The organism is Micromonospora sp. CCTCC AA 2012012, from assembly GCF_040499845.1.
GTDB lineage: Bacteria > Actinomycetota > Actinomycetes > Mycobacteriales > Micromonosporaceae > Micromonospora > Micromonospora mangrovi.
The window spans coordinates 5123700-5236524 of record NZ_CP159342.1; the positions used below are offsets into that span (position 1 = coordinate 5123700).

The following is a 112825-nucleotide window of genomic DNA, read 5'->3' on the forward strand; positions in this document are numbered from 1 at the left end:
CCAACCGCGCCACCATCGGCGCGTGGGAGAAGTTCACCCTCGGCTGAGCCCGCCCGGGCGTACCCCCGACGCCCGCCCGGGATCATCCCCGGGCGGGCGTCGGCGTGTCTCAGCGCTCCAGGATCGCCGTGACGCCCTGGCCGCCGGCGGCGCAGATGGAGATCAGGCCCCGCCCGCTCCCCTTCTCGGCGAGCAGCTTGGCCAGGGTGGCGACGATCCGCCCGCCGGTGGCCGCGAAGGGGTGCCCGGCGGCCAGCGAGGAGCCGTTGACGTTGAGCTTGTCGCGGTCGATCGACCCGAGCGGCGCGTCCAGCCCCAGCCGGTCGGAGCAGAACTCCGGCGACTCCCAGGCGGCCAGGGTGGCCAGCACCTGCGAGGCGAACGCCTCGTGGATCTCGTAGTAGTCGAAGTCCTGGAGGGTCAGCCCGGCCCGGGCCAGCATCCGGGGCACCGCGTACGCGGGGGCCATCAGCAGCCCTTCGTCGCCGTGCACGAAGTCGACGGCGGCGGTCTCCGACCAGCTGAACCAGGCCAGCACCGGCAGGCTGTGCGCGCGCGCCCACTCCTCGGAGGCCAGCAGCACCGTGGAGGCGCCGTCGGTCAGCGGCGAGGAGTTGCCGGCGGTCATGGTGGCCTGCTCGGCGTCCGCGCCCCGGGTGCCGAAGACCGGCTTGAGCGAGCCGAGCTTCTCCGCCGTGGTGTCCGGGCGCAGGTTCTGGTCGCGGGTCAGCCCCAGGTAGGGGGTCATCAAGTCGTCGAAGAACCCCTTCTCGTACGCGGCGGCGAGGCGCTGGTGCGAGCGGAGCGCCAGCTCGTCCTGGGCCTGTCGGTCGATGTTCCAGCGTCTCGCCGTGCGGGCCGCGTGCTCCCCCATCGACAGCCCGGTACGCGGCTCGGCGTTGCGCGGGATCTCCGGCCGGAACGGCTGGTGCGGGCGGAGCTTCGCGGCGACCTTCAGCCGCTCACCGAGCGTACGGGCGGAGTTGAGCTGGAGGAGTGTGCGGCGCAGGTCCTCGTTGATCGCCAGTGGCGCGTCGGAGGTGGTGTCCACGCCACCGGCGATGCCGACGTCGAGCTGACCGAGGGCGATCTTGTTGGCGACCAGGATCGCCGCCTCCAGCCCGGTGCCGCAGGCCTGCTGGATGTCGTACGCGGGGGTGTGCGGGTCGAGCCGGGAGCCGAGCACCACCTCACGGGTCAGGTTGAAGTCCCGGGAGTGCTTGAGCACCGCGCCCGCGACCACTTCACCGACCCGCTGACCGGCCAGCCCGAAGCGGGCCACCAACCCGTCCAGGGCCGCGCCGAGCAGGTCCGCGTTGGACGCGCTCGCATAGCGGGAGTTGGACCGGGCGAAGGGGATGCGGTTGCCCCCGATGACCGCGACCCGCCGGACACTCTGCACGATCGGCCTCCTCCAAGCTGTCGCCGAACCCTACTGGCCAGTAGGCTACGCCCATGAGCGACAGGTACGCGAGCTTCGTCCAGACGGGGGCCGGTCGCGCGCTGGTCAAGCGCCTCGGCCTGCCCGACCCGCCCCGACTGCGCCGGCACACGCCGGGCGACCCGCTCGTCCCCGGGCCGGTCCTGCTCGGCGCCGCGGAGGGCAGCCGGCTCACCGAGCAGGTCACCAAGCTGCTGACCTTCGCCGGGGTCGAGCTGCGCGATCCGGTCGCGGCCACCGACGCCCCGGCACGCTACGCCGCCCTGGTGTACGACGCCACCGGCATCACCGACTCCACCGAGCTGCGGCAGCTCTACGACTTCTTCCACCCGCAGGCCCGGGCCGTGCTGCCCAGCGGCCGGGTGATCGTGCTGGGCACCCCGCCCGCCGAGTGCGGCACCCCCCGCGAGGCCACCGCGCAGCGCGCCCTGGAGGGGCTGACCCGCAGCATCGGCAAGGAGTTCGGCCGGGGCGTCACCGCCCAACTGGTGTACGTCACGAAGGACGCCGACACCGACACCCTGACCGGCCTGGAGTCGACCCTGCGTTTCCTGTTGTCCGGGCGCTCCGCGTACGTCTCGGGGCAGGTCGTCCGGGTCGGTGCCGGCACCGCCCGGCCGCCGGCCGACTGGGACCGACCGCTCGACGGCCAGATCGTGCTGGTCACCGGGGCGGCCCGCGGCATCGGCGCGGCACTGGCCCGGGTGCTCGCCCGCGACGGCGCGCACGTCGTCGCCCTGGACATCCCCGCGGCCGGCGACGAGCTGGCCGCCGTGGCCAACGAGATCGGCGGCACCGCCGTCCAGCTCGACCTGACCGCCCCGGACGCCCCCGACCGGCTGGCGAAGCACCTCGCCGACCGGCACGGCCGGGTCGACGTGGTGGTGCACAACGCCGGCATCACCCGGGACAAGACCCTCGGCCGGATGGACGCCGACCGGTGGGACTCCGTCATCGACGTCAACCTCTCCAGTCAGGAGCGGATCAACGACGTGCTGCTGGCGCGGGACCTGATCCCGGCCGGCGGTCGGATCGTCGCGGTCTCCTCGATCGCCGGGATCGCCGGCAACCGGGGCCAGACCAACTACGCCACCAGCAAGGCCGGCGTGATCGGGCTGGTCGACTCGCTGGCGCCGGTGCTGCGCGAGCGGGGCGTCAGCGTCAACGCGGTCGCGCCCGGCTTCATCGAGACCCGGCTGACCGCGCGGATCCCGCTGATGCTCCGCGAGGCGGGCCGCCGGATGAACAGCCTCGCCCAGGGCGGCCTGCCGGTGGACGTGGCCGAGACGATCGGCTGGCTGGCCTGGCCGGCCAGCGGCGCGGTCAGCGGCAACGTGGTCCGGGTCTGCGGCCAGAGCCTGTTGGGGGCGTGATGGCGAAGCGGAAGCAGGAGCGTACGCCGCACGAGGAACTGTCGGTGCACGAGCTGATCGACGGCCCGACCCAGGACCTGTCGAGCCTCGTGGTCACCCCCGACGCGGTCGGCGAGCTGGCCACCCACGACCTCAGCCGGTACGCCACCGGGGAGCTGTCGACGGACGGCGACGACGCCACCCGGGACCTCTCCGCACTCGACGTGACCGGGGGCGGGAGCGCGTCGCCGGAGCCCGCCGGCCGGACCGTGGTCGAGCTGCCCCGGATGCCGGCGGCCGGCGCGCTCTACCGCCGGGCCCTGCTCGGCGCGCTGCCAGGCGTGGGGGGTCGACGGGGCGACACCGTCCCCGCCCTGGAGCTGCGCGTCGGCGGTGTCACCGTCGACCGGGCGCACCTGGCCGACTACGACCGGGTCTGCGGGTTCCGGCTGACCGACCGGCTGCCGGGGACGTACCCGCACGTGCTGGGATTTCCGCTGTCGCTGCGGCTGATGACCGCGCCGGGGTTCCCGATCCCGCTGACCGGGGTGGTGCACGTCGCCAACCGGATCACCGTGCACCGGCCGGTCGAGGCCGGCGAGACGCTGGCCTTCCGGACGTACGCGGAGAACCTGCTCCCGCACGACCGGGGGCGGCAGCTCGACGTGGTGCTCGTCGGGTCCGTCGACGGGGAGGAGGTCTGGCGCGGCGTCTCGACGTACCTCGGGAAGGAGCGCACGCCCGGCGACGGTGCCCGGCGCGACCGGGGCGACCGGCCGACGCCGCCGGCCGCCTCCGCGCACTGGCGGCTCACCCCCCGGGTCGGTACGGACTACGCCCGGGTCTCCGGCGACCACAACCCGATCCACACCTCCCGGCTGGGGGCGCGGCTGTTCGGCTTCCCCCGACCGATCGCGCACGGGATGTGGAGCAAGGCCCGCTGCCTGGCCGCCCTGGAGAACCGGCTGCCGGAGGCGTGGACGGTCGACGTGGCGTTCAAGCTGCCCGTGCCGCTGCCCTCGACGGTCGCCTTCAGCGCCACCCCGGCCTGGGACTTCGCCCTGCACGACCCGCGCACCGCCCGCCCCCACCTGGCGGGCACCCTGCGGGTGTAAGGAGGAGGCAGCACCCTCTTTCGGCACCTGCGCCGTCGAGCATGGGGGCATGGAGTCCGTGCTCGACCTGCTGCACCAGACGGTCACCTCGCCGTGGGCGTACCTGGTGATCTTCGCGGTCACGGCGGTCGACGCGATCTTCCCGGCGGTGCCCGGCGAGACGGTGGTGATCACCGCGGCGGTCTTCGCGGCCGGCGGCGAGCCGAACCTGGTGGCGGTGATCGTGGTCGCCGCGCTCGGGGCGCTCGCGGGGGATCACGCCTCCTACGGCATCGGCCGGCGCGGCGGGGCGCACCGGCTGGCCCGGCTGCCCGCCGACAGCCGCCGCCGCAACGGCTCCGAGTGGGCCCGCCGGGCCGTGGACCGGCGCGGTGGACTGATCCTCACCACCGCCCGGTACGTCCCCGGCGGGCGCACCGCGGTCACCCTGACCATGGGCGCGGTCGGCTATCCGCTGCGCTGCTTCCTGCTGTACGACGCGCTCGCCGCCGGCAGTTGGGCGCTCTACTGCGGGTTGCTCGGCTATTTCGGCGGTCTCGCCTTCGAGCGTGATCCGGTCCGGGGCCTGCTGGTCGGCGTCGGCCTCTCGGTGGCCGTCACCGGGCTGCTGGAGGGCGCCCGCTGGGCCCGCCGCCGCGCCCACGCCCGGGCCGCCGCCCGCCGCTGACCCGGCTCAGTCCCGCCCGGGCCGCCAGGTGACGCCGTGCAGGAGTTGACCGGCACCGAGCCAGGCGACGTTCATCATCCGGGTGGCGGTCTTCTCCGGGTCGGCCTCGGGATGGTCGGCGAGCCAGTCCGCGAGCGACTCGGTCGCCCCGACCAGCGCGTACGCCACCACCTCCAGGTCGGTGGCGCCGGCCTCGCGCCCCTCGGCGCGCAGCGCGTGGTCGAGCATCCCGGCGACCACCTCGACCAGCCGGCCGCGCATGGTGGCCAGTTCCCCGGCGAAGGGCTGCTCGCCCCGGGCCTGGCGGTAGAGCACCGCCCAGCCGTCCCGGTGCGCGCCGACGAAGCCGAAGAAGGCGCGCAGCCCGCGCCAGAGCCGCTCGTCGGCCGGCAGGTCCGGGGCGGCGGCGCCGGCGATCGCCTCCATCATCCGGGTGCCCTCGCGGTGCAGGCAGGCGACGAAGAGTTCCTCCTTCGTCCCGAGGTACGCGTAGACCATGGGTTTGGAGATGCCGGCGTCGTCGGCGATCTCGTCCATGCTGGCGGCGTGGAAGCCCCGGCGGGAGAAGACCTTGACGGCCGCGTCGAGCATCTGCTGCTCGCGTACGGCCCGGGGCAGACGCTTGAAGGTGGGTGTGCTGGACACCCTTGCGAGCATACCTACTCGTGCGTAAGGTTACGCCGGAGTAGCCAAAGTTGGACCGCCCGAGAGGTGCATCTCCATGACTGACTTCGACCCCGCCAACTTCGCCAACCTCGGCCCCAAGGAGTTCGCGCAGCTGGTCAAGTCCACCCCCGATGACAAGATCGCCGAGGTGATGTCCGGCGACCTGCGCGGCAAGATCCTCAGCGAGGTCTTCACCCGGATGCCCTCGCTGTTCCGGGCCGACCGCGCCGGCACCACCAACGCCGTCATCCACTGGAACATCACCGGTCGTCCCGACGGCGGCACCGACACCTACGAGATCGTCATCGAGAACGGCACCTGCACCGTCAACGAGGGCGCGACCCGCGACCCGAAGCTGAGCCTCACCATGGGCCCGGTGGAGTTCCTGAAGATCGTCTCCGGTGGCGCCAACCCGGTGATGATGTTCATGACCGGCAAGCTGAAGGCCAAGGGCGACCTGGGCCTCGCCGCCAACATCGCGAACCTGTTCGACATCCCCAAGTCCTGACATGGCCGAGTTCTCGCTCGACCTGAACGAGGAACAGCGGGATCTGCGCGACTGGGTGCACGGCTTCGCCGCCGAGGTCGTGCGCCCGGCCGCGGCCGAGTGGGACGCCCGGGAGGAGACTCCCTGGCCGATCATCCAGGAAGCGGCGAAGGTCGGCCTCTACGGCTTCGAGTTCCTCGCCACCTGCTGGGCCGACCCCACCGGCCTCTCCCTCCCGATCGCCAGCGAAGAGCTCTTCTGGGGCGACGCCGGCATCGGGCTGGGCATCTTCGGCACCTCCCTCGCCGTCGCCGCCATCTACGGCGCCGGCACCCCCGACCAGCTCGTCGAGTGGGTGCCGCAGTGCTTCGGCACGGTCGACGAGCCGGCCGTCGCGGCGTTCTGCACCACCGAGCCGGAGGCCGGCTCCGACGTCGGGGCGATGCGCACCCGCGCCACCTACGACGAGGCCACCGACGAGTGGGTGCTGCGCGGCCAGAAGGCGTACGCCACCAACGGCGGGATCGCCGGCGTGCACGTGGTGACCGCCTCGGTCGAGCCCGAGCTGGGCTCGCGGGGGCAGGCCGCGTTCGTCGTACCGCCGGGGACGCCGGGGCTCCACGCGACCCGCAAGCTGCGCAAGCTCGGGCTGCGCGCGTCGCACACCGCCGACGTCTTCCTCGACGACGTACGGGTGCCCGGGCGCTGCCTGCTCGGCGGCAAGGAAGCACTGGACGAGCGGTTGGCGCGGGCCCGCTCCGGGCAGCGGGCCTCCGGCCAGGCGGCGATGCGGACCTTCGAACTGTCCCGGCCGACCGTCGGCGCACAGGCCCTCGGCGTGGCCCGCGCGGCCTACGAGTACGCCCTGGACTACGCGAAGGAGCGGGTCCAGTTCGGCCGGCCGATCATCGAGAACCAGGCGGTCGCGTTCGCCCTGGCGGACATGAGGATGGAGATCGACGCGGCCCGGCTGCTGGTCTGGCGGGCCTCCTGGATGGGGCGCAACAACCGCCCCTTCACCGCCGGCGAGGGCTCGATGTCCAAGCTCAAGGCCGGCGAGGTGGCCGTCTCCGTCACCGACCGGGCGGTGCAGCTGCTCGGCGGCGCGGGTTTCCTCCGCGACCACCCGGTCGAGCGCTGGTACCGGGACGCGAAGATCTACACCATCTTCGAGGGCACCTCCGAGATCCAGCGACTGGTCATCTCCCGCGCCATCTCCGGGATGCAGATCCGCTGACCGCGACCCACGGGTGACGCCGCCGAACCGGGCGGCGTCACCCTCCGTCCCGACCAGGACGACCGATGATGTACGGCGAGTGAGCTGCGACAACGCCGACTGGGCCGGCAGCCGCCGCGGGTGCATGATCGTGAGACACGCTCGCGTGACAGGGCTCCCCCGAGGGCCCTTCCGGGTTCGGTTCGCAAGAAGGAGGGCCGCGGCTTGGACCTGCCGTTCGTCGTCGCCACGCTGACCCGTCGCGGCCTGCTCACCCCGGGCCGACCGATCCGGGTCGCCTCCCAGCTCGGCGCGCTGCGCAAGTGGGGCTGGAGCCTCGCCGGTGAGCTGCGCCAGGCCGCCGCCCGCGACCCCGGCCGGACCGCCGTCATCGACGAGCAGGGCGTCGGACTGACCTATCAGGAGCTGCTGGACCGGGCCGAACGCCTGGCCCGGTCGATGCGGGCCGGGCTCGGCGTGCAGAGCGGGGACCGGGTCGGCGTGCTCTGCCGCAACCACCACGGGCTGATCGAGGCGGTCGTCGCGGCGATGCTGCTCGGCGCGGACGCCGTCCTGGTCAACACCGGCCTCTCCGCCGCGCAGCTCGCCACCGTCGCCGAGGAACAGTCGCTGCGGGTGCTGGTGCACGACGCCGAGTTCGCCGAACGGGTGCTCGGCCTCCCCGCCGACGTGCAGCGGGTCGACGAGCGGGTCCACGAGGAGCTGATCGCCGGGGCGCTCCCTGGTGACCAGCTCAAGCCGCCGGAGCGGGACGGCCGGACCATCGTGCTCACCTCCGGCACGACCGGCACGCCGAAGGGCGCCCGCCGCCCCACCCCGCACAGCTTCGGTCCGCTCGTCTCGATCATCGACCGGATCCCGCTGCACGCCCGGGACCTCGTGATGATCGCCGCCCCGCTCTTCCACACCTGGGGGTACGCGGCCCTCCAGGTGGCCTTCGCGCTGCGCGCCACGATCGTGCTGCACCGCCGTTTCGACCCGGCCGCCACGGTGGCCGCGCTGGCCGCCCAGCCGTGCGACGCGCTCTTCGCCGTACCGGTGATGCTGCAACGGCTGCTGGAGGTGCCGCCGCCCACGCCCCGGCCGCCGCTGAAGGTGGTCGCGGTCAGCGGCTCCGCGCTGCCGGGCGGGCTGGCCCCGCGGTTCATGGACGTCTACGGCGACGTCCTCTACAACCTCTACGGCTCGACCGAGGTCTCCTGGGCGTCCATCGCCGGGCCGGCGGAGCTGCGGGCGGCGCCCACCACGGCCGGCCGGCCACCGCACGGCACCCGGCTGCGGATCCTCGACGACACCGGCCAGCCGGTCCCCGAGGGACGGGTCGGGCGGATCTTCGTGGGCAACGAGATGCTCTTCGAGGGGTACACCTCGGGGGATCGGCGGGAGACCCACGACGGCCTGCTGGACACCGGCGACCTGGGCCGGGTCAACGCCGACGGCCTGCTCTTCGTGGACGGCCGGGCCGACGACATGATCGTCTCCGGCGGCGAGAACGTCTTCCCCTCGGAGGTGGAGGACCTGCTCACCCGCCTGCCGCAGGTCCGCGAGGCCGCGGTGATCGGGGTCCCCGACCCGGAGTACGGCCAGCGGCTCGCCGCCTTCCTCGGCCTGCACCCGGGTGAGACACTCGACCCGGAGGCGGTCCGCGAGTACGTCCGGCACTACCTGGCCCGCTTCTCCGTGCCACGCGACGTGATCTTCGTGAAGTACCTGCCGCGCAACGCCACCGGCAAGGTGCTCAGCCGGGAACTGCGCCGCTACTACGGCTGATCGGTCGAGCCCACTGGGGACGGACGGCCCACCCGGGCCGGTGGTACGTTTCCCTCGCGCCGGTTCCGGCAGGCCCGCTTCACCTCCAGGAGCTGTTCGATGTTCCGACTCCGGCGGCGCACCGCTCTCGGCCTGCTCGCCGGCGGTGTCTCCGCCGCCGCGCTCGGCCTGGAACCCGTCCTCGACGGTCCGCCACCCACCCGCACCCTCAGCCACCTCGACCTGCCCCCGGTGCGGGCGGAGAACCGGGCCGCCGGCGAGCCCTGGTGGCCGCCGCGGGACCCGCGCCGCGACGCCGACGACCAGCACCGGCAGATCCAGGGGTACGCCTCGACGACCACCGTCGCCCCCGGCGAGTCCGTCGACTTCCACGTCGCCGTCAACCCCGCCGGCCGGTACCGGATCTCCCTGCACCGCCTCGGCTGGTACGGCGGCGCCGGCGCCCGCACCGTGCTCACCAGCCCCGAGTTCGACGGGACGCCGCAGCCCGTACCGGCCACCGACCCCGCCACCGGCACCATCGCCTGCCGCTGGCCGGTGTCCTGGACGGTCCGGATCCCCGACGGGTGGACCTCCGGCCTCTACCAGGCGGTCTTCACCTCGGCCGACGGCTGGCGCGCCTGCACCCCCTTCGTGGTGCGGGACGACCGGCGGACCGCCGCGCTCTGCGTGATCCTGCCCGTCACCACCTGGCAGGCGTACAACCAGTGGCCGCTGGACGGGCGGACCGGCAAGAGCCTCTACAACGGCTTCGGACCGACCGGCCGCCGTGACCCGAACCTGCGCGCCCGGGAGGTCTCCTTCGACCGGCCGTACGCCGACGACGGCATCCCGATCCAGCTCACCCGCGACCACGACGCCGTCCAGTGGCTGGAGCGCAAGGACTACGACGTCAGCTACGCCACCAGCTTCGACCTGCACTCCGGCCGGATCGACCCGACCCGGCACGCCGCCCTCGTCTTCGCCGGGCACGACGAGTACTGGTCGGTGGGGATGCGCCGGGCCGCGGAACGCGCGGTGGCGGCCGGGCGCAGCCTGGTCTTCCTGGGCGCGAACAGCGTCTACTGGCACGTCCGGCTCCGTCCCGGCGCGGACGGCCGGCCCGAACGCGTGGTGGCCTGCGCCAAGACCACCCCGGACCCGGGGCTGGACGCCGACGGGCCGACGGTCAAGTGGCGCAGCCTCGGCCAGCCCGAGCAGGAGCTGATCGGCGTGCAGTACAACGGCATCGTCGGCAGCCCGTGCCCACTGGTGGTCCGGGGCGCGGGCCACTGGTTCTGGGCGGGCACCGGAGTGCGCGACGACGACCGGATCCCCGGGGTGGTCGGCGGCGAGGCCGACGGTCTCAGCCCCGACCTGCCCCACCCGACCGCCACCACCGCCACCCTGCTCAGCGCGTCGCCGTACCGGACCCGCGAGGGCGCACCGCTGGTGCAGAACACCTACCTGTACGAGACGCCGCAGGGCGGGGTGGTCTTCGCCAGCGGCACGCTGAACTGGACGATGGCGCTGAACCGCCCCGGGCACCGGGACGAGCGGATCGAACGCGCCACCGCCAACCTGCTCGACCGGATCACCGGCGGGACCCGTCGACCGGCGCAGCCCGACACCCCGGCCCAGGGCTGACGGATCCCGGCGCTTTCCGGCACCCCGACTCAAGGGTCCCGGGTGCTGCCTGACAGACCGGCTCGCGGATCCCGGATGCTGCGCGGCACCCCGGCTCGGGGGTGACGGGGCGCCCGGCTCGGGGGTGACGTGGCGCCCGGCTCGGGGGTGACGTGGCGCCCGGCTCGGGGGTGACGGGGCGCCCGGCCAGAGGGTGACGGGGCGCCCGGCTCGGGCCGGGCGACCCGGTCCGGTCAGTCGGGGATCGTGACGGTGCCGTCGATCGCGGCGGCGGCGATGTCGGTGCGGTGGTGCGAACCGGCCAGGTCGATGCCGCGTACCAGGGCGTAGGCGGCGTCCCGCGCGGCGGCCAGGTCGGGGCCGGTGGCCGTACCGCAGAGGACCCGGCCCCCGGCGGAGACCAGCGCGCCGTCGGACGCCCGGCGGGCGGTGCCGGCGTGGATGACCCCCGCGCGCTCCGCGCCGGTGATCACGTCGCCGGTCCGCGGCGCGGCCGGGTAGCCCTCGGCGGCGACCACGACGGTGACCGCCGCGCCGTCCCGCCAGCGCAGCGGCGGGTGCGCGCCCAGCGTGCCGGTGGCGGCGGCGTGCAGCAGCCCGGCCAGCGGCGTCTCCAGCAGGGCCAGCACCACCTGGGTCTCCGGGTCGCCGAAGCGGGCGTTGAACTCGATCACCCGGGGGCCGGCGGGCGTGATCGCCAGCCCGACGTAGAGCAGGCCGGCGAACGGGGTGCCCCGACGACGCATCTCGGCCAGGGTCGGGTGCACGACGTCGCGCATGACCTCGTCGACCAGCCCGGGCGGCGCCCACGGCAGCGGCGCGTACGCCCCCATGCCGCCGGTGTTCGGGCCGGTGTCGCCGTCGCCGACCCGCTTGAAGTCCTGCGCGGGCAGCAGCGGCAGCGCGGCCTCGCCGTCGGTGACCACGAAGAGGGAGACCTCGGGACCGGACAGGTATTCCTCGATCACCACCCGGCCGCACTCCCGCGCGTGCTCCTCGGCGATCCTGCGGTCGTCGGTCACCACGACGCCCTTGCCGGCGGCCAGCCCGTCGTTCTTCACCACGTACGGCGCACCGAACTCGTCCAGCGCCCGGCCGACGCTCTCGTCGTCGGCGCAGGTGAACGCGCGGGCGGTGGGCACCCCGGCGGCGGTCATCACGTCCTTGGCGAACGTCTTCGAGCCCTCCAGGCGGGCCGCCTCGGCGGACGGGCCGAACGCCGGGATCCCCTTGGCACGTACCGCGTCGGCGACCCCCGCGACCAGCGGTGCCTCCGGCCCGATCACCACCAGGTCGGCACCGACCTCCACGGCCAGCGCCGCCACCGCCGACGGGTCGGTCGCGTTCACCTCCCGCAGCTCGGCGACGGCGGCGACGCCGGGGTTGCCCGGTGCCGCAATCAGTGCCTCAACGGACGGATCCCCAACGAGGCCCAACGCGAGCGCATGCTCCCGCCCGCCACCCCCCACAAGAAGTACGCGCACGACCCCGCATCCTACCGACCCCTCCCCCCACCCCGTTGATCATGAAGTTTGCGTCTCAAATTCGGGACCGGGTGACCAGAACTTCATGATCGACGGCGCGACGGTCGGCGGCAGGTGGGCAGGTGGGGGGGGGTTAGTGGGGGCGGAGGGCGGAATGGACGGCTGCGGGGATGTAGTCGGGGCGGAGGGTGTCGGACCAGGTGAAGCGGAGGACCCGCCAACCGGCGTTGACCAGGCGGTTCTGCCTGATCCGGTCCTCGAAGAGGGCCGCGGGGGTTCGGTGCGGGGCTCGGCCGTCGGCCTCGGCGATCAGCCGGGCGGACCGCCAGCCCAGGTCACCGACACCGAGCAGGTAGCCGTCGTCGTCACGTACCTCCAGCTGCAGCACGTCCGGAGGGACACCTCCGTCGACGCACCGCAGGCGAGTCCGCGTCTCCAGCGGTGACTGGGCCCGCCCGTCGGCCTCTGCCAGGAACCGGCGCGCCGCGACAGCACCTCGGCGCCCCGTGATCAGTGCGGGAATGGCGGCCAGGTCGTCATCGGTGACCAGCCGCCGGTTCACCGCCGAGTCGACCACACACACCGCCGGGTAGCGGTCGACCCGGAGGATGACGTCCGCGACGGTCCGGAGTGGGGTGGTGGCCGGGATCCCGGCGAGCGTGCAGAGGTCCCGTGACCGGTCGAGGGTGAGTTGGTGCACCACCAGTTCTCCCGTGCGGCGCTGGGGACGCGGCCGGTCCACCGGCACCGAGACATGGATGGCGGAGCCCACCCGGAGACCGCCGATTCCGTGCAGCTCCGCAGCCGTGTCGAGGACGGCCACCGCTCCTGGACCGAGACTCGCCACCGCGGCCCGGATCCGCGCCCGGCGCAGTGCGACGGCGTCCACCTCGGCCGCCGGCACGAACCGGCCCCGCGCCACCCTTGTCCAGCGTCCGGAGCGGACTAGATGCCGTATCTGGTCCCGGCTGAACCCCACCGACAGCGCCTGCGCCGCGCTGACCACCCCGTCCCGCCGCGCAGTGAACCCACCCACCGGATCGAACTCCGTCACCCACCCAGCCTGCCCACCCCACCCACCCCTCCACCGCCCCTGTGGACAACCCCCTCCCCTCCTGTGGAAAACCCCGCCCCCATCCGCGTTGATCAAGAAGTTTGCGTCAGAACCGCAGCGATTCCTGACGCAAACTTCTTGATCAACGAGGCGGGAGCGGGGCGGGGAGAGTGGGGGTGGCGCGGGCAGGGGTTAGGGGAGGAGGGGGTGGCGGAGCACGTTTTCTTCGCGGCCGGGGCCTACGCCCACGATGCTGACGCGGGTGCCGCAGAGTTCTTCGATGCGGGCGATGTAGCGGCGGGCGTTCTCGGGGAGTTCGTCCTCGGTGCGTGCCTTGCTGATGTCTTCCCACCAGCCGTCGAGCTCTTCGTAGATCGGGGTGGCGTGGTGGAAGTCGGTCTGCGTCATCGGCATGTCGTCGAAGCGCTCGCCGTTGATGTCGTAGCCGACGCAGATCGGCACCTTGGGCATGCCGGTGAGCACGTCGAGCTTGGTGATCACCAGGTCGGTGACGCCGTTGAGGCGGCAGGCGTACCGGGCGACGACGGCGTCGAACCAGCCGCAGCGGCGCTCCCGGCCGGTGGTGGTGCCGTACTCGTGGCCGACCTTGCGCAGGTGCTGGCCGTTGTCGTCGAAGAGTTCGGTCGGGAACGGACCGGCGCCGACCCGCGTGGTGTACGCCTTGCTCACCGCGATGACCTTGGTGATGGCGGTCGGCGGGATGCCCGCGCCCACACACGCCCCACCGGCCGTCGGGTTCGACGAGGTGACGAAGGGGTAGGTGCCGTGGTCCATGTCGAGCATGGTGGCCTGGGCACCCTCCAGCAGGACCGTCTCGCCGCGGTCCAGCGCGTCCCAGAGCATCACCCGGGTCTCCGCGATGTACGGCTTGAGCCGCTCCGCGTACCGCAGGTACTCCTCGACCGTCTCGTCGACGTCGATCGCCTTGCGGTTGTAGATCTTGAACAGTAGCTGGTTCTTCTCGCGCAGCGCGAGTTCCAGCTTCTTGCGCAGGATGCCCGGGTCCAGCAGGTCCTGGAGCCGGATGCCCATCCGGGCGACCTTGTCGCCGTACGCGGGGCCGATGCCCCGGCCGGTGGTGCCGATCCGCCGGGTGCCCAGGTAGCGCTCGACCACCCGGTCCAGCGCCCGGTGGTGCGGCATGATCAGGTGCGCGTCGCCGGAGATGCGCAGCCGGGAGACGTCCACGCCGCGCTCGGCGAGGCCGTCGATCTCCTCCAGCAGCACCTTCGGGTCGACCACCACGCCGTTGCCGATGACGATCATCGCGCTCGGCGAGAGCGCGCCCGACGGCATCAGGTGCAGCGCATACTTCTGCCCGTCCGGGGTGATCACCGTGTGCCCGGCGTTGTTGCCGCCGGAGTAGCGCACGACGTAGTCGACCCGCTCACCCAGCAGGTCGGTAACCTTGCCCTTGCCCTCGTCGCCCCACTGGGCACCGAGCAGCACGATCGCTGGCATCTTGTCCGCCTCCAGAAGGCTCGGGTGCCAGGTGGCGACCGGTCGGCGAGCCCGGGGTGTCAGGCTAACAAGTTGTGACGGCGGGACCGGCAGGGGTCGCGCGAGAAGTAGGAGGCTCCTTCGTGTACGACGTGGTGCTGCTCACCCTCGGCTCGGAGCGGGACGCTCCCGGTGGGGGCTGTGGCAGCGGTGGAGCCTGCTGCGGTGGCGCCGACGAGACCGCCCCCGGGAAGCCGGAGGAGCGCTGCGAGACGCCCCGCGTACCCGTGCTGGCCTGCGCGGACGCGCTGACCGCCCGGGGGGCCCGGGTGGAGACCGTCACCGCCCGGTCGGACGCCGAGATCGACGAGGTGCTGGCCCGGCTGGACGGCCCGCCCCGCTCCGACGGCCTGAGCTGGCCGGACCCGGATTCCAAGACCCGGCTGGTGATCGCCACGGCCAGTGACGGGCAGTTGCGCGCCGTCGTGCGCCGGCTGGTCCGGCGGTACGCTCCGCCGCCGAGTCGCCGGCCGGCCGACCTGTCCGCCGGCCGGACCGTGCCGGACCTGCCGGCGGTCGGCGTACTCCCGTTGGATCCCGCCCGGGGCGGCACGCAGCGGGACCTGGTCGCGCAGCTCGGGCTGCCCCGCGACCCGGCCGCGGTGGCGGCCGCGGTGCTGGACGGCACCGCCCGCCGGCTGGACCTGCTGCGCAACGACGGCGGTTCGGTGACGCTGGACGGCGCGCTGCTCGGCGCGGCCGACGACGCCGGCCGGCCGCTGCACTGGCGGGCCCGCGTCGAGGTCGACGACGTGGTGCTCTCCGACGGCGAGGACCCGCTGATGGCCTGCGCGGTCGGCAACGCCGGCGGGTACGCGCGCCTCGACGACGTCGTCCTGCTGGCCGACCCCGACCCGGCCGACGGACGGGTCGAGGTGGCGGTGGCCGTTCCCGTGGTCACCCGGTCAGCGTTGGGCAGGAAGCGGGTGCGGCTCGAGATCCGCCGGGCCCGGGGTCGTGCGGTGGCGGTCGTCCCACGCGACGGAAAGGTGCCCTTCCTCGACGACGGCGTCGAGGGGGAGCTGAGCCGGAAGCGCTCCTGGTGGACCGAGGCGGGCGCCTGGGCGGTCTGGACGGGCTGACCTCCGTCGATCCCCGGGCCGGTCGCGGGTCGCACCGGACGGCCTATCCTCGGCGGGAGGAATGGGGAGGAACCGTGGTGCACGAGAACGCCGACCGGGCTCACGTGCCGGGCCAACAACCGGTGCCCGAGCGGGACATCGAGCCGCTCTGGCCGGAGGAGACCGTCCCGGATCCGGTCGCCGCGGCCTGGGCGGTCCCGGCCCAGCCGGGCGCCCCGGTCGTGCCACCCCCCGCCCCACCCGTCCCCGCCGACGCGCGGCCCGCCGGTCCGGGCGATGAGGGTGGCGGTTCCGTCGGGGACGCACCGCCGACAGCCGCCACGCGGGTCCCGGGCGAGTCCCCCTGGGCCCAGCCGCCGCAGCGCCCGACCCCGACCGACCAGCCGCAGCCGAACGGCGCCACCCTCGCACCTTCGGCCGACGCCGGGGGCGTCCCACCCACGGTCACCGCGCCGGTCGCCGGGCCGCCCACCGCCGCCTTGGACCCGGGCTCGGCGGCGCACGGCGCGCTGCCCGCGCCGCCGCCGCTCGGGCCGTTTCCGCCCGCAGCGGGCGGGCCGGTCCACCACCCCGGGCCGGTCGTACCGGGCCAGCCCACCGGCGGCACCCCCGGCCACCCGTCGCCACCCGTACCGCCGTACGCCGGGCCGCCGGCCCCGCAGATGCCGGTGGCCCATCCCCAGCCGTCCGGCTGGCAACCCTGGCCGGAGCGGGGCGGGCCCGCACCGCAGCCGCCCGGGCCGCCGCAGCCGACGCTGCCCGGCACCCCGGCCGGGCCCTTCCCGCCGGGGGCCGGCCTGCCCGCCTACCCGGACCCGGCCTGGCTGCCGGAGAGCGGCGTCACCCCGACCGCCGAGGACTTCTCCCGCCGCCGTCAGGTCCGGCCCGCCGACCCGGTGGCCACCATGGGGGTACGGGCGGTGGTCAACCGGATCGGCCTGGTGCGGCTTCCGCCGGGGCGGCACGAGCAGGAACTCAAGCGGGACATCGAGATGGTGCGGCGCAACTTCGGCGGGCTGCGCCAGGTGACGGTGGTGAACCCGAAGGGCGGCGCGGGGAAGACCGTGGCGATCCTGCTGCTCGCGATGACCTTCGGTCAGAAGCGCGGTGGATACGTGCTGGCCTGGGACAACAACGAGACCCAGGGCACCCTGGGGATGCGGGCCCAGCAGGACTTCCACTCCCGTACGGTCCGGGACATGCTGCGCGACCTGGGGCAGTTCCAGGGCGCGCACGGCCGGGTCGGCGACCTGTCGCAGTACGTTCGCTCGCAGGGCGAGGGGATGTTCGACGTGCTCGCCTCGGACGAGTCGGCCACCGGCGGGGAGATGCTCACCGCCGCCGCGTTCGCCGAGATCCGCGAGGTGGTCAGCCGCTTCTACAAGCTGATCTTCGTGGACACCGGGAACAACGTCCGGGCGCAGAACTGGCAGGCCGCGATGGACGCCACGGATCAGCTCGTGGTCACCATGTCGGCCCGGAACGACTCGGCGGAGACCGCCGCCCGGATGCTCGACCACCTGGAGCAGAGCGGCCGGCAGCGGCTGGTCCGGCAGGCGGTGACGGTGGTGTCGATGCCGCCGTCCCGCAAGGAGATCGACCTGCCGGCGATCCAGGAGCACTTCGCGGCCCGGACCCGGGCGGTGCTGCTCGCGCCGTACGAGCGGTTGATCGACACCGGCGAGCCGATCCGGTACGGACAGCTCTCCTCGGCCACCCGGGACGCCTGGCTCAAGATCGCCGCCGCGGTGGCCGAAGGGCTCTGAACGGCACGACGGCCGACCCGACCGATCGTCGGGCCGGCCGTCGCGGTCGGCTCAGTTGCCGGCGAGGGCATCCCCGGCGGCCGGGTCGCAGTCGCGGAGGAACTGGGCGCAGCGGGCCGCCTCGTCCGCCTCGCCGATCTCGCCGGCGGCCCGGGAGAGCACGTAGAGGCAGCGCAGGAAGCCCCGGTTGGGTCGGTGCGACCACGGCACCGGGCCGTGCCCCTTCCAGCCGCTGCGGCGCAGCTGGTCCAGGCCACGGTGGTAGCCGGTGCGCGCGAAGGCGTACGCGGGGATGACCTGGCCGGTCGCCAGGGCCCGGGTGGCCAGCGCCGCCCACGCCGCGCTGTTGGTCGGGAAACGGGCGGCCACCTCGGCGAACGCCTCGTCGGTGTCCTGTTCGGCGGCGGCGGCCAGGGCGGCGTCGGCCTCCTCGTGCGCGGGCAGGAGGGTGGCCGGTGGCTCAGGCAACAGGTTCTGCATCGCCCCATTCAACCCGCTTCGCCCGGGGTCGCGCGAGGGGGTCCGGCGAGCCGACTGGCTGAACGGCTGAGGCGTTGGTCACGCTCGCGGCCCCAGTCGCACGTACCCGCGGCCCATGCCACGGCGGGATGTTTTCCACTACAACTATTGGTCCGGAGCCTCCCCAGGACCCGGTTACGCAGGGGCCCGGCGGCCTGGCCGCCGGGCCCCTGTCGGTCCCGGGCCGGGCGTCGGGCAGGTTTGCCGGGTTGCCCGGTCCGGGCAGGATGAGCTGGTGCCGACCCCACCTCCCGCGGACGTCATCGAGCCGCATCACCGCAACGTCGAAGAAATCGAGACCCGCGCCGCGTTCGACCGGCGGGTGGCCACCGGCAGTCTCGCCGGGGTGACCGTGCAGGGGCTGCGGTTGGATCTGGACCCCGTTCCCGACCTGACCGGCACCGAGGTCACCGGCACCCTCTTCGTCGGGTGCCGGTTCGCCGGCCGGGAGGTCGGCGCCGACCTGGTCCGCCGCGGCGCGAACGTGGTGCCGCCCTTCTCCGGCCTGCCCTACCCGACCCAGCCGTCCCACCTCTACACCGCCGACGACCTGGCCGCCGGATTCACCGAGGGTGGCTTCGCCGGCATGTACGACACCCGCGTCTACGAGCACTTCCGGGCGCACGGCGGCGCGCTGCCCGACGTCCGGGAGGCGCTGGGCCAGCGGCTGCACGACCACGGCGTGGACAACGCCCTGGTCGACGCGACCCGGGCCTGGCTGGACGCGCACGGGCCCCAGTCCGTGATCGGCGTGATGGGTGGGCACGCGGTGCCGCGCGGCAGCGCCGCGTACCGGATGGCGGCGGTGCTGGGCCGGGAGCTGGCCCGGGCCGACCGGCTGGTGGTGACCGGCGGCGGGCCCGGCGTGATGGAGGCGGCCAACCTGGGCGCGTTCCTCTCCGCCTGGCCGGCCGACGAGCTGACCGCGGCGATCGACCTGCTCGCCACCGCGCCCGACTTCACCGACCACGACCGCTACACCGAGGTGGCGCTCCAGGTCCGCACCCGGTACGCGGCCGGGCCGACGCTGCCCGCGCAGCGCCCCGCCCCCGCCGACACCGGCTGGGCCCGCTCCGGCGGTCTCGCCATCCCCACCTGGCTGTACGGGCACGAGCCGGCGAACCTCTTCGCGGGGCGGATCGCCAAGTACTTCTCCAACGCGATCCGGGAGGACACCATCCTGCGGCTGGCCCGGGGCGGGATCGTCTTCGCGCCCGGCCGGGCCGGGACGGTGCAGGAGGTGTTCCAGGCCGCCACGAAGACCTACTACGGCACCGACGGGGCGAGCGGCGCGTACGTCTTCCTGGACCGCTCCTACTGGACGGACGAACTGCCGATCGAGTCGCTGCTGCGGCCGCTCTTCGCCGCCTCCCCGTTCGGGGACCTGTCGACCACCGTCCACCTCACCGACGACGTACGGGAGGCGGTCCGGGTGCTCACCGCGAGCTGAGACGCCGACGGCCGGCTCCCCGTCAGGGAGCCGGCCGTCGTCCGCGTGGCGGTTACTTCATCCGGGTGCCGGTGGAGCGCAGGTGCTCGCAGGCCTCGACCACCCGGGCGGCGAGACCGGCCTCGGCGGCCTTGCCCCAGACCCGCGGGTCGTACATCTTCTTGTTGCCGACCTCGCCGTCGACCTTCAGCACGCCGTCGTAGTTGCGGAACATGTGGTCCGCGACGGGCCGGGTGAAGGCGTACTGGGTGTCGGTGTCGATGTTCATCTTCACCACGCCGTAGTCGAGCGCCTCGCGGATCTCCGACAGCAGCGAGCCCGAACCGCCGTGGAAGACCAGGCTGAGCGGCTTCTCCTTGCCGTACTTGGCGCCCACCGCCTCCTGGATCTGGTTGAGGACCTCGGGGCGGAGCTTCACGTTGCCCGGCTTGTAGACGCCGTGCACGTTGCCGAAGGTCAGCGCCGCCATGTAGCGGCCCTTCTCGCCCAGGCCGAGCGCCTCGACCATGGCCAGGCCGTCCTCGACGGTGGTGTAGAGCTTGTCGTTGATGGCGTTCTCGACGCCGTCCTCCTCGCCACCGACCACGCCGACCTCGATCTCGAGGACGATCTTGCCCTTGGCGGCCTCGTCGAGGAGCTGGGCGGCGATCTCCAGGTTCTCCGCCACCGGCACCGCCGAGCCGTCCCACATGTGCGACTGGAAGAGCGGCTCCTGGCCGTTGCGCACCCGCTCCTGCGAGATCGCCATCAGCGGGCGGACGAACTTGTCCAGCTTGTCCTTCGGGCAGTGGTCGGTGTGCAGCGCGATGTTCACCGGGTACTTCTTGGCCACCTCGTGCGCGTACGCGGCGAAGGCCACCGCGCCGGTCACCATGTCCTTCACCGACGGACCGGAGAGGTATTCGGCACCACCGGTGGAGACCTGGATGATGCCGTCGCTCTCCGCGTCGGCGAAGCCCTTGAGCGCCGCGTTCAGCGTCTGCGAGGAGGTCACGTTGATCGCGGGGTACGCGTACCGGCCGGCCTTGGCCCGGTCCAGCATGTCCGCGTAGGCCTCGGGGGAAGCGATGGGCATGTGATGCGCTCCTTACTTACCGCTCTCGGCCGTGCTGGCCGTTGTCTTCCTTGGGTGCGCCGGACCGCGCTGTCCACCGCGGGCAGTATCCCGCAGAAGGTGGCGCCGGGCACAACCGACCCGGGACCCGCCCACCCGGCCGGCTCACCGCTCCTCCAGCCGGTCGGGCACCGCGACGCTGATCAACCAGCTCACCACCGCCATCACGATCGCTCCCCAGAAGGCGGCCCAGAAACCGTCCACCCGGAACGGCAGGTGCAGCCCGCGGGCGATCCAGTCGGTGAGCAGGAACAGCAACGCGTTGACGACCAGCGCGAAGAGGCCCAGCGTGAGCAGGTAGAACACGCAGCCGAACACCTTGATGACGGGCTTGAGGACCGCGTTGACCACGCCGAAGATGAGCGCCACCGCGAGCAGGGTGAGCGCGCTGTTCGCGCCGTTCCGGCCGGTCACGTGGACCCCGGGCACGATCAGCGTGGTGACCCACAGCGCGATCGCGGTGATCACCAGTCGGATCAGGAAGCCCACGGGACCATCCTGGCACCGGCGGCACGCCACGGAGGGGCAATCCGCCGACTCGGGTTCCGCCCGGCTCCGAGCAGGCCGCACGCCCAGCCCGTACGGTGGGCTGGTAGCCGACCGCACCGCGATCCAGGGAGGGACGATGGGTCAGCCCGACGAGGACTTCACCCCGAGCGACCACCTCGCTCCGGAGGAACGGGATCCGGAGGCGGAACCGGCCGACGCCGTCGAGCAGGCGGCGGTGGTGGCCCCCGACGGCGACACCGAGCCGCACCGCGGTCTGGAGGTCGACGACTGGGACGCCATGGAGCAGGCCCGGGTGGTCACCGCCGACGAGGACGACTACCGCTGAGGGAGCACGACGCGTACCCCCTCCTCGGCTGACGGGCCCGGGCGGTCGGAACGTTGCGTCCGGCGTGATCATCCGTTCGGCCGACAACGCCGGTCCGACCCGGAACGGGACTGCGAAGTTCCTTATCGGTCTCTTAAGCTGCGCGGGCTCTACCTGCACCCACGGGAGGAACCCCCCAGCATGCTCACCCACTCCACCCGGCGCTGGCTCGCCGGGCTGGGCGTCGCAGGCGCGTTCGTCGCTGCCTCCGCCACCCCCGCCCTCGCCGGGACCCCAGGGGTCGCGCTCGGTCTCTACCTGAGCGACTCCACGATCGCCGCCGGCAGCGAGGGCCTGATCGATTCCCCGATCCTGTACGCCTCGGAGCCGGTCGTCCTGCACAACGCCACGGTCCGCTACGACTACCGGGACCTCACCGGCAAGGTCACGCTCACCTCCGACGTCGGGTCCGGTGACTGCGACAGCCCCGAGGCGGGCGTCCTGGTCTGCCAGGACCCGTTCGAGATCGGGGTCGACGAGCTGGGCATCGGCGGCCTGTTCAACGTGGCCATCGTGCCGACCGCCGAGGCGAAGGACGGGGACGTCGGCGACCTGAAGGTCACCTTCAGCGCCGAGGGCGCCACCTCGGCCAGCCAGACCGCCAAGGTGAAGATCGGTGAGGGCGTGGACCTCGCCGGTGGCCCCGAGGTGAACCTGACCGCCGCCCCCGGTGACGCCTTCTCCGCCCCGCTGGTGCTGGCCAACGTGGGCCAGACGACCGCCAAGGGCGCGGCCGTCTTCTTCGACCACGACTACTCGATCCGGCCGGGCAAGCACTACAGCAACTGCAACTACGAGGGTGACCGGCTGATCAGCTGCCAGTTCACCGACACGGTGGCGCCGGGCGAGACCTTCACCGCCTCCGTCCCCTACGTCCTCGGCAAGGACACCTACGCCCCGGGTAACGAGCACGGCTACCACGACTGGATGACGCCGTCCGAGTTCGACGACTTCACCGCCTACCTGAAGCACGTCGGCTACCCGACCGGCAAGCCCGGCACGGACGGCGCGCTCACGCTGACCAAGAAGTCCAGCCTGAAGGCGAACTCCTTCCAGGCCGACACCGACCCGACGAACAACTGGTCGGGCATGGAGATCAAGGTCACCGGCAAGAACGGCGTCGACCTGGCCGCGGTCGGCGACTCGGTCACCGGCAAGGCCGGCGAGATCGCCCGGGCGACGGTCGGTGTGCACAACAACGGCCCGGCGGCCCTGGACCTCGGCCGCATCGGCGACCCGGTCACCAAGATCGATGTCACCGTGCCGACCGGCACCACCGCCGTCAAGGTCTCCGACGCCTGCCTCCCGGCGATCAAGGACGGGTACGACTGGGAGCACCCGGGCAAGCCGGGTGCGAAGGCCTACCGCTGCTACCCCGACATCTTCATCGGGGTCGGCGAGAGCCAGACCGTCGAGTTCGGCCTGCGGATCGACAAGGTGATCCCGAACGCCACGGGCGCGGTGGTCATCAACGCCAAGTGCGAGTGCTCGGGCTTCGACGCCGACACGAACCCGGCCAACGACAAGGCGAAGCTCGTCGTCAACGCCGCCGCCGGCAACGGCGGGGGCAGCGGCGGCGAGGGCGGCGGTGACGGCGGCACCCTGCCGATCACCGGCAGCTCCACCGGCCTGATCGCCGGCATCGGTGTCCTGCTGCTCGCGGCCGGCTTCGGCGGCTACGTGGTGGCCCGCCGTCGGCGTACCCGCTTCGTGGCCTGACCGCACCCCACCTCTGGCGGAGCCCCGCCGGCCGCACCGGTCGGCGGGGCTCCGTCGTCTTCGGACGAGGGGGCCGGCCCGGTGGAACCTTGCGACGATCCTGCCGCCCGTTCGGCCCATTCCCGGCGACCCGGACCGTTCGGGACAGCGCGGCATCCACCGGCCTCTTTACGCTCCACGGGTCCTGATCTGCACCTGCACGGGGAGGAATCCGAGGAATGTTCAGCCAGAAACCCCGGCGCCTGCTGGCCGGTCTCGGCGTCGCGGGCGCGTTCGTCGCCGCCTCAGCCGGCCCTGCCGTCGCCGCCGACACCACGCGGGACCTGTGGCTCTTCGCCAACAACGCGTTGATCTCGGTCGACGGTGACCCCAAGGGGATCACCCTCTACTCGTTCCGGGACGGCTCGCTGACCGACTACACGGTCACCATCGACCTGAGCGCGGTGAGCGACTTCGCCAGCGTGGCGCTGACCGAGGCCAACCCGGCCTGTACGACCACCGCGAAGGTGATCACCTGCACGGTCAAGGACGATCCCTCGGCGGAATACCTGGCCGACCTCTCGGTCACCGCGAAGCCCTCGGCAAAGGTCGGCGACACCGGTGAGATCGCCATGACGGTGGTCGCTCCCGGCTTCACCACCGCCACGAAGAAGTCCACCGTCGAGGTCGGCGAGGGTGTGGACCTGCGGGCGGAGCAGGTCCACGCGGTCAGCGCCGCGCCGGGTGCCACGGTGAAGACGCCGCTCGGCCTGGTCAACGCCGGCGACAAGGCCGTCAAGGGCGCGGTGATGTTCTTCTGGAGCCCCTTCACGCTCAGTCCCCCGACGACCCACCGGAACTGCCAGTACCTCGTCGAGTTCTACGGCACGGTGGCCCAGTGCCGCTTCACCGAGGAACTCGCGGCGGGCGGCGCGTACCGGCTGGACGACTCGTTCACGCTGAAGGTCGCCGCGGACACCTGGGCGCCGAGCACCCAGTACGCGCACGCCGACTGGTACACGCCGGGCGACTTCGAGGAGTTCCTCAGCAACTTCGACGACAGTGTCGGCGGCGTCGACTGGACCACCGGCACCGGTGACCCGCTCACCCTGGTGCCGGCCACCGCCGCCAAGGCCCGGGAGTTCAAGCAGACCGACCGGCACCCGGCGGACAACGGCACCGACATCGAGGCGACCGTCACCGGGAGCCAGCGCGCCGACCTGGCCGCGACCGGCGACTCCCTGAGCGGCAAGGTGGGCGCGGAGGTCACCACCCGGGCCCTCGGGTTCGTCAACAACGGTCCGGCCGCGATCGGCAGCTTCAGCGGGGGCGAGTACGTCACCCTGGCCGAGGTCACCGTGCCGGAGAACGTCACCGTCCGCGACGTCGAGGGCTGCACCCCCGGCGACGCGGTGAAGGGCCCGACGGGCGACTACAACCAGCCCGGGGCCCGGAAGTACGTCTGCGAGTGGCCGGACCCGGTCCGTAAGGGGCAGTCGGTCAGCTTCCAGTTCACGTTCCGCATCGACAAGGCCGCCGGCCGGCCCGGCGCGGTCCGCCTCTTCCACTTCGACGACGAGTGGCAGCCCCGGTCGGACCTCAACCCGAAGAACGACACCGCGGCGATCGTCGTCAAGGGCACCGGCGGTCAGGGCGGCACGGGCGGTGGCGACGGCGGTGACGGCGGGACCCTGCCGATCACCGGCAGCTCCACCGGCCTGATCGCCGGCGTCGGCGCGCTGCTGCTCGTGGCGGGTGTCGGCGGCTACGTCGTCGCGCGGCGTCGCCGCACCCACTTCGTGGCCTGATCGACCCGTACCCCGGTGCCCCGCCGACCCCCGCGGTCGGCGGGGCACCGTCATGTCCGGCCGACGCGGTCCGGAGCGCGGTCCCGGTAGGGACGGAACGGACGGGCGGGACGGTGCGGCACGGCCTCCGACCTGCGTTCGGTAGCCTGTGTGGCCGTGGACACAGCAGAGAAGACCCGGGTGCTCTCCGAGAACCTCGCCCTGAACCCGCTCGACCCGAAGGACCTGATCCACACCTTCGGGTTGATCGGCGTCTGGGCGATCCTCTTCGCCGAGACCGGCCTGCTGGTCGGTTTCTTCTTCCCGGGCGACTCGCTGCTCTTCCTGGCCGGTGTGGCCGCGTCCCCGGTGGCGGACGCGATCTTCGGCAGCGGCACCCGGTTGTCCCTGGTGGGGCTGCTGATCGGCGGGCCGGCCTGCGCGATCGCCGGAGCGCAGCTCGGGCACTGGCTCGGCCACCGCTACGGCCGGCGGATGTTCGAGCGCCCCAACTCCCGCCTGTTCAAGCGGGAGTACGTGGAGAAGGCCGAGTACTACTTCCGGAAGTTCGGCCCGGCGAAGGCGGTGGTGCTGGCCCGGTTCATCCCGATCGTGCGAACGTTCCTGAACCCGGTGGCCGGCGTGCTCGGCATGCCCGCCCGGCAGTTCTTCATCTGGAACGTCGTCGGCGCGATCCTCTGGGTGGACGGCATCCTGCTGATCGGCTACCTGCTCGCCGACCGGATCTACCAGGCGATCGGCGACAAGATCGACCGGTACATCCTGCCGGTCGTAGCGGTGATCATCCTGATCTCGGTGCTGCCGATCTTCTTCGAGTTCCTCCGGGACCGGCGGGCCCGCAAGCGCGGCGAGGCGGTCGCGGTGATCGCCACGGCCAGCGCGGCGGGCGCGGTCGAGGCGGTCCGGGACGCCATCGAGGACGACGACCACCGGCGGCGCGGCCGGCACGAGCGCTGACCCCGGACACGACGATGGCCGGTCCCCTCGCGGGGCCGGCCATCGTCGTTTTCGGCCTGTCGACCGGTGGGCGGAACCGGTGACGGACAGCCGTCACCGTGCGGTGGTGGCGCCACCCCTGGCACGCCACCCGACGCCGTCCCTGCTCGGGACGGTCCCTGGCCATCCGGACCCGGCACGACCAACGCCGCGCCACGACCCGGGAGAGCCCACCCGGAGGTCGGAGACGTCCAGGTTCAGCGGGCCTTCTTGGTGGCCCGCTTGCGCGGCGGGGTCAGCAGATCCGCGATCGTGGCGATCGCGGTCGGCACCAGCCGGTAGTACGCCCAGACACCGCGCTTCTCCCGCTCCAGCAAGCCGGCCTCGGTGAGGATACGCAGGTGGTGACTGACCGTCGGCTGCGAAAGGCCGAGCGGCGCGGTCAGGTCACAGACGCACGCCTCGCCTTCGGGGGCCGACTGGATCAGGCTGAGCAGCCGCAGTCGAGCGGGATCGGCAAGGGCCTTGAGGACCCCCGCCAGACGCTCGGCATCGGCACGTTCGATCGGCTCGCCGGCAAGCGGCGAGATCTGAGGCATGGTCATTTCAGCCAACGCAGTTCCCACGTATTCCATCCTTCCACCAGCAGCATCGATCCGCCTGCATATGAGCAGATCCGAATCGGCAAACTTTTACGCCACAAGGCCGAGGTCAGCCAACGTATAGGCCGCCCGATACGGCAGTCCGGCGGCTCGCACCGCGTCGCCGGCGCCTCGATCAACAATAACCGCCACGCCTACCACCTCGGCCCCGGCCTCGCGCAACGCCTCGACGGCGGTGAGCACGCTGCCACCCGTGGTCGAGGTGTCCTCCACCGCCAGCACCCGGCGGCCGGCCACCTCCGGTCCCTCGATCCGACGCTGCAGACCGTGTGCCTTGCCGGCCTTACGGACCACGAACGCGTCCAGCGACCGGTCGGTCGCGGCCGCCGCGTGCAGCATCGAGACGGCCACCGGGTCGGCGCCCAGGGTCAGGCCACCGACCGCTTCGTACTCCCAGTCGGCGGTCAGGTCGAGCAGCACTCGACCGACCAACGGTGCCGCCCGGTGATGGAGCGTGACCCGACGCAGATCGACGTACCAGTCCGCCTCGCGGCCCGAGGAGAGCACCACCCGCCCGTGGACCACAGCCAGATCGGTAACGAATTTACGCAGGTCGTCGCGGTCCCCCATGTCGATAGAGCGTACTGCGCAAGTCTGGGAGGCGTCCCTCGGGTCCGCCCGGGTCAGCCCTGCGGGCGACCGATGGTTGGCGATGTTCAACTACCCTGCGCGACCGTCCATCCGGGTCGGTACGGTGTCGTCCCGCCGCCGGGACGACCGGCCGGACCGGTCGACCGTCAGCCGTCGGCGCGGCCCGCTCCGCCCCGGGTGTCCCGGAACGCGCCGCGCAGCAGCCGACGGGGCGCGTGCCGCAGACCGGCCACGGCCAGCTTGTATTTCCACGTCGGCACGCTCACGACCTTGCCTTTCCGCAGGTCACGCAGGGCTTCGTCGACCACTTCGTCGGCCCTGAGCCACATCCAGGCCGGCGTCCGTGACATGTCGATGCCGGCGCGTTCGTGATAGCCGGTCCGCGTGTAGCCCGGGCAGAGCGCCATCACCCGTACGCCGAGCGGGGCCACCGAGGCAGCGATCGACTCACTGAAATTCGTCACCCACGCCTTGCTGGCCGAATAGGTCGAGCCGGGCATCACCGGGCCGAAACCCGCAACCGAAGAGACATTTATCACTGTCCCTCTACCGCGTTCGACCATCGGGCCGAGCGCGGCGTGGGTCAGCCGCAGCACCGCCAGCACGTTGAGCCGCAGCAGACGGGCCTCGTCGCCGACGGCGGAGCGGAGAAAGGAGGTGTTCAGACTGATCCCGGCATTGTTGACCAGCAGCTCGACCGGCGAGCCCTCGGCGAGTCGTTGCTCCACCCGGGCGCAGCCGTCGTCGGTGGACAGATCGGCGGGCAGCGGCTCGACCTCCCGACCGTGCCGGTCGGCCAGCTCGGCGGCGGTCGCGTCGAGGCTGGCGCGGTCCCGGGCCACCAGGACGAGGTCCCATCCCTCGGCGGCCAGCCGGTCGGCGAAGGCGGCCCCGATGCCGGCGGTGGCTCCGGTGATCAACGCCCGTCGGGGCGCGGGGGACGGCTCGGCCGTCACGGACGGTCCTCCGGTGCTGCGGGTGGCCCCGGCGGGGCCGGCGGCGGTGGTTCGGGCGACGCCACCGGCCCGGAAACCGGCGGCGCGGAAGCAGGCCCGGAAACCGGCGCGGAAGGAGGCCCGGAAACCGGCGCGGAAGGAGACCCGGAAACCGGCGGCGCGGAGGCAGGAGACCCGGAAGCGGGCGGTGCGGGAAACGGCGGCGCGGAAGCCGGAGGCGGAGGCGCGTACGGCGACGGGGTGGCGGGCGGGAGCCCCGACGACGCGTACCCGGCCCAGGAGTGCGGCGGGGGCGGCGGGGTGGGGCGGGCCGGCGCGTTCCGCCGGAACCAGGCGCCCGCCGCCGGCAGGGTCAGCAGCGCGGCGACCACCAGGTAGCCGAGGACCTGCCCCAGCGATCCGGCCGCGTTCAGCGGGATCCACCAGGACGGGTACGAGTCGGCGAGCCGGGCCAGCAGATCGGCGGTGACCCGCTGGTCGGTGCCGAGCCGCAGCGGCGCGGCGCGCTGGCCGACCAGCACCGCCAGCGCGCAGCAGCCGCAGAGCAGTCCCAGCCCGCAGACCACCCAGGTGGCCACCCGGGCACCGGCGCGCCCGGCGAGCAGGCCCAGGGCGAGCCCGACCAGGACCAGACCGACCAGCACGGTGACCACCGCGGCGAGGATGCCGGAGACGCGCAGCAGCGACACCACGCCGTCGACCTCGCCGCCGGTGGCCCCGGTGCCGTTCGCCGCGGCCCGGAAGCGGTCCACGGTGCCGTTGAGGGTGGCCAGGCCGATGACCGCGTACGCCACCGCGCCGAGCGCCATGAGCACCAGCAGCGCGGCCGCCGCGACGACCGCGGCGGGACGGCGGGCCGGCGCCCGATCCGGGTACGACACGACAGATCCCTCCGGTAGGCGTCGGCTTGCAACCTACTCGGCGGGACCGTCGGCGTCGCTCTTATCCGGCGTCGAGTCCGGCGGTGTCCAGGACGGCGACCGGGCCTCCTGCCGGGACAGCCGCCGGTGTTCGGCGGTGACCACGCCGAGCAGGAGCAGGTCCACGGCGAGGGCGGAGACCGCGCCGAACTGGTTGACGGTGAAGTTGAAGATCTGCCCGAACAGCAGGTCGACCAGGAGGGCGAGCTTGAACAGCCGGAACGCGCCGATCCGGTCCCCGCGCAGCCGGAACGCCGCCCGGATGCTCAGCACGGCGGTGATCAGCGCGGCGATCGAGGTGCCCAGCGCGGCGCCCCACTCGCGCTGCTGGTCCAGGTGGCCGGTCACCTGGTCGAGCAGCACGGCGGCCACGGTGACCACCGGCTCCACCACCAGATAGACCACCACCGGCCAGACGAGCCAGCGGCGGGCGGCCAGCCAGGCGGCCACCCGCCGGCCGAGGGCGGCCCAGCGCTGCCAGAAGCGGACCGGTGGCGGTTCCCGCCGGGGCACCGCGTCGAGCAGCCGGATCATGGCCCCCTCGGTGGTCGGGCCGGTGCCCTGGACGAGTCGCAGCACCGCCACCCGACGCCGGTCGGTGAGCCCGCCGGGCAGCCCGCTGAGCACCAGGTCGAGCGCGTTGGCGGTCCGTTCGGCGGTGGTCAGCCGGGTGCGGCCGCGTACCGCCTGGGTGAGGACGACCAGCAGGGCGAACGCGCCGTAGATGATGCCGGCTGCGGGGGCGTAGAAGTAGTCGGTGCGGGTGGTGACGAACTTGCCCACCTCGTCGATGAAGAGCCCGAACCCGACGCCGCCGATGATCGCCCCGGCGGTCCGGGGGCCGCCGCCGAGGAAGACCAGCGCGACGCCGAGGCCGACCGCCATCAGCAGCCCGCCCCAGAGCACGTGGGCGATGTGCAGGCCGCCCCCACCGAGCTGCGGGTAGCCGGTGGCCTGGAGGTACGCGCGGGTGGCGAGCACGGTGACCACCCCGGAGAGCACGAACGCCTGGAGGTACGCGGCGGCGTCCAGCGCCCGGGTCGGCACCCGCCGCCGCAGCCAGCCGAGGCCCGGCCGGGCGGGGCGGCGAGGCGGCGGCGACATGCCCCGGACGTTAGTAGCCGCGCCACTCCGTGCGGGCGTACTCCAGCACCCTGGGCTGCAACAACGTGGAGGCGGGCACGTCCAGCCGCCCCCGGTCGGCGGGGAAGGTCGCCGCCGCGGCGAGCACCGACGGGGTGAGGAAGCGCAGCGGTGGCGCGTCGGCAGGCAGGGTCAGCGCCGGCGGGGTGCCGCCCGGGGCGGCGAGCACGAATCCCCAGTCGCCGAAGCTCGGCACGTCCACGTGGTACGGCACGGTGGCGAAGCCCGCCTCCCGGACGGACCGCTCGATCGACCAGTACGACCGGGGCGCGAAGTACGGCGAGCCGGACTGCACCACCAGCCGCCCCCGCTCGGCGAGCACCGACCGGATCAGGGCGTAGAACTCGACGGTGTAGAGCTTCGCGGTGGCCGTCTCGTCCGGGTCGGGCAGGTCGGCCACCACCACGTCGAAGCGTTCCGTGGCGGTACGCAGCCAGCCGAACGCGTCGACGTTGAGCACCCGGACCCGGGGGTCGGCGAACGAGTGGTGGTTCAGCTCGCGCAACTGCGGCTCGGTACGCCCCAGCCGCACCACCGCCGGGTCGAGGTCGACCAGGGTCACCCGGCGCACGTCGGGATACTTCAGGATCTCCCGCAGCGCCAGCCCGTCACCGGCGCCGAGCACCAGCACCTCGCCGCGCGGTCCGGCCATCGCCGGGTGTACCAGCGACTCGTGGTAGCGATATTCGTCGATCGAGCTGAACTGGAGGTCGCCGTTGAGGAAGAGCCGCAGGTCGGTGTCGGCGTGGCCGACCTCCCGCACCGAGCGGGTCAGCACGATCTCCTGGTAACGGCTGCGCTCGGCGTGCACCACCGGGTCGCGGTAGAGCTGCTGCCGGGCGGTCAGCTCGAAGTCGGCGGCGGTGATCCAGGCGTACCCCAGGCAGAGGGCGACCACGACGGCGCCGGCGCCGAGCGCGATCCGCGCGCGGCGGCTCAGCTCCCGGCGGAAGACCGTACCGACCAGGGCGAGACCGGCGACGGCGTTCACCGCGCCGACCACCAGGGCGCCCTTGAGCTGCCCGAAGACCGGCATCAGCAGGAACGGGAAGGCCAGCCCGCCGAGCAGCGCGCCGACGTAGTCGGCGGCGAAGAGGTCGGCCACCGCGCTGCCGGCGGACTGCGCCCGGATGCGCTGGAGCATCACCATCAGCAGCGGGATCTCCGCGCCGATCAGCAGGCCGAGCACGAAGGCGGTGCCGACCAGCGCCGGGGCGTACAGGTCGAGCCAGGCGAACGCGGCATAGAGGCCGAGCACGGAGAGGCCGCCGAGCAGCGCGAGGAGCAGCTCGATCGCGGCGAACGCGGCGGCGGCCCGGGACTGCAACGGCTTGGCGACCAGCGCGCCGACGCCCATCGCGAAGACCATCACGCCGAGCACGATCGACGCCTGGCCGACCGCGTCGCCGATCAGATAGCTGCCCAGCGCGACCAGGGCCAGCTCGTAGACCAGGCCGCAGGCCGCACAGACGAAGACCGCGAGCAGGACCGCCGCGCGGGCCGGCCGCCACGTCGGCCGCGCCGGCGCGTCGGTGGTCACGCCGTCTCCCGCGTACGCCCGGCGGCTCCCGCCCCGGCGCGCTGCGCGGGTGCGGCAACCCGGAGCTGCCGGCGGCGCTGCACCACGCCCACGGTGATCAGCAGCGCGGCGAACAGGAACAGGCCCACCGTGGCGAGCAGCCAGCCCGAGCGGTCCCGCCACAGGTCGTTGCCGGCGGCCGGCAGCGGGCTGGGCGCGGCGGCCGGTCCGGCGGTGGGCGGGTCGACCGGTTCGGCGAGCCCGGCCTCGGCGGCGAGCAGCGGCAGCACGGTCGCCGCCCGGGTGATCGCCCAGCCGGGGTCGTCGACGAAGGCGTCGGAGTCGAGCCCGAACCGGTCCAGGCCCCGGACGACGGTCCACAGGTCGGCGGGGTCGATGTCGGCGGAGCCGCTCACGCTGACCGTGGCGGAGTCCGACGACTCGCTGCTCGACGAGGTGTAGCGGACGACGGCGGAGACCTCGAGCCAGCGCGGGCAGCGCTCGTCGTCGCCGACCGGCACCCGGTCGCCCAGGTTGGACCCGGCGTCGATCTGGGTGCTGTAGTCGTAGAGCCGCCAGCCGTAGCAGACGCCCTGGCTGTCGGCGGCCGCCGTGAGCAGCGGCACGGTGTCGGCCCGCTCGTCCGCCGCCGGCGCGGGCACGTCGGTGCTGTCGGAGCCGTTGAAGATCCCGATCAGCACGCAGGGGGCGACCAGCGCCGCGATCACCAGCCAGGTCTTCGCCTGCTGCCGGCGGGGGGACTTCCCGCCGCTGACCGGGCTCACCGCCCCGGTCGTGGGGGAGCGTTCCGGGGCGGACATCAGCTGATGGCGGCGGCGATGATCGCGCCGGTGGCGAGGTGCACGACCGCGGAGACCCAGACCGCCGGGTGCGGCTCCGGGTCGACCAGCAGCTCACCGAGCTTGCCGGGGGTGGCCACGTCGAGCAGCACGAAGGCCGCCGCCATGATCACCAGACCGAGGATCCCGTACGCGGCCGAGCCGGCCAGGCCGAGCACGAAGTCGTCCTCGCTGGCGGCGATCGCGGCGACCACGATGATGCCCACGCCGGCCAGGTTGGAGGCGAGCAGCAGGGCGGCGTTGCGGTTGCGCTCGTGCCAGATGAGGTGGTTCAGCCGGCCCGGGGTGGCGAGGTCGACCAGCGCGTAGCCGATGCCCATCAGGACGACGCCGACCACGCCGTACGCGAGGGTGGCCAGCAGGTCGGTGACGAGGTTCTGCACGTGGAGGCTCCAGGGTGAGGGGGTCGGAGGGGCTACTTGCCGGCGCCGGGGCCACCGCCCCGGACGGTGCTGCCACGGCCCCAGCCCCAGTAGCTGCCCACCCGGGAGTGGTAGCGGGGGTAGGCGGTGGTCATCCGTTCCAGCAGGATCACCGAGCCGGCGGCGATCGGCAGGATCACCACGGAGTCGTCGTCGTAGCGCAGGTAGACGCCGCTGCCGTCGACGTACTGGTCGGCGGGCTGCCAGGCGCCGGTGATGTCCTTGGAGACCTGGCTGGGGGTCCGCGTCGAGGTGTAGGCGACGGCGTCCCGGCCGATGTCCCGGCTCGACGCGCGGCGGTAGTGGTCCTGCACGTAGCCGCGCGGGGAGAAGTTGCCGTAGAAGATCGCGAAGGCGGCGATGAGCGCGCCGACCACCGCGACGGCCACCCCCACCACGATCCACCGCCGGTACGAGTTCACAGGTTCACCACCGTCTCGGTCAGGACCAGCTCGTTGGTCTGGGGGTACGCGTGCCAGGTGCGCCAGGCGACCGTGCCGTCGGGCGGGTCGGGGCGGACCGAGAGCGCGGTGACCGCGTCCACGTCGCCGGGAAAGACCCCGACCAGCGCGTACGGGTCGTCTGCCAGGTCGGCGCGGAGTGCGGCGACCCGGGCCCGCAGCCCGTCGCCCTCGGGCCGGAGCACCGTGGCGGTGAACCGGTAGCCGGCGTCGTCGTCGTGCAGGTCGCCGGGGAGGTGCGGCGGGGTGCCGGGCAGACAGGCGACCGTCTCCGTCAGGGGGCCGCAGAGCACCTGGTGGGAGGCGCCGAGGAGGCGCAGGCGCAGGGTCGGGCCGCCGGGCAGGATCAGCTCCCGGACGTGCAGCGCGGGTCGTTCCGGGCCGCCGAGGGCCAGGCTCAGGTCGGCGGCGCTGGTGTCGACGTACGGGGTGTGCAGGGTGACGAGCACGCTCAGGCCACCGTCTCCGGGCCACCCTGGGGGTAGATCATCACCTCGGACCGGTGCAGCTGCTCACCGAGCGCCACCTCCCAGCCGGCCTCCCCGTACGCCTCGAAGGAGAGCCGCGCGCCGCCGGGCGCCTGGTAGTCGTGGTAGCGCATGGTGCCGTTCGGGTCCAGGCCGGTGCCCTCGGTGGCGGTGTAGCGGGCCTGGCCGGACTCGTCCCACTGGTAGCTGCGACCGGCGACCTCCAGGGTCGGGGCGCCCGGGGTGACCGTGGCGGACGGCTCCGCCGCCCAGAGCACCAGCTCCAGGTCCGGCTCCGCCTCGACGGAGAGCCAGCGCTTCACCCCGCCGGCGTCGTCCAGCAGGTGCTCGGCCCAGCTCCAGCCGCCCTCGACCAGGTGCACCGAGCCGCGCACCGTGTAGGGCACCCGGCGGATCTCGACGATGTCGCCGGGCTTGAGCGTGCGCGGGTCGCCGCGCAGCGCGTCCGAGTCCCGGTCACGGAAGGGGTCGCCCGGTCCCGCCGGGCGGGGCGTGGCCCGCGAGCGCTTCAACGCCACCACGGCGATCACCACGCCGGCCACCCCGAGCAGGCACCCCAGCGTCGCCACCAGGTACGCCACAGTTCCGTTCACGACCGCCTCCCCACGTGCGTCGGCGCAGACGGTAACAACCCCACGCACCCGCTGGGAAAGGTTGTCGCCTGAGCCACCGCTCAGCCACGAAGCGTGGCCGACCCGGTGGCGGGTCCGGCGGTCGGCCCGGCGGTCGGCTCAGTTGCCGGCGAGGCGTTCGGTGGCGTACCCGCGGAGGGTGGCGCGACCCATGACACAGCCGCTGAACGTGGTGAACTCGTCCTCGTCGTCGCGCAGCCGCGTCCAGGCCGCCCGGCCCGCCTCGGCGTCGACCCGGTCCAGCAGCGAGGCGGCGTACGCCTTCCCGGCCGGCGAGCCGTGCTTCAGCAGCCAGTCCACCTTCTTGCGCGCCTCGGCCGGGTGCGCGTCGAGGGCCCGCTCCACAGACCGGTACGCCTCGGTCGCCGGCAGCAGCGTGCCCGCGATCCCCACCCCGCCGAACGCCACCGTGTCCGCCTCGGCGAGCTCCTTCACGGCCGCATCCAACTCGCGGTCCTTCTTCCCCATCCCCAACATCCCCTCCTATTGCCCCACCCCGCCCCACCCCACCCCCGACAACTGCGTTGATCATGAAGTTAGCGTCTCGAACGGGCCGCCCAGCCGACGCGAACTCCATGATCAACGCGCCCCTCGGCCGGTCCCGGGAGGGGCCGGCCGAGGGGGGTGGGGGTCAGGCGGCGGTGACCGCGAGGGATTCCTTGGTGTCGGCGAGGTCGACGTGGACGGTGTCGCCGTCGCGGATCTGCCCGGCCAGGAGGGCCTTGGCGAGCTGGTCGCCGATGGCGGACTGGACCAGGCGGCGCAGCGGGCGCGCACCGTAGATCGGGTCGTAGCCGTGCTCGGCGAGCCAGGTCCGGGCGGCCTCGGTGACGTCCAGCGTGAGCCGGCGGTCGGCGAGGCGCCGACGCAGCCGGTCGAGCTGGATGTCGACGATGGCTCGCAGGTCGGCACCCTGGAGGGCGGCGAAGACCACGATGTCGTCGAGGCGGTTGAGGAACTCCGGCTTGAAGTGCGACCGGACCACCGCGAGGACGCCCTCGCGGCGCTGCTCCTCGGCCAGCGTCAGGTCGCTGATCACCGACGATCCGAGGTTGGAGGTGAGGATCAGGATCGCGTTGCGGAAGTCCACCGTACGGCCCTGGCCGTCGGTGAGCCGGCCGTCGTCGAGCACCTGGAGCAGCACGTCGAAGACGTCCGGGTGCGCCTTCTCCACCTCGTCCAGCAGGATCACCGAGTACGGCCGGCGGCGCACCGCCTCGGTGAGCTGGCCGCCCTCCTCATAGCCGACGTAGCCGGGCGGGGCACCGACCAGGCGGGCCACGGAGTGCTTCTCGCCGTACTCGCTCATGTCGATGCGGACCATGGCCCGCTCGTCGTCGAAGAGGAACTCGGCGAGCGCCTTGGCCAGCTCGGTCTTGCCGACACCGGTCGGGCCGAGGAAGAGGAAGCTGCCGGTCGGGCGGTCCGGGTCGGCGACGCCGGCCCGGGCGCGACGGACCGCGTCGGAGACCGCGGCGACCGCCTCGGTCTGGCCGACCACCCGGTCGCGCAGTGACTCCTCCATCCGCAGCAGCTTGGCGGTCTCGCCCTCCAGCAGCCGGCCGGCGGGGATGCCGGTCCAGGAGGCGACCACGGCGGCGATGTCGTCGGCGCCGACCTCCTCCTTGAGCATCGCGCCGTCGGCCTGGAGCCCGGCCAGCTCCTCCTCGGCCCTGGCCAGGTCGGCCTTGAGGGCCGGGATCCTGCCGTAGCGCAGCTCGGCGGCGCGCTCCAGCTCGCCGTCGCGCTCGGCCCGCTCGGCCTCGCCGCTGAGCCGCTCCAGCTCCTCCTTGGCGGTGGAGAGCCTGGTGATGTGGCTCTTCTCCAGCTGCCAGCGCTCGGAGAGGGCGGTGAGCTGCTCGCGCTTGTCGGCCAGCTCCTTGCGGAGCCGTTCGAGGCGCTCGGCGGAAGCGGCGTCCGGCTCCTTGGCCAGCGCCATCTCCTCGATCTCCAGGCGGCGGACCGCCCGCTCGATCTCGTCCACCTCGACCGGCCGGGAGTCGATCTCCATGCGCAGCCGGGACGCGGACTCGTCGACCAGGTCGATCGCCTTGTCCGGCAGGAACCGGTCGGTGATGTAGCGGTCGGAGAGCGCGGCGGCGGCGACCAGCGCGGCGTCGGTGATGCGTACGCCGTGGTGCACCTCGTAGCGCTCCTTGAGCCCGCGCAGGATGCCGATGGTGTCCTCGATGGTCGGCTCGCCGACCAGCACCGGCTGGAAGCGGCGCTCCAGCGCCGGGTCCTTCTCGATGTGCTCGCGGTACTCGTCGAGGGTGGTCGCGCCGACCATCCGCAGCTCGCCGCGGGCCAGCATCGGCTTGAGCATGTTGCCGGCGTCCATCGAGCCCTCGCCCTTGCCGGCGCCGACGACGGTGTGCAGCTCGTCGAGGAAGGTGATGACCTGCCCGTTGGAGTTCTTGATCTCCTCCAGGACGGACTTCAGCCGCTCCTCGAACTGGCCGCGGTACTGCGCGCCGGCCACCATCGCGCCGAGGTCGAGCGAGACGAGCTTCTTGTCCCGCAGCGACTCGGGCACGTCACCGGCGACGATCCGCTGGGCGAGACCCTCGACGATGGCGGTCTTGCCGACGCCCGGCTCACCGATCAGCACCGGGTTGTTCTTCGTACGCCGGGAGAGCACCTGGATCACCCGGCGGATCTCCGAGTCCCGGCCGATCACCGGGTCGATCTTGCCGTCGCGGGCGCTGGCGGTCAGGTCGACGCCGTACTTGGCGAGGGCCTGGTAGGTCTGCTCGGGGTCGGCGGTGGTGACCCGCCGGTCCCCGCCCCGCACGGTCGGGAAGGCGGCGACCAGGTTCTCCTCGGTGGCGCCGGAGTTCTTCAGCGCGACGGAGACCGCGCCGCCGACCCGGGCGAGGCCGGCCAGCAGGTGCTCGGTGGAGGTGTATTCGTCGCCGAGCGGCCGGGCGATCTGCTCGGCGGCGCCGATGGCGTTGACGAACTCCCGGGCCAGGGTGGGCTCGGCGATGCTCGAGCCGCGGGCGGCGGGCAGCGCGTCGACCGAGCGCTGCGCGACCCGGCGCAGCTCGGCGGGGTCGGCCCCGACGGCGCGCAGCAGGCCGGCGGCGGTGGAACCCTCGGTGTCCAGCAACGCCAGCAGCAGGTGCCAGGGCTCGACGGTGGCGTGCCCGCGCTGGTTGGCCAGGGCGACGGCACCGGTGATGGTTTCGCGGCTCTTGGTGGTGAGACGTTCCGTGTTCATGGGCTCCCCCGGATCGGCGTGTCCACTAGGAAGGACACAACCAGAGTTGAGTCTATTCCGCTCAACTCCAGCCATGTGACCTGGATCACTCTTGCCTCACCGGAAGCCGAAGGACCCCGTCGACCTGATCCGACCGCCGCCGCCTCACGCGTCCCCTTCGACCGATCATCGGCGACGATCTGCCGGTAGCCTTGCCTCGGTGCGAGTACGTGTCGAACAGACTGCCCTTCCGGGAATCGGCGTACGTCATGACCTGGTGACCGAATCGGGCCGTCGGCTGGGAGTCGTCTCCCACCGCAACGGCCGTCGGGACCTCGTCCTCTACGACCCCGACGATCCCGACGCCTGCCAGGCCGACATCCCGTTGACCGACGACGAGGCGGAGGCGCTCGCCGACATCCTCGGTGCGTCGCTGATGCTCGGCCAGCTCTCCGGGCTGCGCGAGCAGGCCGCCGGGCTGCTCACCGAGCAGATCGCCATCCCGGCCGGCTCGAAGTACGTCAACAAGCGGCTCGGCGACACCAGGGCGCGTACCCGGACCAGCGCCTCCATCGTGGCGGTGCTGCGGCAGGGCGAGGTGATCGTCTCGCCGGACCCCACCTTCCGCTTCGCGGCCGGTGACGTGGTGGTCGTGGTGGGGACCCGCCAGGGTCTCGACGGGGTGACCGCCATCCTCGCCGACAGTGACCCGGACGGCTGAGGCGGATGCACGAAACCACGACTCTGCTCGTCGAGGTCGGCGCGCTGCTGCTCCTGCTGGGCCTCCTCGGTCGACTCAGCCGCCGGGTCGGCGTCTCCCCCATTCCCCTCTACCTGCTCGCCGGGCTCGCCTTCGGCCACGGCGGCCTGCTGCCGCTCAACGCCAGCGAGGAGTTCTTCGCCGTCGGCGCGGAGATCGGCGTCATCCTGCTGCTGGTCATGCTCGGCCTGGAATACAGCGCCAACGAGCTGGTCGGCAACCTCCGCTCCGCCGCGCCGGCCGGCCTGATCGACGCGGTGCTCAACGCCGTACCGGGCTTCGCGTTCGCGCTGCTGCTCGGCTGGGGCTGGGTGGCCGCGGTGGTGCTCGCCGGGGTCACCTGGGTCTCCTCGTCGGGCGTGATCGCCAAGGTCCTCGGCGACCTGGGTCGGGTCGGTAACCGGGAGACCCCGGTGATCCTCTCCGTACTGGTGATCGAGGACCTGGCGATGGCCCTCTACCTGCCGCTGGTCACCGCGCTGCTCGCCGGGGTCGGCCTGGTCAAGGGCGGGGTGGCGCTGGCCGTCGCGGTGCTCACCGTGGTCGTCGTGCTGGCGGTCGCGATCCGGTACGGCCACCTGATCTCCGCCGCGCTCTCCGCCAAGGACCCGGAGGCGCTGCTGCTCGGCGTACTCGGCCTGACCCTGCTGGTCGCCGGCGTGGCGGCCAAGCTCCAGGTCTCGGCGGCGGTCGGCGCGTTCCTGGTCGGCATCGCGCTCTCCGGGCCGGTGGCGCACCACGCGACGGAGCTGCTCTCCCCGCTGCGGGACCTCTTCGCCGCGGTCTTCTTCGTGTTCTTCGGGCTGGTCACCGACCCGCTGGACATGCCGCCGGTGTTGCTGCCCGCCTTCGCGCTGGCCGTGGTCACCATGGGCACGAAGCTGCTGACCGGCTACCTGGCGGCCCGCCGGGCCGGGATCGCCGAACCCGGTCGCTGGCGGGCCGGGTTCGCACTGACACCGCGCGGCGAGTTCTCCATCGTCATCGCGGGGCTCGCCGTCGCCGCCGCGTCCCCGGTCGAACCGAAGCTCGCCGCGCTCGCCACGGCGTACGTGCTGATCACCGTGGTGACCGGGCCGATGCTGGCCCGGCTGCCGGACTTCCCGTGGTTCAAGCGGTGGCTGCGCCGCCGGGCCGCGACCCGTCGGCCGGAACCGGTGCCGGTCCCGGACTGACGGCGGTCACTGCGTCGGGCCGGGTCGACCGTACGGTGGGACCCGGCCCGGCCAACGGTTGCCGAATTGATGTCGGACAGCCCTTCCCCTGATCAGCGAAACCGCGTTACCGTGTCGCCCCAGCAGCCAGGGTCCGCGGGTGGCCGGAGCCCCCGCCAGCGAAAGCGGAAGGTTGGCCGGTGAGCGTGCAGGAGTCGACGTTCCACGGCTTTGCCAACCCGGTCGACCCGTCCCCGGCGGAGCTGCGGGCCTGGGCCTACCAGCCCGACTCGGTGCCGCTGGCCTCCATGCCGCCGGACTGGGACCTGCTGGTCGCCGGTGACCACCTGGTGCAGACCCTCTTCGAGCTGGCCATGGACCCGGCCTGCCCGGCCCGCCGGTTCGCCCTGCACTGCCTCTACATCTATGCCGCCGACGGCATCCGGACGAACTTCCGGGCGCACCCCAAGCGCCGCTTCCGCAAGCTGGTCGAGCAGGCCGAACGGGCCGGCGACGACCTGATGCGCAACTGGGCGCACAACAGCCGGGTGCTGCTGGCCCGCCCCGACCTCTTCGTCTACCGGGACTGGTGCGAGGGTGGCCTGGTCCGGGAGAACCGCCGCCTCGGCTGACCCGCCCGCCGGGTCCGCCCTCGGCGGGGTCCGGGCCCGCCCGAGTGGGACCTCCGTCGCCCTTCGACGCCGCCATGCCGGCGACGAGGAGTGCGGCTTGGACAGCGAACGGGCCGGGACCCCCCGTGGGTCCCGGCCCGCACGTCGGTGGATCGTCAGTCGGGCGATCCACCCTGCTCGCGGCGTTTCACGTCGGCCCGACCCCGGTCGACGCCGTGGTCGACCTGGTCGGCGAAGCGGCCGTCCCGGACCGCGTCCGAGAACCGGCGCCCGGTGATGCCCTCGAACTTCTCGCGGACGTTCTCGGCCACCTTCTCCAGCCGGTCCTCGGCCTGTTCCGCCACCTTCTTCGCTGCCGAATCCGCCACGGCTCCCCCGTCAGCTTGGCGTCCGAATTGCGGGAGCTGATCCCGTTTCACAGGGTAACCGAGCCCTCCCCACCCCCGCGCCCCTTTCTCCATCAGGGCCGAGAAACGATCGTGGACAGTCCCCGTTCACCAGGAACGGCAACTGTCCACGATCTCGTGCGGAGACGGTCAGCGGTCGGTGCGGCGGGGACGCCAGACGACCAGGGCGGTGGAGGTGCGGTTGGTGGGGACCAGGTCGCCGCGCGCGAAGCCGCCCAACGACTCCAGCTCGGCGATCCGCCGGTACGCAGCGTCCAGCTCGGCCTCCAGCCGGGCCACCCGCTGCTGCGCCTGCTCCAGCAGCTGCTCCAAGCCGATGATCCGCTTGACCCCGGCCAGGTTGATCCCGTCGTCCTGGCTGAGCCGTTGCACCTCACGGAGCAGCACCACGTCCCGGACGCTGTAGCGGCGACCGCCGCCGGCCGCCCGGCCGGCCTGCACCAGCCCCAGCCGGTCGTACTGGCGCAGGGTCTGCGGGTGCATGCCCGCCATCCGCGCCGCGACCGAGATCATCAGCACCTTGGCCTCGTAGGCAGGGTCACCCGAGCCGACGAACTCCTGCGACATCCCCGCTCACCTCCGCTGCCTCACACCGGGTCAACTGAACCGACGCACCCGCGCGTCGAGATGTTCCCGCGCGGCCGGCGGGGTCTGCTCCGCGAACGCCTCCAGCGCCGCCCGCGCCTCGTCCGACACCTTCGCCGGCACCACCACGTCGAGGGTGACCAGCAGGTCACCGGCCCGACCGTCCTTGCGCACCACGCCCTTGCCCCGGGCCCGCAACACCCGGCCGCTCGGCGTACCCGGCGGCACCCGCAGGGTCACCGTGCCGTCGAGGGTGGGCACCCGCAGGTCCGTGCCGAGCACGGCCTCGGCGAAGGTGACCGGCACCGTCAGGGTCAGGTCGTCCCCGGTACGCCCGAACAGCTCGTCCGGGCGGACCTTCACCTGGACGAACAGGTCGCCCGCCGGGCCACCCCGCTCACCGGGCTCACCCCGCCCGGCCAGCCGGATCCGCTGGCCGTCGGCGACCCCGGCGGGGAAGCGGACGTTCAGCGTCCGGGTCTTGGTGACCGCTCCGGTGCCCTGGCACTCCGGGCACTTCTCCTCCACGACCGTGCCCACGCCCTGGCAGTTGCGGCACGGCTCGGAGAAGCTGAACGACCCCTGGTTGCGGGTGGTCACCCCGGCACCGTGGCAGACCTGGCAGGTCACCGGCTGGGTGCCGGGCTTCGCCCCGTTGCCGTGGCAGGTGTCGCAGACACCGGGCGCGCGCAGCGAGAGCGGCAGGGTCACTCCGCGTACGGCGTCGGAGAAGTCCAGCGCCACCTCGGTCTCGATGTCCCGGCCGCGGGCCGGTCCACGGGCCCGGGCCGCCCCACCGGCGCCACCGGCACCGCCGGAGAAGATCGTGCTGAACAGGTCGGTGAAACCGCCACCGCCGAAGCGGGTGTCGGCACCGCCGCCACCGGCCGCGCCGCCGAAGAGGTCGGAGACGTCGAACGGCATCCCGCCGCCCGGCTGACCCGCGCCGCGGGCGTTGCGGCGGAACGCGCCGGAGCCGAAGAGGGAACGCATCTCGTCGTACTCGCGGCGCTTCTTCTCGTCGCCGAGCACGGCGTACGCCTCGGAGACGGTCTTGAACCGCTCCTCGGCCTTCGGGTCACCGGGGTTGTGGTCCGGGTGCGACTCCCGGGCCAGCTTCCGGTACGACTTCTTGATCTCGTCCGAGGAGGCGGACTTCTCCACACCGAGCGCGGCGTAGTAGTCCTTCTCGATCCAGTCCTTGGAACTCACCGGTCCACCCCCTTCCACGGGACGTACCCCGGACGTCCCGCCCGCCCTCGACGGGCGGGCGGGACGGCACGGGTCGGCACTACTCCGGGTCGGCCACCGCGACCAGGGCCGGCCGCAGCAACCGTTCGCCGAGCTGGTAGCCCCGGCGCATGACCTGCACGCAGGTCGGTTCGGTCACGTCGGCGGAGGTCTGGTGGGCCACCGCCTCGTGCCGGGTCGGATCGAACGGGTCGCCCTGCTCGCCGAAGGCGGTCAAGCCGAACTTGCCCAGCGCGCTGGTGAGCTGCTCGGCCACCGTGCCGAACGGCCCCACCAGGTCGCCGTGCTCGCGGGCCCGGTCCAGGTCGTCGAGGATCGGCAGCAGCGCGGCCAGCACCGAGCCGGTCGCCTGCTCCTGGACCAGGCTGCGGTCCCGGTCGACCCGCTTGCGGTAGTTGGCGTACTCCGCCGACACCCGCTGGAGGTCCCGGGTCCGCTCGTCGAGGTCGCCGCGGAGGGACTCCAGTTCGGCGCCGAGCGGCGAACCGCCCGGCTCCACCGGCTGGGCCGGGGCGTCCACCACCGGCGGACCGGCGGGCGGCGGGCCGTCGACCGCGTCCGCCTCGACCTCGATCTCGTCGACGACGACCTCGGCGTCCTCGACCAGCCCTTCGGCCGGCGCGTCGGCCGCGGCGTCGGCGGCGGCCGACGGTTCCCCGGTCTTGCCGAGCTTGCGCTTGTCACGGATGACGACCCGCGGTTCCTCACCGGCGGACTGCCCGGTGCGCGCGGAGCCACCCGGCGCCGACCCGGAGCCCGGGTCGGCGGCTCGTGGCTTCTCCGTCATGCGGTTACCTCATCCCTCTGCCGTGAGTACGGGTCCGACGGCGGCACGTCACTTCTTGCCGTCCTCGTCCACGATCTCCGCGTCGACCACGTCGTCGGCGCCGCCGGCCTGCGCGCCACCGGTCGCACCCGCGCCCGGCCCGGCCGCACCCGGCTGCTCACCCTGCTCGCCCTGCTGGGCGTAGAGCAGCGAGCCGGCCTGCTGAGAGACCTGGGCCAGCCGCTCGTGGGCCGCCTTGATCTTCTCGATGTCCTGGCCGCCGAGCGCGCCGCGCAGCTCACCGAGGGCCTCGTTGAGCTGCTCCCGGTTCTCGCTGGGCAGCTTGTCGCCGCTCTCGGCGAGGAACTTCTCGGTCTGCCACTGGAGCGCCTCGGCGACGTTGCGGGTCTCCGCCTCCTCGCGGCGACGCTTGTCCTCGTCGGCGTGCTCCTCGGCGTCCCGGCGCATCCGCTCGATGTCGTCCTTCGGCAGCGAGGAGCCGCCGGTGATCGTCATCTTCTGTTCCTTGCCGGTGCCCAGGTCCTTGGCGTGCACGTTGACGATGCCGTTGGCGTCGATGTCGAAGGTGACCTCGATCTGCGGCACGCCGCGCGGCGCCGGCGGGAGGCCGGTCAGCTCGAAGGTGCCGAGCTTCTTGTTGTAGGCCGCGATCTCCCGCTCGCCCTGGAACACCTGGATCAGCACCGACGGCTGGTTGTCGTCCGCCGTGGTGAAGACCTCGGAGCGCTTGGTCGGGATGGTGGTGTTGCGCTCGATGAGCTTGGTGAAGATGCCGCCCTTGGTCTCGATGCCCAGGCTCAGCGGGGTCACGTCGAGCAGCAGGACGTCCTTGACCTCACCCTTGAGCACACCGGCCTGGAGGGCGGCGCCGACGGCGACGACCTCGTCCGGGTTGACGCCCTTGTTGGGGTCGCGGCCGGTGAGCTGCTTGACCAGGTCGGTGACGGCCGGCATCCGGGTCGAGCCGCCGACCAGGATGACGTGGTCGACGTCGGAGACCTTGATCCCGGCGTCCTTCACGGCCTGCTCGAACGGGCCCTTGCAGCGGTCCAGCAGGTCCTGCGTCATCCGCTGGAACTCGGCCCGGCTCAGCGTCACGTCGAGGTGCAGCGGGCCGGCCGAGCCGGCGGTGATGTACGGCAGGTTGATGTTGGTGGTGGTGGCCGCCGACAGCTCGATCTTGGCCTTCTCGGCCGCCTCGCGGAGCCGCTGGAGGGCCATTTTGTCCTGGGCCAGGTCGATGCCGTGCTCGCCCCGGAAGGTCTTCACCAGGTGGTCGATGATCCGCTGGTCCCAGTCGTCACCACCGAGCTGGTTGTCACCGCTGGTCGACTTGACCTCGACGACGCCCTCGGCCAGCTCCAGCAGGGAGACGTCGAAGGTGCCGCCACCCAGGTCGAAGACCAGGACGGTCTGCTCCTTGGAGCCCTTGTCCAGCCCGTACGCCAGGGCGGCCGCGGTCGGCTCGTTGACGATCCGCAGCACGTTGAAGCCGGCGATCTCACCGGCCTCCTTGGTGGCCTGGCGCTGGCCGTCGTTGAAGTAGGCCGGGACGGTGATCACCGCGTCGGTGATCTGCTCGCCCAGGTACGCCTCGGCGTCCCGCTTCAGCTTCATCAGCGTGCGGGCCGAGATCTCCTGCGGGGTGTACTTCTTGCCGTCGATGTCGACGGTCCAGTTGGTGCCGATCTCCCGCTTGACGGACCGGATGGTCCGGTCGGGGTTGGTGACCGCCTGGCGCTTGGCGACCTCACCGACGAGCACCTCGCCGTTGCGGGCGAACGCGACGATCGAAGGAGTCGTCCGCGAGCCCTCGGCGTTGGCGATGACGGTGGGCTCACCGCCCTCGAGAACGCTGACGCAGGAGTTCGTCGTGCCGAGGTCGATGCCGACCGCACGTGCCATGTTCGCTTCCTCGCTTCGTAACGGTGAGCAGGTCGGAGGGGGTTTCCTTCGCCCTGCCCGGCGGGCCGCCCGCAGCGACCGCACCACAAGTTGAGTGAACTTGACTCAATAGTGCCACGCCTTCGGCAAACCGCAAGTCGAGGTTGAGCCGACCCGACGCAACCTGACCGTTATTACCGTCCGGTTGTCTTCCCTTGCATCGGTCGGGCACGCTTTAGCGGTGACGACGCACGGCGATCCCGCCACCCATGCCGGAACGCCCGCCGTCGCCGCCCGTACCGGATCGTCGGACGCCGGGGACGACCGGCCCGCCACCAGCGCGGCGGGTCTGCCCGCCGCCCTCGCCGGTCTCCGGGCCGCGACCGGGGCGGCCCGTTTCCCGCTCGCCCTTCCCTCGGCCGAACCGGCCCGCCGCTCCGCCGCGGGCCTCGCCGACCAGCTCGACGACTACCTGCTGCCCCGGCTGGCCCGGCTCGACGCGCCGTTGCTCGTGGTGGTCGGCGGCTCCACCGGGGCCGGCAAGTCGACCCTGGTCAACAGCCTGGTGCAGGCCCGGGTCAGCGCCGCCGGGGTGCTCCGGCCGACCACCCGCTCCCCGGTGCTGGTCTGCAACCCGGCTGACTCCGCCTGGTTCCGCCAGGGCGACCTGCTGCCCGGCCTCACCCGGACCAACGAGCCCAGCGAGCACCCGGGCACCCTGCACCTGGTCACCGCGCCCGCGCTCCCGGCCGGGCTGGCCTTCCTGGACGCCCCCGACATCGACTCGGTGGTCGACGCCAACCGCGCCCTCGCCGGGCAGCTGCTGGCCGCCGCCGACCTCTGGCTCTTCGTGACCACCGCCGCCCGCTACGCCGACGCCGTCCCCTGGGAGCTGCTGCGCAGCGCCCGGGCCCGGGGCGCGGTGATCGCCATGGTGCTCGACCGGGTGCCGCCGGAGGCCGCCGACGAGATCGCCGCCCACCTGTCGGAGATGCTCGCCGCCCAGGGCCTGGAGGCCGCGCCGCTCTTCGTCCTCCCGGAGACCTGGGTGGACGGCCAGGGCCTGCTGCCCGACAAGGTCACCGCTCCGCTCAGCGCCTGGTTCTCCCGGCTCGCCGCGGACGCCGACGCCCGGGCCGCCGTGGTCCGGCAGACGCTGGACGGCGCGCTGGCCGCGCTGCGGCCCGCCGTGGATTCCCTCGCCGACGCCGCCGACGAGCAGGTGGCCGCCGCCGACGCGCTCGACGAGCGGGTCCGGGCGGCGTACCGGGGGGCGGAACGGAGCGTCGAGCAGGGGCTGAAGGACGGCCGGCTGCTCCGCGGCGAGGTGCTGGCCCGGTGGCAGGAGTTCGTCGGCACCGGCGAGTTCTTCCGCACCCTGGAGGCGCGGATCGGCCGGCTGCGGGACCGGGTGGTCGCCGCGGTGACCGGGCGGCCCGCGCCCGCCGCCGAGCTGCGTACCGCCATCGAGTCACAGCTGGTGACGCTGCTGCGCGGGGTCTCCTCCGAGGCGGCGGAGAACGCGTACACCGGGTGGAAGGCGCACCCGGCCGGTGCGGCGCTGCTCGACCCGGCGCTGGCCCACCCCTCGGACGACCTCGCCGAACGCGCCGAGCGGCTGGTCCGCGACTGGCAGCGCGAGGTGCTGGAGCTGGTCCGGGCCGAGGGCGGCGACCGGCGCTTCGTGGCCCGCACCGCGGCGTACGCGGTGAACGCCACCGGCCTCGCCGTCATGATCGCCGTCTTCGCCTCCACCGCGTTCATCCCCACCGGACTGGAGGTGGCCACCGGGGCGGGCACCACCGTCGCCGCGCAGGCCGTCCTCCAGGCGATCTTCGGTGACCAGGCGGTACGCGACCTGGCCGCCAAGGCGCGGGTCGACCTGCTCGACCGGGTCCGCGTGCTGCTCGATGAGGAGGCGGCCCGCTACCTGACCCGGACGGCGGAGGCCCGCCCACCCGAGGACACCGGCGCCGAGCTGCGCCGCGCCGCCGGCCAGGTGGAGATCGCCCGCCACCGCAGCGGGCTGTCCCGCAGCGACGGGCCGGCGCTGCCGCCGGCCGGGACGGACCGCCCGTGAGCAACATCGTCGGACGGATGCGCGAGGCGTTCCGGGGCGACCAGCGGGTCGATCCCGACGAGCTGGTCGCCCGCCTCCAGGCGGTGCAGCGGTTCCTCGGCGCGGTCGACGGCCAGGTGCCCGACACGCAGCTGGTGCCCGCGCACACCGTGGTGGAACGGGCCGGCACCCGGCTCGCGCTCTCCGGTGACCACACCGTGGTCGCCCTGGCCGGGGCCACCGGCAGCGGCAAGTCCAGCCTCTTCAACGCGCTCGCCCGGCTGGACCTCTCGCCCGTCGGCGTCCGCCGACCGACCACCGGCGTGGCGCACGCCTGCGTCTGGGGGGCGCTGGACGGCGCCAGCCGGCTGCTCGACTGGATCGGCGTCCTGCCCCGGCACCGGTTCGTCCGGGAGAGCGCGCTCGACGGCGACGACGAGTCCGGCCTGCACGGGCTGGTCCTGCTCGACCTGCCCGACTTCGACTCGGTGCAGCGGGCCCACCGGCTGGAGGTGGACCGGCTGCTCGGCCTGGTCGACCTGGTGGTCTGGGTGGTCGACCCGCAGAAGTACGCCGACCGGGTAATCCACACCAGCTACCTGCGCGAGTTCCACCGGCACAAGGACGTCACGGTGGTCGTGCTCAACCAGTCCGACCGGCTGGCCCCGGCCGAGCTGCCCCGGGTCCTCGGCGACCTGCGCCGGCTGCTCGACGCCGACGGGCTGGACGGGGTGCCGCTGCTGCCCACCGTCGCCGTCGACCCGGCCGGGCTGGACGGGCTGCGCGCCGCGTTGGAGCGTACGGTCGCCGAACGGCAGGCGGCCCTGCGTCGGCTCGCCGGCGACGTGGACGCCGTGGTGGCCGGACTGGAGCCGCTGGTGGCCGCCGCGCCGCCGCGTACCGGACCGGACGACGAGTCGACGCGGGAGCTGACCCGGGCACTGGCCGGGGCGGCCGGCGTGCCGTCGGTGGCCGACGCGGTCGAGGGGGCGTACCGGCACCGGGCGGGCGGGACGACGGGCTGGCCGCTGGTCAAGGGCTGGCGGAAGCTGCGCCCCGATCCGCTGCGCCGGCTGCACCTGCCCGGACCGGGCGGGAACGCCGACGAGCCAGCGGAGAGCCTGGTCGCGGCCACCTCCGTACCCGATCCGACCGCCGCCCAGCGCTCGGCGCTCGGGCTGGCGATCCGCGCGGTGGGCGACCGCTCCGGCGCGGGCCTGCCGGCGCCCTGGCCGACCACGGTGACCGCCGCGGCCCGGTCCCGCCTCGGCGACCTGCCGGACGCGCTGGACCGCGCGGTGGCCGGCACCGACCTGGGGATGGACCGGCGGCCCGCCTGGTGGCGGGTGATCGGCGTCCTCCAGTGGCTGGTCACCCTCGCCGCCGTCGCCGGACTGGGCTGGTTGGCGCTCGGCTACGGCCTGCGCGCGCTCGGCCTCCCCGCGCTCGACTACCCGAGGCTCGGCGAGGTGCCCTGGCCGACGGTGCTGCTGCTCGGCGGGCTGCTCGCCGGCCTGCTGGTGGCGGCGCTCACCCGGCCGGTGGTGCGGTGGGCGGCCCGGCGGGCCCGGCAGCGGGCGGAGCGGCGGCTCACCATCTCGGTGGGGAACGTCGGCGAGGAGTACGTGCTGGTGCCCGTGCGGGCCGTGCTGACCCGCTACGGCCAGGCGCGCGAGGCGCTGCGGGACGCGACCCGCTGATCGGCTCACCCCGTCGGTCTCCCGACGGCGGGCGTAGGGTCGGTGCATGGCCACGCCACAGACCCCCTACGAGGCGGTACTGCACGCCGCCCGCGACGTGACGCGGCTCGACAGCGCCCTCGACGCGGAGATGCTCGGTGCCGCGCTGCTGGGCAGCGTCTATTCCGTCGCGGAGACCGACCGGGACAACGCCGTCCGTGAGTTCGTCGGCGGCTTCCTCGCCACCACCGCCCGACGACGCAGCGCCGCCGCCACCACCATCCGCGCCGTCTTCGCCGCGCTGGTCCCCGACGCCGAGGGAGCCGGCAAGGTCCGTCCCGGCGCGCTCGCCCCGGCCTGGACCGGCCAGCTCGGCCGGGTCCACCTGACCGGCGTCTGGGCCTACGGCGACGTGTACGGCGACCAGACCTCCTACCTGGCCACCTTCGCGTACGACGAGGCCGAGGGTGGCCCGGAGCACGCCATGGTGGCGCTGGTCGACCACAACATCGGCATCATCAAGGACGTCTACGTCGGCGGTCCCGCCGAGCGGATCCTCGGGCAGGTCCGCGAGATGTGCACCGAGGACGAGCTGACCTGGTTCCGCACCGAGGAGGGGGCCCGGATGCACGCCGAGGTGGCCCGTCACCTCGCCGTCACCGACGACCTCACCGAGCTGCCGGCGCAGGGGTCGCTCGCCACCGACCGGGCACTGGTCGGCGCCCGGCTGGCCGCGCTGCCCGCCCCGGCCGTCCGGACCGGCGCCGGGGCGACCGAGCCGCTGACCGACGAGCGGCGGACGGCGCTGCTGCGCGGCTTCCTCGACTCGCCGGAGGCCGCCCGCTTCGGCCTGGACGCCGTGGACGGCCCGGAGCTGCCCTCCCTGCACTTCTGCCTGGGCCTGCTGCTCGACCACGCGGAGAGCTTCACCGACGCCGACCCGATGCGGTGGAGCCCGACGGTGGCCGAATTGTTCCTGCTGGACTGGGTGCACCGACGCGCCGTGCTGGACATGGACGACGCCGCCATGCTGCCCCGGGTGCTGCGCGCCTGGGCGGCGTACGCGGCCCGCTGGAAGGGACTGCCGGAGACGGCGGCGCGCCGGACCGACGAGGCGATCGAGGAGATGGTCCCCGAGTTCGCCCGCCTCTACAGCACCGGTGAGCGGCGCAGCCCGGCGACGGCGGCGGTGGCCCAGCTGATGGCCGACGGCGTCGACCCCGACGACCCGGCCGCCCTGGACGCCTGGATCGAGGCGAACCGCCACCGCCTCACCGACGACCCCGCCTGAGGTCCGGCCCCCGTCACGGTTCGACGAGGGTCAGGCGCTGGGGGGCGACGTCGACGGTGAGGCGTTGCCCCCAGCTCAGCGCCAGCCGGTCGGCCTCCAGGCCGTCGGCGAAGGCGACCAGCCCGTCGGACTCGGCGACCAGTTCCAGCCGTTCGGCGCCGGTGATCCGGCCGGCGGTGAGGCTGACCCCGGTGACCGGGGAGGGCCACGCCTCGCGGACGTACCAGCAGAGCGCCGCCTCCTCCGGGGCGGGCGGGCGCGGCGCACCCGGACGGTCGCGCGCGATGGACGCGCACCAGCCGGTCGCCCCCGTACCGCTGCCGATCACCACCCCGGAGGAGGAGTGCCGTTCCCGCCGGGTCGGCTGGCCGTCGGGGACGGTGAGCAGGTAGCGGGCGGACTGGTGGGAGGCGTGGCCGACGTACACCTCGTTGAGGCCGACCAGCTCCTGCCCGTCGTCGAGCGCGGCCCGGACCATGGCGCGGCCCCGGGTGGGCGCGGCACCGGCGGCGACCGCCGGCAGCAGGCCGGCGAGCTGCCCGGCGGTGAACCGCACCAGGACGCCGGCGTTGCGCCCGGGTTCCGGGTCGACGCCGACCACCGGCTGCCGGTCGAGGTACTTCGCCACGTTGGCGACCAGGCCGTCCGGGCCGACCGCGACCACCACGTCCTCCGGCCCGAACAGGAACCGGGGCAGGTCGTCGCGGTCCACCGCGCCGCGTCGCCAGTCGGCCGGGACGGCGGCGCCGACCGTGGTCAGCGCCGCCTGGAGGGCGTCGTGCCGGTCGACGACCTCGGCCAGGTCCCGGCCCCGCTCCCGCAGGTACCAGGCCGCCGCCGCGCGGGTGCCGTGCCGGGCCAGCAGCTCGTCCAGCTCGCTGCGGCGGCTCACCACGACCACCCGGGGGGCCAGGGTCGCGCTCACCGGCCCGGTGCCAGCCGCGCGAGCAGGTCGGTCACCACGTCGGGGGTGACGGTGAGCTGGCCGATCTGCGGGAGCTGCCCGGCGATCTCGCGGACCGTCAGGGCCCGCAGCACCTCCGGCGGCAGGTCGGCGTACGCGGCCAGCTTCGCCGCCTCCGCCTCGGCCTCGGCGTGGCCGACCGCGCGTACGCCGTCGGCGCGGGCCGCCGCGAGCAGCCGTTCCTTCTCGGCCGCGCCGCCGGCCAGGACGCGCTCCTTCTCCGCCTCGGCGGCGGCCAGCACCCGGGCCCGCTCGGCGGCCGCGGCGTTGGCGACCTTCTCGCGTTCCGCCTTGCCCTGCGCGGCGGCGAGTTCGGCGTCGGCGTCCAGCTCGGCGCGGCGGCGGGTGTTCGCGCCGTGCTGCTCGACGAGCTGCTGCTCCCGGCGGGCCAGCTCGATCTTGTTCTGGAGTTCGTTCTCGGCGATGCCGCGTTCCTGTTCGACGGCCTGGGCGCGGCGGGCGTAGGTGGCCCGGTCGGCCTGGACCTGGACGGCCTCCCGGGTCGGGGTCTGGAGGGCCCGTTCCAGCTCGGGTTCGGGGCGGATCGCCACCACCCGGGCGCTGACCACCGCGACGCCGAGGTCGGTGAGGCGGGGGTCGTCGCCGAGCGCGCCGGAGACCGCCTCGCGGACGGGCGCGACGGTGGTCAGCGCCTCGGCCAGCGGCACCCGGGCGAGCAGGTCCAGGGCGGGCTGCTGGGCCAGCTCGGCCAGCAGGGTGGCGACCTGGTCGAGCGGGCGCGAGCGGGCCGTGCCGGTACGCGGGTCGACGGAGAAGTCGAGGCGGCCGGCGGCGCGGGCCGGGTCGGCGACCCGGTAGGTCACGGTGGCCTGGACGGTGATGTCGGCGAAGTCGCCGGTCCGGGCGTGGAAGAGCAGCGGCAGCTCCCGGTCGTCCACCGGCACCTCGCTGAGCACCGCGTTGAGCGGCCGGTACCAGAAGGACTGCCCGGTGCCCTCGCGGCGGAGCTTGCCGGCGACGTGCAGCCGGACCCAGTTGGTCGGCGTGCCGCGCAGGTGGCGCAGGAACAGCCGTCTCGTCACATCAGCCATGATCAGTTCCTCCCCTTTTTCGTCCATCCGACGATAACTGCTCTGCTAAGTTATCGTCAAGGTGGTGATAAAGAGATGCCCGAGTACCCGCCCTTCGCCGTGACGGTCGACCTGGTCGTACTCACCGTCCGCGCGGACGAGCTGAGCGTGCTGCTGGTCCGGCGCGGCATCCCGCCGTACGAGGGGTGCTGGGCGCTGCCCGGCGGCTTCGTCGGCATCGACGAGGACCTGCCCGACGCGGCGGCCCGCGAGTTGACCGAGGAGACCGGGCTACCCGAGCCCGCCGGCCACCTGGAACAACTCGGCACGTACGGCCGGCCGGAGCGGGACCCGCGCGGCCGGGTGGTGACGGTGGCGTGGCTGGCCCTGCTGCCCGACCTGCCAACCCCGGTCGCCGGCAGCGACGCCGCCTCGGCCGAGTGGCTGCCGGTCTCCCGGCTCACCCCCGGTCAGCTCGCCTTCGACCACGACCGGATCCTCGCCGACGGGCTGGAACGCGCCCGCGCCAAACTGGAGTACACGCCGCTGGCCGGCGCCTTCTGCCCGGCCGAGTTCACCGTGGCGCAACTGCGGGCCGTCTACGAGACGGTCTGGGGCACCCGCCTGGATCCGCGCAACTTCCACCGCAAGGTCACCGGCACGCCCGGCTTCGTCGAGCCGGTCGGCCGCTCCACCGAGGGGGACCGGGGCCGACCCGCCCAGTTGTTCCGGCGCGGCCCCGCCACCCACCTGCACCCGCCCATGCTCCGCCCGGACCACTGACGGCTCGGCCTGCCGGCGACGTCCACCCGGGGACACCGACCTCAGTGGGCTCCGAAGAGGAGGGAGAGCCGCACGGACGGCCAGCTCCCTCCGACGGGGATCGGCACGTCGACGGCCTCCCGGGGGACGGGCGGGCGCTGCGGCGCGGGCGCCGGAACCTCCGCCACCGGCACGGGAACCGGCCGCGTCGCCTCCCGGGGAGCCGGTGGTGCCGGCCGGACCGCCGGCCGGACCGCCGCGCGGTGGGCCGGCGGGACCGGCCGGGCCGGCGTACGGGCCGGTCGCGTGGACCGGACCGCGGCCGGGCGGGAGCCGAGGGTGCGGCCGGGACGGAACCCGGTCGCGGTGGTCGTCGGCGTCGGGTCGCACGGTGCCGACGAGGCGGCGGACGGGCTCGGCGACGGGACCGTCGAGCCGGAGGGGTCCCCGCCTCCCGGCGTCGCGGCGGGGGTCGGGTCGGGGACCGGCAGGGAGAGCGTGACGGTGGGCAGGGGCAACGGATCGGGGCTCGGCGGGTCGACCGGTGACGGGCTCGGGGACGGGCCCGGTGAGCCGCTGGGCGACGGGGAGGGCGAGCCGCTGCGGGACGGCACCGGGGCGGCCGACCTGCTGGGCGGGGCCGGCACCGACCGGGGCCGCCGCGCCGACGCCGGGTCCGGGGCGGCCGGTCGGACGGGTGCCGCCGCGGCTGACCCGCCCGCCACCGCGGCTGCGGGCGCGGCCGGCCGGGGCGGCACCGTGGTCGGTACGCCGGGCGACGGGAGCGCGGGCTGCCCGGTGGCCGGCACCGGCACCACCACCGGCCCGATCGAGGGGGTCGGCAGGAACGGTGTGCTGCTGTTGGGCAGGGCCGTGCTCCCCACGGTGGCCGACCCGGCGCTGAGCGCGGCGAGGATCGGCATCGAGGCGGTGCCGGCCAACAGCGCCACGGTGAAGAGGTAGCCGCGGCTGGGCCCGCCGAGACCGGCGGCCCGGTGCGCGCCGACGACGCGGCGGTAGCCGCCGGCCGGCACCCGGTGACGACCGGGGAACTCGGGACCTGCTGCTGGCTCGGGCACCGGTTCTCCTCGTCGTCGACCACGGACATGCGGGTACGCCGGGAAGCCGCCGTCGAAACGGACAAAAGGCACTTCCCGCCCCTGGTCAGCTTGAACCAGTGACGTTCAGTTCACCAGGCGCCACAGCGTGTCGACACACAAATTGTCCGTCGGTCCGGTCGAGCCGGACGAGGCTACGATGACAAATACCTCGATGGGTCGAGAAGCAGACAAACGTCCACCGCCGGGGAGGCCGTACTGTGGGCCCGCTCACCTCCTCTGCAATCATTCAGGCACGACGGCAACGCAGCCGCGACCTCCGCGCACCCTCGCGGCAGGCGCGGTACGGCGCCGGCGCTCCCGAACCGGGTTCGTCCCAGAATCCGGCTCACGCCGCGCGGCAACCCTCACCGGGGCTAGGCGCGGCCGCCAGGAACCAGCCCGGCACCGGCCGGGCGGGCGCACGATTTGCGCGGAACGGGTCACCCCCCGGCGCCGGCGCAGACACGACAGGGAGAGACGGATGGCAAAGGGCGACCCCGGGGTCACCACCCGCAGCCGGCGGGCCGCACCCCGTTCCAAGCGAGCCGCCTCGGCGGCCACCGGCGAGCCGGAGCTCGTACAGCTGCTGACGCCCGAGGGCGAGCGGATCGAGAGCGCGTTCGGGCCGGACGGCACCGAGTACCGCGTCGACTTCACCGACGAGGAGTACCGCGGGCTCTACCGCGACCTCGTGCTGGTCCGCAAGCTCGACGCCGAGGCCACCGCGTTGCAGCGCCAGGGCGAGCTGGGCCTCTGGGCCAGCCTGCTCGGCCAGGAGGCGGCCCAGGTCGGCTCCGGGCGCGCGCTGCGCAGCCAGGACATGGCCTTCCCGACCTACCGGGAGCACGGCGTCCTCTACTGCCGGGGCATCGACCCGATCATGCCGCTCGGCCTGTTCCGCGGCGTCGACCAGGGCGGCTGGGACCCGAACGAGTTCAAGTTCAACATGTACACGATCGTGATCGGGGCGCAGACCCTGCACGCGACCGGGTACGCCATGGGCGTCCACATGGACGGCCGGACCGGCACCGAGGACGGCGAGGCGGTGATCGCCTACTTCGGCGACGGCGCCACCAGCCAGGGCGACGTCAACGAGGCGTTCGTCTGGGCCAGCGTCTTCAACGCCCCGCTGGTGTTCTTCTGCCAGAACAACCAGTACGCCATCTCCGAGCCGCTGGAGCGGCAGACCCGCGTCCCGCTCTACCAGCGGGCCGGCGGCTTCGGCTTCCCCGGTGTCCGGGTGGACGGCAACGACGTGCTCGCGTCGTACGCGGTGACCCGGCACGCGCTGGACAATGCCCGGCTCGGCCAGGGCCCCAGCCTGATCGAGGCGTACACCTACCGGATGGGGGCGCACACCACCTCCGACGACCCGACCCGGTACCGGATCGCCAGCGAGGTCGAGGCCTGGCAGGCCAAGGACCCGATCGCCCGGATGAAGGCGTTCCTGGTCAACCAGCAGATCGCCGACGAGTCGTTCTTCACCGAGGTCGACGAGCAGGCCCGCACCGAGTCGGTGCACCTGCGCGAGCGGGTGCTCAACATGCCCAACCCGCAGCCGGTGACCATGTTCGACCACGTCTACCCGCACGGGTCGCCCGAACTCGACGAGCAGCGGGCCCAGTTCACCAAGTACATGGAGTCGTTCGAGGGGAGCGCCCACTGATGGCCACGGAGACGCTCACCCTCGGCAAGGCCCTGAACACCGGTCTGCGCAAGGCCCTGGAGAACGACCCGAAGGTCGTCATCATGGGCGAGGACGTCGGCAAGCTGGGCGGCGTCTTCCGGATCACCGACGGGCTCCAGAAGGACTTCGGCGACCAGCGGGTGATCGACACCCCGCTGGCCGAGTCCGGCATCATCGGCACCGCGGTCGGCCTCGCCATCCGCGGCTTCCGCCCGGTCTGCGAGATCCAGTTCGACGGCTTCGTCTACCCCGCGTACGACCAGATCGTGTCGCAGGTGGCGAAGATGCACTACCGGTCGCAGGGCAAGGTCACCATCCCGATGGTGATCCGGATCCCCTACGGCGGTGGCATCGGCGCGGTCGAGCACCACTCCGAGTCGCCCGAGGCGTACTTCGCGCACACCGCCGGCCTGAAGGTGGTGACCTGCGCGAACCCGCAGGACGCGTACGTGATGATCCAGCAGGCGATCGCGTCGGACGACCCGATCGTCTTCCTGGAGCCGAAGCGGCGCTACTGGGAGAAGGGGCCGGTCGAGCTGGACGCCCCGCTCGACGCGGCGTACCCGCTGCACTCGTCCCGGGTCGCCCGGGCCGGCACCGACGCCACCGTGCTGGCGTACGGGCCGATGGTGCGGACCGCCCTGGACGCGGCGACCGCCGCCGCCGAGGACGGCCGGGAGCTGGAGGTCATCGACCTGCGCACGCTCTCCCCGCTGGACCTCACCGCCGCGTACGAGTCGGTGAAGCGCACCGGCCGCTGCGTGGTCGTCCACGAGGCCCCGGGCAACCTGGGCCTGGGCTCGGAGATCGCGGCCCGGATCACCGAGGAGTGCTTCTACTCACTGGAGTCCCCGGTGCTGCGCGTCACCGGCTTCGACACCCCCTACCCGGCCAGCCGGGTGGAGGAGGAGTACCTGCCCGACCTCGACCGGGTGCTCGACGCCGTCGACCGCACCTTCGGCTGGTGAGCGGCATGTCGCGGATCAAGGAGTTCAACCTCCCCGACCTGGGCGAGGGCCTGACCGAGGGCGAAATCCTCGCCTGGCTGGTCAAGGTGGGCGACGTCATCGAGCTGAACCAGCCGATCGTCGAGGTGGAGACGGCGAAGGCGGCCGTCGAGATCCCGGCGAAGTGGGCCGGCCAGGTGCGGGCGATCTTCCAGCCGGAGGGCACCACGGTCGAGGTCGGCACGCCGATCATCTCGATCGACACCGACCCGGGCGCGGGCCCGATCGAGGAGTCGACCACCGCCGCCCCGTCGTCGGCCCTCCCCACCCCGTCGGCGGCCTCGCTGGCGGCGGTGGAGATCGCCCCCGAGGAGGGCATGGTCGAGCCGGGCCTGATCGGTGGTGTGGCCCCGGGCGGCCGTACCGCCGTGCTGGTCGGCTACGGCCCCCGTAACGCCCCCGCCAAGCGCCGCGCCCGCAAGGACGGCGTGCCGGCCCAGGCCGCCGCCCCGGCCCAGGCCGCGCCGGCCCCGGTCGCCCCGGCTCCGCAGCCGGTGGCGGTCGAGACGGTGGTCACCGCGCCGGCCAACGGCAACGGTGCCGGCGGTACGCGAACCGGTGGGCTGGTGCTGGCGAAGCCGCCGGTGCGCAAGCTCGCCAAGGACCTCGGCGTCGACCTGGGCACGCTGACCGGGTCGGGTCCGTTGGGGTCGATCACGCGGGAGGACATACAGCGGGCGGCGAGCGGGACCCCGGCGGCGGCCGAGCCGCTGACGGTCGCGGCGCCGGCCACGGCCGCCGCGAGCTTCGGCGCGGACCGCGAGCAGCGCATCCCGGTCAAGGGGGTACGCAAGCTCACCGCCGAGAACATGTCCCGTTCGGCGTTCACCGCCCCGCACGTGACGGAGTTCCTGACCGTCGACGTGACCCGGGCGATGAAGGCCCTGGACCGGCTGCGCGAGCGGCGGGAGTGGCGGGACGTCCGCGTCTCGCCGCTGCTGCTGGTGGCGAAGGCGGTGCTGCTGGCGGTCAAGCGGTACCCGATGGTCAACTCGACCTGGGCCGGCGACGAGATCGTGGTCAAGGAGTACGTCAACCTCGGCATCGCGGCGGCCACCGAGCGCGGCCTGATCGTGCCGAACATCAAGGACGCCGGGCGGCTCTCGCTGCGCGAGCTGGCCGACGCGATGACGGCGCTGGTGCAGACGGCGAAGACCGGGAAGACCTCCCCGGCCGACATGTCCGGCGGCACGCTGACCATCACCAACGTCGGCGTCTTCGGCGTCGACACCGGTACGCCGATCCTGCCCCCGGGCGAGTCGGCGATCCTCGCCTTCGGCGCCGTACGCGAGATGCCGTGGGTGCACAAGGGCAAGGTCAAGCCGCGCCTGGTGACCACGCTGGGTCTCTCCTTCGACCACCGGATCATCGACGGTGAGCTCGGTTCGAAGTTCCTCCGCGACATCGGGGACTTCCTGGCCGACCCGGAGGCGGCGCTGCTCGCCTGGACCTGACGGTTCCTCGCACCAGCCGACGGCCGGTGTGCCACGGGTGAACGCCCGGCACACCGGCCGTTGCCGTTTCGGAAAGAATCGTCGGCGCTGACGGGGTGTTGACCTACGATCCGAAGGTCCGTGGTTCAGCTCACCTACTAATCGATGGAATCTGGCCGCGTTTTGCGCTTCAATAGAGACATCAAGGGGCTGACAACCGAATAGCCAGGAGGAGAGACCCAGATGAGCATGATCGAGCGAATCCGCACCCGCCGCGACGCCAACCGCCGCGCCCGCGCCATCGAGCACGCGCTGCGTTCCGCCAACTCGCCCGCGGTCCGCGACGAGCTTCTCGCCATCGCCCAGCGTCACATGAGCTGACGCACCAAGACTTTTCTCACCTCCTCCAGTTCGAGGACCCGTCCGGTCGCACCGGGCGGGTCCTCGGCGTTTCGGGTGCGATTGACACCGGGATTCCACCTCGCTGCACCGCCCGGTACGGTGGGTCTCGGTCGCCACCCACCGGTCCGGCGAGCACAGCGGGCCGATAGAAGCCGATCGACACCGAGCGGCGACGGTGGGTGACGACCGGTGCTCCCCGGACGCCTCCGGGCGGCCACCGGATACGGTGCGGGGAGCCCGCACGGCCGGTACCCGCCGGCGACGCCGGCAACCATGCCGACGGTCCCCGATCGGCATCGGCGGCCGACATGTGATGGAGGAGGCGCACCCATGACGTCCGAGGCCCCGCACCGCCCTGGCCAGGAGCCGGGCGAGGTGTCGCCGGGCGCAGGTGGACCGGCGCCGTACGGCGACCGCCCCGCGCACCAGGACAACGGGTATCCCGCCGCCCCCGACCTCGGCTGGGCCCCGCCCCCGCCGACCGGCCGCGCGACCCCGCCCGCCCCCGCCTGGGGACCGGACGAGCAGTCCGGCGCACCCGCCTGGGGCCAGCAGGCCGACCAGCCGGCGACCGCCACCTGGGGTGCCGCACCGGCGCCGTCGCAGGGTGAGCCCGGTGGCTGGAACCCGCCCGCGAACCCGCCTCGTCCCACCTGGACGGGGCGGGAGCAGAGCGGCCCCGCCTGGGCCGACGCCCCGCAGGGCGACCAGTCGCCGCCCGCCTGGTCGACCCCGCACGAGCAGCCCGGTGCCGCCTGGGCCGGCGCACCCGCCGAGCAGCCCGGTGCCGCCTGGGCCGGCGCGGCCGGTGGGCCGGGCGAGCAGTTCCGACCCGACCGGGCGCAGGCCGGCGAGACCGGAGCCCGGGGTGCGGCGCAGGTGCCCGCCCCGGCACCGCAGCAGCAGGACGAGCCGGCCCGTGGCTGGAACGGCGCATCCCAGCAGGACGAACCCGCCCGCTCCGGCGGTTGGCAGCCGACCGCCGAGGGGCAGGACGACCACTCCGGCGGCTGGCCCGTCGGCGCCGCCGCCCAGCCGCAGGACGGCCCCGCCCGACCGGTCGCCTGGCCGGTCGGCGGCGACCAGCCCGACTGGCCGCAGCAGGGTGGGCAGGGCTGGGCCCAGGCCGGCGAGCCCGCCGCCCGCGGAGCCGCGCAGGTGCCCGCCCCCGCGGTGCAGCCGCACGAGGCGTGGGCGACGCCCACCCCGCAGCAGCAGGAGGACCCGGCCCGCTCCGGCGGCTGGGCCGCCGGCACGCCGGCCCGGCAGGACGACGGCGACCGCGCCTGGAACCCCGGCGCCGGTCACGAACAGGACGAATCCGTCCGCTCCGGCGGCTGGGAGGCCGCTGCCGCGACCCCGCGCGACGACGACCCGGACCGCTCCGGCGGGTGGGCCGCCGGTCGGGCCGCCGCCCGGGTGGAGCAGCAGCCGTCCTGGGGTGCCCCGGAGAACTCCCCGCCCGCACAGGGCTGGAACGACGCGCCGCAGCAGCAGGAACGCCCCACCCCGGACTGGGCCGACCAGGACGAGCCGGCGCAGTCCGGTGGCTGGGCGGCGGCCGCCGTACCGGCGCGGGAGGAGCGGCCGGAGGCCGACGGCTGGACGCCGCCGGGCAACGCCCGGGCCAGCGCCTCCGTGCCGGCCGGTGACGCACCGCCGGCCTGGGCCCCCGCCCCGGACGCCGAGGCGCCCCAGTGGAACCGCCCCGAGCGGCCGGCCGTCCCCGAGGGCGAACCGTGGTCGCCGGAGGAGGTGTGGGGCCGGGCCGCCGAGGCCGAACCCGCACCGGCCGAAGCCACCGGCTGGGACCAGGGCCGCGCCGAGGAACCCGCCCCCTACCAGCCGACCCTCGGTCCGGGCATCTCGCCGGCCAACGCGGTGCCACTGCCGCGCCAGGAGCAGCGGGTGCCGGGTGCCAGCCTGGCCGCCGCGCCGCCGGCCGACTACGCCCCGCCGGCCCAGTTCGGCCCGGCGGAGCACGGCGGTGCGCCGCAGGCGTACGAGCCGCAGCAGGCGGGCGGCTGGGGCGGGGCCGAGCCGTCGCACGAGGAGCCGCAGTCGCCGGCCGGTCCGGCGGTGCCCACCCCGCGTACCTCCCCCGAGTCGGGGTCCGGCGGCCGGGCGTCCGTACCCCCGGCGGAGGCCGGCGGGGCGGGCAGCGTCTCCGCGAGCGCGTCCGTGCCGCTGGCCAGCCGGGTGATGCCCCCCACCGACCAGGCCCTGCGGCCCGGCGGCACGTCGGCCCCGCAGCCCCGGGTGTACGGCCGACCGGCCCGCCCGAAGCCCGAGGAGGCCCCCGGGCCGGACGCCCCGGACGGCGGCTACCCGGAGCAGGGTGGACAGCCCCGCTTCGACGAGCCCGACCGGCCGCAGAACGGCTTCACCGAGGCACCGCCGGTGCCGTCCTCGCCCGCCGGCCCGCCGCCGTTCCCGCCCGGCGTGCCGTCGTTCGTGGACCCGCCCGGCAACAACCGCCCGGTCAACGGGGTGCACCCGCACAACGACGAACGTCCCGCCGAGCCGTTCGGCGGCCCCGGCCGCCCGGGCGACCCGTTCGGCGGACCCGGTGACCCCTTCGCCGGCCAGGGCGGTCCCCGTGACCCGTTCGCCAACGACGGCGGTCCCCGTGACTCCTTCGCCAACGAGGGCGGTTCCCGTGACTCCTTCGCCGGCCAGGGCGGTCCGCGTGCTCCGTTCGGCACGCCGGGCGGGCCCGGGGACCAGTTCGACGGTCCGAACGGTCCCGGTGACCCGTTCCGCGGGCCCGGTGCTCCCGGCGACCCGTTCGGTGGGCCGGGTGGTCCCGGCGACCCCTTCGGTACGCCGGGTGGGGGCCGCGCGTCGGTGAACGGCGGGCCGGGGCAGGGTGGCTTCCCCGGCGGCTTCCCGCCGCCCTCCCAGACCGCCCCGCCGGCCTGGCAGCAGCAGGGCCCCGGCGGCGGCGAGTCGGACCAGGGCCGCTTCGACGCGTTCAAGCCCGAGGCCGAGCCGAAGACCGAGGCGCCCGCGCCGAAGGTGCGCAACGGACGGGTGCTGGCCCTGGTGCTGATCGCGGCGGTGCTCATCCTGACCGTCCCGCTGGGCCTGCTCGCCCTGCTGGGCAAGCTCGGCGGCGACGACAAGCCGGCCGCGTTCGAGGTGGGCTCCTGCGTCAAGCAGTCCGGCCAGACCGTGGTCGCCGTCGACTGCGGTCAGGCGGGCGCCTTCACCGTCGTGTCGAAGGTGGACGCCAACGAGAAGTGCCCCGACCCGGCGCAGCCGACCGTCGAGCTCAAGGGCGACGTACCGAACAAGTTGCTCTGCCTGAAGCCGGCCGCCACCAAGTAACCAGACCACGAGTTCCCGCCGTAGCGGAAGCGCCCGTCCCGACCTCGGGACGGGCGCTTCGCGTCTCCCGGTGCGCGTTCCCGGGCTCAGGCCGGTCTCGCCGGCAACGGGAGACCGCCGGCCGCCCGAGCCGGCGGCGTCGGCCATGGCAGGCTTGTCGGCATGAGTGCACGAGTACGCGCCCCCGAGCTGCGCGGTCGGGGCTGGCTGAACACCGGCGGCAAGGACCTGAAGCTGACCGACCTGCGGGGCCGCATCGTCCTGCTGGACTTCTGGACCTTCTGCTGCATCAACTGCCTGCACGTGCTCGACGAGCTGCGCCCGCTGGAGGAGAAGTACGGCGACGTGCTGGTCGTCATCGGCGTGCACTCGCCCAAGTTCGAGCACGAGAAGGACCCGGACGCGCTCGCCGCGGCCGTCGAGCGGTACGGCGTGCACCACCCCGTCCTCGACGACCCCGAGCTGGACATGTGGCAGCAGTACGCGGCGAAGGCCTGGCCGACCCTCTCCGTCGTCGACCCCGAGGGTTACGTGGTCGCCACCATGGCCGGCGAGGGGCACGCCGAGGGGCTGTCCCGGCTGGTCGACGACCTGATCGCCACCCATGACGCGAAGGGCACTCTGCACCGCGGCGACGGCCCGTACGTCCCGCCGGCCGAGCCCGAGACCACCCTGCGTTTCCCCGGCAAGGCGGTGGTGCTCGACGGCGGCAACCTGCTGGTCTCCGACTCGGCCCGGCACTCCCTGGTCGAGCTGGCCCCGGACGGCGAGAAGCTGCTCCGCCGGATCGGCTCCGGTGCCCGAGGCCACGCCGACGGCCCGGCCGAGACCGCCACCTTCTCCGAGCCGCAGGGGCTCTGCCTGCTCCCGGCGCACGCCGCCGAGGTGGCCGGGTACGACCTGGTCGTCGCGGACACCGTCAACCACCTGCTGCGCGGGGTGAAGCTGGCCACCGGTGAGGTGGTCACCGTCGCCGGCACCGGCCGGCAGTGGCGCTCGACGGTCGACGACCACGCCCACGACGCCCGGGCCGCCGACCTCTCCTCCCCCTGGGACGTCGCCTGGTACGACGACCGGGTCGTCGTGGCGATGGCCGGCATCCACCAGCTCTGGTGGTTCGACCCGATCAAGCGGACCACCGGCATGTACGCCGGCACCACCGTCGAGGCGCTGCGCGACGGCCCTCTGCCGGACGTCTGGATGGCGCAGCCCTCCGGCCTCTCCGTCTCCGCCGACGGCACGCGGCTCTGGATCGCCGACAGCGAGACCAGCGCCGTCCGGTACGTCGAAGACGGCGTCCTGCACACCTCGGTCGGGCAGGGCCTCTTCGACTTCGGGCACGTGGACGGGCCGGCCGACCGGGCCCTGCTCCAGCACCCGCTGGGCGTGTGCGCGCTGCCCGACGGCTCGGTGCTGATCGCCGACACGTACAACGGCGCGGTACGCCGCTTCGACCCGGAGACCGACCAGGTGGCCACGGTGGCGGACGGCCTGGCCGAGCCGAGTGACCTGGTGCTGACCGCCGACGGCGAGGTGCTGGTGGTCGAGTCGGCAGCGCACCGGCTGACCCGGCTCGCCCCGGGCGCGCTGACCGCCGCCGGGGCGAACACGGTGGACGGCCCCCGGCACCGGCTGGAGCGCAAGCCGACCGACGTGGCGGCGGGTGAGCTGACCCTGGACGTGATCTTCACCCCGGCGCCCGGCCAGAAGCTGGACGACACGTACGGCCCGTCGACCCGGCTGGTGGTCTCGGCGTCCCCGCCGGAGCTGCTGCTGGAGGGGGCGGGGACCACCACGGACCTGTCCCGCCGGCTGGTGGTCGACGGCACGGTGGCCGGGGGCGTGCTCCAGGTGACCGCCCAGGCCGCCACCTGCGACGCGGACGTCGAGCACGCCGCCTGCCACCTCACCCGGCAGGACTGGGGCGTCCCCGTCCGCGTGGTCGACGGCGGCACCACCCGCCTCCCCCTCATCCTCCGCGGCCTCGACACCTGACCCCCGCCCTCCCACCCCGCCCGCCCTCCCGCCCGAGGCTTCCCGCAGTTTCACGGAATCAGTGGCTTCCGAACGCAGAATGGCCACTGATTCCGTGAATTCGGCGCGGCGGGCGGGGGCGCGGCGCGCGGTGCGGGGGCGCGGCGCGCGGTGCGGGGGCGCGCGGATGCGGGGCGCGGAGGTGTGGAGGCGCGGGAGGGGGTCAGGCGAAGGGGGTTAGGGGGACGTTGGCGGCGATCAGGGCGGCGCGGACGAGTTCGGCGGAACGGACCGCGCCGGGGGTGTCGCCGTGCAGGCAGATGGACTCGACCTGGCAGGGGACGACGCTGCCGTCGACCGCGACGACGGTGCCCTCGGTGGCCATCCGGACGGCCCGCTCAGCCACCTGCTCCGGGCCGGTGACCAGGGCGTTCGCGGCACTGCGCGGCACCAGCGAGCCGTTGGGCCGGTAGTTGCGGTCGGCGAAGCCCTCGGCGACGACCCGGAGTCCAGCGCCGACGGCGAGCTGGGCCAGCACCGAGCCGGGCGGGCAGAGCAGCGGCAGCTCGTAGTCGTATCCGCTGACGGCGGCGACCAGCGCGGCGGCCTGGGCCTCGTCGCAGGACACCGCGTGATAGAGCGCCCCGTGCGGCTTGAGGTAGCGGACCCGGGTGCGGAACAGTCGGCAGAACGCGTCGAGCGCGCCGAGCTGGTAGATCGTCTCGTCGCGCAGCTCGGCGAAGTCGTACGCGATGGCCCGGCGGCCGAAGCCGGCGAGGTCGCGGTAGCCGACCTGGGCCCCGACCGCGACGCCGCGCCGCGCGGCGCCCTCGCAGACCCGGTGCATGGTGGCCGGGTCGCCGCCGTGGAAGCCGCAGGCCACGTTGGCGGAGGTGATGAGGCCCAGCAGCGCCTCGTCGTCGCCGAGCCGCCAGATGCCGAATCCCTCGCCGAGGTCAGCGTTGAGGTCCATGGAACCTGACCGTAGTCCCTGGGCGGGCCTGCGCGAGCCCGGTCACGTCGGGCACCACCCCGATGACGGGGTATCCGCCGGTGGTGGGGTGGTCGGCGAGGAAGACCAGCGGCTGTCCGTCGGCCGGCACCTGCACCGCGCCGAGCACCAGTCCTTCGCTCGGCAGTTCCCCGGCCACCGCGCGGGGCAGGGCCGCGCCGGTCAGCCGCGCGCCGACCCGGTTGCTCACCGGACTGACCGTGTACGCGCTGCGCAGCAGCAGGTCCAGCGCGGCGGGGGTGAACCAGTCGTTCCGGGGGCCGGGGTGCAGGGTGAGCCGGAGTTCGGCGGGGACGGCCGGCAGCACCACCTCGTCGACGGGCGCGGGTGGCCCGTGCGCCGGGTCGAGCGGCAGCCGGTCGCCGTCGCGCAGCGGGGCCGGACCGAGGCCGGCGAGGGTGTCGGTGGACCGGCTGCCCAGCACCGGCGGCACGGCGATCCCCCCGGAGACGGCCAGCCAGGTACGCACCCCGGCGCGGGCCGGGCCGACCCGTAGCACCGCCCCGGCGGGGAGCGCGAGGACCCGTCCCACGTCGGCCGCGCGCTCCGCGCCCGCGTCGGGCGCGTACCGGATGCGGAGGTCGGCGGGTGCGCCGGTGAGGGCGACGGCGACGGCCCGGGTGAACCGCAGCGCGCAGCCGGTCAGGGTGATCTCCAGGCCGGCGGCGGTCTCCGGGTTGCCGACGAGTCGGTTGGCCAGCCGCAGCGCCGCCGGGTCGAGCGCGCCGGAGCGGGGCACGCCGAGGTGGGCGTACCCGGGGCGGCCCTGGTCCTGCACGGTGGTGAGGGCACCGGCCCGGAGCACCTCGATCATGTCGGGTCGACCAGGCGGACCCGGGTGCCGGGGGTGAGCCGCGCCGGCGGGTCCGCGTGCACGTCGAAGAGGACCAGGTCGGTCCGGCCGACCAGCAGCCAGCCGCCGGGGGACGCGGTGGGATAGATCCCGGCGTACGGCCCGGCGAGCGCCACCGACCCCGCCGGCACCCGGGGGCGGGGGGTGGCCAGCCGGGGCACGGCCAGCCCGGCCGGCAGTCCGGTCAGGTACGCGAAGCCGGGCGCGAACCCGCAGAACGCCACCCGGAACTCGGTCTGTCGCAGCCGCCGCACCACCTCGGGCACCTCGACGCCCCAGTGGTCGGCGACGAGGGGCAGGTCGTCCCCGTCGTACACCGTGGGGACCCCGACCTGGTCGGCGGCGGCCGTGGTGGTGGAGGGGCGGGGCGTCCAGCCGGCGATCAGCGCGGCGACCGCCGCCGGGTCGGCCACGCCGTCGAGCAGGACCGTGGTGGCGGCCGGGACGATCTCGACAGCCTTCAGGTCGCCCGCGTCGCGGCGGCGCCACAGCTCGGCCCGCCAGGCCTGCACCTGGTCGGGGTCGTCGCAGTCGAGCAGCAGGGCGTGCGCGCCGACGGGTCGGATCCGCATCCCGCCATACTCGCGGACTCCGGTGGCGACCAGGGTCCTCCATCCGGACCGGCCCCGTGAAGCTTCACCATACTGAAAAGTAACCTACGGTGCCGTAGCCTGATGGCGTGACCACCTCCGCACCGCTTCGGCTCAAGCCGGTCGACATCGGTAAACCCCGGATGCGCGGCTGGCTGCACACGTACGCGTTCTTCGTCGCGGTCGTCTGCGGCATCGTCCTCTGCTCGATCGCGGCCAGCCGGCCCGGCTGGGCGCCCCTGGTCAGCTGCCTCGTCTACAGCCTGACCGTCTGCGGGCTCTTCGGCACCAGCGCCCTCTATCACCGGCGGGTCTGGTCCGAGCGCGGCTACCAGATCATGCGCCGGATGGACCATTCGATGATCTTCGTGTTCATCGCCGGCACGTACACCCCGTTCTGCGCCCTGCTGTTGGACACCCGGCACGCCACCATCATGCTCAGCCTGGTCTGGGGTGGGGCGCTGGCCGGGGTGGCGGTGAAGCTGATCTGGCCGCACGCGCCGCGCTGGGTCTCCGCGCCGCTCTATCTCGCGCTCGGCTGGGTCGCCGTGACCATGCTGCCGCAGATCCTGCACGAGGGCGGGGTCACCGCGCTGGTGCTGCTGAGCGTCGGCGGCGTGATCTACAGCGTGGGCGCGGTCTTCTACGCCCTGCGCCGGCCCAACCCGTGGCCCACCGTCTTCGGGCACCACGAGTTCTTCCACGCCTGCACCCTGCTGGCCGCGATCTGCCACCACATCGCGATCTACTTCGCGCTCTTCTCCTGACCTCGCTCCCACCTGCGGACAGAGTTCGAGGGCCCCGCCACGTTGCGGGGCCCTCGAAGTCTCTGCGGATCAGGCCGGGTAACCCGGGCGGCGCACCTCGCGGTACTCCTCGCGCACGACCCGGTCGTCCTGCACCGGCACGACCGGCTCGGTGACGACCCGCTGCCGCACCGGCGCGGCGACCACCGTACGACGACGGGTGTTCCAGAAGTAGAGGGTCGTGCCCAGACCGACGAGGCCGACCAGCATCAGCACCCAGCCGACGACGTTCAGGTCGAGCCATCCCAGGTCGGCGTTGACGGCGAACGCGAAGATCGCGCCCAGTGCGATCAGGAAGATGCTGGCACCGATGCCCATGACGTCGCCTCCTTGGCGTTCTGCTGGCGTTTCCCACCCGCCGCGGCCATGGATGAGGTAGCGGCATCCATCGACTTACCCAGGCGTTCTGATCGCCAATCAGGCAAGCTGTGCAGATGACGGACGGCAGGAACCAGGAGCGCACTCTGGTGCTGCTCCGGCACGCCAAGGCCGAACAGTCCCCGGGCACCCCGGATGTCGAGCGCCGGCTGACGGCCCGGGGGCACGCCGACGCGGCCGCCGCCGGCGCCTGGCTGGCCCGGCACGGGCTCCTCCCCGACGTGGTGCTCTGCTCCGCCGCGCGGCGGACCCGGCAGACCTGGCACGGGGTGGCGCTGGGCATGACGGGATCCCCGCCGGAAGGGGGACCGACGGGGTCGTCACCGGTGGTGCGCTACGAGCAGGCCGCGTACGAGGCGAGCCCGGAGGAGCTGCTGGAGCTCGTCCGGTCGGTGGCGCCGACGGCCGGAACGGTGCTGCTGGTGGCCCACAACCCAGGCATCTCGCTGCTCTCCGCCCTGCTGGACCCGGAACGGGCCGACCAGGACGGCCTGCGCACCACCGACCTCGTGGTGCACCGGCCGTCCACCGCCTGGCCCGACCTCGTCAGCGCCCCCCTCACCACCCGCCACACCGCGCGCGGCTGAGGCGGCCGTTTCCGTCCGGCAGCCGCTTCCTCGGCGGGGTGCAACCGGGGGGGCGCTCCGGGTCAGGACGGCGGGGCCGTGGGCGGCGGCGGGTCGGGCGGCGGGGGCATCATCGCGGTCGGGTGGGAGAGTCGGTTCTCCTCCACGATCAGCGTGCGTGCCCGCTTGCGCCGGTCCTGCCAGAACCACAGCGTGGTGAGCAGCACGGCCAGCCCGGCCAGGATGAACACCCAGCCGACCGCACGCAGGTCGATCCACCAGACGTTGGCCCGGATGGCGAAGGTCATGATCGCGCCGAGCGCGATGAGAAAGATGCCGCTACCAATGCCCATGTGCGCTGCACTCCCCTGTGCGGTGGCCCTTGGGCGTACTCCTGACGTGGTCCGCGACGGTTACCCGCCAGGCGGCCGACCTACCACCGGCCCCGAACCGCATTTCCCGCCCGGCGACCTGGCGGCGGACGGGGCAGGGGGAAGCACGACGGCGGCCGGCGAGCTGTCGCTCGCCGGCCGCCGTCGTCAGTACCGGGTCCCCGAGGGGATCAGAAGGCCTCCTCCGGGAGGTCCATGATCTCCAGGTCGGCGCCCTCGATGATCCGCCGGTCGGCGCCGATGCGGGGCAGCACCTCGCGGGCGAAGAACCGGGCGGCGGCCACCTTGCCGGTGTAGAACGCCTTGTCGGTGGTGGAGACCTCGCCGCCCAGCGCCTTCAGCGCCACGTCGGCCTGCTTCTGGAGCAGCCAGCCGACCACCAGGTCGCCGATGGCCAGCAGGAACCGGCGGCTGCTCAGGCCGACCTTGTAGAGGGCCCGGGTGTCGCCCGCCTGGGCCTCGCCCATCCAGCCGGTCATCACGCCGAGGATGTTCTGGATCTCGGCGAGCGCCTTGCCGAGCGCCTGCCGCTCCTCCTTGAGCTGGCCGTTGCCGCCCTCGGTGGCGATGAACTCCTGGATCTCGCCGGCGACCGCCATCAGGGCCTTGCCGTTGTCCCGGACGATCTTCCGGAAGATCAGGTCGAGGCTCTGGATGGCCGTGGTGCCCTCGTACAGGGTGTCGATCTTGGCGTCCCGGACGTACTGCTCCAGGGGGTAGTCCTGGAGGAAGCCGGAGCCACCGAAGGTCTGCAGCGACTCGTGCCCGAGCAGCTCGTACGCCCGCTCCGAGCCGACGCCCTTCACCAGCGGGAGAAGCAGGTCGTTGACCCGCTTGGCCAGCTTGGTGGCCTTCTCGTCGCCGGCCGCCTCGGCGATGGCGACCTTGTCCTGCCAGGAGGCGGTGTAGCAGACCAGGGCGCGCAGGCCCTCGGCGTACGACTTCTGGAGCAGCAGCGAGCGACGCACGTCCGGGTGGTGGGTGATGGTCACCCGCGGGGCGGTCTTGTCGGCCTGCTGGATCAGGTCGGCGCCCTGGACCCGGTTCTTGGCGTACTCCAGGGCGTTCAGGTAGCCGGTGGAGAGGGTGGCGATCGCCTTGGTGCCGACCATCATCCGGGCGTACTCGATGATCATGAACATCTGCCGGATGCCGTCGTGCTTCTCGCCCAGCAGCCAGCCCTTGGCCGGTACGCCGTGCTCGCCGAAGGTCACCTCGCAGGTGTTGGAGACCTTCAGGCCCATCTTGTGCTCGACGTTGGTGGCGTAGACGCCGTTGCGCTCGCCCAACTCGCCGGTGGTCTCGTCGAAGTGGTACTTCGGCACCACGAAGAGGGAGAGGCCCTTGGTGCCCGGGCCGCCGACGCCCTCGACGCCGACCGGACGGGCCAGCACGTAGTGGATGATGTTGTCGCTCAGGTCGTGCTCACCGGAGGTGATGAAGCGCTTCACGCCCTCGATGTGCCAGGAGCCGTCGGGCTGCTGGATCGCGCGGGTGCGGCCGGCGCCGACGTCCGAGCCGGCGTCCGGCTCGGTGAGCACCATGGTCGAGCCCCACTGCTTCTCGATGAAGAGCCGGGCCCACTTCTTCTGCTCCTCGGTGCCCTCGACGTGCAGCACGTGCGCGAAGGACGGGCCGGAGGCGTACATCCAGACGGGGGCGTTGGCGCCGAGCACCATCTCGGCGAGCGACCACCAGAGGGCGCGCGGGGCATTGGTGCCGCCCAGGGCCTCGGGGAGGTCCAGCCGCCAGAACTCGGAGTCCATGAACGCCTGGAACGACTTCTTGAACGACTCCGGCAGCGGCGCGGTGTGCGTGGCCGGGTCGAAGACCGGCGGATTGCGGTCGCTGTCCGTGTAGCTGGCGGCCAGGTCCTCGCGGGCCAGGCGGTCGACCTCGGAGAGGAAGCTGCGGGCGGTGTCGACGTCCAGGTCCGTGTACGGCTCCTGGCCGAACGTCCGGTCCGCCCCGAAGACCTCGAACAGGTTGAACTCGAGGTCCCGAAGGTTGCTCTTGTAGTGGGTCATGCTCGCTGGCCCCGCTTCCGGACAGGTGTTACCGATCAGTAACCCCGACTGTATTACTCGCGGGTAGGTAACGACAAGCCGATCGAGGAAGTGACAGCAATTACACACCTCCGGTTCACCGGAGGATGCTCAGCTCTCCGCCGCGCCGACCTCCCAGCTCGGCACGGCGGCGGTCGGGGCCGGCCGCGACCCGGTGTACTCCATCAGCACCAGCGCGATGTCGTCGTCCAGCCGGCCGTGCACCCACTCGACCAGCGCGGTCTCCAGCGACGCCAGCCCGTCGCCGACCGTGCCGTGACCGAGCAGCCGCCAGGCCCGGTCGGCCGTCGGGAAGAACTCGCCGTCCCGGCGCGCCTCCCCCAGTCCGTCGGTGAAGAGCAGCAGGCGGTCGCCCGGCTCCAGCCGCTCCACCCGGGGGCGGACCACCGGCATGAACCCGAGCGGCGGGGCGGGGGCGGGCGGTTCGAGCGGGATCACCGCGCCCCGGCGCAGCAGCAGGGGTGCCGGGTGTCCGCAGTTGACGATGGTGAGCGTGCCGCCCCGCTCCTCGACCAGCGCCGCCGTGACGAAGTCCTCGTCACCCACGTTGCGGGCCACCGCGCGGTCCAGGTCCGTCACCACCGCCCGCAGGTCCGCCCGCTCGTACGCCACGTGCCGGTAGGAACCGAGCACGATGCTGGCGAGCCGGACCGCGTCCAAACCCTTGCCCCGGACGTCTCCGATGATCATGCGGACGCCGTACGGGGTGTCCATCGCCTCGTACAGGTCGCCGCCGATCTCGGCGGTCGCCGTCGACGAGATGTACCGCCCGGCCACCGAGAGGGTGCCGACCTGCGGGCCGAGCGGCCGGAGCACCGCCTGCTGGGCCACCGCGGCGAGCTTGGACAGCTCGGCGATCCGTTCCGCCTGCCCCTCCCGGACCGACGCGACCGCCGCGGCGATCCCGGTGGCCAACGCGATGCCGGCGACGTTGACCGCGCTGACCAGCGACATCGTCTGCTCGGCGAGGGCGAAGGCGGCCCCGATCAGGGTGGCCAGCGCGCCCACCCCGAGCACCACCCGCCACGAGGCGAGCGCGGCGGCGAGGAAGGGTGCGGCCACCATCAGCGCCACGTAGTGCGCCGGTCGGCCGTCGGCGAGTTCCGCCGCCGAGACGAGCGCGAGCAGCGCGAGGGCCGCGCCGAGGCCGGCGCGGGATCCGGGGCTCAGTGGGCCGCGGCCCGACTGGAAGGGATGCGTGCGTACATCGAACAGCATGCCTGATGGACGTGAACAGGTGAATGAACCTGGCCCGACGTCCGAGAACGTTCTGCCCGGGCGGACGCCTCCGCCGGCCCGATCGCCGTCGGTCACCCGATCAGCCGAGCACCTCGTACTTCACGTCCACCTCGCCGAGGTCGACGGAGGCGATGGCCGCGAAGGCGGCCCGGGAGAGGTCGATGCAGCGGCCGTCGACGTACGGACCGCGGTCGTTGATCCGGACGATGACCGACTTGCCGTTGGCCGGGTTGGTCACCCGGACCCGGGTGTTGAAGGGCAGCGTCTTGTGCGCGGCGGTCAGCGCGTCGGGGTTGAAGGTCTCCCCGTTGGCGGTCATCTGACCCTCGTCGTAGAAGGACGCGCCGCAGGAGCCGCTGTCGACGACCTTGACGGCCGGGGCGGTCTTCTTCGCCGTGGCGCTCGGCCGGGGGCTGGCGGTCCGCACCTTGCTCCGGGACGCCGCCTGGGTCCGGGTCACCTTCGGGCTGGGGCTGGCGGTGGTGGCCGTCGGCGAGGGGCTGAGGCTCGGCGCGACCGACGCGCTGGGCGAGGGGGACGCGGAGCTGGGGGCGAGGGTGCTGGGCAGCGCCTCGGCGACGGCCGCCTCGGGCTCGGCGGGGCCGGAGGTCAGCTGGACCGCACCGACGGTCCCCCCGACGGCGAGCGCCACGCCGACGGCGGCGGTGGCCGCGATGCCGGCCGGCGAGGAGAATCTGCGGGTACGGAAGTGCCTACCAGCCACCGGCCAGGTCCTTTCATCAGCTGAACAAACCGGGTCGGACCGTAACGAGAGAAGCACTTCCGAAGTCAACGTGATCATGGTGCTATGCCCGCATTTACCCTGGTACGTGTAGCCGTTCGGAGGATGCCGACTGGCCCGGTCGGGGGAAGGACCGCTGGCCGCAGCCGGTGGGTGATCGCACGGCATCGGTGCCTCAGGATGGTCTCGTGCTGAACGATCGTCTGGTCGAGCTGTTCCGCTGGGTCGACCCGGGCCCGCAGGCCGGTCACCTGGTCAGCGACGTCTCGGGCTGGTGGCGCGACCCGGAGGTGCTGGCCGCGCTCGGGCCCGCCCTGGTGGCGCCCTTCCGACCGGCCCGCCCGACGGTGGTGCTCGCCCCGGCGGTCACCGGCGTGCTGCTCGGCCCGCTCGCCGCGACCGCCCTCGGGGTGGGCTTCGTGGCGGCGTACAAGGCCGGTGACGGGCGACTGCCGGCCGGGGCGGTGACCTGGGCGCAGAGCCCGCCCGACTTCCGGGGCCGGCGGGTCACCCTCGGCGTCCGGGACCGGCACCTCGGCCCCGGGGACCGGGTGCTGCTGGTGGACGACTGGGTGGCCACCGGCGCGCAACTGCGCGCCCTGCACGACATCTGCGCGCGGCGCGGCGCCGAGGTCGTGGGCACCGCCGCCGTGGTCGCCGACTGCCCACCCGAGGTCGCCACCGAACTCCGGGTCCACGCCCTGGTCGACGCCGCCCGGTTCCCGGCCTGACCGGTGCCGGCCGGGCGGCTCAGCCGACGAACTCCTCCACTGCGGTGCAGACGCGGCCCAGCACCTCGGCCGAGCGCGCCAGCGGGCCGGGCACGAGCAGGGAATGATCCGCGTCGGGGATCTCCAGCACGTGCGGGGTGAGCCGGCGGGCCTCCCGGCCGTCCCAGAGTGAGTCGGCCGTGCCACCGACCAGCAGGAACGGCTCCGCCGCCCGGCCCAGCGCGTCGGTCACGTCGGCCCGGTGCAGCAGCGGCGTGAGCCAGACCGCGCGCAGCCCGCGCTCGGCGGCCAGCGGGGCGGCGAACGAGCCGAGCGACTTGCCGACCAGCAGGTCGGTCCGCGTACCGAGCGCCGGGGTCACCTGCTCGGCCACCCAGGGGGCGGCCCGGTCGCCGCCGAGGTCGTGGGGCACCTGCCAGGTCACCTCGTGGGTGCCGAAGCCGCGCCGACGCAGCGCCTCACCCAGATAGGCGAAGAGCGGGCCCCGGGTGTCGTACCCCCGGCCCGGAACGAGCACCGCGCGCCGATCCGCCATGGTCGCCTCCTCGTGGTCCCGACCGCCCTCACGCTAACGCCGACGGGTCGCCGACGGCGGCCCGAAATGCCGCGACGCACCTTCAGCCGGCGGCTAGCCTCGGCAGGATGTGGCCTCGGATCGGTGGACTCCGCACGCTCGCCCTCGGCACGCCCGGCGAGCTGCGCGCCTCCCTCAACACCCTCGTGCTGACCGGCGTGAAGACGGCGACCGCCGGCCTGACCACCGAGTACGCCGAGGAGAACGAGGAGCTGGAGCAGGTCGGCGAACGGCTCGCCCTGGTCGACGACCACGACGCGCTCGTCGGCGTGGTCGAGGTGACCGGGGTCGAGGTGGTCCGGTTCGCCGACGTCCCGTGGGACTTCGCCCGCTCCGAGGGGGAGGGTGACCGCTCCATCGAGGAGTGGCGGGAGGGCCATTCCGGCTACTGGGCCCGGCAGGGCACCCCGGTCACCGACGACACCGAGATCGTCTGCATCCGGTTCCGCCTGGTCTCCACCGGCGACGCCGTCACCACCGGCGACCTCAGCACCTGAGGCACGAGGCGGCACCCGGTCGCCACCGCCGTTGAGGCGCCGGACGACACCGGGCAACACCGCCGCTCAGGCGCGACGCAGCTCCGGCAGGAGGCGGGTGGCGACGTCGACCAGGATCGCCTCGTCGCCGGCGTACCAGCTGCTGGCTCGGGGCCAGTGGGTGACGACGTCGGTGAAGCCCAGCCGGGCGGCCCGGTCGACCTGGTCGGCGAAGAAGTCCGCGCTGCTCAGCGAGAAGACGGGGGCCGAGTCGAGGGAGAGGTAGCGGTCGAGGGTGGCCGGGTCGCGCCCCACCTTGTCGAGCGTCTCGTCCAGCCGGGCGGAGATCTCCGCCACCGTCGACCACCAGCCCTCGACGTCGTCGGCCTCGGCACCCGTGGTCACCCAGCCCTGCCCGAAGCGCGCCACCAACCGCATCGAACGCGGACCGTTGGCGGCCAGCACGAACGGCACCCGGGGCTGCTGCACGCAGCCGGGGTTGCTGCGGGCGTCCACCGCCGCGAACCAGTCGCCGCGCCAGGTGGTCCCGTCCCCGCGCAGGATCTCGTCGAGCAGCTCGGTGAACTCCGCGAACCGGTCCACCCGCTGCCGGGGCGGCAGGGTCTCCCCGCCGAGCACCGTCGCGTCGAAGCCGATGCCGCCGGCCCCGAGCCCCAGCAGCAGCCGGCCGCCGGACACGTCGTCCAGCGCGGTCACCTGCCGGGCGAAGGCGGCCGGATGCCGGAAGTTGGGCGAGGCGACCAGGGTGCCCAGCCGGATCCGAGAGGTGACCGTCGCGGCGGCGGCCAGCGTCGTCACCGAGTCGAACCAGGGACCGTCGACCAGGTCCCGCCAGCCCAGGTGGTCGTACGTCCAGGCGTGGTCGAAGCCCCACTCGTCGACCTGCCGCCAGCGGCGCTGCGCGTCGGACCAGCGCTGGTCGGGGAGGATCACGATGCCAATCCGCATGATCGCCAGGGTACGCGGACCGGCGGCGCGTGCGGCGCAGTCGCAGGCGCCTTCGGGGTCAGGTGGACACCTTGGCCAGCATGCGACCCAGGTGCGGTTCGAGCCTTCCCGGCTCCGCGCCGGTCACCTCCTGCGGCGTCCACCACCGGACGCTGCGGAACTCACCGGCGTCCGGGACCAGCTTCTGGTCGCGGCTGCCGCTGAGCACGAACCAGAGACTCACGTCGGTGTGCCGCTCCTGCGGCGGCCCGACCGTCTCCGTCACCGTGAGGAAGGCCGGACGCTCGCCGAACTCCGGCGCGAAGACGGCCGGCACGCCCAGCTCCTCCACCATCTCCCGGCGTACGGTGTCGGCGGGGTGCTCGCCCGGCTCGACGTGACCGCCACTGGGCAGCCATCTCCCGGCCAGGCGGTGGTCGACCAGCAGCACGCTGCCGTCCGCCGCGTCGCGCAGCAGGAAATAGGCCACCAGGTGCGGCGAGGGGGTGCGCGGCTTCTCCCGCCGGAAGATGTCGTCGGTCGTGGCCAGCCAGGCCAGGCACTCCGCCCGGTGCCGCACCTCCAGCGCGTCCACCGGCGTCAACGACTCGACCAGCGCCCGGATCTCCGCCTCCACCCGCATGCCCCGGATGCTGCCAGCCGGGTCCGACACCCCGTCAGCCCGTCGGTGACGGATTCGCGTCGACCGCGGCGCGGACGAACTCGCGTACCCGATGGGTGGTGTTGGTCTCCCGCCACACCGGACCGCGCCGGATCGGCGGCGCGTCGTGGATCGGCACGTAGGCCACGTCCGGGCGCGGGTAGTACCGCCGGGTGTGCGCACCCACCGGCAGCACACCCCTGCCCAGCGCCACCAGGGAGAGCATCTCGGAGAAGGTGGCGCCCGCCGGGCCCTTCGGCACCGGCCGCCCGGCGGGCGTCCGATCCGGCGTACGGTCACGCTTGAACCCGTCGGAGGTCACCGCCGGATACTGGATCACCGGATGGTCGGCCAGCACCTCCAGCGAGACCGATTCGGCACCGGCCAAGGGGTGACCCGCGGCCACCGCGAGGACCCGGTCCTCCGCGATCAGCGCCGGGCCGCACGCCATGCCGTCGAAGGGGTACGACGCGAGGAGCACGTCGATCGAGCCGTCCAGCAGGCTCGACCGGGTATTCGCGAGCTGCGCCTCGTGGACGTGCACCGCGCAGTCCGGGTGCCGCTCGGTGAAGAGGCTGACCGCCCGGAGCAGCACCGGTGCCGTCCACTCGCCGAGGAACGCCACCCGCAGCTCGCCGGTGACACCCCGCCCGGACTCGACGGCCCGCCGGACGGCGTCCTCGATGCCGGCCACCAATGGGCGCAGGTCGTCGGCGAGGCGTGCCCCGATCGGGGTCAACCGGACCACCCGGCTGGTGCGTTCGAAGAGCGGCGCGCCGATCCGGCGTTCCAGCTTCTTGATGACGTGACTGATCCGGCCGGTGGTGACCCGCAGCCGCTCGGCGGTCCGTCCGAAGTGCAGCTCCTCCGCGAGGGTCAGGAAGGTCTCGATCTCGTGCCGCTCCAGCAAACCCGACCCCCACCGTTGAATCTGGTTCACCGATCGTAGTCCGATCACGGCTTGGTCCGGATCACCGTCGCGACGATCGTGGAGGACGTCGGATCCGCCGGACGAGAGAAGGCCGCATGAGCACCCTGATCGGCTACCTGACCAGCCTCGACGCCCCCCGACGCGAGGTCGCCGGGAAGCTGTGCGACGTCGTCGACGCCGCCCTGCCCGAGGCCACCGCGGCGATGTGGCACGGCCACCCGACCTGGAGCCTGGGCGACCGGCCCGGCAAGGTGCCGCTCTGCCTGGTCAAGGCCTATCCGGCGTACGTCACCTTCGGCCTGTGGCGCGGCCAGGAGGTCACCGACACCTCCGGTCGACTCACCCCGGGTGCCCGACGGATGGCCTCGGTGAGACTCCGTGCGGTCGACGAGATCGACCCGACCCTCTTCACCGACTGGCTGCGGCAGGCGTACGCCCTGGAGAACCGGTGACCGGCGTCCGGGTGACCGGCTTCGACCACCTGGTGCTCACCGTCGCCGACGTGGAGCGCGCGATCGACTTCTACTGCGGCACGCTCGGGTTGGAGCCGGTCCGGGTCGACCAGTGGCAGGCCGGTGAGGTCCCGTTCCCGTCGGCACGGGTCGACTCCGGCACCATCATCGACCTGGTACGCGGTGACCGGGCCGGCGCCAACGTGGACCACCTCTGCCTGGTGGTCGAGCCGGTGGACTGGCAGCAGGTCATCGACGCGGGGGACTTCGAGGTGCTGGTGGGGCCGGTGCCGAGGTTCGGGGCCCGGGGCAGCGCCACCTCGATCTACGTCCGCGACCCGGACGGCAACACCGTCGAACTCCGCTGGTATCCGCAGGACACCTGAACCGCTCCGGAGCGCGGCCGTCCCGGGTGGACGGTCGCCTCCGGGGCTACCCGACGAAGACGCAGAACGGGTGGCCGGCGGGGTCGGCGTACACCCGGAGGGGTTCCTCGGGGTCGTCGATGCGGTCGCGCAGCAACCGGCCGCCGAGGTGCAGGACGCGGTCGTGCTGCACCCGCAGCTCCTCGACCGAGGTGACGGTCAGGTCCAGGTGCAGCTGCTGCGGCACCGGACCGTCCGGCCAGCTCGCCTCCGGCAGCCGCTCGACCTGCTGGAAGGCGATCTGCGGGGCGCCGTCCGGGGTGCGCAGCACGAGCCAGTCCCGGCCTCGCTCGTCCGGGTGGCCCGCTTCCGGTGGCTCGTCACCGGGTCGGTAGACCAGACCGAGCAGGGCCCGGTAGAACTCGGCCAGCGCCCTGGCGTCGGTGCAGTCGAGCACGACCTGACACAGCCGGGGCACGCTCTCCCGATCGACCACCCCCATCACCTCCGGGAGCCATTCTGCCTCCGGGTGATCACCACCGCTCGGCTCACCGATGACGCCGTCGATCCCACGGGCGTGGCGGACGTGCCGGAGCAGAGAGACCTCCACGCAGCCGAACCCGCCCGCCCCCGGATCGAGTTGATCTCCATTAGCATCGGCGGCATGACGACGCGGCTCGTGCAGATCAACATGAAGGCTCGGAACGACTCCGCGCTGGGCGCCTTCTGGGCGGAGGCGCTCGGCTGGGGGATCTCCAGCGAGGGACCCGGCGTGACCAACCTCGAACCCGAGGGCTTCGTCTATCCCGACCCCGTCGCCGTGTGCATCGACATCGTCGTCTCCCCGGAACCCAAGACGGTGAAGAACCGGGTGCACGTCGACCTCGCCACCACCTCGGCGGCGCATCACGCGGAGCTGGTCGGCCGCCTGCGCGAGCTGGGGGCCACCCTCGCCGACGTGGGCCAGGGCGACGTCCCGTGGACGGTCATGGCGGACCCGGAGGGCAACGAGTTCTGCGTGCTGGACTGGCGCGACCCGGTCCAGGACACCGGACCGATCGCCACCGTGGTGGTCGACTGCGCCGATCCACGAGGGATGGCCCGCTTCTGGGGCGAGGCGACGGACTGGACCGTGCACAAGGTGACCGACCAGAACGCGGTGCTGCGCTCCGCCAAGGGCGTCGGCCCGTACCTGCAGTTCCTCCGCACCCCCGACGTGAAGACCGGGTGGAACCGGGTCCACCTCGACGTCCGTCCCTATCCGGGCGACGACCTGGAGGCCGAGGCGGCCCGGCTGCGGGCTCTCGGTGCCACCGCCGTCGACCTGGAGCAGGAGGTCCCGTGGAAGGTCCTCGCCGACCCGGAGGGCAACGAGTTCTGCCTGCTCACCCCGGCCTGACGCCGGCCCTCTTCAACGCCGAAGGCCCTGGTCGGGACTGTCGTCCTGACCAGGGCCTTTCGCGTGGAGCGGGTGACGGGAATCGAACCCGCACTGTCAGCTTGGGAAGCTGATGTTCTGCCATTGAACTACACCCGCAGGCGGCACCACTGTACCTGAGGTCACCAGCCCCGTGCACCCAGGTACCCCGGGGCGCGCCGACGCCCGACCGGGGGCGGCGAAACCTCGCCGACACGATCTTGAAATCACCGGCATGTGCCGAAGCACCGGAAAGTTTCACTGCGGCAACATATGACCGTTCTCAAATCTGTCTATGCGATGTAACGTCTCCCACACGTTCTCAGCCACGGCGTGACATACCCCCTGTCATGCCGCCAGAAAGAGGTGGGCCCATGGGACTCCGTCCCAACCTGCTGACCCGGCGTACCGCCGGTGTCGCGTCGACGACCCTCGCGCTGCTGCTCAGCACCGCCGCGGTGGGCGTCCTTCCCGCTGCTTCCGCCTTCTCCGCCGCCCCCGCCGGGTCCTGCGCCCAGCCGACGGACGCACACTCGGACGCGCGGGTGAAGAAGGGTGGCACGACCAAGCTGGACCCGAACGCGCTGACCGCCAAGCAGGTCCGTGAGCGCGAGGCCGACCTCGCCGCCGCGCTGCGTGAGCGGGCGAACTTCCGGGCGGGCGCCGGTGCCACCACGCTCGCCACGGTGACCATCCCGGTCGTCGTGCACGTCATTCAGCGGGACACCACCCGGGCCGGCGGCAACATCCCGGACTCGCTGGTCACCGCGCAGATCGACGTGCTGAACAAGGCGTACAGCGGTGCCACCGGCGGTGCTCCGACGGCCTTCAGCTTCCAGCTCCAGAAGGTCCACCACGTCACCAACGCCGCGTGGTACCCGATCGTGAACGGCTCGACCGCCGAGCGGAACATGAAGACCGCGCTCCGCGAGGGCGGCAAGAACACCCTCAACATCTACCTCGGTGAGCTGAGCGACAGCCTGCTCGGCTGGGCGACCTTCCCGAAGCGCAAGCTGGACAGCATGGACGGCGTGGTCGCGCTGAACGAGTCGCTGCCGGGCGGGACCGCCACCAACTACAACGAGGGTGACACCGGCACCCACGAGATCGGCCACTGGCTGAACCTCTACCACACCTTCCAGGGCGGCTGCTCCGGCTCGGGTGACAGCGTCGGTGACACCCCGGCCGAGGGCTCGGCGGCGTACCAGTGCCCGACCGGGCGGGACACCTGCACCGCGACCGGCCTGGACCCGATCACCAACTTCATGGACTACACCTACGACTCCTGCATGTACCAGTTCACCCCTGGTCAGGCGAGCCGGATGCTGACCGCGTGGAACGCCTACCGCGCGGCGTAACCCCCAGCACGACAACGGTGCCGGCCCCGTCGAACGGGGCCGGCACCGGCGTGTTTCCGGGCTCGGCGTGCGCGGCTCAGGCGGCCGTGCGGCGGGTGTCGAAGCCCCGCCGGCCACGCAGACCCTCGCCGGCGGCGATCGGGGACGCCGGAGCGGCTCCCCGGGGGTCGAGCCAGACCTGCACCGCGGGTCGGTCGTCAGCCGGGCGGATCCCGCCCTGGGCGCGGCGGGTCAGCATCGCCACGTCGACGGTGAACTCGAAGAGCCGCCAGTCGACCCGGGGAGCGGCGCGGCCGATCTCGGCCAGTCGCGCCACCCGCGCGGGGTCGGTCACGAGACGGGCGTGACCGGCCACGTAGGCCTCGTCGTCGCTCTCCTCGGGCGGGAACGAGTGCAGCGCGTAGCGACCGTCGCGTTCGAGGTCACGGCGCTTGGGCGAGTCGACGACGAAGCAGTAGAGCCCATCGTCGGTGATGACCGGGGAGACCGGGTGGACGCGGGGCCCACCGTCGGCACGGACCGTGGCGAGATAGCCGAAGCCCGGCCCGTACTGCTGCATGAGAAGGCGGATCTCGTCGGCGAGGCGGGGCTCGTCGGCGGCGAATTCGGACCAGGAAGCCATGCGGACATTCTATCGAACACACGTACGAACGCGCAGTCCGACACGCAGTCCGACACGCCACTCGCCGACACCGGTCGCTATGGTGTTCCGATGCTGCTCTCCGACCGCGACCTGGTCTCCGAGATCAAGGCGGGCACGCTCGCGCTGGAGCCCTTCGAGCCGACGCTGGTGCAGCCGTCCAGCATCGACGTACGCCTGGACAAGCTCTTCCGGGTCTTCAACAACCACCTCTACACGCACATCGACCCGGCGATGCAGCAGGACGACCTGACCTCGATGGTCGAGGTGCCCGAGGGGGAGCCGTTCGTGCTGCACCCGGGCGAGTTCGTGCTCGCCTCGACGCTCGAGGTGATCTCGCTGGGTGATCAGCTCGCCGGGCGACTGGAGGGCAAGTCCAGCCTGGGCCGGCTCGGGCTGCTCACCCACTCCACCGCCGGCTTCATCGACCCGGGTTTCTCCGGGCACGTCACGCTGGAGCTGTCCAACGTGGCGAACCTGCCGATCACGCTCTGGCCCGGCATGAAGATCGGCCAGCTCTGCATCTTCCGGCTCTCGTCGCCGGCCGAGCACCCGTACGGCTCCGCCGTCTACGGCTCGCGTTACCAGGGCCAGCGCGGCCCGACCCCGAGCCGCTCCTGGCAGAACTGGCGCACCTGGCCGATCCGCTGACCGCGTCGGCGCGGGGCCCCTTCCAGGGGAAGGGACCCCGCGTCACCCGTCAGCCGGGGCGGCCGTAGCTGTTGATCTGGCCGTCGTCGACGCGCTTCATGGTGATGGGCTTGCCGGACTGGGAGGCGTGCACCACCCAGCCGTCGCCGACGTACATGCCGACGTGGTGCAGGTCGCTGTAGTAGAAGACCAGGTCACCGGGGCGCAGCTCACTGCGGCTGACCCGTCGGGTGACGTCGTGCTGCTGCCGCGCGTTGTGCGGCAGCGAGACGCCCGCCTTGTCCCAGGCGGCCATGGTCAGGCCGGAGCAGTCGAAGTGGTCCGGGCCGGCGGCGCCCCAGACATAGATCTTGCCGATCTGGGCGCAGGCGAACTTGACGGCGATCCCGGCGGGACCGCCCGGGTAGCCGGACGGGCAGGGTGCGGGCCGCAGCGGACCGCCGCCGCCGCTGCCGTACACCTTGAGCCGGAGCTTGCCGAGGCGGGCGATCTCGGCGTTGATCTGCTGCTTCTTCGCTCCGAGCTGGGCCTTGGTCCGGGCCAGCTGGGCGACCATCTCGTCCAGCGGCTTCTTCTTCGCGGCCAACTGGTCGCGGAGGTCGACGACGGACCGCACCTCCTGCGCCTGGCGGTGCGCGAAGCGGTCGAGCAGCTCCAGGCCGGTCAGCACGTCGCCCGGTGAGCGGCTGCCGAGCAGCGCGTTCACCGTGCCCACGTTCTGACCCTTGTACGCCTCGGCGGCCAGCCCGCTGACCTGCCCCATGGCGAGGTCGACCTGGAGCTGGAGCGGGGCGATCTGCTTGGCGAGGGCGTCGGCCTGCCTGGTCTTGACCGCCAGGTCCTGACTGGTGGCGTTGTACTGCTCGATGACCGGTTCGAGCTTTTCCCAGTCCTGGTCGATCTGACGTTCGATCTCGGTGACCGAGGGTTCGGCGTGGGCCGCCGTGGCGCCGCCGGTCAGGACGACCGCGGTGCCGGCCAGGGCGGCGAGGAGGGTGGTGAAGCGGGACCAGCGTGGGCGCGGCGCAGCCGTCATCCGGTCGACCGACCGGACCGACGGTCGCCGCGGGGCATGGTGTGCCACCGGGCTTCCGTACTCCTTCTTCGTGACCGCCTACCGGGTTAGCTGACGGGTTCGGGCGGGAAGGGAGCCGCCCTACCGCAGTGCTGCGGATTCACCCCGGTTACCTGGGTCCCCGGTTCGCCCGGAGGCGACTCGGCGGTGTCCGACCGTGACCCCCCGGGTTGGACGGTCCAGTTTCCGGTCGACGATTGACCAGAGTAGAGATGGCCGTTATCGATCCGCAACCCGCGACGCCGTGACACTCCGTACCTGTTCCGCCGGGTCGACCGGACTCGATGAAGGATTCTTTCATGCAACATCATTAAGCGGAAAGTATTGACCCGAGGCGGTGCCCGGGGCGAGGGTGAGCACGCAGTGACCCCCGTCGGACCTGGAGGTTCCATGCACCTCACCCCCGTTCCACCGCGCGCACGGATCGTGCTCGCCACCGCCGTGGCGGCGGCCACCGTCCTGCTCGTCACCGGACCGGTCGTCGCCGACCCCGCCACCGCGGGGACCACCGAACCCACCGACCGCCAGCAGCAGTACGCGGCAGCCGCCGCCGAGTACGGCGTACCGGAGAGCGTTCTGCTCGGCGTCTCCTACCTCGAATCCCGCTGGGACACCCACCCCGGCCAGCCGAGCACCAGCGGCGGCTACGGCCCCATGCACCTGACCGACGCCGCGCAGGTCGCCGCCACCCCGTCCAGCTCGCACGTCGACGAGAACGAGGACCCCCGGGGCGACGAGTCCCGCCCGCTGACCGTCGACACCGCCGCTGCGGCCGAGCCGGCCGGCGACCTGCTGCCGTCGGCGTCCCTGCAGACCCTCGACGCGGCTGCCGCGCTCACCGGCGTGGCCGAGGAGACGCTGCGCGACGACGCCGCCGCCAACATCCGTGGCGGGGCGGCGCTGCTCGCGTCGTACCAGAGGGCGCTGGCCGCGCCGGTCGGTGCCGGCAGCGACCCGGCGGCCTGGTACGGCGCGGTGGCCCGGTACTCCGGCGCGGACACCGAGGACGCCGCGGCGGCCTTCGCCGACGAGGTGTACGACCAGATCGGCCTCGGCGCGACCCGGACCACCGACGACGGGCAGCGGGTCACCCTCGCCGCCGTCGCGGTGACGCCGGACGAGTCCGGCCTGCACAAGCTGGGACTGCGCCGGGCCGAACGGCCGGACGGCCTGGAGTGCCCGGTCCGCCTCGCCTGCGAGTGGATCCCCGCGCCCTACGAGAAGTACGGCCCGAACCCGGGCGACTACGGCAACCACGACCTCGGTGAGCGGCCGGCGCAGCAGAAGATCGAGTACATCGTCATCCACGACACCGAGGGCTACTTCGGCCCGAGCGTCAAGCTGGTGCAGACGAAGACCTACCTGGGCTGGCACTACACGCTGCGCTCGGTGGACGGCTACGTCGCCCAGCACATCAAGGCCAAGGACGTCGGCTGGCACGCCGGCAACTGGTACGTCAACGCGAAGTCGATCGGCATCGAGCACGAGGGCTTCGCCGGCCACGGCACCTGGTACACCGAGGCGATGTACCGGACCTCGGCGAAGCTGGTCCGGCACCTGGCGCTGCGGTTCCAGATCCCGCTGGACCGGCAGCACATCCTCGGCCACGACAACGTCCCCGGCACCACCGCCGGCACGGTGGCCGGCATGCACTGGGACCCGGGGCCCTACTGGGACTGGTCGCACTACTTCGACCTGATGAAGGCGCCGTTCCGGGGCACCGGCACCGCGCACACCGGCCTGGTCACCATCGACCCGGACTACGCCACCAACCAGCCCGCCTTCACCGGCTGCAACCAGCAGCCGCCCGGCGTGCCGAAGCCGACCCCGCCGGCCGCCCCGTGCCCGCTGCGCGGCTCCTCGGCGGTCGTCCTGCGCACCGCGCCGAGCCCGGACGCGCCGCTGGTCAACGACCGGGGCCTGCGGCCCAACGGCACGCCGGACACCATGTACATCTCCGACCACGGCGCCCGTGCCTCCGCCGGCCAGACGTACGCCCTCGCGGGTGTGCAGGGTGACTGGACCGCGATCTGGTACCTCGGCCAGCGCGCGTGGTTCCTCAACCCGCCCACCGCGCCGACGGCGACCTGGGCGCAGGGCTTCGTGGTCACCCCGAAGCCCGGCCGCGCCAGCATCCCGGTGTACGGGCGGGCCTACCCGGAACGGGAGGCGTACCCGGCGACCATCCCGTACCAGTCGATCTCGCCGTTGCAGTACACCTTCGCCGCCGGCCAGCGGTACGCGCTCGGCGGGATCGTCCCCGGCGAGTACTACCGGGCGGTCTCCTTCGACGGCTCCGCCCCCGGTGACCGCACCGTGGTCCGCGGCACCAACCGGTACGTCCAGATCCAGTTCGGCCACCGGGTGATGTTCGCGAACCTGGACGACGTGCTGATCCTGCCCGCCGCGGTCGGCACCCCGCAGTAGCCGACCCACGACGACGAAGGCCCCCGCTCGCTGCGAGCGGGGGCCTTCGTGCGCGGCAGGGATCAGGTGACCCGGCGGAAGCCGGCGACCGGCATGTAGGCGATCTTCGTGACCTGGACCGGCTTGCCGGTCCGGGGAGCGTGGATCATCATGCCGTCGCCGAGGTAGAGGCCGACGTGGTGCAGGTCGCTGAAGAAGAAAACCAGGTCGCCGGGGCGGGCGTCGTCGCGGGAGACCGCCTTGCCCTCGTTCCACTGGGCGCCGGTGAAGTGGGTCAGATAGATGCCGGCCGCCTTGTAGGCGTACTGGGTGAGGCCGGAGCAGTCGAACGAACTCGGGCCGGTGGCACCCCAGACGTACGGGTCGCCGACCTGCTGGCACGCGACGCGGATCGCGGTCTGCGCGGCACTGCTCACCACCCCGTTGATGGTCGGGCAGCCGGTGACCTTCACCGTGGTCTTCGGCAGCGAGGCGGTCAGCCGCTTGATCTCGGCGTCGATCTGCTTCTTCTTCGCCGCCAGCTCGTTCTGCTGCTTGATCTGGGTCTCGATCAGCGCGTCGAGCTTCCGCTTCTGCCGGTTGAACTTGTCCCGGATGGCGAGCACGCCGGCGACCTGCTTGCGCTGCTGCGCGGCCAGCCGGTCGAGGATGGTGAGCTGCTCGGTGAGCGTGCCGGGCTTGGCGTCGACCAGCAGCGCGCCCAGCTCCTGCGACGGGCCCTGCATGTAGTAGTGCGAGGCGAGGTCGCCCACCCGGTTCATGGCGAGGGTCGACTCCAGCTCCAGCGGAGCCATCTTCTGCTCGAGTTCGGTCGACTTCTGCTTGTTGACCTTCAGCTCGGCGCGGACCTTGTTGTAGTCCTCGATGGTGGGCTCCAACTGCTCCCACTGCTTGTCGATCTGGGCCTCGATCTCGTCCACCGAGGGCGGCGCCGCGTGCGCGGGCGCGACGGCCACCCCGGCGCCGACCGCGACGGCCGCGACCAGGGTGAGCAGACGGTGTACGACCCGGCGCACGCCGACCCGCCGGGTGAGCGGCGAGATCGGGGCGTGACGATGAGGGGGCATGGTTGCCACCGGCACCGACTCCTTTTGCGACCGGCCGCCGGGCGCCTCGCGAGGGGGGAAGGGCGAGACAGACGAGCCACAGCGACCGGTGCCCCACATTAGGGAAGGCCGCGAGCGGAATCAAGGTGACCTTTTGTTCAATCACGTCTGTGCAACCGCTTGCACACCAAGGGTATTTGCTCAGGTCCCAACGATAGCTGTCAATACGTCATCGAGGGTCACCACTCCGAGCGGACGACGACCGTCACTCACCAGGACCATGTGCCGCCGCTCGCGCCGCATCGACAGCAACAGGTCGGCCAGCGTACGGTCCGGCGGCACCACCGCCAGCGGACGGTAGACCTCCGCCGGCACCGGGGCCCGCCGACTCGCGCCGGCATAACCGAGGACGTCCTTCACGTGCACGAATCCGAGCACCCGACGGGTCGACCGCTGCACCACCGGGAAACGGGACCGGCCCGTCCGGGTCGCCAGCACCTCCAACGAGGCGGGCGACACGTCCTCGGCGACCGTGGTCACCGTCGACCACGGTTGCAGCGCGTCGCCGGCCGTCCGGCTGTGCAGCGCGAGCGCACCCGTGATCCGGGCGTGCTCCTCCGCGTCCAGCAGCCCCTCCGTCCGCGCCTGGGAGACCAGGCCGGCCAACTCCTCGGCGGTGAAGACCGTCTTCACCGCGTCGGTCGCCTCGACCCCCCACAGCCGCAGCACCTGCCGGGCCGCCCACTTCATCGCCAGCAGCAGCGGCTTGGTGGCCACGCAGAAGGCCAGCATCGCCGGCCCCAGCCACAACGCCGACGTCTCCGGACCGGCCAGGGTGATGTTCTTCGGGACCATCTCACCGACCACGGTGTGCAGGAAGACCACCACACCGAGGGCGATGACGAAGGCCACCGGGTGCACCGCGCCGGCCGGCAGCCCGACCGCCTCGAACGGCGTCTCCAGCAGGTGCGCCAGGGCCGGCTCGGCGATCGCGCCCAGCCCCAGCGAGCAGACCGTGATGCCGAGCTGCGCCCCGGCGATCATCAGCGGGATCTGGTTCATCGCCGACAGCGCCCAGCGGGCCCGCTTCGAGCCGGCCGCGAGAGGTTCGATCACCGTACGGCGGGAGGCGATCAGGGCGAACTCGCCGCCCACGAAGAACGCGTTGCCGAACAGCAGCAGCGCGGCCACCAGCAGTTCACTCACCGTCGTCGGGCTCCTCCGGCCGGAGCACCCGGACCTGTTCGATCCGGTGCCGGTCCACCTCGACCACGGTGAACTCGTAACCGGCCTCCTCGACCGTCTCACCGGGCACCGGGATGTGCCCCAGCCGGGCCATCAGGAAGCCGGCGAGCGTCTCGTACGGCCCCTCCGGCAGCCGGAAGCCGGTCTGCTCGGCCAGCTCGTCCTCGCGCAGCACCCCGTCCACCAGGGTGGTCCGCTCGCCGCCCGGCACGGTCAGCTCGGCCGGGTGCAGGTCGTCGACCGCGTCCGGGTCGAACTCGTCGGCGATCTCCCCGACCAGCTCCTCGACCAGGTCCTCGACGGTCACCACGCCGTCCGTGCCGCCGTACTCGTCGACCACGATGGCCAGGTCGGCGCCGGCTGCCTTCAGCGCGGCGAGGACCCCGTCGAGGTCCAGGCTCTCTGGCACGTACACCGGCTCGCGGGCGACCGCCGCGACGGTCGTCGAGGCCCGGCGGTCCAGCGGTACGCCGAGCGCGTCGGGCACCCCCGCCACGCCGGTGACCAGGTCGAGGGTCTCCTCGTAGACGGGGAAGCGGGTGCGGCCGGTCTCCCGGGAGAGGTCCAGCAGCTCGGCGACGGTGACGGTGGCCCGCAGGGCGATCACGTCCACCCGGGGGGTCATCGCCTCGGCGGCCCGCTTGTCGCCGAACCGGATGGTGCGGCGCAGCAGCATCGCGGTGTCCGGCGGGAGCGCACCGGCCCGGGCGGAGATCGCCGCGAGCAGCCCCAGCTCCTCCGGCGACCGGGCGCTGGCCAGCTCCTCCTGCGGCTCCACGCCGAGCTGGCGGACCAGCCGGTTCGCCGAGTCGTTGAGCCCCCGGATCAGCCAGCCGAACGCCCGGGAGAAGCTGCGCATCGGGGCGGCGGTGACCAGCGCGGCCGGCATCGGCCGGGCCAGCGCGAGGTTCTTGGGCACCAGCTCGCCGAAGAGCATCGACAGCAGCGTCGCCAGGGCGAGGGCGAGCACCGGGCTGAACCGCTCGGCGCCCCCCACCGGCCGCAGCAGCGGGGCGAAGAGTCGGGCCAGGGCCGGCTCGGCCAGATAGCCCGTCAGCAGGGCGGTGATGGTGATGCCGAGCTGCGCCCCGGAGAGCTGGAAGGAGAGCTCACGCAACGCCCGGCGGACGGTGGTGGCCCGGTTGTCGCCCTCGCCGGCCCGCCGCTCGATCTCCGCGCGGTCCACCGTGACGAGGGCGAACTCGGCCACGACGAAGAACGCGTTGCCGGCGGTCAGCAGGACGAAGCCGACCAGGGGCAACAGCGTGGTGACCAGTAGGCCGTCGATGATCGCCTCACCTCGGACGGGATTCTCCCACGCCTCCGCCGCCCCACACGAGCCACGCACCGGTCCCCCGGGGGACGACAGCGGCGTCACCCGGACAGGGGTGACGCCGCTGTCGGCGTGGGCGTGAGGTCAGGCGGGGGTGGGGGCGGTCTCCTCCGCGCCTGCCGGGTCCCCGGGCTTGAGGGAGCGCAGCAGCACGCTGGCGACGTCGACGACCTCGACGTCCTCCCCGGCGCCCTTGCCGTTGACCCCGTCGTTGAGCATCGTCGAGCAGAACGGACAGCCGACCGCGATGGTCTTCGCCCCGGTGGACATGGCCTCCTCGACCCGGTCCACGTTGATCCGCTTGCCGATCTTCTCCTCCATCCACATCCGGGCGCCACCGGCACCGCAGCAGAAGGAGCGCTCGCTGTTGCGGGGCATCTCGGTGATCTCACCCTGGATCGAGTCGCCGAGCACCTCACGGGGAGCGGCGAAGACCCGGTTGTGCCGGCCCAGGTAGCAGGGGTCGTGGTAGGTCACGCCGCCGTCGACCGGCTGCACCGGGGTGAGCTTGCCCGTGCTGACCAGGTGGGCCAGGAGCTGGGTGTGGTGGACCACCTCGAACTCGCCGCCGAGCTGGCCGTACTCGTTGCCCAGGGTGTTGAAGCAGTGCGGGCAGGTGGCGACGATCTTGCGCTTCGTCTTCTCCCGGCCCTCGAACGCCTCGTTGAGGGTCTCGACGTTCTGCTGGGCGAGCATCTGGAAGACGAACTCGTTGCCGATCCGGCGGGCCGGATCACCGGTGCAGGTCTCGCCCTCGCCGAGGATGGCGAACTTCACGCCGGCCTCGTTGAGCAGCGTCGCCACCGCCCGGGTGGTCTTCTTGGCCCGGTCCTCGAACGCCCCGGCGCAGCCGACCCAGAACAGGTACTCGAAGTCCTCGACCTCGCCGACCCGCGGCACCTCGAAGTCCAGCCCCTTGGTCCAGTCCTCGCGGGTGTTCTGCGGGGCGCCCCACGGGTTGCCCTTGTTCTCCAGGTTGCGGAGCATGACGCCGGCCTCGGAGGGGAAGCTCGACTCGATCAGCACCTGGTAGCGCCGCATGTCGACGATGTGGTCGACGTGCTCGATGTCGACCGGGCACTGCTCGACGCAGGCGCCGCAGGTGGTGCAGGACCAGAGGACGTCGGGATCGATGATCCCGCCCTCCTCGGCGGTGCCGATCAGCGGCTTGTTCGACTCGGCCAGGGTCAGCACGTCCAGGTGGGCGAGCTGCGCCTCGGTCGCCTTCTCCTCGCCGGTCAGGTCCTTGCCCCCACCGGCCAGCAGGTACGGCGCCTTGGCGTACGCGTGGTCGCGGAGGCTCAGCACCAGCAGCTTCGGCGACAGCGGCTTGCCGGTGTTCCAGGCCGGGCACTGCGACTGGCAGCGGCCGCACTCGGTGCAGGTGCTGAAGTCCAGCAGGCCCTTCCAGCTGAACTGCTCGACCTGGGCGACGCCGAACTGGTCCTTCTCCGGGTCGGCCTCCTCGAAGTCGAGGGGCTTGCCGTCGCTCATCATCGGGCGGAGCGCGCCCAGGCCGGAACCGGCGGGCTTGGCCGGCTCACGCTTGAAGAAGATGTTGAAGAACGCCAGGAACCGGTGCCAGGCGACACCCATGGTGACGTTCAACGAGATCACGATGAGCCAGGTCATCGAGATGATGATTTTGATCAGCGCGGCGACGCTGGCGCCGCTGGACCAGGCGGGGAGCACCGCGCCGACGGCGTGGCTGAGCGGGGTCGCCCAGAGCGGGTACTCGAAGTGGTCGGTGGCGACCTTGAAGCCCCGGATCACGAATCCGAAGATCAGGACCAGCAGCACGATCCACTCGACGAAGTAGCCCTGCCACATCGTGGAGCCGGTGAACCGGGACCGGCCGCCCGGCCGGGTCGGCCGGTTGCGCAGCCGGATCGCCATCAGCACCAGGATGCCGATCAGGCCGAGGATGCCGATCCACTCGGTGACCAGGCCGAAGATCGTCCAGCCGCCGATGATCGGGAGCCCACCGCTCGGCGTGACGACCTCGAAGTACGCCTCGAGCACCAGCAGGGAGAGCACGACGAAACCGACCATCACGGTCCAGTGCGCCGCACCCACCACGCTCCACTTGAGCATCCGGGTGTGACCGACGGTCTCCGTCAGCATGGTCTTCGTACGGGTGCCCTTGTCGGTGAACCGCTCCGGTGCCGGTTGCCCCAGTCGGATCACCGCCGTCATCTTCATGACCGCGCGCACCGCAAGCCACACCGCCACGGCGGTGATGGCGGCCGCGAGGATCGTGGTGACGATCTGGACGCTGCCCATCGAGTTGGCCTCCCGGTCTGCTGCCTGTCGAGCGGCTCGGCGACCGGGGTCGGCTCACGGAGCGGGTGGCGTGGCGCCACTCCCGCTTCCCCGACCCGACCGGTCGATGACCTCGCTCCGCTCGGTCATGCAGTGCAGCCTACGCGCAAGGTTACCCAGCAGTAACGTGAGTCATCTCGCATCCGGCCACGCCGCCCTGCGCACACCTTAGGTGGACCCGGCGCGTCCCGCCGGTCAGGGGCGTCGTGGCGTGACGTACGTCCATCCCCGGACGGCCCGGCAGGCCCGTCCGGGAGGGCGACCGCGTGGCTCGGCACACGGCGACGGCCCGACCCCCGGCGGCGCCGGCTCTCAGCGATGGAACGCCGGAGCCGTCGCCGCGGGAACCGGGCCGGAACTCGACCGGGTCAGCGCCAGCGGGAGAGCAGGACCAGGGAGGCGACCATCGCGCCGAAGCCCACCGCGAGGTTCCAGTAACCCCACGTGGCGACCGGGTACGCCTGCTCGGAGAGGTAGTAGATGACCAGCCAGCCGATGCCACCGACGATCAGCGCGACGGCCGTGATCGGCAGCCAGACCGGGCTAGGCTTGCGCGTCGCCGCCGTCGCCGTCGGACGTACGTCCGTCGGCGGGGTGTACACCTTCTTCTTGCGGACCTGAGACTTGGGCACGACGCTCTCCAGAGGGGGTGACGACCTCGTCCGGCCTGACAACCGGGCGCGGGGGCGACGGTCCATGGCCAATAATGTTCGACAGCTAGCGTAGTCCCGACGGACCGTCCAGGCCACGAATGGGGTCAGGCCGGTGCGCGGAGTGACCGAAAAGGGCGGGACTTTTTCGGGTCGGGCACCCGGTCCGCGTTCCCGCGGCCCGACATGAGACGACGGGGAAGGAACGCTCCGTGGAGTACACATCCGGCGCCGCCTCCTGGCAGAAGGTGCTCCGGCGGGCGGTCGCCGGACTGCTGCCACGACGGCCACGGCAGCGACGGCCGGGCTGGTCCATCGGGGTGCCGCTGATCGCCGCCGCCGCCGGACTGCTCTTCACCACGACCGCCACCACCGCCGGCGGCACCGCCCTGCGCGAGGACCGTCGTCCCCAGCTCACCCAGTTGATCGAGGACCGCCGGGAAGAGGTGGCCGCGAGCGAGCTGCGCGCCGCCCGGCTGCGCGCCGAGGTCGAGAGCGAGACGGCCGCCCTCGCCAACACCGACCGACCGATCCGACTCCAGCAGGAGCGGGCCGACGCCAGCCGGCAGGCCGCCGGGTTCACCGCGCTCGCCGGCAACGGCATCACGATCGAGTTGAACGACGCACCACCCCGCCGCGACGACCAGCCCCTGCCGAAGGGCGCCAGCAACGACGACCTGGTCGTCCACCAGGGCGACGTCCAGGCGGTCGTGAACGCGCTCTGGGCGGGCGGGGCCGAGGCCATGTCAATCATGAACGTCCGCGTGCTCAGCACCAGCGCGGTACGCTGCGTCGGTAACACCCTGCTACTGCACGGCCGGGTGTACTCCCCTCCGTTCAAGATCGTAGCGATCGGCGATCCGGATGCCCTCAGGCAGGCCCTCGCCGCGTCCGAGGGAGTGCGGTTGTTCAAGGAAGCGGTGGACCACTACCAGCTCGGTTACCGCGAGACGGTCTCCCGGGTCACCGTCCCGGCGTTCGAGGACTCGACCTCGCTGCGCTCCGCGAAGGTCCCCCGGTGACCGAGGACGGTCGCGACGGACGCCATCGCGATCAGAGCGAGGATCCCACCGCGTTCCTCCGCAAGGTCGAACGGCCGGCACCGCCCCGCCCTCCGCTCCACCTGCCCTGGCCCGACGGGGACCAGCGAGCCGAACCGGCCCGTCGTGCCACCCGTCCCCCCGCCGGCCCCGACCGGCCCCCCGCCGGCTCCCGGGCTCCCGGGGGTGGCTCCGGCGACCCGTACCGCTCGGCGCCCCCGGCCTGGCCCGGTAACGCCCCCAACCGCCCGTCGAACCCGGCCACCGCGCAGCGCCCGACCACCACCGGCCCGGGTGCGCGCCAGCCCGGGGGCACCGCCCGGCCCGTCGACGCCGACCGGCCCGGCCGACGTCCGACCGCCCCGCCCGGCGACCAGTTCGCCGGCCGCACCCCGGCGGCTCCGCCTGCGGGCGGCCTCGCACCCGCCACCTCGCCCACCGGCCCGCGTGCCGCTGGCACCCCGCCGACCGGCCCGCGCCCGGCTGGCACCCCGCCGACCGGCCCGCGCCCGGCTGGCACCCCGCCGACGGGCCCGCGCCCGGCCGGCACCCCGCCCACCGGCCCGCGTGCCGCTCGCGGCGTGCCGGACGGGCCTCCGGCCTCCGGCGGGACCCCCGACTTCGCCGCTGCGCCGGACGATCGGCGTACCCCCGCCCGGTCCCCGATCGACGGGCCCACCGCTGTCGTTCCGCCGCTCGACCCGCGCGGTGTCGCGGCACCGCCGGTCGACCGACGGGCCGGCGGTCCCGGGCCCTCCGCGGGGCCGCCGACCGGCCCCCGGGACGAAGGGCCGGGACGCGCCGCCGCACCGCACGGCGCTCCCCGCGAACCCGGTACCGGCCGGAACCCCGACCGGCCCGTCGGACCTGCGGCCGAACGGCCCGCCGCACCGACCGTCCGGCCGGCGACCATGGGCGAGGTGCCGACCGCGATCATTCCCGCGGTGGGTGGCCGTCCGGGCCGCGCCGCCGACGCCCCGCGGCCCGGCTCACCCGCCGACAGCCGTCCGCTGCCGCCCGACGTCGACCAGGGACGGTCCGCGGACCCGGCCGCCACCGCGCTGATCCCGGCGGTCACGGGTCGACGACCGGCCGCCGCCCCGACGATGGACTCGACCGCCCTGATGGGGGCCGTACCACCGGTGCCGGACACCGGGGAGCCGGCCGACGCGCAGGGCGACAGCCCGGCCGAACCACCCCGCCCACGCCGGGGCGAACGGGTCGTGCAGCTGCGGCCCGAGCAGACCGGCGAGGGGTACAAGAGCGTCTACTCGGAGCTGACCCGGCCCTCGCTGGCGTCCCGACTGCGGACCGGCATCCGGGTGGCCGGCGAGGTGCTGATCACCTTCGGCCTGGTCGTGCTGCTCTTCGCCGGCTACGAGATCTGGGGCAAGTCGGTCATCGTCGACGCCCGCCAGGACGACCTGAACAGCCAGCTCACCCAGGCCTGGGCACCCGACCCCACCGTCGGACCGACGGGACCCACCAAGAAGCCCGGCCCCCCGGTGGAGGGCAAGCCGATCGCCGGGCTCTACATCCCCAAGTTGGACAAGCACTGGATCGTGGTCGAGGGGGTCACCCCCAAGGACATCCGGTACGCCCCCGGCCACTACCCGAAGAGCGCACTCCCCGGCGAGGTCGGCAACTTCGCCGTCGCCGGGCACCGCATCCAGGCCACCTTCTGGCGGCTGGACGAGCTGAACAGCGGCGACAACATCGTCGTCGAGGGCAAGACCGAGTGGTACGTCTACAAGGTCTACCAGAGCCACATCGTGAAGCCGTACCAGGTCGAGGCGGTGGCACCGGTGCCGATGAAGCCCGGCGTGAAGCCGACCGAGAAGCTGCTCACCCTGACCACCTGCAACCCGAAGTTCGACAACTACCAGCGCCTGATCATCCATGCCCGGCTGGACCACGTACAGGCCAAGTCGGCGGGTCCTCCGGCGGAGCTGGAAGGCTGACATGTACGCGTGGATCTGGCGCAAGCTCCCCTTCGGGCTGCCCGGCAAGCTGATCGGCTCGGTGCTGCTCGCCGCCGCGACGGTGGCGCTGCTCTGGCTCGTCGTCTTCCCCTGGGCGGAACCGCTGCTCCCCTTCGACGACGTCCAGGTCACCCAGGACTCCGGGGTGCCCGGCGAGAGTGGCGACGGCGGCCTCACGGTGCCCAGCAACGCCCCCACCGACGAGGAACTGCCGTACAGCACCCATTCGAACAACGCCCCGCCCCCCACCCCGAACAGGTGAACCGATGCGCGTCCTGGTGATCGACAACTACGACTCGTTCGTCTTCAATCTGGTGCAGTACCTGGGCCAGCTCGGCGTGGACTGCGAGGTGCGCCGCAACGACGAGATCGACGTGGCGGAGGTCGGCCGGGTCGGCGCTGACGGCGTCCTGCTCTCGCCCGGGCCGGGCAGCCCCGACCGCGCCGGCATCTGTCTCGACGTGATCCGGGAGTACGCCGGGAAGCTGCCCCTGTTCGGGGTCTGCCTCGGTCACCAGGCCATCGGCGAGGCGTTCGGCGGCACCGTCACCCGGGCGCCCGAGCTGCTGCACGGCAAGACCTCCGAGGTACGCCACCACGGCGTCGGCGTGCTCGCCGGCCTGCCCGACCCGTTCACCGCCACCCGCTACCACTCGCTCGCCGTACTGCCCGAGACGCTGCCGGCGGAGCTGGAGGTGACCGGCTGGACCGAATCGGGTGTGGTGATGGCGATGCGGCACCGGACGCTGCCCATCGAGGGCGTCCAGTTCCACCCGGAGTCCGTGCTGACCGAGGGCGGTCACCTGATGCTGGCGAACTGGCTGGCGGCGTGTGGCTTCACCGAGGCGCTGGAGCGCGCCCCGGAGCTGGCCGCCGAGGTGGACGCCCGCCGCCGCGCCGCCTTCGCCACCACCTGACCACGGAAACCCCACGTCGGCGACCTCGAGTCGATCAAACGCGGGACGAGCAGGATCGACCGCCGGACGAGTCGAGCGGTCGCCGGGTCAGTCGACCGGGAGCCTGGCCGGCGGGGTGGTCGGGAACGGCAGGCCGCCACCACCGCCGGGGGCGGTCGGCGTGCCGGTGGGAGTCGGGCCGGACGGCGTGACGCTCGGCGAGTCGGACGGCTCCGGCAAGGGCACGGTCACCTCGATGGTCACCCGCTCACCCTTGGGCAGCTTCGTGCCCGCCTTCGGGGACTGGTCGGCCACCTTGCCGGCCTCGCTCGCCGGCACCTCGTCGCCGTCGCGGACCTTCACCTTGTAGCCGGCGTTCTCCAACTGCTTGGTCGCCTGTTCCTTGGTGTAACCCCGCACGTCCGGGACCTCGTTGAGGTTGCCGCGCGAGACCTGCACCTTGACGGTGCTGCCGGGAGGGACGTCGGTTCCCTCGTTGGGGCTGACGTCGACGACCGTGCCCTCCGGCGCAGCATTGTCGACCTTGGTGTCGTCGACCTTGAGTCCCAGGGCTTCGAGCTGCGACTCGACGTTCTTGAACTGCGAGTTCACCAGCCCGGGCGGGATGGTGACCGTACCCGGTCCGGTGCAGACCGAGAGGGTGACGTTCCGGTTCTTCTCCAGCTCGGAGTTCGCCGGCGGGTCCTGGTCGACCACGCTGCCCTTCTGGCAGGTGGTCGTCTTGACCGGGTCGCCGGGCACCGGGATCAACCCGGCCTTGCGGACCTCCGCCTCCGCTGCGGCCTGGGACAACCCCTTGACCGACGGCACCTGGACCTTTGCGTTGCCGCGCTGGTTGAGCATCAGGGCGGCGACCAGGGCGATCACCGCCAGCACGCCCAGTGCGGCGAACGTGGCGATCACCCAGGACGAACTCTTCCGCTTGCGCGGGTCGCCGACCCGGGCCGGCATCTGCTGGCGGGTCTGCGGACCCAGCACCTGGGTCTGCTGATAGCCGGCGGCCGGAGCCATCGGCGCGGTCTCCTCCACCGGCATCACCGGGGTGGCCAGCACGGGGCGACCGGCGGCGGCGCGGAGCAGGTCGGCGCGCATCTCGCCGGCGCTCTGGTAGCGGTTGAGCGGGTTCTTCGACAGCGCCTTCAGCACGATCGCGTCGACCGCCGGGTTGACGTCCGGGTTGATGTCGCTCGGCGTCGGCGGCGCCTCCCGCACGTGCTGGTACGCGACGCTGACCGGGCTGTCCCCGACGAACGGCGGGTGCCCGCAGAGCAGCTCGAACAGGACGCAGCCGCCCGCGTACACGTCGGAGCGGGCGTCGACGGCCTCACCGCGCGCCTGCTCCGGCGAAAGATACTGCGCGGTGCCGATGACGGCGCTGGTCTGGGTCATCGTGGTGGCGCCACTGGCCAGCGCCCGGGCGATGCCGAAGTCCATCACCTTGACCTGGCCGGTCTGGGTGAGCATCACGTTGCCCGGCTTGATGTCCCGGTGGATGATGCCGTGCCGGTGGCTGAACTCCAGCGCCGCGCACATGTCGGCGCAGATCTCCAGCGCCCGGCGCGGCTGGAGCCGCCCCTCGGCGCCCAGCACCTCCTTGAGGGTGCGCCCGTTGACGAACTCCATCACGATGAACGGCAGCGTCTCGCCGGTCGGCCCGGTCTCCTCACCGGTGTCGTAGACGGCGACGATGGCCGGGTGGTTGAGCGAGGCGGCGTTCTGCGCCTCCCGGCGGAACCGCATCTGGAACGTGGCGTCCCGGGCCAGGTCGGCCCGGAGCATCTTGATCGCGACGTCCCGACCGAGCCGGAGATCGCGGCCGCGGTGCACCTCTGCCATGCCGCCGTAGCCGAGCAGCTCGCCGACCTGGTACCTGCCACCGAGCAGGCGGGCCTGCGCTGTCATCGCGTCTCTCGTCCTTCGCTCGTCGTCGTCTCGCCGCCATCCGGCTGGAGCCGTACCATCCGACGGTACGACGCCGGGACCGGATCGTCGCCCCCCTGGGCCCGCAGCGCGCCGGAGTCGACGTCCCGCGGGGCCGACACGCCGGGTTCACCGGACGCGTTGCCCTTCTTCACGCTGTAGGAAATCACGCCGGAGCAGAGCACGACCAGCACGCCCAGCAGGATGGCGACCAGCCACAGCCCTGACCTGGAACGACGGGGAGCCGGCGGAACGGGGGCGGCCACCGGCCGGGCGTACCCGAGGGGGTTGTGCTGGCGGGGCGGCACGACCGCCGCTCCGCGCGGTGCGATCGGCTGCTGCGGCGCCATCGGCGGCCGGTGCTGCTGCGGCGCGACCGGCGTCACCGCGGTCGGCCGGGGAGCCACGGCCGGCGGGCGCGCGGCCATGGGCGGGCGGGGCGGCTGGGCGACCGGCGGGCGGGCCGCCGGCGGTGCCACCGGCGGGCGGGCCTGCGGTCGGGCGGCCGTCGGGACCTGGGCCCGGGCCGTCGGCGCGGCCGGCGAGGCGGGTACGCCCGAGATCGGGCCGGAGTGGCCGGCTCGCGCCTGCTGGGAGAGCGCGACCTTGGCCTGGCGGGCGACCCCGGCCAGGGCGGCGGCGCTCGGCCAGCGGGCCGCCGGGTCCTTCGCCAGGGCGCGTTCCACGATGGCCCTGACCTGCGGCGGGATGTCACCGGGAAGCGGCCGGGGGGTGTCCCGGACGTGCTTCATGGCGATTTCCAGCGGGTTGTCGCCCTCGAAGGGACGGCGGCCGGCGAGGCACTGGTAGGCGACCACGCCGAGGGCGTAGACGTCCGAGGCGGGGGTGGCGACCGCGCCGGTGGCCTGCTCCGGCGAGATGTACGACGCGGTGCCGAGCACCGAGCCGGCGGCGGTGAGCTGGCCGACCAGGTCGGAGCGGGCGATGCCGAAGTCGGTGAGCACCAGCGTGCCGTTCGGCCGGACCAGCAGGTTGCCCGGCTTCACGTCGCGGTGCACGATGCCCTTCTCGTGGGCGGCGTGCAGCGCGTCGGCGGCCTGCGCGAGCAGGGCCATCGTGCGGGCCGGGGTGAGCCGGCCGACCCGGCTCAGGGTCGACGACAGGGCGTCGCCCTCGACGTACTCCATGACCAGGAAGGCGATGTGCTGGTCGCTGCCGAAGTCGTAGACGTCGACCACGCCGGGGTGGTTGATGGTGGCCATGGTCCGTGCCTCGCCGCGGAACCGCTCGGCGAAGCCCGGCTCGTCGAGCAGCGCCGGGAGCAGGCTCTTCACCGCGACCGTACGGCCCAGCACCTGGTCGGTGCCGCGCCAGACGTCGCCCATGCCACCGCTGGCGATCCGCTCGTCGAGGCGGTAGCGGTTTCCGAGCTGCACCCCGGGGCTGAGCATGTCAGCGGCCTCCGGAGTCCGCGATGGCCGCCTGCATGATCCGGCCGGCGATCCGGGCGGCCTCGGCGCTGCCACCGCTGCCGGCCTGCTCCAGTTCGACGCAGACCGCGGAGACCGCGTTGCCGTTCTTGTCGATGGCGAAGCCGATGAACCAGCCGTGGTCGGGGGTGCCCGGGCCGGACTGGGCGGTGCCGGTCTTGCCGCCGACGGTGTAGCCGTCGATCGCCGCCTTCCGCCCGGTGCCGTTCTCGACCACGCTGACCATCATGTCCCGCAGGTCGTTCGCGACCGGGTCGCTGATCGGCTGGCGCAGCTCCCGGTCCTTGGCGGTGTAGTAGCTGGTGGTGCGGTCCGGGGCGAGGAGCTGCTTGACCAGGTAGGGCCGCATCTGCTTGCCGTGGTTGGCGACCGACCCGGCGATCAGCGCGCCCTCCAGCGGGGTCATCCGGACGTCCCGCTGGCCGATCGAGGACTGAGCCAGGGCGGCCGGGTCGGTGGCACCGCCGGGGGCCGCCATGTCGCCGGTCCGGCTGGCCGCCACGCCGAAGCCGCCCTCGCCGAGCTGCCCGACGGTGAGGTCCTCCTGCTCGAAGCCGAACTGGCGGGCCTTTTCCTTGATCTTGTCGGCGCCCAGCTTGACGCCGAGCTGGGCGAAGCCGGTGTTGCAGGACTCGGTGACCGCCTCGATCAGGCTGACCTGCGGTTCCGGGCAGATGGAGGGCGCGGCGTTGCGGATCGGCTGGCCGGAGGTCGGCGGGGTGTAGCTGGAACCCGCCGGGATCTGCGTGGTCTTGGTGATCCCGCTCTCCAGCGCGGCAGCGGCGACCACGATCTTGAAGGTCGAGCCGGGCGGAAGGGTCTCCGACAGGGCGCGGTTCTTCAGCGGCCCGGCCGGGTCCTTGTCGAGCTTGTTGTACGCCGTCTCGGCCACCGTGGTGTCGTGGCTGGCCAGCGGGTTCGGGTCGAAGCTCGGCATCGAGACCAGCGCCTGAACCGCCCCGGTACGCGGGTCGATCGCGATCGCCGCGCCCTTGGTGGCCCCGACCTGGTTGTCGGTGAGCTGCTTGTACGCCGTCTCCTGGGCCCGCTTGGAGAGGGTGAGCAGCACGTTGCCGCCGCCGGTCTCGTCCCCGGTGAACATGTCCTTCACCCGGTTGGCGATCAGCTGGTCGCTGGTGCCGGCGAGGAAGTCGTTCTCGATCTTCTCGATGCCGGTGTCGGCGAGGTTGACCGGCTTGTAGCCCAGCACGTGGGCGTACTTCTCGCCGCCCGGGTAGGTGCGCTGGAACCGCAGCTTGCCGCCGGTCTCCTTGCTGGTGGCCAGTGCCGTGCCGCCGGCCTCGATGTTGCCGCGCTTGCGCTCGTACTCGGCCACCTGGACCCGGCCGTTGTAGTCGCTGTTGCGGTATTCGTCGGCCTTGTAGGCCTGGATCCAGTTCAGGTTCGCGAAGAGCAGACCGAACAGGATCATGACGACGACGCCCACGCGGCGCAGGGGTGCGTTCACGGCCGGATCACCTCCGTGGGGGCACCGTGCAGCTGCTCGGGCGGGGCACCGGCCGGGCGGGCCGCCGGGCCACCGCCGCCGGTGACCGGCCGACGGGCACCGTCGGAGACCCGCAGCAGGATCGCGATGAGCAGCCAGTTCGCCATCAGCGACGAACCACCGGCCGAGAGGAACGGGGTGGTCTGGCCGGTCAGCGGAATGAGCTTGCTGATCCCGCCGACGATCACGAAGACCTGGAGGGCCAGGGTGAAGGCCAGGCCGCCGGCGAGGAGCTTGCCGAACGAGTCGCGGACCGCCAGCGCCGCCCGCAGGCCCCGCTCGACGATCAGCAGATAGACCACGAGTAGCGCGGAGAGACCGAAGAGCCCGATCTCCTCGCCGATGCCGGCGAAGATGAAGTCGGTCTGCACCTCGGGCAGCAGGGTCGGCTGGCCGCCGCCCGGGCCGGCCCCGAAGAGGCCGCCGGTGCCGAGCGTGAGCAGGCCCTGGACGAGCTGGTAGCCGCGGTCGTACGGCTCGGCGAACGGGTCCAGCCAGATCTGCGCGCGGTCGTAGAAGTTGAGGAACGGACCGCCGACCGTGCTGCCGAGGACGTACGCCAGGTAGGCGCCGCCGAAGAAGAGCGTCAGGCCGATGAGCAACCAACTGACCCGTTCGGTGGCGATGTAGAGGGTCACCACGAACATGCCGAAGTAGAGCAGCGAGGTGCCCAGGTCCTTCTCGAAGACCAGGACCAGGAGGCTGATCATCCAGACCACCAGGACCGGGCCGAGGTCCCGTCCGCGCGGGAAGTCGATGCCGAGCACCCGCCGGCTCGCCAGCGAGAGCACCTCACGCTTGCGGACCAGGTAGTACGCGAAGAAGGCCAGCAGGGCCAGCTTGGCGAACTCACCCGGCTGGATCGAGAAGCCGCCGATCCGGATCCACAGCTTGGCGTTGTTGATCTCGGAGAAGCGGGCCGGCAGCACCGCCGGGATCATCACCAGCACGATGCCGGCCAACCCCAGGGTGTACGCGTACCGGGAGAGCGACCGGTGGTCCCGCATCAGGGCGAGCAGCCCGGCGGCGAGGATCACCGCACCGAGCGTCCAGGCCAGCTGTCGGCCTCCCGTACCGGCGAAGATCGCCAGCGTCTCCCGGTCGGCGGGGGCGGCCTTGGCCAGGTCGTACCGGCGCAGGAAGCCCACCCCGATGCCGTTGAGCAGGGCCACCGCCGGCAGCAGTGCCGGGTCGGCGAACGGCGCCAGCCAGCGGATCACCAGGTGCAGGCCGAGGAAGACCAGCCCCAGCGCGGCGGCCGGCATCCAGAAGTCCGGGGTGACCGTGTCCAGCACGTTCGCCTCGACCGTCGCCGCGTACGCCGCCACCAGCACCATGGCCAGCAGCAGCAGCGACAGCTCGGCGTTGCGCCGGGACCGGGCCAGGCGTACGCCGGGCTGCTCGCCCGTCGAGGCGGGCGAGGCTGCGGGTACGGCCGCTGCGGTCACGAAGAGGTCCTCGGTGTCGAGCCGACGTTCACTCCGGCGACCGGCAGCCGGCCGGATCGACCGGCGGGACCGTGTCGGAGGGAACGGCGTCGGGCGTGGTGGTGGGCGCGGGCGGGGCGGTGCCGACCGGCCGGGCGCTCCCACTGACCGCCGGTGCCACCGGAGTGCCGGTGGGCGCGGGCGGGGGCGGGGTGGCCGTCGGGCTCGGCGGGCAGACCGGCTTGAGGTTCGGATTCGCCGGGTCGTCGCTGGTCAGCTCGGCCAGCCGGCGCTGCGCGTCGGGCTCGCTCCGCGCCTGGATGCCCTGCTTGACCTGCTCCTGCGCGGCCAGCGTGAGGTCGTCCAGCTTGGCGTCGCTGGTCGAGTGCACGCTGGACAGGTCGAGACCGGCGACCTGCCCGGGGACGCCCCGGAACACCGCCAGCCGCCCCTCGTCGGTCGCGCCGACGTAGTACTGCCGCTGGGTGTAGCTCCAGCCGGCGAAGAGGCCGCCACCGAGGATGACCAGCAGCGCCAGCATCATCGCCACGGTACGCAGCGGCCGGCGCCGCCGCTCCGGCTCGTCGTCCTTGTCCGCCGGCTCCTCCGGAGCGGGCGGGCGGGGCGCGTTGAGCGCGGAGGCGCGGGCCGCCGGGGTGGAGACGTCGGCCGAGGTGGCCATGCCCCGGTCGCGGGCGGCGGCACCGCCGACGATCGGGGACGCCTCGACGATGTCCTGGTCGGTGGCGTCCGCGATGATCACGGTGATGTTGTCCGGTCCGCCGCCGCGCAGCGCGAGCTGCACCAGGCGCTCGACGCACTGCTGCGGATCCGGGTATTCCCGCAGGGTGTCGCCGATGGTGTCCGCGCTGACCACACCGGAGAGCCCGTCGCTGCAGATCAGGTAACGGTCACCGGGCAGCACCTGCCGGACGCTGTATTCCGGGTCGATGTCGCGACCGTCCAGGGCGCGGGTGAGCAGCGAGCGCTGGGGGTGGCTGCTCGCCTCCTCCGCGCTGATCCGGCCCTCGTCGACGAGCATCTGGACGTACGTGTCGTCCTTGGTGATCTGCGCGAACTCACCGTTGCGCAGGAGATAGGCCCGCGAGTCACCGATGTGGACCATGCCGAGCTTGCTGCCCGAGAAGAGGGTCGCGGTGAGCGTGGTGCCCATCCCCTCCAGCTGCGGGTTGGCGTCCACGGTGTCGCGGAGCTGCTGGTTGGCGGTGCCGACGGCCGAACGCAACGCATCGACGAGGGCGTCCCCGGGGACGTCCTCGTCGAGGGGCGCCATGGCACCGATGACGATGTTGCTGGCGACGTCACCGGCGGCCATGCCGCCCATGCCGTCGGCGACGGCGAGGAGCCGCGGTCCGGCGTAGACGGAATCCTGGTTACCGTCTCGGATCAGACCGCGGTCGCTGTGGGCCGCATAGCGCAGGGTCAGAGTCATGGCCGTAATTCGAGAGAAGTGCGGCCGATCCGGATCGGCACGCCGAGGGGGACGGGGGTTGGTCCGGTGACCTTAGCGCGATCCAGGTATGTGCCGTTAGTCGAGCCGAGATCCTCGACGAACCACTGCCCCTCGCGCGGCACCAGCCGGGCGTGCCGCGCCGAGGCGTAGTCGTCGGTGATCACCAGCGTGGAGTCCTCGGCCCGACCGATCGTGATCTGAGCCTCACCGAGGGTGATCCGGGTGCCGGCGAGCTGACCGGCGGTCACCACCAACTGGTGGGCGGCCCGGCCCCGCTTCACCTTCGCCGGTTTCGCCGCCGCCTGCCCGGTCGACGCCCCGACCGCGCGCGGCGCCGCCACCAGCCGACCCGACCGGGCCCCCGCGAACAGGTCCCGGCGGATGACGCCGACCACCGTGAACACGAAGATCCACAGCAGGATCAGGAATCCGAACCGGGCGACGGTGATGACCAGTTCCGGCAAGGCGGGTCAGCCGTCCACGCGGAAGGTCAGGGTGGTCGTGCCGAGCTGGATCATGTCGCCGGGGTTGAGGGCGACCGCCGAGACGCGCTGGCCGTTGACCATCGTCCCGTTCGTGGAGCCCAGGTCCGTCAGCACGACCTGACCACCGTCGAAGTCCAGCCGGGCGTGTCGCCGGGAGATCCCGACGTCGGGCAGGCGCAGGTTGGCCTGGTCGCCGCGGCCGATCACCGTCGAACCCATCTGGAGCGGGTAGGTGCGCCCGTCACCGGAGACCAGCCGTACGTTCCGGCCGCCGCCGTGGCCGGGCGGGGGGCCGTAGCCGCCGCCCTGGTCGTACGCCGGGTAGGCCGGCGGTCCGGCGTCGTAGCCGCCGGGCGCGGAGACCGGGGCGACGTCGCCACCGGTGTAGACCTCGGCGGTGACCCGGAACATTCCGGTGTCCAGTCCCTCGCCGCGCTCGATCTCCACGATCACATCGCCGTAGACGGTCCACGCCTGCTCGCCGATGAACTCCGCCTGCGACTGGGCCAGTTCCTGGGCCAGCGCGGCGGCGTACGGCGCCAGCCGACTGTGGTCGTACGGCGAGAGATCGATCACGTAGCGGTTGGGCACCAACGTGCGCCCACCGGCCAGGATCGCCTTGTGCGCCTCGGCCTCCCGCTGCATGGCGTTGAGGATCTCCACGGGGTGGACCACCCCTTTGAAGACCTTGGCGAAGGCCCCCTCTACCAGGCCTTCCAGACGCTTCTCGAAGCGTTGCAGCACGCTCACCGGCTCCTCCTCGGGTCCCGAGGACATGATGGTATCCGGACACCGCCTCCGCAGCTCACATGCCGCTCGGCCGGCTGCCGACGGCCCGTTCGAGGAGACCCCTGCGACCGTGCTACAGTTTCGTCCGCCACGAACGGTTACCGCTCGTGGCGATGACCGGGAACAGCGTAATATGTCCGGACAACCCGCCGCACAGGGCGGGAGCCTGGATCAGCTACGGTGCTCCGGGTCAGGCCACGGGGATGTGGCGGAATGGCAGACGCGCACGGTTCAGGTCCGTGTGTCCGAAAGGACGTGGGGGTTCAACTCCCCCCATCCCCACCAGATCGACGAGGGCTCCGCATCCGCGGGGCCCTCGCGTCGTATCGGGGCGTGCCGGGCGTCACGCTATGCTCCGATGGTTTCCTGCCTCCTATTGACCAGGAGTGTCGTGTGAGTGTCGCGTTGGTGACCGGCTCGGGCGGTCTCATCGGCTCCGAGGCGGTCCGGCACTTCGCCGGCCTCGGTCTCGACGTGGTCGGCATCGACAACGACATGCGGCAGGAGTTCTTCGGCGCCGAGGCGTCGACCGCGTGGAACGTGCGGCGGCTGACCGACGAGCTGGGGTCGGCGTACTCCCACCACAGCATCGACATCCGGGACCGGGCCGCGCTGGGCAAGCTCTTCGCCCGGTACGGCGGGGACATCGCCGTGGTGATCCACACCGCTGCCCAGCCGTCGCACGACTGGGCCGTCCGGGACCCGTTCACCGACTTCGACGTCAACGCCGGTGGCACCCTCAACGTGCTGCAGAACGTGCGCGAGCACTGCATCGAGGCACCGGTGATCCACTGCTCGACCAACAAGGTCTACGGCGACCGGCCGAACAGCCTGCCCCTGGTGGAGCTGGAGACCCGCTACGAGCTGCCCGAGGACCACCCCTACTTCCAGGGCATCCGCGAGGACATGTCGATCGACGCCTGCCTGCACTCGGTCTTCGGCGCCTCCAAGGTCGCCGCCGACGTGATGGTCCAGGAGTACGGCCGCTACTTCGGCATGAAGACCGCCTGCTTCCGGGGCGGCACGCTGACCGGCCCCGCCCACTCGGCCACCGAGCTGCACGGCTTCCTCGGCTATGTGATGCGCGCCAACATGGAGCGCCGGACGTACAAGATCTACGGCTACAAGGGCAAGCAGGTCCGGGACGCGATCCACAGCTCGGACGTGGTCTCCGCGTTCGAGGCGTTCTTCCGCAACCCCCGCTCGGCGGCGGTCTACAACCTGGGCGGCGGCCGGCACTCCAACATCTCGATGCGCGAGGTCTTCACCCTGGCCGAGGAGATCACCGGCCACGAGATGATCAGCGAGTACGTCGAGGCGAACCGGGTCGGCGACCACATGTGGTGGATCGGCTCGAACGAGGCGTTCCAGGCCGACTACCCGGACTGGAAGCAGGTCTACGACGTACCGATGATCGCCCGGGAGATCTACGAGGCGAACGTGGACAAGTGGGTGCCGCAGGCATGACCACCGGCACCAAGCGGAACGTCCTCGGCGTCCTGGTCGACGCCACGGACTACGCCGGAGCGACCGAGGCCGTGCTGGCGGCGGCGCGCGACCGCCGGCCGCTGGCGCTGACCGCGCTGGCCGTGCACGGCGTGATGACCGGCGTGCTGGACCCGCCGCACAACGCCCGGCTGAACGCGTTCGACGTGGTCACCCCGGACGGCCAGCCGGTCCGCTGGGCGCTCAACCTGCTGCACGGTGCCGGCCTGACCGATCGCGTCTACGGCCCGGAGCTCACCCTGCGGGTGCTGAGCCGCTTCGCCGACGAGGGCCTGCCGGTCTACCTGTACGGCTCGACCGAGGAGACCCTGGCCCGGCTCATCCCGGCGCTGGAGGCGAAGTTCCCGGCCCTCAAGATCGCCGGAGTGGAGCCGTCGAAGTTCCGCCAGGTGCAGCCCGGCGAGGACGTCGAGATCGCCGACCGGATCAAGGCCAGCGGGGCCCGGCTCGTCCTGGTCGGGCTGGGCTGCCCCCGCCAGGAGGTCTTCGCGTACGCGATGCGACCCCTGCTGGACATGCCGCTGATGGCGGTCGGCGCGGCCTTCGACTACCACGCCGGCCTGCTGCGCAACCCGCCACCGTGGATGCAGCGCGCCGGGCTGGAGTGGTTCTGGCGGCTCGGCCTGGAACCGAAGCGGCTCTGGCGCCGGTACGTGATCCTCAACCCGGCCTATCTGGCCCGGCTGGCGGCGCAGAAGACCGGCCTGTGGAAGGCCACCCCGCCGCCGCCCGCCACCGAACGCCCGACCACCTTCGCCGTCTGACCGGTCCGTCCGGCGAGGACGGAACGGTCAGCCCCTACGGGTCGCGCTTCCGGGGCGAACCGGGGAACGGCCCGGATTCGGCCGACGTCGAAGTGGGCAAGGCTGGCGCCATGGATGACCATCTCGCCGTTCTGCTCCCGATCGCGGCCGTCTGGACGGCCGCCGGGATCGTCGCGGACGGACTGCCCCGGCTGGACCGCGCCCGTGCGCTGCGCCGGCGTACCGGATGGTTGTCCGCCCTGACCCTGACCGGTCTCGTGCTGACGGCGGGGGTGCTGCTCGCCGGCCTGCAGAGCGCCGGGACGACACCGGTGGACCGGGCGGCGGCCGGGCTGGGCCTCGCCGCGGCCCCGGCGCTGGTGGTCGCGGTCTGCACCACGCGCCGGGTGCGGCGGCTGCGGGCCGGTGCGGGCGCGTTCGCCCGGGCACCGGAGATCCCGGCGCCGCACGGCCTGCGGGCCGCCGCGGCTCATCCCTTGATCGGACTGCCGCTCCAGGTCACCGCGCTGGCGGTGGTCCCGGCCCTGGTCTCGGCCGCGGGCCTCGACCTCTCCGCCGACCCGGGCGTCGCCGGGGCCGCGGTCACCGTCGGCGTCCTGGGGGTCGCCGTGATCGGGGTACGCCACGCGCTGCGGCACAGCCGGCTCGTCGAGCGGGCGACGCCGGCGGCGGTGGTGGTCAGCTCACCGCGAGCGGCCGGCGCCCTGCACGTATAGCAGTTCCAGGATCGCGCGGGTCGCCTCGAACCAGCGGTCCAGCCAGCCGGGCGGCGGAACGCTCCCCCGGGGCGGCAGCTCCAGCAGGAGGCCGCGCAGCAGCGGGTGGTCCGCCAGGGACTCGGTGGGCTCCAGCGGCCAGCCGGCCGGCGGGAACGACGGCTCGGTGAGCGGGTTCGGGTCCAGCGACGGCAGCGACAGCGGCGGGCCGGCCTGCTCCGGCGTGGACGGCCCGGTGTCCCGGCCGTCCAGGTCGGTGTCGGTGGAGACCACCTCGGTGAGGACCGTGTCCCGGCGTGCTCCGCGGTACTTCCCGCCGAACCGCTCGGGCTTGCCCGGGCCGTTCGTGAGGTTCTCTGAGCCGATCGTCGTCATCCGTCTCGCCTGCCTCGCTCGGTTGCCGATCCGGGCGGCGGGTCGTCGACCCGCGCCGTACCGAGGGGTACAACGAGGCGGGACGGAAGTGGCGACGGGCGGGCGGTGGATCCCGGCCGATCCACCGTCCACTCTCCACACGGACAGGCGTGGCCCCGCCCGGCGACGCTGCCGGATCGGGACCACGCCGGGTCCGTCATCGCCGGGTCAGGCCCGGTCGAACACACCGTTCCTGGCGCCGGCGACGAAGGCGTCCCAGTCGGCCGGACCGAAGACCAGGGCCGGGCCCTGCTTGTCCTTCGAGTCCCGGACGCCGACCGCCCCGGTCACGTACGCGACCTCCACGCAGTTGTCACAGTTCGGCCCGCTCTTCGAGCTCTTGAACCAGGTCGCCTGCGTCAGGTCCGCGGGGAACTGCTCGGTCGCGATTTCCACAGTGGCTCCTCTGCCAGTTTTGCGATGTGTGCGATGGATTCCTCCGGGCGTATGGCCGCTGCTCGAATGTGATCGAAGATGAAGCTGTACTTCTGCAGTTCGTCGCTCTTCTCCAGGAAGAGCCCACCCGTGGCGTTCTCCGCGTACACGACATCGGGATCACTCGCTTCGGGGAAGCTGAGGATGGTGAAGGTGCCGTCCATGCCGGCGTGCGCTCCCACCTCGAAGGGCAGGACCTGCAACGTCACGTTCGGCAACTGGGCCACCTCCACCAGCCGCTTGAGCTGGCCACGCATCACCGCGTCGCCACCAACCGGCCGGCTCAGCACCGCCTCATCGAGCACCACCCACAGATCGACCGGATCGTCCTGGGTCAACAACGACTGACGGCCCAACCGGACACGCACCCGTTGATGCACCTGGTCGGCGGTGAAGTCGGGCCGGGCGGCCCGGATCATCGCCCCCGCGTACTCCTCGGTCTCCAGCAGGCCCGGCACGACCTGCTGCTCGTACGCGCGGATCGAGCTGGCCGCCGCCTCCAGCCCCACGTACGCCCCGACCAGCACCGTGCTGTACGGATGCCACCAGCCCTTCTGCCGGGCCTCCCGGGCGATCTGCACCAGCTCGTCGCTCTCCGCGCCGACGACCCCGTAGATCCGGAGCATGTCCCGCACGTCGCGCGGGGTGGCGGTGGTGTGCCCGGTCTCGATCCGCGAGATCTTGGACGCCGAGCACTCCAACTGCTCGGCGACCGTCTCGATGGTGATGCCGGCGGCCTCCCGCTGGCGGCGGAGTTCCGCCCCCAGCCGGCGACGCCGGATCGTGGGACTGCGCCGTTCACTCACGACGCGGCTCCGGTGGTTGCTGGACGGGAACGTGTGCCCCTCGCGTTCACCCGGCTACCTCCGGTCGATCGCGCCCGGATCCACACCCGCCGGGGGCGCGACCGTCGTACGGCGGGCGATCGTTCGCGGCATGGGGTGGTGCCGGTCGTCGACCGGCCGCGACGGGCGAAACCGGCGTCCAGTGTGCCGCCCCGGTGCACACGTCTTCAAGCATGCCGTTCACGTGTCCTGCTCACGTATCGGCAAAAGTCGACGTGCAACTTGCATGTCGCACGTCGCTGATGCAGTCTGTCCGTATGGCATGGGTTACTCACCGTCCCCACATGATCTCTCGACGTGGTCGACCCCACGCCGAGGGGATGGCGGGCGGGGAGCCCTCCCGAGCTGCTGTGACAAGACCTGCCCCGGGGTGAAGACCCCGCCGCTGCACGTCAGTTGACTGTGGCGGCGGGAGCGGTAACCGGAGCAGTCGGGTGATGGTCGGGTGGCGGCACGCCACCGCGGGTACGGCCCGACCACCGCCGAACAACCTGAGCACGCCGGTCCACGAGGCACGACCCCGCAACCGGGCCGACCTGTCCCCCGATCAGCCCCCGCCGGCTCGCCGCCGGCCGATCCTCCCAGGAGCCCATGTGCTTCCCCGCTCCGGTGACGTACTGCACGTGACTCGCGCGGCGAGTGTCCAGTTCCTCAGACCGATCAGGTTCCGGGTGATCCGGGTGCTCGACTGGCCCACCTATGACGGATGGCTGTGGCTCGACGGCTATGAGCTGAACGCGGCGGGGGACGCGGTCAGCCGGCGGTCGATCTTCGTACAGTCGGCCGGTCTCGAGCAGCTCCAGGCCGCTCCCGCACCACGCCCGCACACCGCTGCCCGCCCGTACAACGTGCGTGCCGGCGCCCGACGGCCCGTCGCCCGGACCCCGGTCCGGGTGGGCTGACACCGCGATTGCCAGGTCGGGGGGCGTGCCGCCGCCATAGAATCGGTACGCCCACCCCGGCGAAGTCACCACCCCGCGCGTCCCGGACCCTGAACCTGGGATGGCCATGGTCAATCTGCCCGCCGCGCGGCGGCACCACAGGTCCCGCATCGGCTACGCCCTCGGGCTGCTGGCACTGCTCGGTGCCACGACCGCTCTCGTGGTCGTGGCCCGCTACCCCGGGCTCTCCGCCGCACAGGAGCTGAGCGCCCCGGTGCCGGCCCCCGAGATCACCGTGGCCGGGGAGGGGACCGCCCCACCCGACGGCTCGGCCGAGGCGGGCTGGTCGGCCGACGAGCCCCTCGCCCCCGCGCCCACGCCGGACGCGGCCGGTGTCGGCGCCGGGGCGGAGGCGCTGCCCGGTGGCGGGAGCGCAGACGGCACCACGACCGGGGACCTCAGCCGCTCGCTCTTCTATTCCGGACTGCTCGGGCTCGCCATCTCCCTCGCCGGCCTCGGCCTGGTCGGCACGAGACGGCGGCAGTGGTGAGGATCAGGGGGTCGCGGTGGCCGACGGGGCGGGCGTGGGCGTGCCGGCGTCGCTCGTCGGGGCCGCGGCCGCGGCGACCACGACGGTGACCCGCTCGCCCTCGCGGACCGGCTCACCCGCCTCGGGGTCGGTCTCGATCACCGTGCCGGCCGGCTGCTCCGACGTCCGGGTCCGTACCCGGTAGTCCACGCCCAGCCGGTCCAGGATCCCGCGGGCGGTCGCCTCCGGCAGTCCCACCAGCGGCGGCATCGGCACCTGCGCGGCGGCGGTGGTGGCGGGCGGGGTGGTCGGCGGCGGGGTGCTCGGGGCCGCGCTGGTGGTCGGGGCGGTGGTCGGCCGGAGCGAGGGCGTGGGGGCGGGTGCCGGGCCCTCGTCCGCGGCCCGCAGCGCCAACCAGACGCCGAGCCCGATCAGGGCGAGCAGCACCAGCGCCAGGATGCCCAGCAGGATCGGCATCCACCAGCGCCGGCCCGCCTGCTCCTCGGTGTACCACTCGGTCGACTGCTCGGCCGGTCGCGGCGGCGGCACCCCGGCCCGGCCGGACCAGGCCGCGGGCTCCTGGCGCGTCGGAGCATCGGACACCGGGCGCTGTCGTGCGGTGGCGTCCGGGCGGGGCAGCGGCCGGGTCGCATCCGCCCCCGGCACGGGCCGGGTGGCGTCCGGGTCGGGTGGCCCGCTCCGGTCCGCCCGGGGCAGCGGACGGGTGGCCTCGACGTTCTCCCCGGCGGGTGGTTCCTGACGGTCGTTGCTCATGGCACGTCCTCTCGCCACCGGGCGGGCGTCACGCCCCGGCCTTCAAGCTAGCCGCCCCGGCAAGGAGCCGCCGGGACCGGCACGGCGCGGCGCGTCACCGGCGGGGAGCGTCACCGTCGAGAACGGCGCGTCTCGTCTCGGCCTCCCGGACGTCGATTGCCGGCAGCAGCACGCCGGGGCGTCACGGCGTCGCGGAGGGCGTGGGCGTGGGCGTTGCGGACGGCCCGGCGCCGCAGGAGATCGACACCGGGTCGTTCCAGTGGGCCGCCGTGCCCGCCGCCGGATCCTGCCCGCTGACCTCACCGGTCCGGCCGGTGGCGTACCGGGGATAGAGGCCCGCCTCGACCAGGTCGTCGGCCGCGTCGTCGCAGTCGTTCCCGGTCAGGTCCGGCACCTCGACGACGGGCGCGGGACCGTCCACCCAGAGGGTGACGGTGATCCCCTTGCGGACCGGCGCGCCGGGCGCGGGGGAGGTCCGGGTGACGGCCCGGCCGGTGCCGGTGCCGAAGACGAGCCGCCAGCCGAGCTTGCGGTCGCGCAGCAACCCGCGCGCCACGTCGAAGTCCGTGCCCACGACCTCCGGCACGGTCAGCCCGGTCGAGGTGTGCGCCGTCGACCGCGGCGCCGGATCGGTGGTACGCGGGGAGGAGCTGGTCGGTTCGTCCGTGGGCGGCGCAGTCGTCGGGTCGCCGGTGGCGGCGGCGACCGGTCGGTCGGCAGGCGGGTCGTCGTCCCCGCTCGCCAGCACCCAGCCGCCGCTCGCGCCGATCACCACCAGCAGCACGGTCGCCACCGCGCCGCCGAGCAGCAACCGGGTCCGGTCCGACCGGCCCGCAGGTCCGGGATACCCGTCCGTCATCACGTCCACCGCCTCTTCACCGGCGACCGTATCCGGTTCCGCCAAGCCCGCTGTCACGGCACGTGACGGCTCCTCCGCACGACTCGCCCCGCCGACCACGGGACGTTACGCTCCCCGGCATGGCCAGACGAGGCTGGGGAGGATCGATCGCCACCGCGATCGGTGTCGCTGCCGGTGCGGGTGCGGCGCAACTGGGCTTCGGTTACGGCCTGGGCATCATCAACTGGACCACGGCGGGGGGTGACCGGGCCGAGGCGGCCTGGGTCGCGAGCCTCGCCTGGGCCACCTGGATCGCCGCGACCTCGGTGATCGCCGGCGCGATCTGCGCCCAGCGGCTCCGCGACCGGGGCGCCGACGAGGAGTCGGTGGGCAGCTCCGGGTCGAAGCTGGCGCTGGCCCTCGCCGCAGCGGTCGGTGCGCTGGTCACCGTCCTGCTGGTGGCGGTGCCCGCCCGGGCGGCGG

At 73.0% G+C, this 112825-nt stretch carries 108 protein-coding genes, 2 tRNA genes, 1 pseudogene and 1 riboswitch (2 of these 112 only partly in view); of the genes and pseudogenes, 50 read left to right on the forward strand and 61 right to left on the reverse strand.

Annotation, left to right across the window (positions count from 1 at the left end):
• Positions 1-47 carry the 3' portion of a right-handed parallel beta-helix repeat-containing protein gene (locus tag ABUL08_RS22915; RefSeq protein ID WP_350932027.1) on the forward strand. Its footprint begins 2278 nt before the window's first position, so the window shows 47 of its 2325 coding nt (coding positions 2279-2325); its start codon lies beyond the left edge, outside the window; it ends in the stop codon at positions 45-47.
• 62 nt (positions 48-109) lie between these two features.
• Here ABUL08_RS22915 and ABUL08_RS22920 read toward each other — a convergent pair whose 3' ends face one another.
• A complete protein-coding gene (locus ABUL08_RS22920) occupies positions 110-1402 on the reverse strand; it encodes an acetyl-CoA C-acetyltransferase (protein ID WP_350932028.1) in 1293 nt (430 codons plus the stop codon).
• Positions 1403-1455: 53 nt separating this feature from the next.
• On the opposite strand from ABUL08_RS22920, the gene ABUL08_RS22925 reads away from it, so the two are divergent.
• The 3 genes from ABUL08_RS22925 to ABUL08_RS22935 all read left to right on the forward strand — a co-directional run bounded on the left by ABUL08_RS22925 (position 1456) and on the right by ABUL08_RS22935 (position 4575).
• Entirely contained in the window at positions 1456-2814 is a 1359-nt protein-coding gene (locus ABUL08_RS22925) for a 3-oxoacyl-ACP reductase (protein ID WP_350932029.1), read from the forward strand.
• 266 nt (positions 2815-3080) lie between these two features.
• Positions 3081-3908 carry a MaoC/PaaZ C-terminal domain-containing protein gene (locus ABUL08_RS22930; RefSeq protein WP_350938786.1) on the forward strand — a complete coding sequence of 276 codons (828 nt, stop codon included), beginning with the start codon at positions 3081-3083 and terminating at the stop codon, positions 3906-3908.
• Positions 3909-3957: 49 nt separating this feature from the next.
• Positions 3958-4575, forward strand: a complete 618-nt coding sequence (locus ABUL08_RS22935) for a DedA family protein (protein ID WP_350932030.1) — start codon at positions 3958-3960, stop codon at positions 4573-4575.
• A gap of 6 nt (positions 4576-4581) precedes the next feature.
• On the opposite strand, the gene ABUL08_RS22940 is transcribed toward ABUL08_RS22935, so the two are convergent.
• Complete coding sequence (locus ABUL08_RS22940) at positions 4582-5220, reverse strand: TetR/AcrR family transcriptional regulator (protein WP_350932031.1); 639 nt, start codon at positions 5218-5220, stop codon at positions 4582-4584.
• 76 nt (positions 5221-5296) lie between these two features.
• Between ABUL08_RS22940 and ABUL08_RS22945 the strand changes: the two genes are divergently transcribed.
• From ABUL08_RS22945 to ABUL08_RS22960, 4 genes are all read left to right on the forward strand, one after another.
• The gene (locus tag ABUL08_RS22945; protein WP_350932032.1) at positions 5297-5749 is read left to right on the forward strand and encodes an SCP2 sterol-binding domain-containing protein; all 453 of its coding nucleotides are present in this window, start codon (positions 5297-5299) and stop codon (positions 5747-5749) included.
• 1 nt (position 5750) lies between these two features.
• Positions 5751-6965, forward strand: a complete 1215-nt coding sequence (locus tag ABUL08_RS22950) for an acyl-CoA dehydrogenase family protein (protein ID WP_350932033.1) — start codon at positions 5751-5753, stop codon at positions 6963-6965.
• A 204-nt stretch (positions 6966-7169) separates the two neighbouring features.
• Positions 7170-8735: an AMP-binding protein gene (locus ABUL08_RS22955; protein WP_350932034.1), complete on the forward strand. Its 1566-nt coding sequence runs from the start codon at positions 7170-7172 to the stop codon at positions 8733-8735.
• Between the two features lie 99 nt (positions 8736-8834).
• Positions 8835-10361, forward strand: coding sequence for a N,N-dimethylformamidase beta subunit family domain-containing protein (locus tag ABUL08_RS22960; protein ID WP_350932035.1), 1527 nt, complete (start codon positions 8835-8837; stop codon positions 10359-10361).
• 233 nt (positions 10362-10594) lie between these two features.
• Here the strand turns inward: ABUL08_RS22960 and purD are convergent, their stop codons facing one another.
• The 3 genes from purD to ABUL08_RS22975 all read right to left on the reverse strand — a co-directional run bounded on the left by purD (position 10595) and on the right by ABUL08_RS22975 (position 14381).
• The gene (purD, locus tag ABUL08_RS22965; RefSeq protein WP_350932036.1) at positions 10595-11845 is read right to left on the reverse strand and encodes a phosphoribosylamine--glycine ligase; all 1251 of its coding nucleotides are present in this window, start codon (positions 11843-11845) and stop codon (positions 10595-10597) included.
• A 133-nt stretch (positions 11846-11978) separates the two neighbouring features.
• Positions 11979-12899 carry a type IV toxin-antitoxin system AbiEi family antitoxin domain-containing protein gene (locus ABUL08_RS22970; protein ID WP_350932037.1) on the reverse strand — a complete coding sequence of 307 codons (921 nt, stop codon included), beginning with the start codon at positions 12897-12899 and terminating at the stop codon, positions 11979-11981.
• A gap of 192 nt (positions 12900-13091) precedes the next feature.
• Positions 13092-14381, reverse strand: a complete 1290-nt coding sequence (locus tag ABUL08_RS22975; RefSeq protein WP_350932038.1) for an adenylosuccinate synthase — start codon at positions 14379-14381, stop codon at positions 13092-13094.
• A 122-nt stretch (positions 14382-14503) separates the two neighbouring features.
• Here ABUL08_RS22975 and ABUL08_RS22980 point away from each other — a divergent pair, with 122 nt between their 5' ends.
• Both ABUL08_RS22980 and ABUL08_RS22985 read left to right on the forward strand, forming a co-directional pair.
• Positions 14504-15502: a diacylglycerol kinase family protein gene (locus ABUL08_RS22980; RefSeq protein WP_350932040.1), complete on the forward strand. Its 999-nt coding sequence runs from the start codon at positions 14504-14506 to the stop codon at positions 15500-15502.
• Between the two features lie 74 nt (positions 15503-15576).
• On the forward strand, positions 15577-17268 hold the full coding sequence (locus ABUL08_RS22985; protein ID WP_350932041.1) for a chromosome partitioning protein: 1692 nt from the start codon (positions 15577-15579) through the stop codon (positions 17266-17268).
• A 51-nt stretch (positions 17269-17319) separates the two neighbouring features.
• Here the strand turns inward: ABUL08_RS22985 and ABUL08_RS22990 are convergent, their stop codons facing one another.
• Positions 17320-17748, reverse strand: a complete 429-nt coding sequence (locus ABUL08_RS22990) for a DUF3151 domain-containing protein (protein WP_350932042.1) — start codon at positions 17746-17748, stop codon at positions 17320-17322.
• A 274-nt stretch (positions 17749-18022) separates the two neighbouring features.
• Here ABUL08_RS22990 and ABUL08_RS22995 point away from each other — a divergent pair, with 274 nt between their 5' ends.
• Complete coding sequence (locus ABUL08_RS22995; RefSeq protein ID WP_350932043.1) at positions 18023-19237, forward strand: LOG family protein; 1215 nt, start codon at positions 18023-18025, stop codon at positions 19235-19237.
• A 52-nt stretch (positions 19238-19289) separates the two neighbouring features.
• Here ABUL08_RS22995 and fbaA read toward each other — a convergent pair whose 3' ends face one another.
• Together fbaA and ABUL08_RS23005 are read right to left on the reverse strand one after the other, a co-directional pair.
• The gene (fbaA, locus tag ABUL08_RS23000) at positions 19290-20312 is read right to left on the reverse strand and encodes a class II fructose-bisphosphate aldolase (protein WP_350932044.1); all 1023 of its coding nucleotides are present in this window, start codon (positions 20310-20312) and stop codon (positions 19290-19292) included.
• Between the two features lie 144 nt (positions 20313-20456).
• Positions 20457-20840, reverse strand: a complete 384-nt coding sequence (locus tag ABUL08_RS23005; protein WP_350932045.1) for a phage holin family protein — start codon at positions 20838-20840, stop codon at positions 20457-20459.
• Positions 20841-20976: 136 nt separating this feature from the next.
• On the opposite strand from ABUL08_RS23005, the gene ABUL08_RS23010 reads away from it, so the two are divergent.
• From ABUL08_RS23010 to ABUL08_RS23025, 4 genes are all read left to right on the forward strand, one after another.
• On the forward strand, positions 20977-21186 hold the full coding sequence (locus ABUL08_RS23010) for a hypothetical protein (protein ID WP_242795739.1): 210 nt from the start codon (positions 20977-20979) through the stop codon (positions 21184-21186).
• Between the two features lie 180 nt (positions 21187-21366).
• The gene (locus ABUL08_RS23015; RefSeq protein WP_350932046.1) at positions 21367-22944 is read left to right on the forward strand and encodes an LPXTG cell wall anchor domain-containing protein; all 1578 of its coding nucleotides are present in this window, start codon (positions 21367-21369) and stop codon (positions 22942-22944) included.
• Between the two features lie 218 nt (positions 22945-23162).
• A complete protein-coding gene (locus ABUL08_RS23020; RefSeq protein ID WP_350932047.1) occupies positions 23163-24731 on the forward strand; it encodes an LPXTG cell wall anchor domain-containing protein in 1569 nt (522 codons plus the stop codon).
• Between the two features lie 150 nt (positions 24732-24881).
• On the forward strand, positions 24882-25688 hold the full coding sequence (locus ABUL08_RS23025) for a DedA family protein (RefSeq protein ID WP_350932048.1): 807 nt from the start codon (positions 24882-24884) through the stop codon (positions 25686-25688).
• A gap of 236 nt (positions 25689-25924) precedes the next feature.
• Here ABUL08_RS23025 and ABUL08_RS23030 read toward each other — a convergent pair whose 3' ends face one another.
• The 13 genes and pseudogenes from ABUL08_RS23030 to clpB all read right to left on the reverse strand — a co-directional run bounded on the left by ABUL08_RS23030 (position 25925) and on the right by clpB (position 37544).
• Positions 25925-26302, reverse strand: coding sequence for an ArsR/SmtB family transcription factor (locus ABUL08_RS23030; protein ID WP_007073957.1), 378 nt, complete (start codon positions 26300-26302; stop codon positions 25925-25927).
• A 57-nt stretch (positions 26303-26359) separates the two neighbouring features.
• Positions 26360-26899, reverse strand: coding sequence for an orotate phosphoribosyltransferase (gene pyrE / locus ABUL08_RS23035; RefSeq protein WP_350932049.1), 540 nt, complete (start codon positions 26897-26899; stop codon positions 26360-26362).
• A 167-nt stretch (positions 26900-27066) separates the two neighbouring features.
• The gene (locus ABUL08_RS23040; RefSeq protein ID WP_350932050.1) at positions 27067-27876 is read right to left on the reverse strand and encodes an SDR family NAD(P)-dependent oxidoreductase; all 810 of its coding nucleotides are present in this window, start codon (positions 27874-27876) and stop codon (positions 27067-27069) included.
• 278 nt (positions 27877-28154) lie between these two features.
• Positions 28155-28757 (reverse strand): annotated as a pseudogene (locus ABUL08_RS23045) (hypothetical protein); the annotation flags it as partial.
• A 33-nt stretch (positions 28758-28790) separates the two neighbouring features.
• The gene (locus tag ABUL08_RS23050) at positions 28791-29843 is read right to left on the reverse strand and encodes a hypothetical protein (protein WP_350938787.1); all 1053 of its coding nucleotides are present in this window, start codon (positions 29841-29843) and stop codon (positions 28791-28793) included.
• Between the two features lie 67 nt (positions 29844-29910).
• Entirely contained in the window at positions 29911-31479 is a 1569-nt protein-coding gene (locus ABUL08_RS23055; protein WP_350932051.1) for a polyamine aminopropyltransferase, read from the reverse strand.
• Positions 31476-32279 (reverse strand): hypothetical protein, encoded by an 804-nt coding sequence (locus tag ABUL08_RS23060; protein ID WP_350932053.1) that lies wholly within the window; start codon positions 32277-32279, stop codon positions 31476-31478. The genes ABUL08_RS23055 and ABUL08_RS23060 overlap by 4 nt, the downstream gene beginning before the upstream one ends.
• The gene (locus ABUL08_RS23065; RefSeq protein WP_350932054.1) at positions 32279-32701 is read right to left on the reverse strand and encodes a DUF350 domain-containing protein; all 423 of its coding nucleotides are present in this window, start codon (positions 32699-32701) and stop codon (positions 32279-32281) included. Before ABUL08_RS23065 ends, ABUL08_RS23060 begins: the two co-directional genes overlap by 1 nt.
• A gap of 32 nt (positions 32702-32733) precedes the next feature.
• Positions 32734-33162 carry a DUF4247 domain-containing protein gene (locus ABUL08_RS23070; protein ID WP_350932055.1) on the reverse strand — a complete coding sequence of 143 codons (429 nt, stop codon included), beginning with the start codon at positions 33160-33162 and terminating at the stop codon, positions 32734-32736.
• Positions 33159-33650 carry a DUF2617 family protein gene (locus tag ABUL08_RS23075; RefSeq protein ID WP_350932056.1) on the reverse strand — a complete coding sequence of 164 codons (492 nt, stop codon included), beginning with the start codon at positions 33648-33650 and terminating at the stop codon, positions 33159-33161. The genes ABUL08_RS23070 and ABUL08_RS23075 overlap by 4 nt, the downstream gene beginning before the upstream one ends.
• Before the next feature lie 2 nt (positions 33651-33652).
• Positions 33653-34282: a DUF4178 domain-containing protein gene (locus ABUL08_RS23080; RefSeq protein ID WP_350932057.1), complete on the reverse strand. Its 630-nt coding sequence runs from the start codon at positions 34280-34282 to the stop codon at positions 33653-33655.
• 138 nt (positions 34283-34420) lie between these two features.
• Complete coding sequence (locus ABUL08_RS23085) at positions 34421-34789, reverse strand: hypothetical protein (RefSeq protein ID WP_350932058.1); 369 nt, start codon at positions 34787-34789, stop codon at positions 34421-34423.
• A 163-nt stretch (positions 34790-34952) separates the two neighbouring features.
• A complete protein-coding gene (gene clpB / locus ABUL08_RS23090) occupies positions 34953-37544 on the reverse strand; it encodes an ATP-dependent chaperone ClpB (RefSeq protein ID WP_350932060.1) in 2592 nt (863 codons plus the stop codon).
• A gap of 199 nt (positions 37545-37743) precedes the next feature.
• Here clpB and ABUL08_RS23095 point away from each other — a divergent pair, with 199 nt between their 5' ends.
• From ABUL08_RS23095 to ABUL08_RS23105, 3 genes are all read left to right on the forward strand, one after another.
• A complete protein-coding gene (locus ABUL08_RS23095; protein ID WP_350932061.1) occupies positions 37744-38244 on the forward strand; it encodes a cation:proton antiporter regulatory subunit in 501 nt (166 codons plus the stop codon).
• A 5-nt stretch (positions 38245-38249) separates the two neighbouring features.
• A complete protein-coding gene (locus tag ABUL08_RS23100) occupies positions 38250-39458 on the forward strand; it encodes a cation:proton antiporter (RefSeq protein ID WP_350932062.1) in 1209 nt (402 codons plus the stop codon).
• 179 nt (positions 39459-39637) lie between these two features.
• A complete protein-coding gene (locus ABUL08_RS23105) occupies positions 39638-40069 on the forward strand; it encodes a hypothetical protein (RefSeq protein WP_350932063.1) in 432 nt (143 codons plus the stop codon).
• 155 nt (positions 40070-40224) lie between these two features.
• Here ABUL08_RS23105 and ABUL08_RS23110 read toward each other — a convergent pair whose 3' ends face one another.
• The 5 genes from ABUL08_RS23110 to dnaK form a co-directional block, all read right to left on the reverse strand.
• Positions 40225-40437, reverse strand: coding sequence for a hypothetical protein (locus ABUL08_RS23110; protein ID WP_350932065.1), 213 nt, complete (start codon positions 40435-40437; stop codon positions 40225-40227).
• A gap of 168 nt (positions 40438-40605) precedes the next feature.
• The gene (locus tag ABUL08_RS23115; RefSeq protein WP_350932066.1) at positions 40606-41043 is read right to left on the reverse strand and encodes a heat shock protein transcriptional repressor HspR; all 438 of its coding nucleotides are present in this window, start codon (positions 41041-41043) and stop codon (positions 40606-40608) included.
• Positions 41044-41073: 30 nt separating this feature from the next.
• Positions 41074-42273: a molecular chaperone DnaJ gene (gene dnaJ / locus ABUL08_RS23120; RefSeq protein WP_350932067.1), complete on the reverse strand. Its 1200-nt coding sequence runs from the start codon at positions 42271-42273 to the stop codon at positions 41074-41076.
• A 79-nt stretch (positions 42274-42352) separates the two neighbouring features.
• Positions 42353-43099, reverse strand: coding sequence for a nucleotide exchange factor GrpE (grpE, locus tag ABUL08_RS23125; protein WP_350932068.1), 747 nt, complete (start codon positions 43097-43099; stop codon positions 42353-42355).
• 48 nt (positions 43100-43147) lie between these two features.
• Positions 43148-45004, reverse strand: a complete 1857-nt coding sequence (gene dnaK, locus ABUL08_RS23130) for a molecular chaperone DnaK (RefSeq protein ID WP_350932069.1) — start codon at positions 45002-45004, stop codon at positions 43148-43150.
• A 220-nt stretch (positions 45005-45224) separates the two neighbouring features.
• Here dnaK and ABUL08_RS23135 point away from each other — a divergent pair, with 220 nt between their 5' ends.
• Genes ABUL08_RS23135 through ABUL08_RS23145 form a run of 3 tightly spaced genes read left to right on the forward strand, consistent with a single transcriptional unit; the run spans position 45225 to position 50012 of the window.
• Positions 45225-47063 (forward strand): GTPase domain-containing protein, encoded by a 1839-nt coding sequence (locus ABUL08_RS23135; protein WP_350932070.1) that lies wholly within the window; start codon positions 45225-45227, stop codon positions 47061-47063.
• Positions 47064-47080: 17 nt separating this feature from the next.
• Complete coding sequence (locus tag ABUL08_RS23140; protein WP_350938789.1) at positions 47081-48742, forward strand: GTPase; 1662 nt, start codon at positions 47081-47083, stop codon at positions 48740-48742.
• 46 nt (positions 48743-48788) lie between these two features.
• Positions 48789-50012: a hypothetical protein gene (locus tag ABUL08_RS23145; RefSeq protein ID WP_350932071.1), complete on the forward strand. Its 1224-nt coding sequence runs from the start codon at positions 48789-48791 to the stop codon at positions 50010-50012.
• A 13-nt stretch (positions 50013-50025) separates the two neighbouring features.
• Here the strand turns inward: ABUL08_RS23145 and ABUL08_RS23150 are convergent, their stop codons facing one another.
• A complete protein-coding gene (locus ABUL08_RS23150; protein ID WP_350932072.1) occupies positions 50026-50937 on the reverse strand; it encodes a diacylglycerol kinase catalytic domain-containing protein in 912 nt (303 codons plus the stop codon).
• Positions 50934-52028: an SPFH domain-containing protein gene (locus ABUL08_RS23155; RefSeq protein ID WP_350932073.1), complete on the reverse strand. Its 1095-nt coding sequence runs from the start codon at positions 52026-52028 to the stop codon at positions 50934-50936. Before ABUL08_RS23155 ends, ABUL08_RS23150 begins: the two co-directional genes overlap by 4 nt.
• A 75-nt stretch (positions 52029-52103) precedes the next feature.
• On the opposite strand from ABUL08_RS23155, the gene ABUL08_RS23160 reads away from it, so the two are divergent.
• From ABUL08_RS23160 to ABUL08_RS23195, 8 genes are all read left to right on the forward strand, one after another.
• Positions 52104-52790, forward strand: coding sequence for an NUDIX hydrolase (locus tag ABUL08_RS23160; protein WP_350932074.1), 687 nt, complete (start codon positions 52104-52106; stop codon positions 52788-52790).
• A 318-nt stretch (positions 52791-53108) separates the two neighbouring features.
• On the forward strand, positions 53109-53732 hold the full coding sequence (locus tag ABUL08_RS23165; protein ID WP_350932075.1) for a hypothetical protein: 624 nt from the start codon (positions 53109-53111) through the stop codon (positions 53730-53732).
• A 618-nt stretch (positions 53733-54350) separates the two neighbouring features.
• A complete protein-coding gene (pdhA, locus tag ABUL08_RS23170) occupies positions 54351-55535 on the forward strand; it encodes a pyruvate dehydrogenase (acetyl-transferring) E1 component subunit alpha (protein WP_350932076.1) in 1185 nt (394 codons plus the stop codon).
• A complete protein-coding gene (locus tag ABUL08_RS23175) occupies positions 55535-56524 on the forward strand; it encodes an alpha-ketoacid dehydrogenase subunit beta (protein WP_350932077.1) in 990 nt (329 codons plus the stop codon). The genes pdhA and ABUL08_RS23175 overlap by 1 nt, the downstream gene beginning before the upstream one ends.
• A gap of 5 nt (positions 56525-56529) precedes the next feature.
• On the forward strand, positions 56530-58017 hold the full coding sequence (locus ABUL08_RS23180; RefSeq protein ID WP_350938791.1) for a dihydrolipoamide acetyltransferase family protein: 1488 nt from the start codon (positions 56530-56532) through the stop codon (positions 58015-58017).
• 222 nt (positions 58018-58239) lie between these two features.
• Complete coding sequence (locus ABUL08_RS23185) at positions 58240-58377, forward strand: hypothetical protein (RefSeq protein ID WP_242795666.1); 138 nt, start codon at positions 58240-58242, stop codon at positions 58375-58377.
• Positions 58378-58728: 351 nt separating this feature from the next.
• Entirely contained in the window at positions 58729-61728 is a 3000-nt protein-coding gene (locus ABUL08_RS23190) for an LppU/SCO3897 family protein (protein WP_350932078.1), read from the forward strand.
• Between the two features lie 162 nt (positions 61729-61890).
• Positions 61891-63723 carry an NHL domain-containing thioredoxin family protein gene (locus tag ABUL08_RS23195; RefSeq protein ID WP_350932079.1) on the forward strand — a complete coding sequence of 611 codons (1833 nt, stop codon included), beginning with the start codon at positions 61891-61893 and terminating at the stop codon, positions 63721-63723.
• Between the two features lie 202 nt (positions 63724-63925).
• Here the strand turns inward: ABUL08_RS23195 and ABUL08_RS23200 are convergent, their stop codons facing one another.
• The 3 genes from ABUL08_RS23200 to ABUL08_RS23210 are packed head-to-tail and all read right to left on the reverse strand — an operon-like array spanning position 63926 to position 66139.
• A complete protein-coding gene (locus ABUL08_RS23200) occupies positions 63926-64675 on the reverse strand; it encodes a LamB/YcsF family protein (protein ID WP_350932080.1) in 750 nt (249 codons plus the stop codon).
• On the reverse strand, positions 64659-65528 hold the full coding sequence (locus ABUL08_RS23205) for a 5-oxoprolinase subunit C family protein (RefSeq protein WP_350932081.1): 870 nt from the start codon (positions 65526-65528) through the stop codon (positions 64659-64661). The genes ABUL08_RS23200 and ABUL08_RS23205 overlap by 17 nt, the downstream gene beginning before the upstream one ends.
• Positions 65525-66139 carry a 5-oxoprolinase subunit B family protein gene (locus ABUL08_RS23210; protein WP_350932082.1) on the reverse strand — a complete coding sequence of 205 codons (615 nt, stop codon included), beginning with the start codon at positions 66137-66139 and terminating at the stop codon, positions 65525-65527. Before ABUL08_RS23210 ends, ABUL08_RS23205 begins: the two co-directional genes overlap by 4 nt.
• A gap of 107 nt (positions 66140-66246) precedes the next feature.
• Here ABUL08_RS23210 and trhA point away from each other — a divergent pair, with 107 nt between their 5' ends.
• Positions 66247-66924, forward strand: a complete 678-nt coding sequence (gene trhA / locus ABUL08_RS23215) for a PAQR family membrane homeostasis protein TrhA (protein WP_350932083.1) — start codon at positions 66247-66249, stop codon at positions 66922-66924.
• 69 nt (positions 66925-66993) lie between these two features.
• Here the strand turns inward: trhA and ABUL08_RS23220 are convergent, their stop codons facing one another.
• On the reverse strand, positions 66994-67281 hold the full coding sequence (locus ABUL08_RS23220) for a DUF6458 family protein (protein WP_350932084.1): 288 nt from the start codon (positions 67279-67281) through the stop codon (positions 66994-66996).
• 116 nt (positions 67282-67397) lie between these two features.
• Between ABUL08_RS23220 and ABUL08_RS23225 the strand changes: the two genes are divergently transcribed.
• A complete protein-coding gene (locus tag ABUL08_RS23225) occupies positions 67398-67928 on the forward strand; it encodes a SixA phosphatase family protein (RefSeq protein WP_350932085.1) in 531 nt (176 codons plus the stop codon).
• A 62-nt stretch (positions 67929-67990) separates the two neighbouring features.
• Here ABUL08_RS23225 and ABUL08_RS23230 read toward each other — a convergent pair whose 3' ends face one another.
• The 4 genes from ABUL08_RS23230 to ABUL08_RS23245 form a co-directional block, all read right to left on the reverse strand.
• Entirely contained in the window at positions 67991-68260 is a 270-nt protein-coding gene (locus tag ABUL08_RS23230; protein WP_067300694.1) for a DUF6458 family protein, read from the reverse strand.
• Positions 68261-68469: 209 nt separating this feature from the next.
• On the reverse strand, positions 68470-70326 hold the full coding sequence (locus ABUL08_RS23235; RefSeq protein ID WP_350932086.1) for an acyl-CoA dehydrogenase: 1857 nt from the start codon (positions 70324-70326) through the stop codon (positions 68470-68472).
• Between the two features lie 129 nt (positions 70327-70455).
• The gene (locus ABUL08_RS23240) at positions 70456-71583 is read right to left on the reverse strand and encodes a PP2C family protein-serine/threonine phosphatase (protein ID WP_350932087.1); all 1128 of its coding nucleotides are present in this window, start codon (positions 71581-71583) and stop codon (positions 70456-70458) included.
• Positions 71584-71683: 100 nt separating this feature from the next.
• Positions 71684-72328 carry a septal ring lytic transglycosylase RlpA family protein gene (locus ABUL08_RS23245; RefSeq protein ID WP_350932088.1) on the reverse strand — a complete coding sequence of 215 codons (645 nt, stop codon included), beginning with the start codon at positions 72326-72328 and terminating at the stop codon, positions 71684-71686.
• Positions 72329-72534: 206 nt separating this feature from the next.
• Here ABUL08_RS23245 and ABUL08_RS23250 point away from each other — a divergent pair, with 206 nt between their 5' ends.
• Entirely contained in the window at positions 72535-73077 is a 543-nt protein-coding gene (locus tag ABUL08_RS23250; RefSeq protein WP_350932089.1) for a phosphoribosyltransferase family protein, read from the forward strand.
• A gap of 19 nt (positions 73078-73096) precedes the next feature.
• On the opposite strand, the gene ABUL08_RS23255 is transcribed toward ABUL08_RS23250, so the two are convergent.
• A complete protein-coding gene (locus ABUL08_RS23255) occupies positions 73097-73612 on the reverse strand; it encodes an alpha/beta hydrolase (RefSeq protein WP_350932090.1) in 516 nt (171 codons plus the stop codon).
• A gap of 107 nt (positions 73613-73719) precedes the next feature.
• Here ABUL08_RS23255 and ABUL08_RS23260 point away from each other — a divergent pair, with 107 nt between their 5' ends.
• The gene (locus ABUL08_RS23260; RefSeq protein ID WP_350932091.1) at positions 73720-74148 is read left to right on the forward strand and encodes an ASCH domain-containing protein; all 429 of its coding nucleotides are present in this window, start codon (positions 73720-73722) and stop codon (positions 74146-74148) included.
• 66 nt (positions 74149-74214) lie between these two features.
• Here the strand turns inward: ABUL08_RS23260 and ABUL08_RS23265 are convergent, their stop codons facing one another.
• The 3 genes from ABUL08_RS23265 to ABUL08_RS23275 are packed head-to-tail and all read right to left on the reverse strand — an operon-like array spanning position 74215 to position 76646.
• Positions 74215-75096 carry an LLM class flavin-dependent oxidoreductase gene (locus ABUL08_RS23265; protein WP_350932092.1) on the reverse strand — a complete coding sequence of 294 codons (882 nt, stop codon included), beginning with the start codon at positions 75094-75096 and terminating at the stop codon, positions 74215-74217.
• Between the two features lie 58 nt (positions 75097-75154).
• Positions 75155-75718: an NUDIX domain-containing protein gene (locus ABUL08_RS23270; protein ID WP_350932093.1), complete on the reverse strand. Its 564-nt coding sequence runs from the start codon at positions 75716-75718 to the stop codon at positions 75155-75157.
• 34 nt (positions 75719-75752) lie between these two features.
• Positions 75753-76646, reverse strand: a complete 894-nt coding sequence (locus ABUL08_RS23275) for a LysR family transcriptional regulator (protein ID WP_350938793.1) — start codon at positions 76644-76646, stop codon at positions 75753-75755.
• Positions 76647-76762: 116 nt separating this feature from the next.
• On the opposite strand from ABUL08_RS23275, the gene ABUL08_RS23280 reads away from it, so the two are divergent.
• Both ABUL08_RS23280 and ABUL08_RS23285 read left to right on the forward strand, forming a co-directional pair.
• Positions 76763-77119, forward strand: coding sequence for a DUF1801 domain-containing protein (locus tag ABUL08_RS23280; protein WP_350932094.1), 357 nt, complete (start codon positions 76763-76765; stop codon positions 77117-77119).
• On the forward strand, positions 77116-77505 hold the full coding sequence (locus ABUL08_RS23285; RefSeq protein WP_350932095.1) for a VOC family protein: 390 nt from the start codon (positions 77116-77118) through the stop codon (positions 77503-77505). Before ABUL08_RS23280 ends, ABUL08_RS23285 begins: the two co-directional genes overlap by 4 nt.
• A gap of 46 nt (positions 77506-77551) precedes the next feature.
• Here the strand turns inward: ABUL08_RS23285 and ABUL08_RS23290 are convergent, their stop codons facing one another.
• Positions 77552-77980 (reverse strand): VOC family protein, encoded by a 429-nt coding sequence (locus ABUL08_RS23290; protein ID WP_350932096.1) that lies wholly within the window; start codon positions 77978-77980, stop codon positions 77552-77554.
• A gap of 168 nt (positions 77981-78148) precedes the next feature.
• Between ABUL08_RS23290 and ABUL08_RS23295 the strand changes: the two genes are divergently transcribed.
• The gene (locus ABUL08_RS23295) at positions 78149-78883 is read left to right on the forward strand and encodes a VOC family protein (RefSeq protein ID WP_350932097.1); all 735 of its coding nucleotides are present in this window, start codon (positions 78149-78151) and stop codon (positions 78881-78883) included.
• Between the two features lie 64 nt (positions 78884-78947).
• On the opposite strand, the gene ABUL08_RS23300 is transcribed toward ABUL08_RS23295, so the two are convergent.
• A tRNA-Gly gene (locus tag ABUL08_RS23300) sits at positions 78948-79021 on the reverse strand.
• Positions 79022-79275: 254 nt separating this feature from the next.
• Here ABUL08_RS23300 and ABUL08_RS23305 point away from each other — a divergent pair.
• Positions 79276-80259 (forward strand): zinc metalloprotease, encoded by a 984-nt coding sequence (locus tag ABUL08_RS23305; RefSeq protein WP_350932098.1) that lies wholly within the window; start codon positions 79276-79278, stop codon positions 80257-80259.
• Between the two features lie 76 nt (positions 80260-80335).
• Here the strand turns inward: ABUL08_RS23305 and ABUL08_RS23310 are convergent, their stop codons facing one another.
• Entirely contained in the window at positions 80336-80881 is a 546-nt protein-coding gene (locus ABUL08_RS23310) for a pyridoxamine 5'-phosphate oxidase family protein (RefSeq protein WP_350932099.1), read from the reverse strand.
• Positions 80882-80971: 90 nt separating this feature from the next.
• Between ABUL08_RS23310 and dcd the strand changes: the two genes are divergently transcribed.
• On the forward strand, positions 80972-81550 hold the full coding sequence (gene dcd, locus ABUL08_RS23315) for a dCTP deaminase (protein WP_350932100.1): 579 nt from the start codon (positions 80972-80974) through the stop codon (positions 81548-81550).
• A gap of 49 nt (positions 81551-81599) precedes the next feature.
• Here dcd and ABUL08_RS23320 read toward each other — a convergent pair whose 3' ends face one another.
• Positions 81600-82586: a C40 family peptidase gene (locus ABUL08_RS23320; RefSeq protein WP_350932101.1), complete on the reverse strand. Its 987-nt coding sequence runs from the start codon at positions 82584-82586 to the stop codon at positions 81600-81602.
• Between the two features lie 59 nt (positions 82587-82645).
• A riboswitch (cyclic di-AMP (ydaO/yuaA leader) is annotated at positions 82646-82782 on the reverse strand.
• Between the two features lie 233 nt (positions 82783-83015).
• On the opposite strand from ABUL08_RS23320, the gene ABUL08_RS23325 reads away from it, so the two are divergent.
• A complete protein-coding gene (locus tag ABUL08_RS23325) occupies positions 83016-85052 on the forward strand; it encodes an N-acetylmuramoyl-L-alanine amidase (protein ID WP_350932102.1) in 2037 nt (678 codons plus the stop codon).
• Positions 85053-85114: 62 nt separating this feature from the next.
• Here ABUL08_RS23325 and ABUL08_RS23330 read toward each other — a convergent pair whose 3' ends face one another.
• The 5 genes from ABUL08_RS23330 to ABUL08_RS23350 form a co-directional block, all read right to left on the reverse strand.
• Positions 85115-86119, reverse strand: coding sequence for a C40 family peptidase (locus tag ABUL08_RS23330; protein WP_350932103.1), 1005 nt, complete (start codon positions 86117-86119; stop codon positions 85115-85117).
• A 180-nt stretch (positions 86120-86299) separates the two neighbouring features.
• The gene (locus ABUL08_RS23335) at positions 86300-87304 is read right to left on the reverse strand and encodes a hemolysin family protein (RefSeq protein WP_350932104.1); all 1005 of its coding nucleotides are present in this window, start codon (positions 87302-87304) and stop codon (positions 86300-86302) included.
• Positions 87297-88604: a hemolysin family protein gene (locus ABUL08_RS23340; RefSeq protein ID WP_350938795.1), complete on the reverse strand. Its 1308-nt coding sequence runs from the start codon at positions 88602-88604 to the stop codon at positions 87297-87299. Before ABUL08_RS23340 ends, ABUL08_RS23335 begins: the two co-directional genes overlap by 8 nt.
• 156 nt (positions 88605-88760) lie before the next feature.
• A complete protein-coding gene (locus tag ABUL08_RS23345; protein ID WP_350932105.1) occupies positions 88761-90959 on the reverse strand; it encodes a (Fe-S)-binding protein in 2199 nt (732 codons plus the stop codon).
• 407 nt (positions 90960-91366) lie between these two features.
• Positions 91367-91630: a cell division protein CrgA gene (locus ABUL08_RS23350; protein ID WP_350932106.1), complete on the reverse strand. Its 264-nt coding sequence runs from the start codon at positions 91628-91630 to the stop codon at positions 91367-91369.
• 230 nt (positions 91631-91860) lie between these two features.
• Between ABUL08_RS23350 and ABUL08_RS23355 the strand changes: the two genes are divergently transcribed.
• The 4 genes from ABUL08_RS23355 to ABUL08_RS23370 all read left to right on the forward strand — a co-directional run bounded on the left by ABUL08_RS23355 (position 91861) and on the right by ABUL08_RS23370 (position 95587).
• Positions 91861-92670, forward strand: a complete 810-nt coding sequence (locus ABUL08_RS23355; RefSeq protein ID WP_350932107.1) for a DUF881 domain-containing protein — start codon at positions 91861-91863, stop codon at positions 92668-92670.
• Positions 92671-93608: 938 nt separating this feature from the next.
• Positions 93609-94649: a class E sortase gene (locus tag ABUL08_RS23360; protein ID WP_350932108.1), complete on the forward strand. Its 1041-nt coding sequence runs from the start codon at positions 93609-93611 to the stop codon at positions 94647-94649.
• A gap of 1 nt (position 94650) precedes the next feature.
• Positions 94651-94932, forward strand: coding sequence for a hypothetical protein (locus ABUL08_RS23365; RefSeq protein WP_350932109.1), 282 nt, complete (start codon positions 94651-94653; stop codon positions 94930-94932).
• 4 nt (positions 94933-94936) lie between these two features.
• Positions 94937-95587, forward strand: coding sequence for an aminodeoxychorismate/anthranilate synthase component II (locus ABUL08_RS23370; RefSeq protein WP_350932110.1), 651 nt, complete (start codon positions 94937-94939; stop codon positions 95585-95587).
• A gap of 87 nt (positions 95588-95674) precedes the next feature.
• Here ABUL08_RS23370 and pknB read toward each other — a convergent pair whose 3' ends face one another.
• Genes pknB through ABUL08_RS23405 form a run of 7 tightly spaced genes read right to left on the reverse strand, consistent with a single transcriptional unit; the run spans position 95675 to position 104628 of the window.
• Entirely contained in the window at positions 95675-97489 is a 1815-nt protein-coding gene (pknB, locus tag ABUL08_RS23375) for a Stk1 family PASTA domain-containing Ser/Thr kinase (protein ID WP_350932111.1), read from the reverse strand.
• Positions 97486-98919 carry a serine/threonine-protein kinase gene (locus ABUL08_RS23380; RefSeq protein WP_350932112.1) on the reverse strand — a complete coding sequence of 478 codons (1434 nt, stop codon included), beginning with the start codon at positions 98917-98919 and terminating at the stop codon, positions 97486-97488. The genes pknB and ABUL08_RS23380 overlap by 4 nt, the downstream gene beginning before the upstream one ends.
• A 1-nt stretch (position 98920) precedes the next feature.
• Entirely contained in the window at positions 98921-100426 is a 1506-nt protein-coding gene (locus ABUL08_RS23385; protein WP_350932113.1) for a peptidoglycan D,D-transpeptidase FtsI family protein, read from the reverse strand.
• On the reverse strand, positions 100423-101913 hold the full coding sequence (locus ABUL08_RS23390; RefSeq protein ID WP_377522494.1) for an FtsW/RodA/SpoVE family cell cycle protein: 1491 nt from the start codon (positions 101911-101913) through the stop codon (positions 100423-100425). The genes ABUL08_RS23385 and ABUL08_RS23390 overlap by 4 nt, the downstream gene beginning before the upstream one ends.
• 28 nt (positions 101914-101941) lie before the next feature.
• The gene (locus tag ABUL08_RS23395) at positions 101942-103345 is read right to left on the reverse strand and encodes a PP2C family protein-serine/threonine phosphatase (protein ID WP_350932114.1); all 1404 of its coding nucleotides are present in this window, start codon (positions 103343-103345) and stop codon (positions 101942-101944) included.
• The gene (locus ABUL08_RS23400) at positions 103342-103830 is read right to left on the reverse strand and encodes an FHA domain-containing protein FhaB/FipA (RefSeq protein ID WP_242795550.1); all 489 of its coding nucleotides are present in this window, start codon (positions 103828-103830) and stop codon (positions 103342-103344) included. Before ABUL08_RS23400 ends, ABUL08_RS23395 begins: the two co-directional genes overlap by 4 nt.
• 6 nt (positions 103831-103836) lie before the next feature.
• A complete protein-coding gene (locus tag ABUL08_RS23405; RefSeq protein ID WP_242795548.1) occupies positions 103837-104628 on the reverse strand; it encodes an FhaA domain-containing protein in 792 nt (263 codons plus the stop codon).
• Positions 104629-104839: 211 nt separating this feature from the next.
• Between ABUL08_RS23405 and ABUL08_RS23410 the strand changes: the two genes are divergently transcribed.
• The 4 genes from ABUL08_RS23410 (at position 104840) to ABUL08_RS23425 (ending at position 107626) form a co-directional block, all read left to right on the forward strand.
• Positions 104840-104925, forward strand: a tRNA-Leu gene (locus ABUL08_RS23410).
• A gap of 108 nt (positions 104926-105033) precedes the next feature.
• Positions 105034-106107 (forward strand): NAD-dependent epimerase/dehydratase family protein, encoded by a 1074-nt coding sequence (locus ABUL08_RS23415; protein ID WP_350932115.1) that lies wholly within the window; start codon positions 105034-105036, stop codon positions 106105-106107.
• The gene (locus ABUL08_RS23420; protein ID WP_350932116.1) at positions 106104-106910 is read left to right on the forward strand and encodes a WecB/TagA/CpsF family glycosyltransferase; all 807 of its coding nucleotides are present in this window, start codon (positions 106104-106106) and stop codon (positions 106908-106910) included. Before ABUL08_RS23415 ends, ABUL08_RS23420 begins: the two co-directional genes overlap by 4 nt.
• Before the next feature lie 110 nt (positions 106911-107020).
• Positions 107021-107626, forward strand: a complete 606-nt coding sequence (locus ABUL08_RS23425; protein WP_350932117.1) for a hypothetical protein — start codon at positions 107021-107023, stop codon at positions 107624-107626.
• On the opposite strand, the gene ABUL08_RS23430 is transcribed toward ABUL08_RS23425, so the two are convergent.
• From ABUL08_RS23430 to ABUL08_RS23440, 3 genes are all read right to left on the reverse strand, one after another.
• A complete protein-coding gene (locus ABUL08_RS23430) occupies positions 107594-108001 on the reverse strand; it encodes a hypothetical protein (protein ID WP_350932118.1) in 408 nt (135 codons plus the stop codon). The two genes, ABUL08_RS23425 and ABUL08_RS23430, sit on opposite strands and share 33 nt — an antisense overlap.
• A 207-nt stretch (positions 108002-108208) precedes the next feature.
• Positions 108209-108430, reverse strand: coding sequence for a DUF397 domain-containing protein (locus ABUL08_RS23435; RefSeq protein WP_350938798.1), 222 nt, complete (start codon positions 108428-108430; stop codon positions 108209-108211).
• Positions 108400-109281, reverse strand: coding sequence for a helix-turn-helix domain-containing protein (locus tag ABUL08_RS23440; protein ID WP_350932119.1), 882 nt, complete (start codon positions 109279-109281; stop codon positions 108400-108402). Before ABUL08_RS23440 ends, ABUL08_RS23435 begins: the two co-directional genes overlap by 31 nt.
• A gap of 632 nt (positions 109282-109913) precedes the next feature.
• On the opposite strand from ABUL08_RS23440, the gene ABUL08_RS23445 reads away from it, so the two are divergent.
• A complete protein-coding gene (locus tag ABUL08_RS23445; RefSeq protein WP_350932120.1) occupies positions 109914-110222 on the forward strand; it encodes a hypothetical protein in 309 nt (102 codons plus the stop codon).
• Between the two features lie 100 nt (positions 110223-110322).
• Entirely contained in the window at positions 110323-110751 is a 429-nt protein-coding gene (locus ABUL08_RS23450) for a hypothetical protein (RefSeq protein WP_350932121.1), read from the forward strand.
• 3 nt (positions 110752-110754) lie between these two features.
• On the opposite strand, the gene ABUL08_RS23455 is transcribed toward ABUL08_RS23450, so the two are convergent.
• Together ABUL08_RS23455 and ABUL08_RS23460 are read right to left on the reverse strand one after the other, a co-directional pair.
• Positions 110755-111504, reverse strand: coding sequence for a PASTA domain-containing protein (locus ABUL08_RS23455; RefSeq protein WP_350932122.1), 750 nt, complete (start codon positions 111502-111504; stop codon positions 110755-110757).
• Between the two features lie 181 nt (positions 111505-111685).
• The gene (locus ABUL08_RS23460) at positions 111686-112363 is read right to left on the reverse strand and encodes a PASTA domain-containing protein (RefSeq protein ID WP_350932123.1); all 678 of its coding nucleotides are present in this window, start codon (positions 112361-112363) and stop codon (positions 111686-111688) included.
• Between the two features lie 119 nt (positions 112364-112482).
• Here ABUL08_RS23460 and ABUL08_RS23465 point away from each other — a divergent pair, with 119 nt between their 5' ends.
• On the forward strand, positions 112483-112825 hold the 5' end (the start) of the coding sequence (locus ABUL08_RS23465; protein ID WP_350932124.1) for a hypothetical protein. It continues 1007 nt past the right edge of the window; the window shows 343 of its 1350 coding nt (coding positions 1-343); its start codon is at positions 112483-112485; its stop codon lies beyond the right edge, outside the window.

Bases quoted from the DNA above. Each gene is read 5' to 3' on its own strand.
- ABUL08_RS22925 (WP_350932029.1), top strand. From the start codon at position 1,456: ATGAGCGACAGGTACGCGAGCTTCGTCCAGACGGGGGCCGGTCGCGCG.
- ABUL08_RS22930 (WP_350938786.1), top strand. From the start codon at position 3,081: ATGCCGGCGGCCGGCGCGCTCTACCGCCGGGCCCTGCTCGGCGCGCTG.
- ABUL08_RS22935 (WP_350932030.1), top strand. From the start codon at position 3,958: ATGGAGTCCGTGCTCGACCTGCTGCACCAGACGGTCACCTCGCCGTGG.
- ABUL08_RS22945 (WP_350932032.1), top strand. From the start codon at position 5,297: ATGACTGACTTCGACCCCGCCAACTTCGCCAACCTCGGCCCCAAGGAG.
- ABUL08_RS22950 (WP_350932033.1), top strand. From the start codon at position 5,751: ATGGCCGAGTTCTCGCTCGACCTGAACGAGGAACAGCGGGATCTGCGC.
- ABUL08_RS22960 (WP_350932035.1), top strand. From the start codon at position 8,835: ATGTTCCGACTCCGGCGGCGCACCGCTCTCGGCCTGCTCGCCGGCGGT.
- ABUL08_RS22975 (WP_350932038.1), bottom strand. From the start codon at position 14,381: ATGCCAGCGATCGTGCTGCTCGGTGCCCAGTGGGGCGACGAGGGCAAG.
- ABUL08_RS22990 (WP_350932042.1), bottom strand. From the start codon at position 17,748: ATGCAGAACCTGTTGCCTGAGCCACCGGCCACCCTCCTGCCCGCGCAC.
- fbaA (WP_350932044.1), bottom strand. From the start codon at position 20,312: ATGCCCATCGCTTCCCCCGAGGCCTACGCGGACATGCTGGACCGGGCC.
- ABUL08_RS23010 (WP_242795739.1), top strand. From the start codon at position 20,977: ATGGGTCAGCCCGACGAGGACTTCACCCCGAGCGACCACCTCGCTCCG.
- ABUL08_RS23015 (WP_350932046.1), top strand. From the start codon at position 21,367: ATGCTCACCCACTCCACCCGGCGCTGGCTCGCCGGGCTGGGCGTCGCA.
- ABUL08_RS23020 (WP_350932047.1), top strand. From the start codon at position 23,163: ATGTTCAGCCAGAAACCCCGGCGCCTGCTGGCCGGTCTCGGCGTCGCG.
- ABUL08_RS23030 (WP_007073957.1), bottom strand. From the start codon at position 26,302: ATGGAATACGTGGGAACTGCGTTGGCTGAAATGACCATGCCTCAGATC.
- pyrE (WP_350932049.1), bottom strand. From the start codon at position 26,899: ATGGGGGACCGCGACGACCTGCGTAAATTCGTTACCGATCTGGCTGTG.
- ABUL08_RS23060 (WP_350932053.1), bottom strand. From the start codon at position 32,279: ATGTCCGCCCCGGAACGCTCCCCCACGACCGGGGCGGTGAGCCCGGTC.
- ABUL08_RS23085 (WP_350932058.1), bottom strand. From the start codon at position 34,789: ATGGGGAAGAAGGACCGCGAGTTGGATGCGGCCGTGAAGGAGCTCGCC.
- clpB (WP_350932060.1), bottom strand. From the start codon at position 37,544: ATGAACACGGAACGTCTCACCACCAAGAGCCGCGAAACCATCACCGGT.
- ABUL08_RS23100 (WP_350932062.1), top strand. From the start codon at position 38,250: ATGCACGAAACCACGACTCTGCTCGTCGAGGTCGGCGCGCTGCTGCTC.
- ABUL08_RS23115 (WP_350932066.1), bottom strand. From the start codon at position 41,043: ATGTCGCAGGAGTTCGTCGGCTCGGGTGACCCTGCCTACGAGGCCAAG.
- grpE (WP_350932068.1), bottom strand. From the start codon at position 43,099: ATGACGGAGAAGCCACGAGCCGCCGACCCGGGCTCCGGGTCGGCGCCG.
- dnaK (WP_350932069.1), bottom strand. From the start codon at position 45,004: ATGGCACGTGCGGTCGGCATCGACCTCGGCACGACGAACTCCTGCGTC.
- ABUL08_RS23140 (WP_350938789.1), top strand. From the start codon at position 47,081: ATGCGCGAGGCGTTCCGGGGCGACCAGCGGGTCGATCCCGACGAGCTG.
- ABUL08_RS23145 (WP_350932071.1), top strand. From the start codon at position 48,789: ATGGCCACGCCACAGACCCCCTACGAGGCGGTACTGCACGCCGCCCGC.
- ABUL08_RS23155 (WP_350932073.1), bottom strand. From the start codon at position 52,028: ATGGCTGATGTGACGAGACGGCTGTTCCTGCGCCACCTGCGCGGCACG.
- ABUL08_RS23160 (WP_350932074.1), top strand. From the start codon at position 52,104: ATGCCCGAGTACCCGCCCTTCGCCGTGACGGTCGACCTGGTCGTACTC.
- pdhA (WP_350932076.1), top strand. From the start codon at position 54,351: ATGGCAAAGGGCGACCCCGGGGTCACCACCCGCAGCCGGCGGGCCGCA.
- ABUL08_RS23175 (WP_350932077.1), top strand. From the start codon at position 55,535: ATGGCCACGGAGACGCTCACCCTCGGCAAGGCCCTGAACACCGGTCTG.
- ABUL08_RS23180 (WP_350938791.1), top strand. From the start codon at position 56,530: ATGTCGCGGATCAAGGAGTTCAACCTCCCCGACCTGGGCGAGGGCCTG.
- ABUL08_RS23185 (WP_242795666.1), top strand. From the start codon at position 58,240: ATGAGCATGATCGAGCGAATCCGCACCCGCCGCGACGCCAACCGCCGC.
- ABUL08_RS23190 (WP_350932078.1), top strand. From the start codon at position 58,729: ATGACGTCCGAGGCCCCGCACCGCCCTGGCCAGGAGCCGGGCGAGGTG.
- ABUL08_RS23195 (WP_350932079.1), top strand. From the start codon at position 61,891: ATGAGTGCACGAGTACGCGCCCCCGAGCTGCGCGGTCGGGGCTGGCTG.
- ABUL08_RS23200 (WP_350932080.1), bottom strand. From the start codon at position 64,675: ATGGACCTCAACGCTGACCTCGGCGAGGGATTCGGCATCTGGCGGCTC.
- ABUL08_RS23205 (WP_350932081.1), bottom strand. From the start codon at position 65,528: ATGATCGAGGTGCTCCGGGCCGGTGCCCTCACCACCGTGCAGGACCAG.
- ABUL08_RS23210 (WP_350932082.1), bottom strand. From the start codon at position 66,139: ATGCGGATCCGACCCGTCGGCGCGCACGCCCTGCTGCTCGACTGCGAC.
- ABUL08_RS23220 (WP_350932084.1), bottom strand. From the start codon at position 67,281: ATGGGCATCGGTGCCAGCATCTTCCTGATCGCACTGGGCGCGATCTTC.
- ABUL08_RS23225 (WP_350932085.1), top strand. From the start codon at position 67,398: ATGACGGACGGCAGGAACCAGGAGCGCACTCTGGTGCTGCTCCGGCAC.
- ABUL08_RS23230 (WP_067300694.1), bottom strand. From the start codon at position 68,260: ATGGGCATTGGTAGCGGCATCTTTCTCATCGCGCTCGGCGCGATCATG.
- ABUL08_RS23235 (WP_350932086.1), bottom strand. From the start codon at position 70,326: ATGACCCACTACAAGAGCAACCTTCGGGACCTCGAGTTCAACCTGTTC.
- ABUL08_RS23240 (WP_350932087.1), bottom strand. From the start codon at position 71,583: ATGCTGTTCGATGTACGCACGCATCCCTTCCAGTCGGGCCGCGGCCCA.
- ABUL08_RS23255 (WP_350932090.1), bottom strand. From the start codon at position 73,612: ATGGCGGATCGGCGCGCGGTGCTCGTTCCGGGCCGGGGGTACGACACC.
- ABUL08_RS23260 (WP_350932091.1), top strand. From the start codon at position 73,720: ATGTGGCCTCGGATCGGTGGACTCCGCACGCTCGCCCTCGGCACGCCC.
- ABUL08_RS23265 (WP_350932092.1), bottom strand. From the start codon at position 75,096: ATGCGGATTGGCATCGTGATCCTCCCCGACCAGCGCTGGTCCGACGCG.
- ABUL08_RS23270 (WP_350932093.1), bottom strand. From the start codon at position 75,718: ATGCGGGTGGAGGCGGAGATCCGGGCGCTGGTCGAGTCGTTGACGCCG.
- ABUL08_RS23280 (WP_350932094.1), top strand. From the start codon at position 76,763: ATGAGCACCCTGATCGGCTACCTGACCAGCCTCGACGCCCCCCGACGC.
- ABUL08_RS23295 (WP_350932097.1), top strand. From the start codon at position 78,149: ATGACGACGCGGCTCGTGCAGATCAACATGAAGGCTCGGAACGACTCC.
- ABUL08_RS23305 (WP_350932098.1), top strand. From the start codon at position 79,276: ATGGGACTCCGTCCCAACCTGCTGACCCGGCGTACCGCCGGTGTCGCG.
- ABUL08_RS23310 (WP_350932099.1), bottom strand. From the start codon at position 80,881: ATGGCTTCCTGGTCCGAATTCGCCGCCGACGAGCCCCGCCTCGCCGAC.
- dcd (WP_350932100.1), top strand. From the start codon at position 80,972: ATGCTGCTCTCCGACCGCGACCTGGTCTCCGAGATCAAGGCGGGCACG.
- ABUL08_RS23320 (WP_350932101.1), bottom strand. From the start codon at position 82,586: ATGACGGCTGCGCCGCGCCCACGCTGGTCCCGCTTCACCACCCTCCTC.
- ABUL08_RS23325 (WP_350932102.1), top strand. From the start codon at position 83,016: ATGCACCTCACCCCCGTTCCACCGCGCGCACGGATCGTGCTCGCCACC.
- ABUL08_RS23330 (WP_350932103.1), bottom strand. From the start codon at position 86,119: ATGCCCCCTCATCGTCACGCCCCGATCTCGCCGCTCACCCGGCGGGTC.
- ABUL08_RS23345 (WP_350932105.1), bottom strand. From the start codon at position 90,959: ATGGGCAGCGTCCAGATCGTCACCACGATCCTCGCGGCCGCCATCACC.
- ABUL08_RS23365 (WP_350932109.1), top strand. From the start codon at position 94,651: ATGTACGCGTGGATCTGGCGCAAGCTCCCCTTCGGGCTGCCCGGCAAG.
- ABUL08_RS23370 (WP_350932110.1), top strand. From the start codon at position 94,937: ATGCGCGTCCTGGTGATCGACAACTACGACTCGTTCGTCTTCAATCTG.
- pknB (WP_350932111.1), bottom strand. From the start codon at position 97,489: ATGACAGCGCAGGCCCGCCTGCTCGGTGGCAGGTACCAGGTCGGCGAG.
- ABUL08_RS23380 (WP_350932112.1), bottom strand. From the start codon at position 98,919: ATGCTCAGCCCCGGGGTGCAGCTCGGAAACCGCTACCGCCTCGACGAG.
- ABUL08_RS23395 (WP_350932114.1), bottom strand. From the start codon at position 103,345: ATGACTCTGACCCTGCGCTATGCGGCCCACAGCGACCGCGGTCTGATC.
- ABUL08_RS23405 (WP_242795548.1), bottom strand. From the start codon at position 104,628: ATGTCCTCGGGACCCGAGGAGGAGCCGGTGAGCGTGCTGCAACGCTTC.
- ABUL08_RS23420 (WP_350932116.1), top strand. From the start codon at position 106,104: ATGACCACCGGCACCAAGCGGAACGTCCTCGGCGTCCTGGTCGACGCC.
- ABUL08_RS23425 (WP_350932117.1), top strand. From the start codon at position 107,021: ATGGATGACCATCTCGCCGTTCTGCTCCCGATCGCGGCCGTCTGGACG.
- ABUL08_RS23430 (WP_350932118.1), bottom strand. From the start codon at position 108,001: ATGACGACGATCGGCTCAGAGAACCTCACGAACGGCCCGGGCAAGCCC.
- ABUL08_RS23450 (WP_350932121.1), top strand. From the start codon at position 110,323: ATGGCCATGGTCAATCTGCCCGCCGCGCGGCGGCACCACAGGTCCCGC.
- ABUL08_RS23455 (WP_350932122.1), bottom strand. From the start codon at position 111,504: ATGAGCAACGACCGTCAGGAACCACCCGCCGGGGAGAACGTCGAGGCC.
- ABUL08_RS23460 (WP_350932123.1), bottom strand. From the start codon at position 112,363: ATGACGGACGGGTATCCCGGACCTGCGGGCCGGTCGGACCGGACCCGG.